Genomic DNA, 112,831 nt, shown 5'->3' with positions numbered 1-112,831 from the left:
TTCGGGGGTGCTCATGCCCCGACCGTCGCGTCAGTCTCATGCCTGCCCCGTCAGACGGGCGTGAAGCGAACGGGCCGACGTGTCGGTGAGGGAGGCGATCTGGTCGACGATCACCCGCTTGCGGGCCCGGTCGTCCGGCGCCCGGTCGAACAGGGCGCGGAACTGCGGGTCCAGGCCGTCGGGGGCGCGGGCGGTGAGCGCCTCGGCCAGTTCGGCCACGACGATCCGCTGGTCGGCGCGCAGCCGCTCCTGCTCGGCGCGCTGCATGACGTAGAGGTCGGCGACGGCCTTGAGGACGGCGCACTCCATCCGGGCCTCGCGCGGCACGACCAGTTCGGCCGCGTACCGGGTGAGCCGTCCGCTGCCGTACGCGGCGCGGGTCGCGGACTCGGCGGCCAGGCAGAAGCGGCCGATGAGCTGGCTGGTGGCGTCCTTCAGCCGGGCCTGCGCCACGGCGGTGCCGTCGTAGCCGTGCGGCCACCACTCCTGGGCGAGGAGCCGGTCGAGTGCCTCGGCGAGTTCCGCGGGGTCGGTGTCGGACGGTACGTAGCGGCCCCGGGCGACCTCGAAGACGTCCTGGCGTTCGGGGTCGGCGTGCAGGCAGTTCGGGTCGATGTGGGCGGCGTGCAGGCCGTCCTCCACGTCGTGCACCGAGTAGGCCACGTCGTCGGCCCAGTCCATGACCTGCGCCTCGAAGCAGGTGCGGGTGCCGGGGGCGTCCTTGCGGAGCCAGTCGAAGACGGGGCGGTCGTCCTCGTAGACACCGAATTTGGGTGAGGCCGGGTCGGTGGGGTGGGCGCCTCGGGGCCAGGGGTACTTGGTGGCGGCGTCCAGGGTGGCGCGGGTGAGGTTGAGGCCGACGGAGCCGTCCGGGGTGAATCGTTTGGGCTCGATGCGGGTGAGGAGTCTGAGGGACTGGGCGTTGCCCTCGAAGCCGCCGCAGTCGGAGGCGAACGCGTTGAGGGCCTGTTCGCCGTTGTGGCCGAAGGGCGGGTGGCCCAGGTCGTGGGAGAGGCAGGCGGCTTCGACGAGGTCGGGGTCACAGCCGAGGGCCGCGCCCAGTTCGCGGCCGACCTGGGCGCATTCCAGGGAGTGGGTGAGGCGGGTGCGGGGGCTGGCGTCCCAGGCGGGGCCCATGGTGCCGGGCGTCACCACTTGGGTCTTGCCGGCGAGTCTTCTCAGGGCGGCGGAGTGGAGGACTCGGGCGCGGTCGCGTTGGAAGGCGGTGCGGCCTGGGCGTTTGTCTGGTTCTTGGGCCCAGCGGTCGACTGACGTCGGGTCGTAGGCCGGGGGGTGTTGTGCGGTGCCGTCCATGTGTCGACAGTATGCGCCAGTAGCGTGTGCCGGGTTCGGTTGCGTGGCGGGTGCGGGGTGGTCGTGGCTGGTCGCGCAGTTCCCCGCGCCCCTTAGGGCACTATGCCGAGGCCAGTTCCGGGACCGCGGGCGCCGTTGCCAGTGCCTCGTCGTAGCGGTGGAGGAGGAGCTGGGCCATGGCGGGGTGGGTGCCGAGGGGGGCTGCTGCGATCCAGGGGGCCGATCGGGTGGTCTCCGTGGCGAAGCGGCCGGGGGCGGTGAAGTAGGAGGCGAGGGCGATGTGGGGGCGGCCTCGGGCGGCGAGGGTGCGGACGGCCGAGGGGACCGTGGGGGTCGCGGCGGAGGCGTAGGCGGGGAGGACGGGGACGCCCAGGCGGGCCGCCAGGAGGTGGGCCGTGCGGGCGGTGTCCCGTTTGGCGTCCGGGTCGCGGGAGCCCGCCGCCGCGAGGACGACCGCGCTGGAGCTGCGGGGGGTGCGGCCCCAGCCGGCCTCCGTGAGGCGGGACTGGAGGGCGTCCACCAGGAGGGGGTGGGGGCCCAGGGGGGCGGCCACCCGGGTGCGGGCCCGGGCCGCCGCGGCCATCTCGGGGATGTCCCGCTTGACGTGGTAGCCGCGGCTGAGGAGGAGCGGGACGAGGACCGCCTCGCTGTCCCCGAGGGCGGCGAGCGTGTCGGGGAGCAGCGGGGCGTTCAGTTCGATGTGCCCGAGGTGCACCGGCAGGCCGGGGCGCAGCGCGCGGACCCGGTCCAGGAGGGCGCGGACCGTGCTCAGCGCGCGCGGGTCGCGGCTGCCGTGCGCCACGAGGACGAGGGCGGGCGGGACCGGGCGGCGGGCCGCGGTCGGCGGGACGAGGCTGAGCTGGCTGGGCATGTACCGATGGTCGCGGCGGCACGTTGCCTTCCCGTTGCGTGGGGGTCACGGGTGTTTTCCGGCGGTTCACCATGGGGGTCATGGCCGGTGTGAGCGCCCTTGACCTGGGGTTTCGGACTTTCGCGTGAAGCTGGTCACCTGCCGTGCGGTGAACCGGACGGGCCGATCGGGCGTCCTCGAAGGTCAGACCGACCTGGGGAGGGACCTGTCCGATGCGTGCTCCGACGTTCCGCAGACCGAGGCTGCCGCGTACCCGCCGGGGGCAGCGGCGGCTGGTGCAGGCCGTGATGGCCGGGTGTGTGCTCGGGCTGCTTCCGGCGACCTGGATGTACGCGGTGGCGGGTGACCGGTTGCGTACGGCGGCGGACGCGCCGCGTACCGATGTGGCCGTGGTGTTCGGGGCCGGGCTGTGGGAGGGGGAGCCCTCGCCGTATCTCGCGCACCGGCTGGACGCGGCGGCCGAGCTGTATCGGAAGGGGCGGGTGAAGGTGGTGCTCGTCACCGGGGACAACAGCCGTGAGGAGTACGACGAGCCGGACGCGATGCGCGCCTATCTGACCCGGCACGGGGTGCCCGACGGGCGGATCGTCAGCGACTACGCCGGGTTCGACACCTGGGACTCCTGCGTGCGCGCGAAGAAGATCTTCGGTGTGGACGAGGCCGTGCTGATCAGCCAGGGCTTCCACATCCGGCGGGCGGTGGCGCTGTGCCAGGCGGCGGGGGTCGAGTCGTACGGCGTCGGGGTGGACGCGGTGCATGACGCGACCTGGTACTACGGCGGCGCCCGGGAGATCTTCGCGGCCGGGAAGGCGGCACTGGACGCGGCGTTCCGGCCGGACCCCCGGTTCCTCGGGCCTCAAGAGCCTGGCGTGGAGCGGGCGTTGGCCACGGCCGAATGACCTGTCGGATGAATCAGGACGTTCTGCCGGAGCGGGTTTGACGCGCGCATTTCACCCCGGGGCATGAAAAGCACCGTCGACGCTCTCCGTGTTCGTGTCATCACGCTTAGTGTCTTCGGCGTGCGGCGGCGGATCGGGCCGCCGTCGCGAACTGGGGGAAAGGACACCTGATGACTCGACTTCGCTCCGCGCTGGTGATGGCCGCCGCGGGCGCGCTGCTGGCCGTGCCGGCAGCCGTGGGGACCGCCTCGGCGGCGCCCGTGGCCGCGGCGGCGGTCAAGGCCCCGGAGCCGGGCTGCGCGAAGCTCGGCGCCTCCGGCCAGTGGTGGGCCGACATCCACAACGTGTGCGGGCACACCATCTCCGCCAGCGTGGAAGTCGACGGCTTCGACCCCTCGTGTATCCAGATCGGCCCCGGCGGGGTCGGGAGGATCGGTCTGGACGTGGGCGACGAGCCGTACTACGCGTACGAGTGCTGACCGACGGGGCCGTGTCCTGACCAGGCACGGTCTCTGAAGGGGGCCGGGGGTGGGGGCGCGATCGGTGCGCTCCCGCCCCCGGTCCGTGCGTCGTCCCCCGGTCTGTGCGTGGTCCCCCGGTCCGTGCGTGGCCCCCCGGGCGGGGGCTGTGCCTCACGCGGGACCGGCGGTGGCGGGGAGGTCCCCGTCCCGGCCGTGTAACAGGGAGCCGTGCCGGGCGTAACACGGCCGAAGCACGCTGAACGGTATGCAGAACACCGCGACGCCCACACACTGCCCGTACTGCGCCCTGCAGTGCGGGATGAACCTGACGCCCGTGCCGGACGGGACCGTCGAGGTGAGTGAGCGCACGGACTTCCCGGTGAACCGGGGCGCGCTGTGCGGCAAGGGCCGTACGGCACCCGCGGTGCTGGCGTCGAGCGTCCGGCTGACCTCGCCGCTGGTGCGTTCCGGAGGCGAGTTGGTGCCCGCCTCCTGGGACGAGGCGCTGGACCGGATCGCGGCCGGGCTGGGCCGTACGCGCGCGGAGCACGGGCCGGACGCGGTCGGGGTGTTCGGCGGGGGCGGGCTGACGAACGAGAAGGCGTACACGCTCGGCAAGTTCGCGCGGGTCGCGCTCGGCACGTCCCAGATCGACTACAACGGCCGTTTCTGCATGTCGTCGGCGGCCGCCGCCGGCATCAAGGCGTTCGGGCTCGACCGGGGGCTGCCGTTCCCGCTGGAGGACATCCCGAAATCGGGCTGTGTGATCCTCGTCGGGTCGAATCTCGCGGAGACCATGCCGCCGTCGCTGCGCTTCTTCCACGAGCTGCGGGAGAACGGCGGCACCCTGATCGTGATCGACCCGCGCCGTACGAAGACCGCCGAGCAGGCGGACCTGCACTTGGCGCCCCGCCCGGGCACGGACCTGGCCCTCGCCCTGGGTCTGCTGCATCTGGTGATCGCCGAGGGGCGGGTGGACGAGGAGTACGTCCAGGAGCGCACGGTGGGCTGGGAGGACGCGCGGGCCGCGGCGATGGCGCACTGGCCGGAGTACGTGGAGCGGATCACGGGGGTGTCCGTTCCCCAACTTCGGGAGACCGTACGGCTGTTCTGCGAGCCGGAGTCGGCGATGGTGCTCACCGCGCGCGGGCCCGAGCAGCAGTCCAAGGGCACGGACACGGTGGGCGCGTGGATCAACCTGTGCCTGGCGACCGGCCGGGCGGGCCGTCCGCTGTCCGGGTACGGCTGTCTGACAGGGCAGGGCAACGGGCAGGGCGGCCGCGAACACGGGCAGAAGGCCGACCAGTTGCCGGGCTATCGCAAGCTCGACGATCCGGCGGCGCGGCGGCATGTCGCCGAGGTGTGGGGCGTCGACCCGGATTCACTGCCGGGCCCGGGGCGCAGTGCGTACGAGTTGCTGGACGCGCTGGGCACCGACATCAAGTCCCTGCTGCTGATGGCGTCCAACCCGGTGGTGTCGGCGCCGCGTGCCGCGCACATCGAGGAGCGCATCAGGTCACTGGACTTCCTGGCCGTGTGCGACGTGGTGCTGTCGGAGACGGCGGCGCTCGCGGACGTCGTCCTGCCGGTCACCCAGTGGGCGGAGGAAACCGGCACGACGACGAACCTGGAGGGCCGGGTCCTGCTCCGCCGCCGGGCGATCACGCCGCCCGAGAACATCCGCAGCGACCTGGAGGTCCTCCACGAACTCGCCGCCCGCCTGGGCGTGGAGAAGGGCTTCCCGACGGACCCCGAGGAGGTCTTCGAGGAACTCCGCCGCGCGAGCGCAGGCGGCCCGGCGGACTACTCGGGGATCACGTACCGCAGGCTGGTGGAGGAGGACGGGGTGTTCTGGCCTTGTCCGGGGGGTGTGGGGGGTGCGGGGGCGGTGGACTCGGTGGAGCCCGGGGATCCTGCCGCCGCCCCGGCGCCGGCACCGGGAAACCCGGCGGGCCTCACGCCCGGCACGCCCGGCACGCCCGGCACGACGGCCGGAGGCCCGGAAGCGCCTGCGGACGCGGCGGCAAACCCGGGAGCGCCTGCGGACGCGGCGGCAAACCCGGCCACGCCCGAAGACGCGGCGGGCGGGCCGGTTGCGCAACGGAGCGCGGCCGGCCGCCCGACCGTCACCGGCGACACGGCCGACGGCGCTCACCCCGGCACCCCGCGCCTCTTCCTCGACCGTTTCGCCACCCCCGACGGACGCGCCCGGTTCGTCGCCGTCTCGCATCGGGCGGTGGCCGAGGAGCCGGACGAGGAGTACCCGGTGCTGCTGACCACGGGGCGGGTCGTGGCGCAGTATCAGTCCGGGGCGCAGACGCGGCGGGTGGCGGAGCTGAACGCCGCCGCGCCCGGGCCTTTCGTGGAGTTGCATCCGCGGCTGGCGGCGCGGCTCGGGGCGGTCGAGGGGGATCCGGTCGCCGTGGTGTCGCGGCGGGGCCGGGCCGTGGCGCCCGCGCGGATCACCAACGCCATCCGTCCCGACACCGTGTTCATGCCCTTCCACTGGCCGGGCGAGGGCCGTGCCAACACCCTCACCAACCCCGCGCTCGACCCGACCTCCCGGATGCCGGAGTTCAAGGCGTGTGCGGTGCGGTTGGAGGCGGTGCGGGGCTAGCGCCGGGTCAGGGACAGGGCCTCGCTCAGGACGGGGATGTCGTCCCGGCTGCGCAGCGCTGTCGCCGCCGTACGGTGGCCGAGGCGGAGCCTGGACGCCTCGTCGAGGTCCGCCAGGACACCGGAGAGATACCCGGCGGCGAACGCGTCGCCCGCGCCGACCGGTTCGACGACCTCGACGGTGAGGGCGGGCGCGAAGGTGACCTCACCCGCGGCGTACGACGTGGCGCCGTGCTCGGCGTCCTTGACGACGACGAGCGGTGCCGGGGCGAGCAGGCTCGCGATGTCGTCGGGGTGGGCCGTGCCCCACAGGGCCTCGGCCTCGTCGCGCCCGACGAACACGAGGTCCGCCGCACGGGCCAGATCCCGCAGCACCGGTGCCGCCTCGGCGTTCCGTCCGCTTCACAGGGCGGGGCGGTGGTTGACGTCGAAGGAGACCAGCGGCCGAGGCCCCGCCGCGCCCCACGGTGTGCGGCGTACGACGATCTCCTCCAGCAGCTGGGCGCAACTGCCCGACAGCGCCGCGGTGATGCCCGACACGTGCACGATCCGCGGCCCCCGCAACTCGGGCGCGCCGGCCAGCTCCGGACCCATATGGGCGGCGGCCGATCCGCTCCGGTAGTACAGGGGGCGGGTGGCGTCCGGGCCCGGGTCCTTGAAGTACACGCCGGTCGGATGGGCCGTATCCACGGCGACGGCGCCCACCTCGAGGCCCCGGGCCGCGAGTTCGGAGCGGATGCGCCAGCCGAACGCGTCGTCGCCCACCCGGCTCAGCCGCAGCATCACCTTGCTGCTCGCGCTCGCCGGGTCCGCCGCGACCGTGAGGGCCTGTTCGGCCTGGTCCAGGGGGAAGCGGTGGGTGATGACCGGGGAGATGTCCAGGCCGTCGCGCAGGGCGGTCAGGGCGTCGTCGATCTCGTCGACGAAACGGTAGGAGCCGATCCAGGTGATCTCCCGGGTCACCAGGTCGCCCAGGACGGCGGGCGCGGCCGTGCCTGGCAGGTTCCCGACCTGTACGACAGTGCCGCCGCGGGCGGTGGCCCGTAGGACCGCTCCCAGCGCGGCCGGTGCGCCGGACGCCTCGAAGACGACGTCGACGTCGTGCGGCAGTTCCTCGCCCCGGGAGCTGGACGAGGCCTTCCACCACGGTCTGATGCGGCTGGGCCTGCACGAGAACGTCTCCCCCGCGGTCTTCGCCGACCAGCATCAGGAGATCTTCGACGCGGTCGTCAGCGGCGACCTCGCCCTGGCCCGCACCGCCATGCGGACGCATCTGCGCGCCGTCTTCAGCGACATCGAGCGGATCCGGGCCCACTCACCCGAGCTCTTCGCCACCGGTTCCTCGTCGGTGCCGGTGCGGCGGAACGTGGTGGTCTGGGAGTAGCGGAGTGAGAGACTCCGACACAGGCCTCGGTGGTGTCCGCACCCGAACTGCGGACACCACCGAGTGTCGTGAGAGGGCGGTTCAGCCCACCTTGACCGCACTCCAGGCGGAGGCCACGGCCTTCTGCTCGGTGCTGCCGCTGCCGTAGAGGTCCTTCGCCGCGTTCAGGGTCGCCTTGCGGGCGGCCGCGTAGTCGGTCGAGGAGGTCATGTAGACCGTCAGGGCGCGGTACCAGATCTTGCCGAGCTTGGCCTTGCCGATCCCCTTGACCGTGGAGCCATTGCAGGTCGGGGAGGAGTGGCTGACGCCGTTGATGGTCTTCGCGCCGCTGCCCTCCGCGAGCAGGTACGCGAAGTGGTTGCCGATGCCCGAGGAGTAGTGCACGTCGAGGTCGGCGGCCTTGTCGCTCCAGCAGTCGGCGGACTTGCCGTCCTTCGACGGCTTGTCCATGCGGCGCAGGGACTCCCGGCCGAGCCCGGAGCGGACGACCTTCTCGCCGATGAGCCAGTCACCGGGATCCTTGGAGTTCTTCGCGTGGAACTCCACCAGCGTGCCGAAGATGTCCGACGTGGCCTCGTTCAGTCCGCCGGACTCGCCCGAGTACGTCAGCGCCGCCGTCTTCGAGGTGACACCGTGGGACATCTCGTGCCCGGCCACGTCCAGCGAGACCAGCGGCCCGAGCTGCTTGCCGTCGCCGTCGCCGTACGTCATGCAGAAGCAGTTGTCGTCCCAGAAGGCGTTGTTGTAGTTCTTGCCGTAGTGGACGCGGTTGAAGGAGCCCTTGCCGTCGCCGGCGATGCCCTTCCGGTTGTGGACGTTCTTGTAGTAGTCCCAGGTGACGTCCGTGCCGTACTGCGCGTCCACGGCCACCGTGGCGCGGTCGGAGGTCTTGCCCGTGGCCCAGTGGTTGTCCGCGTCCGAGAAGAGCGTCGCGGGGGCGCGGGACACGCAGACCGTCAGCAGGCACCGGTCCGTCTTGTTCTCCGCGTCGCCCGTGTACGTGCCGCCGCGCGTCGCATCCTTCAGCCGGTACGACGCCCCGGACTTGGTGGTGTTCAGCCCGACCGTGCCGCCGTAGAGGGACTTGCCGTCGCCCGACACCGTCTCCATCGTGTCCCAGGCGTCTATTCGGTCGCCGGTCGTCGCGTCGGTCAGCACGGTCTGCCCGACGGGGTTGCCGAGTCCGTCGTGCGCGACCGCGTCGGTCTGCCAGGCGAGCTTCGGGGCGCCGTGCAGGGCGTCGACGACCAGGCGCGGCTTGGCGGTCAGCTTCTTCAGGGTCTCGCCGAGGTGTGCGGCGCGCAGCAGGCTCGCGGCCAGGTCGGCGGCCTTCGGGGCGGTCACCTTCGGGGTGACGTCGTCCAGGGACAGCGCGGACTTCGTGGCGCGGTTGGCGCTGCGGTAGGTGCCGTCCGGGTTCAGGTGGACGACGAAGTCGCCGCCGAGGACCGGGAGTCGGTGGTACGTGCGGTCGTAGCGGACGTGCTGGGTACCGTCCTCGTCGACGACCACGTCCCGGACCTTCGTCTCCTGGGCCGAGCCGAGACCCAGTTCGGAGGCCCGGTCGGCGAGGACCGTCTCCGCACTGTCGATCGCGTCGGACCGGGTCGGCCGTTCGTCCGCCTGGGCGGTGGGGGAAAGCACGGCGGCCACCAGGGCGCCGATGCCGGTGGCGGCCACACCTGCGGTGGCGAGACGGGAACCTCGGACGGGACGTATCCGACTCATCGGTCTCCTCATACGGGCACACCCGGTCGCGTGGGGTCGACCGGGGGCGGCGTTGATGTTGACCGCGAGTTAAGGCGGCCCGGACATGGCATGTCCATAGGCCCGTTGTGCAGGTGTGTGAGGGTGCAGAATCGTTCCTGTGACCCTCCCCTTCTTCGTCTACGGCACGCTCCGCCCCGGCGAGGTCAACCACGACCTCTTCCTGCACGGCCGCACCCGCTCCGAGGCCCCGGCACGGCTCGACGACACGGTGCTGTACGCCGGGCCGGGCTACCCCTACGCGGTCGAGGAACCGGGCGGCGGCGACACCGTGACCGGGGAGCTGATCACCGCCCTGCCGGAGTCGTACGGGGCGCTGCTCACGGAGCTGGACCGGCTGGAGGACTACGTGCCGGGGGATCCGCGCAGTCTGTACGTGCGGGTCGAGCGGAAGGTGGTGAGGGTGTCGGACGGGGCGGCGGTGCGGGCCTGGGTGTATGTGGCGGGCCCGGGGGTGGCCGCGCGGCTTCGGGCCGGGGGGACGCGGATTCTGGGTGGGGATTGGCGGGGGCGGGAGTGAGGGGTGTGCGGGGGGGGGTGGGTTTGTGGGGGCGGTGGGTGTGTGGGGGCGCCCGCCTGGACGAGTCGTAGTCGCGGTGCCGGTGGCCTCCGGCGGTAGTGGGAGCGGGGGGAGGTGAGAGCGCGGGCACTCACCGCCGCAGCGGGACGAACATGTGCTGCGAGCGTGCGGGGGGGGGAGGGCGAGTCGAGGTCGCAGCGCCGACGGGCACCGGGCCGGGCGCGACCGCGATGCCGAGTCAGCAGGCCGACGCCGGCGTGGCGGCCGTGGCGATACGCCGAGGCCAATCACCGGGCCAGCCGCGACCGCGACGCCCCAGGTCAGCAGCGGGCCGGCGCGGGCGAGGCGGCCGTCGTACGAGTCGTGCCCCGACGGTCGGTGCCCGTGCGGCCTGCGCGTCAGTCCGCGTACGGGTGGGTCGTCCTCGCGTTGCGCAACGCCTCGCCCCACCAGGCCAGTTGGTCCAGCATGGTCTTGGCTGCGGCGTCCGGGCCGGTGGGGTCCCGTAGGGCGCCCTTGTCATCGAAGGACGCGCCGGCGTTGTGGAAGGAGACGGTGTCGCGGACCGTCACGGCGTGGAGTTCGGCGAAGACCTGGCGGAGGTGCTCCACCGCGCGCAGGCCGCCGGAGAGGCCGCCGTAAGAGACGAGGGCGACCGGCTTGGCCCGCCACTCGGTGAAGTGCCAGTCGATGAGGTTCTTCAGACCCGCCGGGTAGGAGTGGTTGTACTCGGGGGTGAGGACGACGAACGCGTCCGCGCGGGCCAGTTTCGGGGTGATGCCGGAGAGGGTGGCGGTCGCCTCGGGGGTGCGCTCGAAGGACATCGGCAGGTCGGTCTCGGCGACGTCGACGACCTCGGCGACCAGGTCGTCCCGGTCCCGGAGGCGGTCGAGGAGCCAGTCGGCGACGACGGGACCGAAGCGGCCGTGGCGGTTGCTGCCGACGATGAGGGTCACATGGAGGGGCTCTGCATGGGTCGCTGATGCGTTCATACGGCACAGCCTCGTACCTCAACTTTTGTTGAGGTCAAGCCCGGATGTGTCCTCATGCCCGGGTCACCCGTTCACACGTGCTCGGCGGGCTTTTCCGGGACCTGCCCGCAGAACGGCCCTGACCTGCCCGAACACCCCCGGCCGGCCGTCGGGCGGCGCACCCCCTGACACCCATTCACCCCAATTCTGACGCCCCCTCAGAAAGCGCGGCCGCCGCGCTGCCCGTTACCTCGGAAGGGCAGGTGCACGAACGAACCGCTCGAAGGAGCACCGATGCGACGTACCGCCCGGCCGCTGACCGGCACCGTGCTCGCCGTCGCCGCCGCGGCCCTGGCCGCCGCTCCCGCGTACGGGGCCGCCGGTGGCCTGGAGGTCTCCCCCTCCTCTGTGGTCCCGGGCGGGCAGGTCACCGTGCGCACGGCGGCCTGCGGCGACGGCGGTACGGCGACGGGTGACGCCAGCGCGGTCGGGGCCGGTTCCCTCGGCCTGGCACCGGGACCGGACGGCCAGGACGCGACCGGGCGGTTCAGGGTGCCGCCGAGCGCGCAGCCGGGGACGTACGAGATCACCGTGACGTGCGGCGGGAGCGGCCGGGTGGTCACGGGGGATCTGGTGGTCACGCTGACGGCCGTGCGCCAGCAGGTCCATCCCAGGGGGAGTGTGAAGACGGGGGTCGGCGGCACTCTGGGCCCCGATCCCGTACAGACCGCGGCAGGTGTGGCGGCCCTCGCCGTCGCCGCCGCGGGCGGTACCTGGCTCCTGCATCGCCGGGCGAGAGGCGACGGGATCTGACGGACACCCTCCGCTGTCCGTCGCCGGTACCGCATGTCCCCTCCCCCTCCGGGTCCGACGCCCCTCGCGGCCCGGAGGGGGGTACGGGGCCCGCAGGGCTCCTGAAACGCGGAGGGCAGAGGGCAGATCAGGAAAGGGCCCGCCATGCGCAGATTCCCCAGGTACGGCAAGACGTTCGGCAATCCGGCCAACGCCGCCATGGCGGCCGTCACGGTGTTCGCCCTGTGCTCCGGGGCGTGGCTGCTGCGCAGCGGCGCCGAGACGCACGCCCCTCCCCAGCCGTCCGCCGCGCAGGCCCGCGCGAGCCAGGACGGGCGAGACGAGCAGGACAGGCGGGACGGACAGGGCAAGCCGGACGGGCAGGAGGGCCGGGCAGGACAGGCCGGCCGGGCCGGTGAGCGGCATGCCGCGCCCGCGCTGCCGCCCTCGCCGCCCGACCGCATCCGCATCCCGGCGATCCGCGTCGACGCGCCCCTGACCGGGCTCGGCCTGACGCGGACCGGCAGCCTGGACGCACCGCCCGCCGCGCGCGGGAACCTCGCCGGCTGGTACGAGGCCGGCACCACGCCCGGTGAGCGGGGCACCGCGATCGTCGCCGGCCATGTCGACAACGCCGACGGCCCCGCCGTCTTCTACGCCCTCGGCGCCCTCACCAAGGGCAGCACGATCGAGGTGGACCGGCGCGACGGCAGAGTCGCCGTGTTCACCGTGGACGCCGTCGAGGCGTACCCCACGAAGGACTTCCCCGACCAGAAGGTCTACGGCCCCGCCCGCCGCCCCGAGCTGCGGGTCATCACCTGCGGCGGCGGCTACTCACGGGCCACCGGCTATCAGGGCAACGTGGTCGTCTTCGCCCACCTGACCGGGAGCCGGTGAGCTGCCCAGGATGTTGGTTCTCCCCCAGGCACCCAGAGGTTCCAGGGCCTCGTTCAGGGACACGCCCCGCGGCGTCAGCGAGTACTCCACGCGGGGCGGCACCTCGTCGTACGCCTCGCGGTGCACCAGGCCGTCGGCCTCCATCTCGCGCAGATGCGAGGCGAGGACCTTCTCGGTGACGCCCGGCAGCTCCCGGCGCAGTTCGCCGAAGCGGCAGGGCCGCTCGTTCAGCGCCCAGAGGATGAGCACCTTCCACTTGCCGCCGATCACGTCCATCGCCGCGTCGATCCCGCAGATGTACGCACCCGGCCGCCGCACCGTCGTCCCCATGCCCGAGTCCCTTCCCCCGCCGCCGCCTGCATGCTTCCCCCGGGGTAACCACCCACTTCCAAGTGCGTACTTGAGCAGGCCGTTCCCTTGAGACGACCCTAAACGCCATGACTGACAACGCCGTTGTTTCCCGTACGCCCCTCACCCTCCTCGGCGCCGGTGCCATGGGCACCGCCCTCGCCCGCGCCTGGCTCGCCGCCGGTCACCCGGTGACCGTCTGGAACCGCACCCCCGCCCGCGCCGAAGCCCTGGCCGCCGAAGGCGCGACCGTGGCCGCGAGTGCCGCCGAGGCGGTGGCCGCGAACCGCCTCGTGGTCGCCTGCCTGCTCGACGACGCCTCCGTGGGCGACGCCCTGGAAGGGGCCGACCTGGCCGGGCGGGACCTGGTGAACCTCACCACCGGCACCCCGGCCGAGGGCCGTGCCCGCGCCGCCTGGGCCGAAGCCGGCGGCGCCCGTTTCCTGGACGGCGGCATCATGGCCGTACCGCCGATGATCGGGGTCGCGGACTCCGGTGGCTATGTCTTCTACAGCGGCTCCCCCGAGCTGTTCGAGGAGCACCGCGACACCCTCGCCGTCCCGGCCGGCGCCCGCTGGGCCGGGGCCGACCCGGGCTTCGCCGCACTGCACGACGTGGCCCTGCTGAGCGCGATGAGCGGCATGTTCGCCGGTATCACCCACGCCTTCGCGCTGCTCCGCCCGGAGGACATCGCCCCGAAGGACTTCGCCCCGCTGCTCGTGGACTGGCTGACCGCGATGGCACCGGCCGCGCACCAGACCGCCGACCAGTTGGAGAGCGGCGACTACACGAGCAATGTCGTCTCCAACCTCGCGATGCAGGTCGCCGGCAACGCCACCCTGCTGCGCACCGCCGAGGAACAGCGGGTCAGCCCCGAGCTGCTGACCCCGTACATGGCCCTGATGGAGCGGCGCCTCGCCCAGGGGCACGGCGACGAGGACGGGACGGGGATCGTCGAGCTGCTGGCTCAAGATGCCAGCTAGATCCGGCGGGCCCGCTGGACCTTGGACCTGCTGGACCCGCTGGACCTGCTGGACCTGCTGGACCTGCTGGACCCGCTGGACCCGCTGGACCCGCTAGATCTTCTGGTCCCGCTAGACCCGCTTGAAGAGACGTCCCGCGAGGTCGACGCCCGTGATCGTGCCGCTCTCGTCGCGGGAGAAGTAGCCGCGCTGTCCCTGGAGGCCGCCCTCGGTGACGATGTACTCGTCGCCGTCGCCGGGGAGGAAGGCGATGTCGGCGGCCGGGTAGTCCGGGGGCATCTCCTCGTCCGACGCCTCGCGGATCTCCGGCTTGATGCCGACCGCCAGGGTGAGACGGGTGCCGTCGGTGGCGAGGTCGAGGTTCATGGCGTCGATCTCGTAGCGGCCGGCGACCTGCCGGGCCCGTCCCTCGTCGTACGGGAGGGGCTCCACCGTCTTCTCGGTGACGCCGAGGTAGTGCTCGAGCGCCCAGCGCACGACGGACTGGTTGAAGGGGTAGCCGTCGGGGCCGACGTTGGACAGGGAGACCACCGCGAAGTCCCGCTCGGGGACGATGAGCAGCTCGGCGAAGTGGCCGTTGCCCGAGCCGCCGTGGCCGATGCCGTGCAGGCCGTCGAAGTCGTGCAGGAACCAGCAGATGCCGAAGCCGTCGCCGAGGGTGCTGCCGCGCAGGGCGACCGTCTGCTCCCGCATGCGGTGCAGCTCGGCCGCGGGCAGCACGCCCTCACCGTCGCCGAGCTGGAAGCGGGCCCAGCGCAGCAGGTCGCTCACCGAGGAGGCGAGGCCGCCGCCGGGGTTGTCGGCGCGGGCGCCCTCCCTGAAGGCTCCCCAGGGGCGGGCCGCCCGCAGCTCGCCGTCGTCGCCGCGGTTGTAGCCCACGGCGTGCTTGCGGACCATCGCCTCCGACAGTCCGTACACGGTGTCCGTCAGGCCCACCGGCTCCAGGAGCAGTGACGCCATGGCCTGTTCGAAGGGCAGGCCCGTGACCTTCTCGACGACGCGGCCGGCCAGGTTGTATCCGGCCTGGCTGTACGAGGCCCGGGCGCCGGGCGGGGCGATCAGCGGCAGGGCGGGGAGCTTGCGTACGAGCCCGGCCAGGGAGCGGTCGCCCTCGCCGTCGTCGATCAGGTTCCAGTCGAGGCCCGAGGTGTGGTTGAGCAGGTTGAGGACGGTGATCCGCTCCGCGGCCTGCTCGTCGGCCAGCTGCAGTTCGGGCACGTAGCGCCTGACCGGGGCGTCCAGGTCCACCTTCCCTTCGGCGACCAGGCGCATCAGGGCGGTCGCCGTGAAGCTCTTGGAGACCGACGCCAGCGGGAACAGGGTCTTCTCGTCGACCGGCAGCGGGCCGGCGAGGCTGGTCACGCCGTGCGAGGCGTAGAACTCCTGACCGTCCATGAGCACTCCGACGGCCACACCTGGGACGCCGAACTCCATGGCCTGCGTGGTGACGAAATCCGACAGCTTCTCCTGCGTCATGGCTCCCCCTCTGGACACTTGAACTAAGTACGAGTGTGAGCGTAGGCCAGGACTTGAACAAAGTGCAAGAGCTTTCACGGCGGCCGACGGCGGTCGAACGACTTTCATGAACTAAGTGCAAGTACAGTGGTCACCATGCCGCGAGACACACTCACCGCCGACCGGATCGTCCACGCGGCCATCGAGCTGCTGGACGAGGAGGGGCTGGACGGCCTCAACATGCGGAGCCTGGCGAAGCGGCTGGGCTCGGCCGCCACGGCCGTCTACTGGCACATCAAGACCAAGGACGAGCTGGTGCGGCTCGCCAGCGACACGGTCTGGCACGAGGTCGAGCTGCCCGATCCCGACGCCGCCGACGCCGACGCCGACTGGCGGACGGCCGCCACGGCCCAGGCCGAGGGCATGCACGCGATGCTCACCCGGCACCCCTGGCTGGTCCAGGCGTTCGGCAGTCATCTCCTGTACGGGCCCGGTCAGGCCCGGTACAACGACCTGAGCCTCGCGATCTACGAGAAGGCGGGCTTCGCGCCCGAGGACGCGGACCGGGCGGCGGCCGCCGTCTTCACCTTCGTGCTCGGCAGCACGCTCGGGCCCGCCGCCGAGGTCTCGTTGAATCGGCGGCTGGGCAGGAACGGTGCGGATGCCGGGCAGTTGCTGGCCGATGCGGTGGCGCGTGCCGCGGAGACCGCGAGGGAGTTTCCGCGGTTGCGGGAACGCCTCGGTACCAAGGCCGCGGTGGAGTACGCGGCGGCGCCCGACAGCAGTTTCGAGTTCGGGCTCCGGGCTCTTCTCGACGGGTTCGAGGCGCGTCTCGCGGGCGGCTGCGGGGGGTGATGTGCGTGCGTTGTTCGGCTGCGGCGCCGTTGTGGTTGATCGCGCAGTTCCCCGCGCCCCTGACAACAGGCCGTCGTTCGGCCGCGGCGCTGTCGTGATGGGTCGCGCAGTTCCCCGCGCCCCTGGAGGGCCCTGAGGACACAGGACGGTTCAGCCCTGTCTGCGGGCCCTTCGACGAGCGCCCAGCATCACTCGTAGCGAGCCCACCATCGGCGGGGATGCGGACCCGCGCAGCAGTCGGGCGCCCTGCGCGAGCGCCGCGTCCGCGGTGAGCAGTTCGATCTCGGCGACTGCCTCCAACAACACGCCGTTGCGGCTGGCGGTCAGGACGGGCAGTTCCTTGGCCGCCAGCAGGGAGGTGCGCGCCGCTTCTATCTGGCACTCCAACAACTCCCGTACGCCTGGCGATTGGCGCGCCTCCGCGAGGTCCCTCTCCGTCACCGAGAAGCGTGCCAGCGTTTCCGTCGGTATGCCCAGCCGCCCTTCCGCCAGGTCCTCGGCGAGATCGTTGACGAAGTCCAGCCGCTGACTTCCGTCGATGAACATCCGGCACCCGGCCCGGAAGTCCCCGTCCTCGTGCTCCGGCCTCAGCAGGGACGCGACCAGCATGAACGCGGGCAGCGAGTAGGCGTCCACATACGCCTGGTAGTCGGCCTCGGTGGCGAAGCCGGCGAACTCCAACTCGGCGGTGGCGGTGGCCAAGTACTCCTCCACCACCTCCCGGAGGCGCGGGTACGCGGCCGTGGTGTGCAGCAGCGTACGGATCAGCGGATCGTCGCTCACCCCGCTGTCCAGCGCCTTACGCACCTCCTGCTCCCACGCCCCCCACGCCGTGACTCGCTGTGGCTTCGGGCCGGTGTCCAGCAGGTTGTCCCCGTGATGCATCACCGCCGTCGCGGCCACCACATGAGGCAGCACCGCTTTCGGCAACAGCAGACGGGCCGCAAGGTACGAGGCACGTCTGAAACGCGCGACTGACTCCCGCTGAGCGCTGTAGTCCCGCCGGAGCTCCGGCTCCCGTATCCCCGCAACGTCCAGGCTCTGGTTCCACGCACTCATGCGCCGATCGTAGGCAGGGCGAACCTGCCGGTCAGCAGGCCCAGCCGAAGTCACCGCTCGTCCTGCCAGTCATACTCGGGCCCTACAACTCTGTGCGGTACCTCGCCCGGGCTGTGGCCGTCCGAAACCACAGCTACGGGAGAGCCTTAGGCCAGCCACTGTTCGTACGCCAGGTTCGCCACCAGGGCGAACACCACCGTCAGCAGCACGATGCGGACGAAGCCGCTGCCCTTCTTGAGGGCCGTGTGGGCGCCCAGGGTGCCGCCCGCCAGGTTGAAGACGGCCATGAGGGCGGCCAGTTGCCACAGGACCGCGCCCTGCCAGGCGAAGGTGGCGAGGGCGCCCGCGTTGGTGCAGCAGTTGACGATCTTGGCGGTGGCGGAGGCGGAGACGAGGTCGAGGTGGAGGACGGCGGTGAGGGCGAGGACCAGGAAGGTGCCGGTGCCGGGGCCGATGAGGCCGTCGTAGAAGCCGATGCCGAGGCCCGCGAGGCCGATCGCCGCGAGGATCTGGCGGCGGGTGGCCGGACCGGTCGCGGGGGCCGTGCCGAAGGCGGGCCGCAGGATCACGAAGGCCGCCACCGCGAGCAGCACCACCATGATCACCGGCTTGAGGACCTCGGTGCTCATCCCGGCCGCGAAGAAGGCCCCGGCGGAGGATCCGGCGAGGGCGGCGAGACCGATGCGGCCGGCTGTCCTCACGTCCACCGGGGCCTTGCGGGCGTACGTCACCGCCGCGCCCGTCGTGCCGACGATGGCGACCGCCTTGTTGGTGCCGAGCGCGTGCGCGGCCGGTGTGTGCGACGGGAGCCCGAGCAGGAGCACCGGCAGGAGCAGGAGCCCGCCGCCGCCGACCACGGCGTCGATCCAGCCGGCGGCGAGCGCCGCGAGGCAGAGCAGGACGATCATGGTCAGCGATATGTCGGGCATGATCGAGACCCTATGCGAGGCCCTGTGCGAGGCCCCGCGCGTCCCTCACAGCCCGGCTCCGCCGCACGTCGGGAACCCTCACACCCGCCCCCCGCCCCCGCTGAGGGCAGCGTTCCCCGTGGGAAACAGATGTGATGCTGCCGGGTAACACCGGCACCGCACGCTCAAGGGCATGACCTCGAATGAGCGTGTGGTGGTGATCGGCACCGGCCTCGCGGGCGTACGGCTCGCCCGGCGGCTCGGTGAGCTCGGCACGCCCGCGCTGCTGATCGGCGAGGAGGAGCACCGGCCCTACAACCGCGTGCTGCTCGCCGAGGTGCTGGCCGGACGGTACAGCCCCGAGGTGATCGCCCTGCCCGCGCCCGCGGAGCTGACCCGCGGCCGGGTCACCGGCATCGACCGCGACGCGCGCACCGTCGCCTGCGCGGACGGTTCGGTGATCGCATACGACCGGCTGGTGCTCGCCACCGGTTCCAACCCGGTGCTGCCGCCGCTGCGCGGGCTGTTCACCGAGGACCACCGGCTGCCCGAGGGCGTGCACGCCTTCCGGACCATGGACGACTGCCTGGGACTGTCCAAGGCGGTCCGGCCGGGGGCCAAGGCGGTCGTCATCGGCGGCGGGCTCCTCGGGGTCTCCGCGGCCCGCGCGCTCGCCCTGCGCGGCGCCCAGGTCGTGCTCGCCCAGCAGTCCGAGCGGCTCATGGAGCGCCAGCTCGACCCGGCCTCCTCGAAGCTCGTGCAGCGGCATCTGACCGAGCTGGGCGTGGAGGTGCACACCGAGTGCCGCGTACGGGACGTGCGCTGCGTCGGCGGCGCCGTCCGCTCGGTGGAGATGGCCGACGGGTACGCGCTCGACGCGGACCTGGTGGTCGTCGCCTGCGGTGTGCACCCGCGCGTGGGCCTCGCGCAGGACGCCGGGCTCGACGTCCGCAAGGGCGTCGTCGTGGACGACGAGCTGCGCACCTCCGACCCGTACATCCACGCGATCGGCGACTGCGCCCGGCACGACGGCGTGCTCTACGGCCTCGCCACCCCGGCGCTCGAACAGGCCGACGTGCTGGCGGAGTTGCTCGCCGGTGACGCGACCGCCCGGTACACGGGCACGCGTTCGCTGACCCGGCTCACGCTCACGGGACACGACAGTCCCTTCGACCTCGCCGCGTTCGGCGAGACCGAGGCCCTCCCGGGCGACGACGTCGTCCAGCTCGCCGACGCCACGCGCGGCACCTACCGCAAGGTCGTCGTCCGCGACGACCGCCTGGTCGGCGGGGTCCTCGTCGGCGAACTCGGCACCGTCGGCGCGCTCGCCCGCGCCTGGGAGGGAGCAGAGCCGCTCCCCTCCGACGGCGGCCCGCTGCTCCACCTGCTCACCAACGATGGAGGCTCCTGATGACCGCCACCCCGGAGGCCACGGAGGCCACCCCCACGATCGTGCTCGTCGGCCACGGCATGGTCGGCCAGCGCTTCCTCGAAGCGCTCGCCGAGCGCGGCCTGACCGCCACGCACCGCGTGGTCGTGCTCTGCGAGGAGCCGCGTCCGGCGTACGACCGCGTCCAGCTCACGTCGTACTTCGCGGGCAGGTCGCCCGAGGACCTGTCCATGACGGACATGCAGTTCATCGAGGACCACGGCATCGAGCTGCACATCGGTGACCCGGCGGAGACCGTGGACCGGGAGGCCCGCAGGGTCACCGCCCGCTCCGGTCTCGTCGTCGACTACGACGTGCTGGTCCTGGCCACCGGCTCCTACCCGTTCGTGCCGCCGGTCCCGGGCAAGGACGCCGAGGGCTGTTTCGTCTACCGCACGATCGAGGACCTGCTCGCGATCGAGGAGTACGCGAAGAACGCCCAGGTCGGTGCCGTGGTCGGCGGCGGTCTGCTCGGGCTGGAGGCGGCCGGTGCGCTCAAGGGTCTCGGACTGACCTCCCACATCGTGGAGTTCGCGCCCCGGCTGATGCCCGTCCAGGTCGACGACGGCGGCGGCGCGGCCCTGCTGCGCACCATCGAGGAGATGGGCCTGAGCGTCCACACCGGCGTGGGCACACAGGAGGTCGTGGTCGGCGAGGGCGGTGCCGTGACCGGCATGAAGCTGTCCGACGGCTCCGAACTCGCCACCGACCTGGTGGTGTTCAGCGCCGGTGTCCGCCCCCGCGACCAGCTCGCCCGCGACTGCGGTCTGACGGTCGGCGAGCGCGGCGGCATCACGGTCGACGAGCAGTGCCGCACGGTCAACGACCCGCACGTGTTCGCGATCGGCGAGTGCGCGCTGGCCTCCGACGGCCGGGTGTACGGCCTGGTCGCCCCCGGCTACGAGCAGGCCGAGACGGCCGCCGCGACGATCGCCGCCGACGAGGCCGCCTTCACGGGTGCCGACCTCTCCACCAAGCTGAAGCTGCTCGGCGTGGACGTGGCGTCCTTCGGTGACGCGCACGGCACCGCCGAGGACTGCCTGGACGTCGTCTACTCCGACTCCCGCTCCGGCCTGTACAAGAAGCTGGTCATCGGCCGCGACGGCACGCTGCTCGGCGGCATCCTGGTCGGCGACGCGGAGGCGTACGGCACGCTGAAGGCCTTCACCGGCTCGGTCCCGCCGGTCTCCCCCGAGTCGCTGGTGCTGCCCGCCGGGGCCGGGGAGTCCGTGCAGCTCGGCCCGTCCGCGCTGCCGGACGACGCGATCGTCTGCTCCTGCCACAACGTCTCCAAGGGCACGATCCGCGGCGCGGTCACCGACCACCAGTGCGTGACCGTGCCCGAGGTGAAGAAGTGCACCAAGGCCGGCACCGGCTGCGGCTCCTGCGTCAAGGTCCTCGGCCAGCTCGTCAACGCCGAGCTGGAGGCCGGCGGCATCGAGGTCGACAAGGGCCTGTGCGGCTGCTTCGGGCAGACCCGCGAGGAGCTCTACGAGATCGTCCACGCCCTGCGTGTCACCACGTTCCAGGACCTGCTGGACCGGCACGGCCGCGAGGAGGCCCGGGGCGGTGACGGCTGCGAGGTCTGCAAGCCGGCCGTCGGCTCGATCATCGCCTCCCTCGCCCCGACGATCGGCGCGAGCGGCTACGTCCTGGACGGCGAGCAGGCCTCGCTGCAGGACACCAACGACCACTTCCTGGCCAACCTGCAGAAGAACGGCTCCTACTCGGTCGTCCCGCGCATCCCCGGCGGCGAGATCGCCCCGGAGAAGCTGATCGTCATCGGCGAGATCGCCCGCGACTTCGGCCTCTACACGAAGATCACCGGCGGCCAGCGGATCGACATGTTCGGCGCCCGCGTCGAGCAGCTCCCGCTGATCTGGGCCCGGCTGGTCGACGCCGGCTTCGAGTCAGGACACGCCTACGGCAAGTCGCTGCGCACGGTGAAGTCCTGCGTCGGCCAGACCTGGTGCCGCTACGGCGTCCAGGACTCCGTCCGCATGGCCATCGACCTGGAGCTGCGCTACCGGGGCCTCAGGTCGCCGCACAAGCTCAAGTCGGCGGTGTCCGGCTGCCAGCGCGAGTGCGCGGAGGCCCAGTCGAAGGACTTCGGCGTGATCGCCACGGCCAACGGCTGGAACCTCTACGTCGGCGGCAACGGCGGCGCGACCCCGCGTCACGCGGACCTGCTGGCCCAGGACCTGTCGGACGCCGAACTGATCCGTCTGATCGACCGGTTCCTGATGTTCTACATCCGTACGGCCGACCGTCTGGAGCGCACCTCGACCTGGCTGGAGCGGATCCCGGGCGGCCTGGACCACGTACGGGACGTCGTCGTCCACGACTCCCTCGGCATCTGCGACGAGCTGGAGAAGCTGATGCTGGCGCATGTCGCGTACTACCGCGACGAGTGGGCCGAGACCATCAACGACCCCGAGAAGCTGTCCCGGTTCGTGTCCTTCGTGAACGCGCCGGACACCCCGGACCCGGTCGTCGCCTTCGTGCCCGAGCGCGACCAGATGAAGCCCGACCTGCCGCTGCTGTCCATCGGTATGCGACCCGCCGACGTTCTGGAAGGAAGCGCCCAGCGATGACCCTGGCACCCGAGACCACCGAGCTGAAGATCGAACTCGCCCTCGACGGCGACTGGTTCACGGTCTGCGACCTGAGCACGCTGCTCCCCGGCCGCGGGGTGGCGGCACTGCTGCCGGACGGCCGGCAGGCCGCGATCTTCCGTGACCGTTCCGGCGAACTGTTCGCCATCGACAACCGCGACCCCTTCACCGGCGCGGCCGTCCTCTCCCGCGGCCTGACCGGCACCCACCAGGGCCGCCCGTTCGTCGCCTCCCCGCTGCTGAAGCAGCGTTTCGACCTGGCGTCCGGGCAGTGCCTGGACGACGAGGAGGTGCGTGTGACGGCGTACAAGGTGCGCGCCGCTTAGGTCGTGTCCGCAAAGTCAGGGGAGCCAGAGGCGTAGGCAGGCGAGGGTGACCATGGCTTGGTAGTGGCGGGCGCGTTTGTCGTAGCGAGTGGCCAGGGCCTTGTTGTGCTTGAGCTTGTTGAAGCAGCGCTCGACGAGGTTGCGGCGCCGGTAGGTGGTCCGGTCGAGTCGGCAGAGGCTTTCGCCTCGGCGGATGCGGCCGTTGATCTGGTCGATCCGCTCTGGGATCGCGGCTCTGATGCCCCGCCGACGCAGGTAGGAGCGGATCTTCGTGGACGAGTAGCCCTTGTCCGCGACGACCCGATCGGGCCGCGTTCTGGGCCGGCCGGGCCCGCGTCGGCTGACGCTGATGCGGGCCATGACCTGCTCGAACTGGGTGCAGTCGTTGACGTTCCCAGCGGTCAGGGTAAAGGCGAGCGGCCGGCCCTGCCCATCACAGGCCAGGTGGATCTTCGTAGTCAGCCCGCCACGGGACCGGCCGATCGCCTCGCCCGGCCAGAGCCCCCTTTTCGGGCCCCGGCCGCATGCTGGTGAGCCCGCACAGTCGTGGAGTCGACGCAGACGACAGTCCAGTCCACGGCGCCCACGGCATCGCAGTGCTGCTGGACCTGGGCCAGCAGCCGGTCCCAGGTGCCGTCTGCCGACCAGCGGCGGAAACGTTCGTAGACCGTCTTCCACGGGCCGTAACGCTCAGGCAGGTCCCGCCAGGCCGCCCCCGTGGACAGCTTCCACAGGATGCCGTTGACCACCTGCCGACGATCCCGCACCGGACGCCCCATCCGCGGAGGAGCCAGCAACGGCTCGATCACCGCCCACGACTCATCAGTCAGCTCATGACGACGCACCACGAACCAACCAACGACGCCGCCACTTTGCGGACACGACCTAGGAGCGTCCGGCTTCTGTCGGGTTCCTGTCGAGTTCGCCGACCGGGGAGCGGTGCACGGGGTACGTCGCGTTACATCGAGGCGCACCCCCACCTTCCCTCCCACGGAGGCGCGATCATGACTCGGAACCACTTCCAGCCGTCCCGGCGGACCGTGCTCGGCGGGGCCGTCGCCGCGCTCGCGGTCGCCGGTACGGGCACGGTCTCGGCACAGGCCTCGTCCGGGGCCTCGACGCGGGCCTCGGCCTGGCCGAGCGAGTTTCCGCTGCCCGACGGGTGGCTCCCCGAGGGGATCACCATCGGCAGCAGGCCGTACGCGTACATGGGTTCACGTGCCGACGGCTCGATCTACCGCACCGACCTGCGCACCGGCGAGGGCGGCGTCCTGCACCGGGGCGCCGCCGGCCTCGCGTCGATCGGTCTGAAGCTGGACCGCGACGGCCTGCTGTACGTGGCGGGCGGCGCCGGCGGGACGGCGAAGGTCCTCGACGCGCGCGACGGTGAGCTGCTGGCCACCTACCAGCTCACCCCGAACGCGGCGCCCTTCATCAACGACGTCGTCCTGCACCGCGACCGCGCCTGGTTCACCGACTCCCGGGACGCCGTCCTCCACGGCGTCCCGCGCGGCCGCACGGGCAAGGTGCGCGCCCTTCCGCTCACCGGCGAGTGGGTGCAGGCACCGGCCGGGACCAACAGCGCCAACGGCCTGGTCGCCACCCCCGACGGACGCGGCCTGATCGTCGTCAACGCGGGCCAGTTGTACCGGGTGGACATCCGGACCGGTCACGCCACCAAGGTCGCGCTGGTGGGCGGGACCGACGTGACGGGCGGCGACGGTCTGGTGCGCCTCGGCCGCGTCCTGTACGTCGTACAGAACCGCCAGAACAAGATCACCGTCTGGGACCTCGACCGGGACGCCACGACGGCCACCCTGCGCCGGACGATCACCGACCCCCGTTTCGACGTGCCCACCACCGCCGCCCGGTTCGGCGACCGCCTCTATCTCGTCAACGCCCGCTTCACCAGCCCGCAGACGCCTCAGACGACGTTCAACGCGGTGTCGGTGTCGCTGTGAGGGAGGCGGCCGGGGTGGCTTCGGCGGCTCGGGCGCAGTGCGGCCAGTCGCCGAAGTCGCGGTCCTCGCTCCACAGCCGTCGGGCCGCCTGGATGTTCCACTCCGGGTCCAGGGCCTGACGGGGCGTCCCGCCCAGTTCGCGCAGCCGGGCGTCGGAGATCTGGAACAGGCCCCAGTTCCGGGTGCCGTTGGTGTTGGGCAGGATGTGCAGCGGGTCCAGGAAGGACTGGCAGTCGGCGATGGCCACCGCCTTGTCCGGCGCCTCGGGGAACACCTCCCGGACCCGCTGCCGCACCTTCTCCTGCGACCAGACACTCATCCGGACCCGTGAGGCGTACAGCGCCTTCTTGGTGGGTTCCTCGACGACCCCGTTCGGCTGGATCCCGGCCAGCACCTGGAAGGCGGTGACACGGCGCAGGGTCTGCGGACCGAAGCTGCCGTCGACGCCGATGTCCGCGCCCTTGGCGTGCAGCAGGCGCTGCACCTCCCGTACGCACTCGTCGTGCTCGCCCATGGCGATCACGGGCGGGCAATTGGCCGAGAACAACGGCCGGTCGTCACCGGAACCGCGTCCGTCGGCGCCGCCGCTGCCGGACGGCGTCCGGGCGCCGTACAGCGCCCAGGCGGAGACGCTGAGGGCCGCGACGATGGCGGCGGTGACGACGGAGGTGCGGAGGCGGTGCCTGCGTGAGCGGGGGTCGGGGCGGAGGGTGGGGGCGGGTTCGGGGTCGGGGTCGGGCTCCCCGGCGTTGTCTGGGACCGTTTCCCCCTCCCTCTCTGCCTCGGCTTCCTGTTCCGTCTCCTCTTCTTCCGCTTCCTGCCCTGTGCCCTGCCCGGATACCGCTACTGCTTCCGCTTCCGCTTCCTCGGCACCGGCCGCCGTGGTTCTCGCCGCGTCCGCCAGGGCCCACAGGCGGTGCAGGGTGCGGAGTTCCTCCGGGGTCGCGCCGCAGACCGTGGCCAGCCGGTGGACGCTGCCGTAGTCCTGGGGCACCGATGTGCCGCGGCAGTAGCGGTGCAGCGTCGAACCGGCCAGGCCGGATTTCTTGGCGAGGGCCTCGTAACTCAGGCCCGACCGGCTCTTCAGCGCACGCAGCAGCGCGGCGAACCGTTCCGTTTCCGGGCATTCGGACATCGGGTTTCCCCCCTCGGATACCCCCACGGGCGCTGGTCGGGCGCCTCAGGCGCCACTGTGCCACCAAAGGCATCCCATGGCCGTCCCAACGGTTTCGGAACGCGCCAGTCAGGCGCCGTCCCATCCGTCCCGGCATCCCAGCCGGCCCCGCCGTCCTTGCCGGACCCAGGCGTGCCTTGCCAGCGTCGGGCCGTCCGAACGACCGGACCCCCGACCCCTCGAGGAGAACAGGCTCATGCGCCTTTCCGTCCGCAGGAACTCCCGCACCACACCGCTGTTCGCGGTCCTCGCCGTCAGCGCCGCCGCCATCACGACCCTGGCCGTGCCGACCTCCGCTTCGGCCGCTCCGGCCGCTCCCGCGGCGGTGGACTGCGCGAGTGGGCACATCTGTTTCTGGACCGGCGCCAACTTCACCGGCAGCAAGTGCGCGTGGGACGTGGCCGACCCCGACTGGCAGAGCGGCTCCATCAGGTGTTCCTGGGCCGCCACGACCAACGTGAAGTCGGTGTGGAACGCCGGCACCAGCAGCTCCACCGGTGTCGCCTACTACCGGGGCGCCGACTACAGCGACCGGATCGGCTGCACCCGGCAGCAGCACGGCGGCAACCTGGCCGGTACGTACAAGGTCCGCTCCCACCGGTGGATCAGCGGCAGCTGCGGCTGACGCGCCCGGGGATCCACGCACGGTGGCGTGCACGCCCGCTCCTGCGTGCACGCCACCGCGGCTTGTCCCGCGTGGGGGTCATCCCAGGAGGGATGAGCGGGACTGCTCTTCGGGGAGGGGCCGGGTGTCGAGGTAGAACCACTCGGCGTCGGCGGTGGGCCAGGGCGCCGGCTCCCCCGCCCCGGCCGGCTCCTCCTCCATTCCGGCGACCGGGCGCCTGGGCAGCGGCGCCGAGCCCGGGGCCTCCCCCGCGGACGCGGCGGTACGGGACCCGGCCGGTTCGGCCTGCTTGGCCTCCCCGGGCATCAGGAGTTCCACCCGGAGACCCAGTCCCCGCTGCTGGGCGGTGAACTCCTCGACCTGGTTGCGGCAGGCGTGGTCCAGGTGGGTCACGCCGGTCAGGTCGAGCCGGATCCGCGGCTTCCCGGACGCGGCGGCCGCCTCCAGCGCCTCGATCACCTTCGGCAGGCGCAGGAACGTGGCGTTGCCGGCCATCACGACCTTGGCCGTGTCCTCCTCCATGTGCTGGCGGATCACGGTCTGCGACATGCGCAGCGCGGCCAGCACGATGCCCGCGGCGACGCCGAACAGCACGCCTTCCAGCAGCGCGGTCGCCACGATGACCAGCGTGGTCAGCGTCATCACCGCGAACTCGCCCCGGTCCTGGCGCCACATCTTCGGGAACTCGGCGGGCGCGAACAGCTTCCAGCCGCTGTGCACGAGGACACCGGCGAGCACGGAGATCGGGATCAGCGCGAGCACCTGCGGCAGCAGCAGCGCGAACGCGAGCAGCCACAGGCCGTGCAGCGTGCGGGAGAGCCGGGTCTTGGCCCCGGCCTGGACGTTCGCCGAACTGCGCGCCACGACCGCGGTGATGGGGAGTGCGCCGAGGACGCCCGCGACGGTGTTGCCGACGCCCTGGGCGACCAGCTCGGTGTTGTAGCGGGTGCGCGGGCCGCTGTGCATCCGGTCCACGGCGGCGGCCGTGAACAGGCTCTCGGCGGACGCGATGACCGTGAAGGTGAGGATGGCGGTGATGATCGCGCCGTCGGTGAGCGCGCCGAACTGCTCCGCGCCCGGCAGGTTCACGGACGCGAGCAGGTTGCCCACCTGGAGCGTCTTCACGTCCACGCCGGGCAGCGCGGCGACGACCACGCCGATGCCGACGGCGACCAGTGCGGCCGGGATCTTCCCGGCCGGGCCGGGCACCTTCTTCCACACGAAGCTGAGCACGATCGTGAGGATGCCGAGCAGGGTGGCGATCATGGCCTGCGGGTTCGTCAGGATGCCGGCCAGCAGCCCGGGGATGCCGGCCATGTTCTCGATCGCGGTGCCGGGTGCCTTGGCGTCGGCCATGGGATAGGCCTGGCTGAACATCAGCGGCACGCCGATGCCGGCCAGCATGCCCTGGACGACGGCGACCGAGGTGGCCTGGAACATCCGGCCCAGTTTCACCAGTCCGAGGACGATCTGCAGCAGGCCGGCGAACAGCACGATCACGCCGAGCATGGCCACGCCGACATCGGCGACGGTGTCCGCCACGAGCGCGGCGAGCCCGGCGGCAGGCCCGCTGACCTGGAGCGTACTGCCCTTGACCGCGCCGACGACCAGGCCGCCGATCACCCCGGAGATGATCCCGAGCTCGGCCGGAACACCCGAGGCGACGGCCACGCCGATGCACAGCGGCAGCGCGACGAGGAAGACGACCAGCGAGGCGGTGATGTCGGTGACGAGGTCGGCCTTGGCCCCGGCCTTGCCACCCATCCCCTTCGCGCCCCCGGTCACCATCCGCACGAGCCCACCCAGCCCACCTTCTCCGACACGCCCTGCCGGGCCGCCTCCGACAGAGCCGCCCCGGCCGTCGCCTGCCGGTCCTGCGGCGGGACCGCGCCCCGCCGTGCCTACGCCGGGACCGCCCCCAGCCAGGCCTGCGGCGGAACCGTGTAATGCCGGTCCGCCGGGAGGCTCACCGGCCCCCGGTCCTACACCAGGACCGCGCCCTGCCGGGCCTGCGCCGAGACCACCCGATGCCGGGCCTCCGACAGGACCGCCCCCCAGCGGGCCTCCGGCAGAGCCACCCCCCGGACGGCCCCCGGGCTCCCCCGCAGCGCCTCCCGAAGGCCCGCCCAGCGCACCGTCGCGCCAGCCCTCGACACCCCCTCCGGAGCCACCGGACCGCCAGTCACCCCCTCCGGAGCCACCCGACCGCCAGTCGCCTCCCCCCTCGGAACGACCGCCCGCCCCCCAGTCGGCGACAGCACCCGAAGCCCCGGCCGCCCCCCAACGCCCGGTGCCCTCCCCGTGACCACCCGCCCCCCAGCCCGTGCCACCCTCCGAACGACCGTCGGCCCCCCAATCAGCGACGCCCTCCGAAGACCCGACCGACCCCCAACTCCCCGTGCCCTCCCCGGGACTGCCCGGCCCCCAGTCCGCAGCACCCCCCGCCGCCAGACCGCTCGCCCCCCTGCCGATCCCACCCTCCGATCGACCCTCGTCCCGCCAGCCGGTGCCACCCTCCGAACGACCGTCGGCCCCCCAATCAGCCACGCCCTCGGAAGACCCGACCGACCCCCAACTCCCCGTCCCCTCCCCGGGACCGCTCGCCCCCCAGCCCTCAGCACCCCCCGTCGAACCGCCCGCCCCCCAGTCAGCGACGCTCCCCCCGGACCCCGCCGACCGCCAACCCCCCGTGTCCTGCCCCGAACCATTCGCCCCCCAGTCCGAGACACCCCCCTCGACCCCGGCCGCTCCCGGGTCCGCCATGCCTCCCCCCGCCCCCGGGTCGGCCCCCCGGCCACCCCGTGCGGCAGCACCCCGTGCGGCGGCACCCCGGCCCCGCGCATGTGCCCCGCTCACGCGGCATGCACCCGGAACATGCCGTCGTCGCCGCGTTCGTACACGAACCCGGTGTCGACCTCGTAGTACCAGCCGTGCAGCCGCAGCCGGCCCGAGTCGAGGCGTTGCCGTACGACCGGGTAACTCCGCAGCGCGCTGAGCTGGTTGGCGACGTTGCCCTGGGACACCTCCGGCAGGGACGGGTCGTCCGGGGCGGTCTCCAGTACGGAGGTCAGCTCCGGGCGGGCGATGCGGAGCCAGGCGTCGACGCCGGGCAGCCCGGACAGGTCGTCGCCGGACTTCAGCGCGCCCATCGCACCGCAGTGTGAGTGACCGCACACCACGATGTCCTGAACCCCGAGCACCTCCAGTGCGTACTCGATGGTGGCCGCCTCGCCGGAGGCCCCGGGCCGCCCGTAAGGCGGCACGATATTGCCCGCGTTGCGCAGCTCGAATATCTCACCAGGGCGCGCGCCGGTGATCAGCGCGGGTATGACCCGAGAATCCGAGCAGGTGATGAACAACACCTCCGGATATTGCCCTTCGGCCAGTTTCCGGTATTCGCCGCTGTCGAAATCGACGCGCGTCCTGAACGTACGGGCCCGATCGAGAAGTGTCTTCAATGCCGCCTCCTGAGCTGGGGTTTCTTTCTCTGCACCCCACCGTAGACGGCCGACCTACAGAGGAAGGTTAAGCGAACTCCAGCCCCCGGACAGGAATTGAACATTCTTTGTCCCGCATATACAGACGAACGGTCGTCTTGTAGCGTGTGAACTCCAGGGCAGAGAATGCGAATTCACGCTGCCCGGATTCATGCCGGCTCACGGAGAGACAGGACGTATGGGCATACGAGTGCTGCTCATCGAGGACGACGAGACGATCGCCGAGCCGCTCACCGAGGGGCTCGGCCACTTCGGACTGACGGTCGATCACGTCGCCACGGGCACGGACGGGCTGAGAGGCCCGTACAACGACGTCGTCCTGCTCGACCTGGGACTGCCCGACATGGACGGCATCGACGTCTGCCGGGGCATCCGGCAGGTCTCGGACGTCCCCATCGTCATCCTCAGCGCCCGCGGCGAGGAGGCCGACCGCGTACTGGGCCTGGAACTGGGCGCCGACGACTACCTGGCGAAACCTTTCAGCGTACGAGAGCTGGTGGCCCGGGTCCGCGCGGTGACCCGGCGCACGCAACGCACCCACCAGGCGTTCCCCGAGGCACCGGCCGCACCACCGGGCACCCCTGATACGCAGCCCCAGCAACAGCCCCAGCCCGCGTACGACCCCACCCCCACAAGCCCACCCCCGTACGAACCGGCCTCACCCATGTCCTACGAAGCCCCCGCGGCCTCGTACGACCCCGCCCCCGACCCCCCGCACGACCCGGGCCCGCTCGTGGTGGACCGCCGTACCCGTCAGGTCTGGGTCGGCGAGGCGCCCGTCCTGCTCACCCCCAAGGAGTTCGACCTGCTGGCGCTCCTCAGCGAGGACCCGGGCGCGGTCTACTCGCGCCAGCAGATCCTGGACCGCGTCTGGGACCCGCACTACGACGGCCCGACCAAGACGCTGGACGTCCATGTGGCCGCGCTGCGGCGCAAGTTGGGGCACCCGGCGTGGATCCGGACCCTGCGGGGCGTCGGCTTCCGGCTGTCCGTGCACACCGGGCCGGGCGCCGCGCGGGTGGCCTCTCCGTGACTCGCCGGCTGCTGCTCAGCTACCTCAGCCTCGCCGCGCTGGTGCTGCTCTGCCTGGAGATCCCGCTGGGCTTCGTCTACTCGCGCGGCGAGCGGGAGCGGGTGGTCAACGCGGCGAAGGACGAGGCCGAGTCGGTCTCCGCGTACGCGGCGCTGTCCCTCGCGGAGGGCCGGGGCGAGCGGGACCTGCCCGCGCGGGTGACGCACTGCGCGCAGCGCATCGGCGGGAAGGTGGTGATCGTCGACGCCTCGGGCGCCTCACTCGCCACCTCCCACCCCAGGGACCCCGCGATGTCCGGCAATCTGGCCGCTCGGCCGGGCATCGCGGCAGCCTTGCGAGGCACCTCGACGGTGGACGTCCGCACCTCCACCATCGGCGGCGTCGAGTATCTGTCGGTGGCGGCGCCGGTCGGCCAGGAGGCGCGGCCGGTGGGCGCGGTGTGGCTGACGGTGCCCACGCGCATGGTGCACGAGCGCGTCCACCATGTGTGGCTGCTGCTCGCCCTGGGCGGTTTCGCCGTGCTGACGGCGGTCACCCTGGTCGGTTTCGCCTTCGCCCGCTGGATGGGGCGCCCCATCCGCGAACTGGAGCTGGCGACGCACGAGTTGGCCGAGGGCGGTGGCCGGTTCACCCCGGTGACGATCACGAAGGGCCCGCCGGAAGTGCGGAGTCTGGCCGCGGCGTTCAACCACACCGCGGCCCGGTTCGCGCATCTGCTGGCCTCCCAGCGGGCGTTCGCGGGCGAGGCGTCGCATCAGCTGAAGACGCCGCTGGCGGCGCTGCGGCTGCGTCTGGAGAACCTGGAGCCGGACATCGCCGCCCGGGCCCGGGGCAGCCTCACCGCCGCCCTCACGGAGACGGACCGGCTCGCCCGGATGGTCGAGCACCTGCTGGCGATGGCCCGGCTGGAGGAGCACGCGGCCATCCCCGCCGCCGTCGACCTGGGCGCGCTCTGCACGGAACGGCACCGCACCTGGCAGCCCCTGTTCGCGCGGGAGGACGTCTCCCTCGTGCTCTTCGCGGGGAGCGTGGGCCCGGTCCTCGCGGTGCCGGGAGCGGTGGAGCAGATCATGGACAACCTGCTCTCCAACGCGCTGCGGGCGTCCCCGTCCGGCAGCACCGTCACCATCGAGCTGCGTCTGCAGGCCCCCTCCCGCCGGGCCCTGCGGGACAGCCGCCCCCGCTGGGTCGACCTGCATGTCACCGATGAGGGCCCGGGCATGACGGAGGAGCAGCGCGCCCGCGCCTTCGACCGCTTCTGGCGCGCGCCGGGCGCTCCGAAGGGCGGTACGGGGCTCGGTCTCGCCCTGGTGCAGCGGCTCGCCCACGCCAGCGGCGGCGAGGCGACCCTGCACGCGGCGGCGACGGGTGGCCTGGACGTGGTGATCCGGCTGCCGTCCGTACGCCCGCCGGCCGAGGGGCCCGGTCCGGGCGGCGACCGCTCCAGGAGGCCGAGACGGGAGGCACCGGCGCTGCCGGCGTGAGAAGGCATGCCGCCCCACGGCCACGCGTTGTCCATGCTCCGTCAACCCGGCTCCCATAGCCTCCCTTCCGCTCTCCCACGCACGACCCTGCCGTCGACCGTCGGCAGGGCGGTACGGCACCTCCTGGAGTGAGAGTGGAACGTCGTAGCCTCCTGCGTGCGGCCGTCATCGGCGGCGCTTCGGCCGCGTTGGGCGGAACCCTGTGGCGCGGCGCCGCCCACGCGGCCCCGGCCCAGCCCGGCCCCGGCCCCTACGGGGCGCCGGGTTCCCCGGACGCCAACGGCATCAGACTCCCGAGCGGCTTCACCAGCCGCGTGATCGCCCGCTCCGGCCAGCGGGTCGGGAGCACCTCGTACACCTGGCACAACGCCCCGGACGGCGGCGCCTGTTACGCCGACGGCACGGGCTGGATCTATGTCTCCAACTCCGAGATCAACCCGTCGGGCGGCGCGAGTGCGGTGAAGTTCTCGTCGGCGGGCGCGATCACGGGCGCGTACCGCGTCCTGTCCGGAACCCGCCAGAACTGCGCGGGCGGCAGGACGCCGTGGAACACCTGGCTGTCCTGCGAGGAGGTGGACCGGGGCTACGTCTACGAGACGGACCCCTGGGGCGTGAACGCGGCGGTGCGCCGGGACGCCATGGGCCGCTTCAAGCACGAGGCGGCGGCCGCCGACCCGGTGCGCAAGGTGATCTACCTGACCGAGGACGAGACCAACGGCCGCTTCTACCGCTTCGTCCCGGCCGCTTGGGGCACCCTGTCGTCCGGCACGCTCCAGGTCATGGTCGCGGGCAGCGCCACGAGCGGCTCCTTCACCTGGGCCGACGTCCCCGACCCGGACGGCTCCCCCACCGCCACCCGCTCCCAGGTCTCCGGCTCCAAGTCCTTCAACGGCGGCGAGGGCTGCCACTACGCGGACAACACCGTCTGGTTCACGACCAAGGGCGACAACCGCGTCTGGCAGCTCAACCTGCTGAACAACACATACGAACTGGCCTACGACGACTCCCTCGTGAGCGGCACGGCTCCCCTCACCGGCGTCGACAACATCACCGGCGCCTCCTCCGGTGACCTCTTCGTCGCCGAGGACGGCGGCACTATGGAGATCTGCGTCATCACCCCGGACGACATCGTCGCCCCGTTCCTGCGCGTCGACGGCCAGTCGGGCTCGGAGATCACGGGCCCGGCGTTCTCCCCGGACGGCACCCGCCTGTACTTCTCCAGCCAGCGCGGCACGAGCGGCAGCTCGTCGGGAGGCATCACCTACGAGGTGAAGGGCCCGTTCCGCTCGTAGACACCCCATCGACTTCACACAACCATCACAAGTTGGTCACCTCACCCTCATCGAGGGCCTCCCGGTCCTACGGTCATCCCCTCACGTACCACCTCTGGGGGGATGACCATGACCAATCCGTACGTCAATCCGCACAACGGCCCGTATCCCGCACCGCCCACGCCGCGGCCCGGCCGCCCGGCGCCCCGCTGGGCCAGGAAGCGCTACGTGCTGCCCGCCCTCGGGCTGGCCCTGTTCATAGGCGCGGGCATCGGCGCGGGCGGCGGGGAGACCACCACCGACGCGAAGCCCGCGGCCGCCAAGCCGCAGCCGACCGTCACGGTCACCGCGACGGCCACGACCACCGCCACACCGGCCGCGAAGAAGCCGGAACCCGCGCCCACGGTCACCGCCACCAAGACCGTCCGGGCCACCACCACGGTCACCGCCCGGCCGGCGTCGGGCGGCGGCTCCCACGACAGCGGCTCGGGCGGCAGCGGCTCCGGCTCCGGCTCCGGCTCCGGCGGCACGGACGTCTACTACGCCAACTGCAGCGCCGTCCGGGCCGCCGGTGCCGCCCCCATCAGCCGTGGTGAGCCGGGGTACGCCTCCCACCTGGACCGTGACAACGACGGGGTCGCCTGCGACACGTGACCCCGGCGGGCCGGTGACCATCGGTGCGTCCGGCCGTTCCTCCGGTGGGGCAGCTCGTACGGGCTGCCCGGCCGACGGAAGGAACATCACCGTGGACACGACCGTGCCCTCCCCCGACGCCCAGCCCGTGCTGCCGCGCGACGAGTGGGTCAAGACACTGCCGCAGACCATCGTCGCGTCCTGCGTCCTGCTCCTCGACGCCGAGGACCGCATCCTGCTGCTGCGCTACGCCGGGCACCAGCCCGCTGCCGGGCTCTGGGGGCTGCCGGGCGGCATGCTCGACCACGGAGAGGACCCCCTCGGTGCCGCGCTCCGGGAGCTGTACGAGGAGACCGGAATCGTCCTCGACCTGGACCCCCGGCTCATCGGCTACGACCACCGGGCCGACGTGAACGGCACGGGCCCTGTGATCGACTTCTACTTCCACGGCGGCCGCCTCCCGGCCGAGCTGTCGCTCACGCGCAGCACGGAGCACGACGACGACGGCCTGTTCGCCCTCGCCGACCTGGAGTCCACCCCGCTGACGAACCAGCCGGAGACCCTGACCGCCCTGCACACCGCCGCACTGACCGGCACGGCCGTATGCCTGCGGGAAGGCCTGCCCCAGTGAGCGCGCGGCACCGCATGGCAGCAGTCGTCCTGGCTGCTCTCGCGCTCTCCTTGGGCCCCCTCGGCACGCCCTCGTCCCCGGCCGGCACGCCTCTCCCGCCGGACCGGTTGCGGCAGGAGGCGACCGGAGCCCTGGAATCCACCCGGGCGGTCAGCGTCCATGTCCGCGTCCGGGAGGGCCGGCACACCGTCGAGGCAAGCGCCGGCGAGGCCGCCCTCGGCACCGGCCGGCCCGTGCCGAACGGTGCGCACTTCCGGGCCGCCAGCGTCACGAAGTCCTTCGTGGCCGCGACCGTGCTGCAACTGGCCGCCGAGCGCCGGCTGTCCCCGCACGACACGGTGGAACGATGGCTGCCCGGCCTGGTCCAGGGACACGGCAACGACGGCAGCCGCATCACCATCAGACACCTGCTCCAGCACACCAGCGGCCTGCACGACTACGACTCCACCGAGCTGACCGGCCGTACGGCCCCGGAGTTCGAGCGCAGGCGCTTCGACCACATCGCCACCGAACGCCTCGTCGCCGCCGCGCTGCGGCACGCCCCGGACTTCCCCCCTGCCGACCCCGCCGACCCCGAGCCCCGCTGGAACTACTCCAACACCGGCTACCACCTCCTGGGCGCCGTCATCGAGAAGGTCACGGGACGTCCCTGGGCCGAGGAGGTGGAGGACCGGATCGTCCGCCGGCTGGGGCTGCGCGGCACCCGCGTCCCGGGAGACGACCCCTCCCTGCCGAAGCCGTACGCCCACACCTACCACCGGTTCGCCGGATCCGCCCGCTACACCGACACCACCGTCCGGAACATGGCGTGGGCCGGTACCGCAGGCGCGCTGGTCTCCACCTCCCGCGACCTGGACCGGTTCTTCACGGCCCTGCTCACCGGCGAACTGCTGCCGCCCCGGGAACTCGCCGCGATGCGCACCACCGTCCCGAGCAATGAGGAGCACCAGAGGTTCACGCCCGGACTGCGTTACGGCCTCGGCCTGATGCGGCAGCCGTTGCCGTGCGGCGGCAGCCGCTGGGGCCACCACGGCGACCTCGAAGGCACGTTCGTCAGAACGGGCTTCACCGCCGACGGAAGACGGTCGGTGGTCGTCACGGTCAACGGCCGCACCACGGACGACACCCAGCTCCTCACCGCCGAGAAGGCCCTGCAGGGGCTCATCGACCGGATGTTGTGCCGACGGTGACCGCCCCTCAGGACAGCAGGTCCACGTCCCGCACCCGGTCCTGATGGATCAGCACGTCGAAGCAGCGGCCCAGCGCGAGGTCGAACCAGTTCCGCTCCTCCGGGTAGGCGGTACCGACACTGCGCGTGGGCCGGGCCACGGCGAGCCAGGAGCGGGCCGCTCCCGGGGCGGTCCGCAGGTCCAGGACGTAGCGGTCGTACCGCACCCGGTCCAGCGTGTGCTCGTTGCTGCCGGTCCGCGGCGGGCCGACCGTGTGGGTGAGCATGTGCACCTCCTCCGGGTCGGTGGCCCTGAACGAGCCCTGGCCGAAGGTGAGTCCGACGCTCGCATAGCGGCTGCCGAGCCGGTCGCGCAGGAACGCCCCCTGCGTCCTGGGCAGGACCTTCGGGTCCTCCGGTTCGTAGCCGATGTGGTTGTTGTGGCCCGCCAGCAGGATCCGGTGCCCGGTGTGCTCGCGCCACCAGACGACGTTGTCCGCCATCACCTCGTCCCGCCACCGCATGGCCTCGGCGACCTGCCGCGGATCCGCGAAGTCGAAGCCGTAGCCGGTGGCCGTCTGGTCGATCACCGTGGCGTGCCGCGACACCTCGGCGAACTCTCGCGGCGCGACCGCTCCGCGCGGGGCCAGTGACTCCAGCAGGTCCAGGGCGCGTCCGGTCCGGGAGGCCATGTCCTGCCGTTCGGCGAGCGGGCGGGCGAGATACGCCTTCTGGTACTCGCCGGAGGGGACGGTCGGGCGCAGCCCCCGGTAGAGCTCCTCGAACCGCGGTGCGAGATCCGGCCGGACCCGTCCCACGTAGGCCGTCACCCGGTCGTACAGCTCGGGCCCCGTGTAGCCCCAGTCGTCACCCATGAACCGCACCGGGTCCTGCGGATGCCGGCGGTTGTACGCCCGCATCCACCGCACCAGTGCCAGGTTCTCGGCGGTGTTGTTCAGCACGTACGTGTACTGGAAGTCCTCCCGCATGATGCGCTCGGGGTCCCCCTTGCCGTGCACCACGTAGTCGTCGAGGCGCACCCCGGTGCTCCAGGCCGTCTCCAGCGCGAAGGTCCGAAAGCCCCGGCTCTCCACCAGATACCGGAAGACGCGGTCCTTGACCGCGAGAAACTCGTGCGACCCGTGCGCCGCCTCCCCCATCCCCACCACGACCGCGTCCCCGACCGCCCTGCCGACCGGCCGGAGGTCACCGACGTCCCCGCCGGGCTCGGCGGTACGCAGAGGGCTCGCGGCCCGCTCCAGAGCCGGCACCACGGGGTCCTCGGCAGCGGTGGCCGCGGGAGTCGGCACGAGGAGCGACACCGCGAGAACGACGAAGGTCCATGGACGCAGGCACGACATACCGCATACGTGCCCTACCCGGATCAGCCGTGCCGCGGCAGCCCCGGCCATTCACCCGAACGGGAGCCCGCGCACGCGCCCGTGAGCGTTTCCTCAATGTGCCGGGTTTCTTGTCCATGCCCGAATGTCTCGCAAAGGCCGGTCGGAAGCGCCGACAGCTCAAGGGGGCGGCACCCTCCGCACAAGGTGCCGCCCCCTGTCTCCTCCGTAGTCCGGAGCCGCCGCGATCGGTGTGGTCGGGGACCGTCGACGGCTCCGGGATCTGGGGGCCCGTGAGGGCCGGTGGGTCAGCGGTGGTCGCTGCCCTGGGACTGGACCGCCGCGCGGCCGGCCTCCAGGCGGGCCACCGGGATGCGGAACGGGGAGCAGGAGACGTAGTCGAGTCCGACCTCGTGGAAGAAGTGGACCGACTCCGGGTCGCCGCCGTGCTCGCCGCAGACGCCGAGCTTGAGGTCGGGGCGGGTCTCGCGGCCGGCCTTGGCGGCGAGCTTGACCAGGGAGCCGACGCCGTCCTTGTCGATCGTCTCGAAGGGGGAGACGCCGAAGATGCCCTTCTCCAGGTACGCCGTGAAGAACGAGGCCTCCACGTCGTCCCGGCTGAAGCCCCACACCGTCTGGGTCAGGTCGTTCGTGCCGAAGGAGAAGAACTGCGCGGCCTCGGCGATCTGACCGGCGGTCAGGGCGGCGCGCGGCAGCTCGATCATCGTGCCGATGGACAGCTTGAGCTGCGCGCCCGAGGCCGCCTCCACCTCGGCGATGACCTGGTCGGCCTCCTCGCGCACGATCTCCAGCTCCTGCACCGTGCCGACGAGCGGGATCATGATCTCGGCGCGCGGGTCGCCCTTGGCGGCCTTGCGCTCGGCCGCGGCCTCGGCGATCGCCCGGACCTGCATGGTGAACAGGCCGGGGATGACCAGGCCGAGACGGACGCCGCGCAGACCCAGCATCGGGTTCTGCTCGTGCAGGCGGTGAACGGCCTGGAGCAGGCGGAGTTCGTTCTCGTGCGGCTCCTGGCGGGACTCCGCGAGGGCGACACGGACGGAGAGTTCCGTGATGTCGGGCAGGAACTCGTGCAGCGGCGGGTCCAGCAGGCGGATGGTGACCGGCAGGCCGTCCATCGACTCGAAGAGCTGGACGAAGTCCTGCTTCTGGAGCGGGAGCAGCTCCTTGAGGGACTCCTCGCGCTCGGCCTGGGTGTCGGCGAGGATCAGCCGCTCCACCAGCTCGCGCCGGTCGCCGAGGAACATGTGCTCGGTGCGGCACAGGCCGATGCCCTGGGCACCGAAGCGGCGGGCGCGCAGCGCGTCCTCGGCGTTGTCCGCGTTGGCGCGCACCCGCAGCCGGCGCTTGCGGTCGGCGAAGGCCATCATGCGGTGCACGGCCTCGACCAGCTCGTCGGCGTCGTCGGCGCCCGGGTGCATCCGGCCCTCGAAGTACTCCACGACCGGCGAGGGCACGACCGGCACCTCACCGAGGTAGACCTTGCCGGAGGAACCGTCGATGGAGACGACGTCTCCCTCCTCGACGACGTGCCCGCCCGGGACGGTCATCCGGCGGCGCTTGGTGTCGACCTCCAGCTCCTCGGCGCCGCAGACACAGGTCTTGCCCATGCCGCGCGCGACGACGGCCGCGTGGGAGGTCTTGCCGCCGCGCGAGGTCAGGATGCCCTCGGCGGCGATCATGCCGTCCAGGTCGTCGGGGTTGGTCTCGCGGCGGATGAGGATGACCTTCTCGCCCGAACGCGACCACTTCACGGCGGTGTAGGAGTCGAAGACCGCCTTGCCGACCGCCGCGCCCGGCGAGGCCGCGATGCCCCGGCCGACCTGCGAGACCTTGGCGTCCTCGTCGAAGCGCGGGAACATCAGCTGCGCGAGCTGGGCGCCGTTGACGCGGGTGAGCGCCTCGGCCTCGTCGATCAGACCCTGGTCCACGAGCTGGGTGGCGATACGGAAGGCCGCGCCCGCGGTGCGCTTGCCGACGCGGGTCTGGAGCATCCACAGCACACCGCGCTCGATCGTGAACTCGATGTCGCAGAGATCCTTGTAGTGGTTCTCCAGCGTCTCCATGATCTGCATCAGCTGGTCGTACGACTTCTTGTCGATCTGCTCCAGATCGGCGAGCGGCACGGTGTTGCGGATGCCCGCGACGACGTCCTCGCCCTGCGCGTTCTGCAGGTAGTCGCCGTAGACGCCCTGGTGGCCGGAGGCGGGGTCGCGGGTGAAGGCGACGCCGGTGCCGGAGTCGGGGCCGAGGTTGCCGAAGACCATGGAACAGACGTTGACGGCCGTGCCCAGGTCGTGCGGGATGCGCTCCTGGCGGCGGTAGAGCTTGGCGCGGTCGGTGTTCCAGGAGTCGAAGACCGCGTGGATGGCGAGGTCCATCTGCTCGCGCGGGCTCTGCGGGAAGTCCCGGCCGGCCTCGGTCTTGACGATCTTCTTGAACTTGGTGACGAGCTTCTTGAGGTCGGACGCCTCCAGCTCGGTGTCGACCGTGACCTTCTTGGCCGCCTTCGCCGCCTCCAGCGCGTCCTCGAAGAGCTCCCCGTCGACGCCGAGGACGGTCTTGCCGAACATCTGGATGAGGCGGCGGTAGGAGTCCCAGGCGAACCGGTCGTCGCCGGCCTGCTTGGCGAGGCCCTGCACCGACTTGTCGGAGAGGCCGATGTTGAGGACGGTGTCCATCATGCCGGGCATGGAGAACTTGGCACCGGAGCGCACCGACACCAGCAGCGGGTCGTCCGCCTGGCCGAGCTTCTTGCCCATGCGGGCCTCTAGGGCGTCGAGGTGCGCACTCACCTCGTCACGCAGTGCCGCCGGCTCCTCGCCGCTGTCGAGGTAGACCTTGCAGGCCTCGGTGGTGATCGTGAAGCCGGGAGGGACCGGCAGGCCCAGGTTCGTCATCTCGGCAAGGTTCGCGCCCTTGCCGCCGAGGAGGTCCTTGAGGTCCTTGTTGCCCTCGGTGAAGTCGTAAACGAACTTCACGCCCTCAACGCTCGCGGCCTGCTCGGCTACCGGGAGATCTTTGTTTTCCGACACGGGTCTCGACTCCTCGAGGACGCGGTGGCTGCCCTGACGGCGAGGAACATACCCAGATCGAAGGCGTCTGGGTACGTCCATGCGCGCGTCATGCGCCTGTAACCACTCGTCCGCCAGCGGATCGAAAGTCAAGGCTTGGCAAGCAATCACAGCCGCATGTGTTCACTTCTTGAACGCAAGAACCTGTCCATGCCCTTCTGAGCGCTCATCTGAGCGGCGTTCGCCACGCTTGAGTTCGATCGATGAACGATCAAAGCGTGGCACTCAGTGCCACCCTTTGGAGAAGTGCAGCCGCTCATGATCCGCTCATCTGAGCGCAACCCTTATCAGAGGTGGCGAGAATCACGCTGCCACAGCCCGCCGGATTTCACCATGCGGACGGGTAGCGGGGGCGAAATGTCCTTGTCACACGCCGAGCGCCCGCAGCCGCTCCTCGACCCGCTCGGGGGCGTACAGGTGCTCGACGACCATCGCACCCGCTCCCACCAGGCCCGCTCGCTCGCCGAGCCGTGAGGTCACCACGTCCAGATGAGCCGTGGAGCGGGGCAGCGCCCGCTGGTAGAGCAGTTCGCGCACCCCTGTCAGGAAGGGAGTTCCGGCCAGATCCCCGGCGATCATCAGCACGCCGGGGTTCAGCAGGGTCACGACGGTCGCCAGGACGTCCCCGACCCGGCGCCCGGCCTCCCGGGCGAGACCGACCGCCTCGGGGTGCCCGGACGCCAGCAGGTCCCGCACATCCGAGCCGGAGGCCGCCGGCACCCCGGCCTCCGCCAGCCGTCGCGCCACCGCCCCGCCGCTCGCGACGGCGGCCAGACAGCCGTACGAACCGCACCGGCACAGCGCCTGGGCGCCCTCTGGCACCCGGATGTGCCCGATGTCCCCGGCGCCGCCGTCGATGCCCCGGAACACCGAGCCGTCCACCACGACCCCGGCGCCGATGCCGGTGGAGACCTTGACCAGCACGAAGGCGGAGCAGTCGGGATAGCCGGTGCGCTGTTCGCCGTACGCCATGAGGTTGGCGTCGTTGTCCACCAGCACGGGCACGGCGGCGGCGCCGGTGTGCTCGGTGAGGGCCCGGGACAGCCGGGCCCGTATGCCGTAGCCGTCCCAGCCGGGCATGATCGGCGGCTGGACGACACGGCCGGACTCGGTGTCGACCGGGCCGGGCACCGCGAGCCCGACCCCGCACACCGACTCGGCCGGGCAGCCCGCCTTCTCCAGCAGCTCGGCGAACCAGCGGCCGAGTTCGCCGAGCACGGCGTCCGGCCCGTCCTCGACGACCAGGGTGCCGGAGTGCTCGGCGAGGATCTCGCCGCTCAGCGACAGCACGGCCGCCCGCGCGTGCCGGGTGTCGAGGTCGGCGGCCAGGACCACCGCGTGCTCGTCGTCGAATTCCAGGGTGATGGAGGGGCGTCCGCCCAGCGGGGAATCCACCGGACCCCCGGCGCCCTCGCGCAGCCAGCCCGCGCGGAACAGCCGGTCGAGCCGCTGCCCGACGGTGGCCCGGGACAGTCCGGTCGCCTGCTGGAGCGCGCCCCGGGTCACCGCGCGGCGACTGCGCACCAGTTCGAGCAGTTCGCCGGCGCTGGCCTGGCCCGCTCCTCGCCCCGCCCTCTGTCCCGTTCTTCCGGGCTGTCCGGTCATGCACACCCCCTTGTGTTTCTCAACCTTGCCTTACATAGTGGGTTTTGCGTGTTAAATAGACGTAACCCCACGGTAGCCGCAGCCGAACCGGCCGGCCGGACGTCTTTTCGGAGAGCCCCGAGTGGACCGCACCGCCCAACGCGCCCTACGTCGTACCGGACGCACCGTTGCATACGATCCGTCCAGCACCGTCTCACCCCTGCAGGTCAGGGCCGCCGCCGTGCTGGAGGCCGGCTGGACGGGGACGTCCACCGTGCCCTCGCGCAGCCTGTATCCCCACCAGTGGTCGTGGGACTCGGCGTTCATCGCGATCGGCCTGCGGCACATCTCGCCGTTACGCGCCCAGACGGAACTGGACACGCTGCTGGCGGCCCAGTGGGCGGACGGGCGGATCCCGCACATCGTCTTCAACCCCTCCGTCCCCCTCGACGCGTACTTCCCGAGCCCCGACTTCTGGCGCTCCTCGACCGCGGGCCGTACCGCGGGCGCCCCGCGCACCGTACAGACCTCCGGGATCGTGCAACCACCGGTCCACGCGCTGGCCGTGTGGCTGGTGCACCTGGCCGACCCGGGGCTGTCGCGGGCCCGCGGCTTCCTCACCCGGATGTATCCCCGACTCGCGGCCTGGCACCGGTATCTGCTGCACCGGCGCGACCTGGGCGGGGGCGGGCTGGTGTCCGTCGTGCACCCCTGGGAGCAGGGCATGGACAACAGCCCCTGCTGGGACCGCCCGCTGTCCCGGGTCACCCCGGCCCCGGCCCGCTCCTTCCGCCGCGCCGACCTCGACCACGGCTCCCCCGAGGACCGGCCGACGGACCTGGACTACGGGCGGTACGTACGGCTGGCGAGCGACTACCGGGACCGCGGATACGCCGACGGGGCAGGGGAGTTCGCCGTGGAGGACCCGGCGTTCAACGCGCTGCTCATCGCCTCCGAGTACGCCCTGGCCCGGATCGCCCACGAGCTGGGCGCGGCGTCGACGGCCCGGCAGGCCCGCGCCGAGCGGCTGACGGCGGCCCTGGTGGAGCGGCTGTGGGAACCGGCCGCCGGGATGTTCCTGTGCCGGGACGTGCGCGCCGGGGAGCCGATCCCCGAGCGCGGTGTCTCCGGGCTGATCCCGCTGCTGCTGCCGTCGCTCCCGCGCGATCTCGCCGCCACCCTGGTCCGCACGATGTGCGGCCCGCACTTCGGCCTCGGCGGCACCACCCGCCTGGTGCCCAGCTACGACCTGCTCGGCGAGGCCTTCGACCCGCACCGCTACTGGCGCGGCCCGGCCTGGATCAACACCAACTGGCTCCTGGAGGGCGGTCTGCGGCTGCACGGCGAGCGCGGCCGGGCCGACGCCCTGCGCAAGGGCATCCTGCACACCGCCGGCGCCTCCGATTTCGCGGAGTACGTCGACCCGTACACGGCACAGGCCTGCGGCGCCACCGGCTTCGGCTGGACCGCCGCACTCACGCTCGACCTGCTGCACGACCGGCCCGCAGGGGACAGGAACGGCGTCACGGCGATCAAGGGAGGGGACCAGGGTTGACTTCCTCCCCCGCCTAGAGGCGGGAGATTCCAGCGGTCGCCCGCCGGGTTTCCTGCTTCACCGACGACCGCCCCGTCCGGGAGGACTCCCGTTGAGGTCTTACACCGTCTCCACAGGCAGACGCCGCCAGCCCGGCGGCCAGAATGTTGCGCGCCGCGTTCACGTCGCGGTCATGCACGGTGCCGCAGTCGCACGTCCACTCCCGGACATTGAGCGGCAGCTTCTCGCGGACCGTGCCGCAGGTTCCGCACAGCTTGCTGCTGGGGAACCATCGGTCGATCACGACGAGTTCGCGCCCGTACCAGGCGCACTTGTACTCCAGCATCATGCGCAGGTCCGTCCAGGCCGCGTCGGAGATGGCGCGCGCGAGCTTGCCGTTCTTCAGCAGGTTGCGGACGGTGAGGTCCTCGATCACGACCGTTTGGTTCTCACGGACGAGCCGAGTGGTCAGTTTGTGCAAGAAGTCCCGGCGCCGGTCGGCGATCCGCGCATGGATACGGGCCACGCGGCGGCGGGCCTTCTCCCGGTTCGCAGAGCCCTTCGTCTTCCGGGACAGTTCCCGCTGAGCCTTCGCGAGTCGGACGCGGTCGCGGCGCTCATGCTTCGGGTTGGTGATCTTCTCCCCGGTGGACAGGGTCACCAGGGAGGTGATCCCGGCGTCCAGGCCGATCGCCGCTGTGGTCGCGGGGGCCGAGGCGATGGTGTCCTCGACGAGCATCGAGACGAACCAGCGGCCCGCGCTGTCGCGGGACACGGTCACCGTCGTCGGCTCCGCCCCTTCAGGCAGAGGGCGCGACCAGTGGATGTCCAGGGGCTCGGTCATCTTCGCGAGCGTGAGCTGCCCGTCACGCCACTTGAAAGCGCTGCGGGTGTACTCGGCCGACCCCCGGGACTTCTTCCGGGACTTGTAGCGCGGGTACTTGGCGCGCTTGGCGAAGAAGTTCCCGAACGCCGCCTGAAGGTGGCGCAGCGCCTGCTGGAGCGGGACGGAGGACACCTCCGAGAGGAAGGCAAGTTCCTCGGACTTCTTCCACTCCGTCAGCGCGGCGGACGACTGCACGTAGGAGATGCGGCGTTGCTCGCCGTACCAGGCCTGCGTGCGCTCCTCCAACGCCTTGTTGTACACGAGACGGACACAGCCGAACGTGCGCGACAGCTCAGCTGTCTGCTCGTCCGTGGGGTAGAAGCGGTACTTGAACGCCCGCTTGACCTGCTGCGTCACGCCTCACGTTCTATCAGCTTCCGTGTGAGCGGCGGGCGTCGACCGATAGCCGGCGCACACCGAATCGCCCAGAAGGCGATTCGGCCTTCCCTGCCCTGCTCCGCAGGAGCTTCGTTTCCTCCCCTGCCTGAAGACCGGCGTACCCACGAAGGGAACACCCGATGACCGACCGGCATCATCTGCTCGTGCACGGCGGGACGTTCGCCGCCGTCGGTGACCGCGGCGACATCAGCGGCTACCGGGGCGGCAGCGCCCCGGACGGAATGTTCGTACGGGACGCACGGCACCTCAGCCGGTGGCAGCTCACGGTGGACGGGGCCGTGCCCGACACCCTGACGCCGGTGGCCGACGGGGACACCGCGGCGTGCGTCCTCGTCCCGCGCGGCGGACGCGACGAGCCGCCCGCCTACACGCTCTTCCGTGAACAGGCCGTCGGCGACGCCTCGTTCGTGGAGTCGCTGCGCATCACCAGCAACCGCCCGGCGCCGACGACGGTCCGCCTCGCGCTCACCGCCGACGCCGACTTCACCGACCAGTTCGAGCTGCGCTCCGACCACCGCACCTACACCAAGGCCGGTGCGGTCCGCTCCCGCCAGGTCCTCGGCCACGGCGTGGAGTTCACCTACCGGCGCGGCGAGTGGCGCTCGTGCACGACGGTGACGGCCGAGCCCCAGCCGGACGCCGTGGAGGAGACCGGCACCGGCGCCCGCCGCCTGGTGTGGACCCTGGAGCTGCCGCCGCACGGCACCGCCGAGCTGCTCCTGCGCGTCATGGCCCGTCCGCACGGCGAGAAGCGGGCCCTGCGCGTCCCCCGCTCCCCCGCCGCCGTGCGGGAGCGACTGCGCGCCCGGGAGGGCGAGTTCGTGGAGGGCCTGGCCTTCCCGACCGGCTGGCCGGAGCTGGCCGCCGCCTGCTCCCGGGGGCTCGCCGACCTCGCCGTGCTCCAGGTCCCGGCGAAGGGCCCGGACGGCGAGGAACTGCGCGTCCCGGCCGCCGGCGCCCCCTGGTTCCTGACCCTGCTGGGCCGGGACGCCCTGCTGACGTCGCTGTTCGCACTGCCCTACCGGCCCCGGCTGGCCGCCGCCACCCTGCCCGCGCTCGCCGCGACCCAGGCCACGGACGCGGCCGCGAGCGAAGTCGCCCAGCCCGGAAAGATCGTCCACGAGGTGCGGCACGGCGAACTGGCGCACTTCGGCCAGGTCCCCTACGGCCGTTACTACGGCTCGGTCGACGCCACACCGCTGTTCCTCGTGCTCCTCGGCGCCTACACGGAGCAGACCGGCGACACCGCCCTGGCCCATCGTCTCCAGTCGCACGCCCGCGCGGCCGTCGGCTGGATGCTGGACCACGGCGGCCTGACCTCGCGCGGCTATCTCGTCTACCGCGCCGACCAGGGCGGCCTCGCCAACCAGAACTGGAAGGACTCCCCCGGCGCCATCTGCTCCGCCGAGGGCACCCGCCCCAACGGCCCGGTGACGGCCGCGGGCGCCCAGGGCTACGCCTATGACGCGCTGCGCCGCACGGCGTGGCTCGCGCGCACGGTGTGGCAGGACGGGACGTACGCCGACCTCCTGGAACAGGCGGCCGGTGATCTGCGCGACCGTTTCCAGCGCGACTTCTGGATGGCGGAGCACTCCTTCCCGGCGCTCGCGCTCGACGGCCGGGGCAAGCAGGTCGACGCCCTCGCCTCCGACGCCGGGCATCTGCTCTGGTCGGGCCTGCTGGACAAGGAGTACGGCGAACAGGTCGGCCGGCGCCTCCTCGAACCCGACTTCTTCTCCGGCTGGGGCGTACGCACCCTGGCCTCCGGCCAGCCGGCGTTCCATCCGCTCTCCTACCACCGCGGTTCGGTCTGGCCGCACGACAACGCGCTCATCGCGCTGGGCCTGGCCCGCTACGGACTGCACGACGAGGCCCGCGCGATCGCCCGCGGCCTGGTCGACGCGGCGACCGCCACCGGCAACCGGCTCCCCGAGGTCCTCGCGGGCTACGGCCGCGACACTCACCCGGAGCCGGTGCCGTACCCGCACGCGTGCGTACGCGAATCCCGCTCGGCCTCGGCCCCGTTGGCGCTGCTCACGGCGGTCGGGGGCGTCTGAGGGGCGGCCGGCGGCACGGTTGGCCGGGCGTTTGCCGGGTGTTTGCCGAGCGCTGGCCCGGTGGGCTGAACGCACCTGGTGGGCGCCCCGTACGGAACTGAGGCGGACCCGAACCCCCACGCGGGTCCGCCACTTCACCGGGTTTCGTACGGGAAGGACCTCCGGGTGCCTGTCTTCACACGCCTGCGCCAGTCATCACGGTCGGAGTCCGCGACGCCATCGGCACCGGCACTGCCACCAGCACCGGCACAGGAACCGGCACCGGAGACTCCCGCTTCGGCATCCGGCCTCCGTGCCCGCCATCCCCGGGCCGCCCGCGCCCTCCGCTGGACCACCACCGCCCTCGCCGCCGCCCTGGTCCTCGGTGCCCTGCTGCTGCCCAACACCCTCCCCGCCATGGGGCCGAAGAGCTTCACGCGCATTCCGGCCGAGGCGGTCATCGGCGCCGTCGTGGTGCTGTGGCTGCCGCGCCGGGCCCGGCTGGTCGCGGCGGCGCTGTACGGACTCGGCCTGACCGCGCTGACCGCCGTGAACCTGCTCGACATGGGGTTCAACGAGTATCTGGGCCGGGGCTTCAACGCCGCGCTGGACTGGGACCTGCTGCCCGACGCCCAGGCGTACGTCGGGGACGCGCTGGGCGGGGGCGTCGCGACCGCCGCCGCCGTAGGGGCGATCGTGCTGATCCTGCTGCTGGCGGCCGTCATGGTCGCGGCGACGATCCGGCTCAGCGGCCTGCTCGTCCGCCACCGTCCCCGGGCGGCCCGGGGCGCGCTGATCGCCGGGGTCGTCTGGGTCACCTGCTCCGCCCTGGGCCTGACGCTCTTCGGCGGGCCGATCGCCTCCGAGCGCGGCGCCGGAGCCCTCCGGGTCCACGCCCAGCGGACGGTGGAGTCCCTGCGCGACGAGGCGGCCTTCGCGAAGCACGCCCAGGCGGACACCTTCGGCAACACCCCGCCCGAGCAGCTGCTGCCCGACCTGCGCGGCAAGGACGTGATCTTCACGTTCATCGAGAGCTACGGCCGCAGCGCCATCGAGGACCCGATCATGGCGCCCGGCGTCGACCGCACCCTCGACACCAGTGGCAAGGCCCTGGAGAAGGCCGGCTTCGCCGCCCGCAGCGGCTGGCTGACCTCGGCGACCTACGGCGGCAGCAGCTGGCTCGGCCACTCCACGACCATGTCCGGCCTGTGGATCGACAACCAGCGCCGCTACCGCACGGTCACCGCGGGCGACCATCTCACCCTCACCAGGGCCTTCCGCAAGAGCGGCGCCTGGGACACGGTCGGCGTGATGCCCGGCGTGCAGAAGGGCTGGCCGGAGGAGAAGTGGTACGGCCTCGACAAGCTCTACGACGCCTACGACCTGGGGTACAAGGGCCCGAAGTTCAGCTGGTCGACCATGCCGGACCAGTACGCGCTGGAGGCGTTCCAGCGCCGGGTGCACGGCAAGAAGCGCGACAAGCCGCTGATGTCGTTCGTCATCCTGACCTCCAGCCACCAGCCCTGGGCGCCCATCCCGAAGATGGTCGACTGGGACGAACTCGGCGACGGCTCACGCTTCGACGCCGTCGAGAAGGCCGGCAACAAGGCCTCGGACATCATCACCGACACCACCAGATCCCGGCAGGAGTACGGCAAGTCCATCCAGTACTCGGTCACCAGCCTCACCCAGTGGCTGGAGCGCTACGGCACCGACGACACCGTCCTGGTCTTCCTCGGCGACCACCAGCCCATGGCCCGGGTCAGCGGCACCCGCGCCAGCCGCGACGTGCCGGTGTCCATCGTCGCGAAGGACCCGAAGGTCCTCGACAAGGTCGCCGACTGGAACTGGACGGAGGGTCTGAGGCCCGACCGCGACGCCCCGGTGTGGAAGATGAGCGCCTTCCGCGACCGCTTCCTCAAGGCGTACGGCTCCACACCGCACCGCTCGGAGGGCTGATCAGCCGCCGGAGGTGTCGAGCTCGGCGTCCTCGCCGACCCAGGCGCAGTCGTACGGGTCCTTCAGCCAGCCGTCCGGCAGCACCACCCGGTTGTTGCCGGACGTACGGCCCCGGGGCCCGTCGGCGCCGACGGGCCAGGGCTGGTCGAGGTCCAGCTCGTCCAGCCCGGAGCGCAGCTCCTCCAGCGACGAGGTGATCGCGAGGCGCTTGCGCATCTCGGAGCCGACCGCGAAGCCCTTCAGATACCAGGCGACGTGCTTACGGAAGTCGATGACGCCCCGCGCCTCGTCCCCGATCCACTCCCCGAGCAGGGTGGCGTGCCGGACCATGACGTCGGCGACCTCGCGCAGCGCCGGGCGGGCGATGTCCTCGGTCCGCCCCTCGAAGGCCGCGACCAGGTCGGAGAACAGCCACGGCCGACCCAGGCAGCCACGCCCCACCACGACACCGTCGCAGCCGGTCTCGCGCACCATGCGCAGCGCGTCCTCGGCCGACCAGATGTCGCCGTTGCCGAGCACCGGGATCTCCGGGACGTGCTCCTTCAGCCGGGCGATGGCGTCCCAGTCGGCGGTGCCGCCGTAGTGCTGGGCGGCGGTGCGGCCGTGCAGCGCGATGGAGGTGACGCCCTCCTCGACGGCGATCCGGCCGGCGTCCAGGAAGGTGATGTGGTCGTCGTCGATGCCCTTGCGCATCTTCATCGTCACGGGCAGATCGCCGGCGCCGCTGACGGCCTCGCGCAGGATGGCCCGCAGCAGGTTCCGCTTGTACGGCAGCGCGGAGCCGCCGCCCTTCCGTGTGACCTTCGGCACGGGGCAGCCGAAGTTGAGGTCGATGTGGTCGGCGAGGTCCTCTTCCGCGATCATGCGGACGGCCTTGCCGACGGTCGCCGGGTCCACGCCGTAGAGCTGGATCGACCGGGGCCGCTCCGTCTCGTCGAAGTGGATGAGCTGCATGGTCTTCTCGTTGCGTTCGACCAGCGCCCGGGTGGTGATCATCTCGCTGACGAACAGGCCCTTGCCCCCGCTGAACTCCCTGCACAGGGTGCGGAAGGGCGCGTTGGTGATCCCGGCCATGGGGGCCAGGACGACAGGGGGCCGGACGGTGTGCGGGCCGATCTGGAGGGGCGTGGACATGCATCCATTGTGCCGTGCAATGAGAACGTAAAATTCATTAGTTAGCCACACTATTGAAGTCGGCGTACGATGGCCCGCATGCCCGAGCCCAGCCCCCGCCGCCGCATGCTGGTGCTCGCGATCTGCTGTATGAGCCTGCTGATCGTGAGCCTCGACAACACGGTCCTGAACGTGGCCCTGCCCTCCATGCAGCAGGACCTGCACGCGAGCACCTCCGGCCTGCAGTGGACGATCGACGCCTACACCCTGGTCCTGGCCTCGCTGCTGATGCTCGCGGGCTCCACGGCCGACCGCATCGGCCGCAAGCGGGTCTTCATGGCGGGGCTCGTCGTCTTCACCATCGGCTCGGTGCTGTGCTCCCTCGCACCGAACCTCGAAGCGCTGGTCGCCTTCCGGATGATCCAGGCGGTGGGCGGCTCGATGCTGAACCCCGTCGCCATGTCGATCATCACCAACACGTTCACCGACCCGCGCGAACGGGCCCGGGCGATCGGCGTGTGGGGCGCGGTCGTCGGCATATCCATGGCCGCCGGCCCGCTGGTCGGCGGCCTGCTCGTCGAGTCGGTCGGCTGGCGCTCCATCTTCTGGATCAATCTGCCGGTGGGCCTCGCCGCCCTCCTGCTCACCCTCCGCTTCGTCCCCGAGTCCCGCGCCGCCAAGGCCCGCCGCCCCGACCCGGTCGGCCAGCTCCTGGTGATCGCCCTCTTCGGCTCCCTGACGTACGCGATCATCGAGGCGCCGAGCACACCGTTCACGTCGATCGCCCCGCTGGCCGTGGTCGCCCTGGCCGCTCTCGCCGGTCTGCTCCTCTACGAGCCCCGCCGCACGGAACCCCTGATCGACCTGCGGTTCTTCCGCTCGGCGCCGTTCAGCGGGGCCACGGCCATCGCGGTCAGCGCGTTCGCCGCGCTCGGCGGGTTCCTCTTCCTGTCCACGCTGTACCTCCAGAACGTCCGCGGCCTGACCGCCCTGGAGGCAGGTCTGTGGATGCTGCCGATGGCGGCCCCGACGTTCCTCTGCGCCCCGCTCTCCGGCCGCCTGGTCGGCACCCGCGGCCCCCGCCTCCCGCTCCTGATCGCCGGCTGCGCCATGACCGCGAGCGGCGTCCTCTTCGCCGCGTTCGAGGCCGAGACCTCCGACGTCACCCTCTTCGCCGGCTACGTCCTCTTCGGCATCGGCTTCGGTTTCGTCAACGCGCCGATCACCAACACGGCGGTGTCCGGGATGCCGCGTGCGCAGGCCGGGGTGGCCGCGGCGGTCGCCTCTACGAGCCGCCAGCTCGGCCAGACGCTGGGCGTCGCGGTGGTGGGTGCGGTACTCGCCTCCGGCGTGGGCTCGTCCTCGTACCGCGAGACGTTCGTATCGGCCGCGCGCCCGGGCTGGTGGATCCTCGCGGTGTGCGGCTTCGCCGTACTGGTGCTCGGGGCGGTGACGAGCGGGCGGTGGGCTCGCCGTACCGCCGACCGGACGGCGGAGCGGCTGGAGTCGGCGGAGGTGCGGGATGTGGCGGTGACGGCGGATCGTGCCTCGTGACCTCGTAGCCCGTGCGGCAACACTGAGCGAATCCACGGCGGTTAGGCGGGGCTCCGGACGGTTGAACCATGAAACGCATTCCGCCGTCGGCGACTTGCCGCCCCGCTCTGAGCAGCAGAAACTGTAAGTGAGGACGTAGAGCCCGCCGATACTCCGACTCTGCGCCGCCCCGACCGTTGCGAACAAAGGGGCTGGGCCGGTGGACAACACCCTGCACATCCTCCTCGCCGAGGAGGACGCGGAAGCCGAACGTGTCGCGGAGCTGACCGGCTATCTGCGCGAGGAACTGCTCGAACTCGACGTGGACGATGTCACCACGCTGCCCGGCGGGGAGGTCCCGCCCGGAGCGCGGGCCGTGGACGTCACCCAGATCGGTGCGCTGCTGGTGACCCTGGGCAGCTCGGCGACCGCCCTGAGCCAGGTGATGACCGTGATCCGGTCGTGGATGGGCAGGCGCCATGACACACACCAGTCCATGCGTCTGCAGATGGGCGACGACGTCCTGGAGCTGTCCGAGGCGACCGACGATCAGGTCGCGGAGGCGTTCAAGATCTTCGTCCAGCGCCATTCCCCGGCCGGAGCCGACCAATGACGGACTCCAGACACGCGCTGATCATCGCCAACGACCGGTACGACGACCAGGGACTCAAGAAGCTCAAGGCACCCGCCCAGGACGCCGCCGCCCTCGAAAGGGTGCTGCACGATCCGCAGATCGGCGACTTCGAGGTGGAGGTCGTGCACAACGCGTCGGCCGACCTCATGCGCAGGCGCATCCAGGGCTTCTTCAACGAGCGCGACCGGGCCGACACGCTCCTGCTGCACTTCTCCTGCCACGGCCTCAAGAGCGAGTCCGGCGAACTGTACTTGGCCGCGAGCGACACCGAGCCCCCGCTGCTGGCCGCCACGGCCGTCCCCTCCCAGTTCGTCCGGGGTTGCATGTACGGCACCCGGGCGGGCCGCACCGTCCTGTTCCTGGACTGCTGCTACGGCGGGGCCTTCTCCCGGGGCTCGACCTCGGTGCGCTCCTCCGGTGAGATCAACGCCCTCGAGTCGTTCGCGAAGGGCGAGCCGGCCACGGGGCGGGGCTGGGCCGTCATCACCGCGTCCGACTCCATGGAGTACGCCTTCGAGGGCAGCCAACTCGCCGAGAACTCCGCTCCCCGGCCTTCGCTGTTCACCCACGCGGTCGTCGAGGGCCTGCAGACCGGCGAGGCCGACCTCGACGCGGACGGGAACGTGTCCCTCGACGACCTGTACGAGTACGTCTACCGGCAGGTACAGGAGCAGAACCCCCATCAGACGCCGAAGAAGGCGGCGGAGCTGCGCGGGGAGCTGCATCTGGCACACAGCCGGCGCGGCCGCATCAAGATAGTCGCTGTTCCCTCGCCGCCCTCCCTGCAGGCGGCCATGAACAGCGAGGAATTCCTCACCCGGCAGGGCGCCGTGACGGAGTTGCGCAAACGACTGCGGCGCAAGGAGCTGCCCATGGCGGAAGGGGCGCGTCAGCACTTGGAGGAGGTCGCGCGCAACGACATCCAGCCGATCGCCGAGCTGGCGTCCGAGGCCCTGAGCGAGATCCACCTGGCACCGTCCCCGCGCCACCTGGACTTCGGCCGAGCGCCACAGGGCTCGCCCCCGCGGAAGCAGCCCGTGACCCTGTACGGCCCACCCCTGGCCCGTCACTGCGTGGCCCAGCCCCAACAGACGTGGCTACGGGTCGATCCGACCCCGACGGGCCTGGAGGTCCACGTCGACACGACGACGGCGGGGCATCGGTCCGGCGCCATCGTGCTGAAGGGTGTGGCGGACGAGGCGGTGATCCACGTCGAGGCGGTGGTGGACCCGGTATCCGAGCGCAATGCCCGGCCGCCCTCGAACGGCTCCACGGCGCCGACGCGGCAATCGCACGCCAAACGGGAGACGGTCACCACCGAGCCCGCACGCATCCCGTCCCGCCCCAAGAAGCCGCCCGAGCGCACGACTCACCAGCCCTCCCCGTCCCACCGCGCGCCCACCCTCGCCGGCGCGGCCCTCGCCCTCGCCGCCACGTCCGTCATCACGCTCGTACTGGCCCTCCAAGCGGCGGTGGCGGCCGTCATGGCCCGGGGCGACGCAGGGCCGACCGGCAACGTCGAGGACGACATCCGCGACCACGGAGCCCTCACCCCGCTCATCGTCTGCCTGATCACCGGCGCGATGGCACTGGTCACCGGCGCGTTCGCCCGGCACGAACTGGGAGCACGGCAAGAGCACTACACAAGCAAGGCGACAAGCGGCACGCGCACCCTGACCGCGGTCGCCAAGGGCCTGGCGATCCCGACCCTGACCCTGGCCGTCCTCGCGGGCATCACCTACCTGGTGGGCAGCGGGCATTGGTGAGGAGCTGTGTCACCGTCACAGATCACGGCATCTGACACAGCTGAGCCTGCCTTCCGCTCCCCCAGGTCGTCATCTCACAGCCTGATAACTCGCATCCGGGGAAACCCTGTTGATGTTGGTCTTGCCGCACACTCCTTACTGCGAGCAGACCGGCTCCGCCGGATTCCTGGACGCGGGAGGCGTTATGGCGCAGATCGACACGAGCAAGGTCAGCCGATGGGATCAGCACGGGCGTGAGCATGTGGTGCGGGTGCGGCGCACGGGTATGCAGCGCACGATCAGATGCGACACCTGCGGCTGGCGCAGAGGCGCGCAGTTCCTGCCCTGGCTGAAGGCGGAGGAACATCTGGCGGAGGCTCATCAGGCCACCGTGGACCCGACGGGCGGCGTGATCACCGAGAGGCGCGGAGGCGTCAGGAACCTTTGAGGAGCTTCTTGATCTCGGGAGGCAGGTCGTTGCCTGTGCCGGCGACGAGGAGGACGCCTTCGGGCGCGCCCTCCCTGGCGATGGCGATGGCGGGGTCCACTCCTTCGATCGCGTAGACGACCGTCGAGCCCGGAGACTCCGGGGCGCTCCCGGAGTTCGGCGTGTCGTCGCACGGCGGCAGGACGGCCGGTCCCAGCTTTCTGCCGACCTCGAAATCGACGTTGGCCACGCTCGAGTACAGGCGCTTGTCGTACTCGACGACGAACGCGCAGGACGCCTGGGACTCACCGTCCTCCGACGACGCGCATCCGGCGGACGCCGCGGACGCCACGACGATCACCCCCGCCGCCAGCGCTCTCTTGACGCTCCGCCCGATCGACGTCACCGCTGTCACCTGGATCTCCCCGTCCTGTGGCCCGGCCTCATGAATGTCGACGGAGCAGCGGCCGCTTTCGTTCGGGCAGGTGCGTCCCTAAGGCGTGGGCTCGGCGCTGCGCAGGCCCCGCACCGTCAGCTCGACGACCGCCTCGAAGTCGGTCTCGGCGCCCGGCTCTTCCCACTCCCGCGCGTAGCAGGGGTCATGGAACCGCCCCGTCGCCTGGAACACCGCGCGGGCCGAGGCCTGCGGGTCGGGGGTGGTGAAGCTGCCGGTCTCCACGCCGGACTGGATGATGCGGGCCAGTTGGGCGGTGAGGTCGGTGATGTGGTCGCCGACCGCTGTGCCGGCCTCGTCCGTGAGGACCATGTACGTGGCGAACAGCTCCGGGTCCTCGCCCGCCTTGCGGCGCTTCGCGGCGAAGAGCGCGGCGAGCCAGTCCCGCAGCCGGGCCTCCGGGGCGGTGTCGCCGGTGACGATGCCGGACAGCTCCCCGGACGTGCGGTCCAGCCAGCGCTTGGTGACCGCCTCGCGCAGCGCCGCCTTGGTGCGGAAGTGGCGGTAGACGCTGCCGTGGCTGACGCCCAGCGCCCGGGCGACGTCCACGACGGTGGCCTTGGCCGGGCCGTGCCGCCGCAGCACCTCCTCGGTGGCCTCGAGGATGCGCTCGGCGGTCAGGGTCTCGCTGGTCGGTGCCATGCCCTGACCGTACCCGCAGCCCGGTTCAGCTCTCGAGGTGCGCCATCTGGGCCGCCGGATAGCGGTCACCGGCGGCGGCACCGGCCGGTACGGCCTCCTCCATCGCCGCCAGGTCGGCCGCGTCCAGCGTCACCTCCAGCGCTCCCAGCGCCTCCGTGAGCCGGTCGCGGCGGCGGGCGCCGACCAGCGGCACGATGTCCTCACCCCGGGAGAGCACCCAGGCGATGGCGATCTGCGCGACGCTCGCGCCCTTCTGCTCGGCGATCTTCCGCAGCGCCTCGACGAGGTCCAGGTTGTGCCGGAGGTTCTCGCCCTGGAAGCGCGGCGACATCGCCCGGAAGTCGCCCGCGCCGAGCTGCCGGTCGGCGGTGAAGTGGCCCGATATCAGGCCCCGGGAGAGCACCCCGTAGGCCGTGATCCCGATGCCCAGCTCACGCGTGGCCGGCAGGATCTCGTCCTCGATGCCGCGCGATATGAGGGAGTACTCGATCTGGAGGTCGGAGATCGGCGCGGTGGCGGCGGCCCGGCGGATGGTCTCGGCGCCGACCTCGCTCAGGCCGATGTGCCGCACATGGCCCTTCTCGACGAGTTCCGCGATCGCGCCGACCGTCTCCTCGATCGGCACGTCCGGGTCGAGGCGGGCGATGCGGTAGACGTCGATGTGGTCGACGCCGAGCCGCTGGAGGGAGTACGCGGCGAAGTTCTTCACGGCGGCGGGCCGGCCGTCGTAGCCGGACCAGCCGCCGTCCGGGTCGCGCAGGGCGCCGAACTTCACGCTGACCAGCGCCTGTTCACGCCGGGCCGCGGGGGCCGCGCGCATGGCCTCGCCGATCAGCAGTTCGTTGTGACCCATGCCGTAGAAGTCGCCGGTGTCCAGCAGGGTGACGCCCGCTTCGAGCGCCGCGTGCAGGGTCGCGATGGATTCGGCCCGGTCCGCCTCGCCGTACAGCGCGGACATGCCCATACAGCCGAGACCGAGGGCGGAGACCTGGGGGCCGGTGGTTCCGAGGGGTCGGGTTCGCATCGTCATGCCCACCACCCTGCCATGACAGCTGACAGATTTCAATATCTGTCAGCTCATGCTTGTCACCTCATGCTTGTCACCTCATGCTTGTCACCCAGCCGTCTTCCAGCCCGGCCCCGGCCGCCGCCTACCGCGCCGTGAACGCCAGCTTCGCCCCCAGTGCCACGAACGACCCGGCGAAGCCCCGCCGCAGCCACGCCATCACCCTCGGCCGGGAGGTGACGTGGCTGCGCACGGACGCGGCCAGAACGCCGTACGCCGCGAAGACCAGGAACGTCGCCAGCATGAACACCCCGCTCAGCGCCAGCATCCGCGTCAGCGCGTGCGGTTCGTGCGGGCTCACGAACTGCGGCAAGAACGCGAAGAAGAAGATCGTCAGCTTCGGGTTGAGGATGTTGATCAGCACGGCCCGGACGATCACGTGCCGCGCCGAGTCAGGGGTGGTGCCCTCCTCGACGGCGATCGCGTCCTTGTCTCGCACGGTCGCCCACGCCATGTAGAGGAGATAGGCGACACCGGCGTACTTGAGGACCTGGAAGGCAGCGGCACTGGCATTCAGCAGCGCGGCAAGCCCGGTCACCGTGGCCAGCACATGCGGCACGATCCCGAGCGCGCACCCGAACGCGGCGACAACACCGGCCCGCCGCCCACGGGACAGCGCGGCGGCGAGGGTGTAGACGACACCGGTACCGGGCGTGGCGACGACGACCAGGGTGGTCAGCAGGAACGCGATACTCATGCGCCCACCCTGGGCCCGGCCCGCCCCGGGGAACAGGTCCAATCGGCCCCGCCGCAGAGGTACCAATCCACCGCGTCACAGCGGCCACCGCAGTCGACACCGTTCCCACCCGCCCCGAGAATGGAAGGGTCGACGGGTGGTCTCCCGGCGGCGCCCGCCCACCGGCCGCGCGAACTCCTGCGCCGCCCGAGGGAGCGCGCCATGACGATCCGTATCGCCACCTTCAACACGGAGAACCTCTTCCGCCGCCCCAAGGTCTTCCGCATCCCGGGCGACAAGCAGCGCCGCGAGATCCTCGACGACTACGCCGAGCTGATCTCCCTCCTGGAGAAGCCCACCTACGACGACGACACCAAGAGCCGCGTCGCCGCGCTCCTGAAGAAGCACCGGGCGCACGACTCACGCAAGGACAGGCCGTTCTTCGTCAACGAGACCCGCGGCCAGGGCACGCTGTTCAAGACGCGGGGCAGCGGCGAGAACGTCGTGTTCGACATCGTCGCCAAGGGCCGCTCGGGCTGGACCGGCTGGGTGGAGCTGGTCCGTGACGACCTCGACTGGGAGTCCGTGCACAACACGGGCCGGGTGATCGCCGAGGTCGACGCCGACATCCTGCTCACGGTGGAGGTGGAGGACCGCACGACCCTGCGCCGCTTCAACGAGCAGGTGCTGGGCGGCGACCTGAAGAAGACGCCGTACCCCTACGACATGGTGATCGACGGCAACGACCCGCGCGGCATCGACGTCGGGATCCTCAGCCGCCACCCGATCACGTCCATGAGGTCCCACGTCTTCGACCCCGACCCGGACCGCCCGGGCGCGTATCTGTTCAGCCGGGACTGCCCCGAGTACGAGATCCAGCTCGGCGCCACGCCGCTGTGGGTGCTCGGCAACCATCTCAAGAGCCAGAGCGGCGACGACCCGGAACTGCGCACGGCCCAGGCCCGGCGTGTGGCGTCGATCTACCAGGCAGCCCTGGAGCGTTCCGCGTACGTCGTGGTCGCCGGGGACCTCAACGACGAACCGGGCAGCGAGGCGATCCGGGCCCTGCTCGGCACCGGGCTGCGGGACGTGATGAGCCACCCGGACTACCGGGGCGCCCCGGGCACCCACGGGACGGGGACGAGCGAGAGCCAGAAGCTCGACTACCTGATGCTGCCGCCGCCGCTCTGGGAGCAGGTGCAGCACGTGGAGGTCGAACGGCGCGGCATCTGGGCGCCGTCCACCGTCAAGTCCTTCGACACGGTCACCTCGAAGTGGAACCGCGCCTCGGACCACGCGGCCGTCTACGCGGACCTGGACCTGTGAACGCGACGGTGCCGGGCCCCTCCGAAGAGGAACCCGGCACAGGCGTACAGGCGGAAGGCGATCAGCAGCCGATCAGGCGGGACGCCAGGTAGCCCTCGATCTGGTCGAGGGACACCCGCTCCTGCTTCATCGAGTCACGCTCGCGGACGGTGACCGCGTTGTCCTCGAGCGTGTCGAAGTCGACGGTCACACAGAACGGCGTACCGATCTCGTCCTGGCGACGGTAGCGGCGGCCGATGGCGCCGGCGTCGTCGAAGTCGATGTTCCAGTTCTGGCGCAGCGCCTGGGCGAGGCCCTTGGCCTTCGGGGACAGCTCCGGGTTCCGGGACAGCGGGAGCACCGCGACCTTGACCGGCGCGAGACGGTGGTCGAGGCGCAGCACCGTGCGCTTCTCCATCTTGCCCTTGGCGTTGGGCGCCTCGTCCTCGACGTAGGCGTCCAGGAGGAACGCCAGCATCGCGCGGCCGACACCGGCCGCGGGCTCGATGACGTACGGCGTCCAGCGCTCGCCGGCTTCCTGGTCGAAGTAGGTGAGGTCCTGGCCGGAGGCCTTGGAGTGGGCGCCGAGGTCGTAGTCGGTGCGGTTGGCGACGCCCTCGAGCTCGCCCCACTCACTGCCGCCGAACTGGAAGCGGTACTCGATGTCGGCGGTGCGCTTGGAGTAGTGGGAGAGCTTCTCCTTCGGGTGCTCGTACCACCGCATGTTCTCCTCGCTCATGCCGAGGCCGGTGTACCAGTTCCAGCGCTGCTCCATCCAGTACTCCTGCCACTTCTCGTCCTCGCCCGGCTTGACGAAGAACTCCATCTCCATCTGCTCGAACTCGCGGGTGCGGAAGATGAAGTTGCCGGGCGTGATCTCGTTGCGGAAGGACTTGCCCATCTGGGCGATGCCGAACGGCGGCTTGCGACGCGAAGTGGTCTGCACCTGGGAGAAGTTGGTGAAGATGCCCTGCGCGGTCTCGGGCCGCAGGTAGGCGACGGAGCCGGAGTCCTGCGTCGGGCCGAGGTGGGTCGACAGCAGGCCGGAGAACTGCTTGGGCTCGGTGAAGGTGCCCTTGTTGCCGCAGTTGGGGCAGTTGAGGTCGGCGAGCCCGTTCTCCGGGGCGCGGCCCTTCTTCTCCTCGTAGGCCTCCTCCAGGTGGTCCGCGCGGAACCGCTTGTGGCAGGAGGTGCACTCGGTGAGGGGGTCCGTGAACGTGGCGACGTGACCGGAGGCGACCCAGACCTCGGGGGCCAGGATGACGGACGAGTCGATACCGACCACGTCCTCGCGCGACGTCACCATGTAGCGCCACCACTGGCGCTTGAGGTTCTCCTTGAGCTCGACACCCAGCGGGCCGTAGTCCCAGGCGGCGCGCTGACCGCCGTAGATCTCACTACAGGGGAATACGAAGCCACGGCGCTTGCTCAGGCTGACGATGGTGTCGATCTTGTCGGCGGCCACGGTGCTCTCTTCATTACGACGACGGGCGACGAAGCGAGTTGCTTCCAGCGAATGATTCAGGTTACCGGCGGGGGCGCCCCCTCAATCAAATCGCTCCCCCCTCAGCGACCGCCAGAGGGCTGCGAACCCTGTTTCAGCCCCTGTTCAGGACGTTTGTTGACAACGGTTTCCATATTTGTTGAAAATGACTGTCATGAACGTACGACGACGCCTCATACCCGCCGCCGCGGCCGCCTCTCTCGGCCTCGGCGCCCTGACCGCCTGCTCCAGCGACAGCGCGGCGAAGGGCAACACGGAGAAGTTCGACGTCGTCGCGTCGTTCTACCCGATGGCGTTCCTCGCCGAGCAGATAGGCGGCGACCACGCCAACGTCACCAGTCTGACCGAGCCGGGCCAGGAGCCGCACGACCTGGAGATCAGCACCCAGCAGCGCGCCCAGCTCGAAGAGGCCGACGCGGCGCTCTTCCTCAAGGGGCTCCAGCCCGCCGTCGACGAGGCCGTGACGCAGACCGGCATCGAGACGAAGATCGACGCGGCCTCCCTGACCCACCTCGAGGACCACGGCGGCGCCGGGCACAGCCACGAGGGCGAGGAAGCTCACTCCGGGGAATCCGAGGAGGAGGAGCACGGCCGCGACCCGCACGTCTGGCTCGATCCCGTGAAGTACGCCGAGATCGCCCAGGGCGTCGGCAAGGCCTTCGAGAAGGCCGACCCGGACCACGCGGCCGACTACAAGAAGAACACCGAGGCCCTGGTCAAGAAGCTGAACGGCCTGAACAGCGACTTCGAGAACGGCCTGAAGGACAGCAAGTCCAAGGTCTTCTTCACCAACCACGCCGCCTTCGGCTACCTCGCCGAGCGCTACGGCCTCACCCAGGAGGCCATCTCCGGCGTCGACCCCGAGAGCGAGCCCAGCGCCGCCCGGGTCAAGGAGCTCCAGCAGGAGGCCAAGGCCGACGGCGTCACCACCGTCTTCTACGAGACGCTGGTCTCCGACCGCACCGCGAAGACCCTTGCCCGCGACGCCGACCTCAAGACGGACGTCCTCGACCCCCTCGAGGGCATCACCGACAAGTCCCGCGGCGACGACTACTTCCAGGTCATGGAAGCCAACCTCAAGGCCCTGCAGACGGCTCTGGGAGCCAAGTGACTCACTCATCGGAGGACGGCATGACCGAGCCCGTCGTATCCCTGCGCGGCGTCCGCGCGGACCTGGGCTCGCGCCCCGTCCTGCGCGGCATCGACCTCACCGTGCGCCGCGGTGAGGTCGTCGCGCTGCTCGGCGCCAACGGCTCCGGCAAGTCCACGGCGGTGCGCAGCGTCATCGGCCAGGTGCAGACCGGCGCCGGCGAGATAGAGCTGTTCGGCACGCCTCGCGCGCGGTTCCGCGACTGGCACCGCGTGGGCTACGTCCCGCAGCGCACCACGGCCGCGGGCGGCGTGCCCGCCACCGTGACCGAGGTCGTCTCCTCCGGCCGCCTGTCCCGGGCCCGCTTCGGCGTGCTGCGCAAGGCCGACCGCGAGGCCGTACGCCGCGCCCTGGACCTCGTCGGCATGGCCGACCGGGCCAAGGACTCCGTCGACGCCCTCTCGGGCGGCCAGCACCAGCGCGTCCTGATCGCCCGCGCGCTCGCCTCCGAGCCCGAGCTGCTGATCATGGACGAGCCGATGGCGGGCGTCGACCTGGCCAGCCAGGAGGTGCTCGCGCACACCCTCACCGAGCAGGTCTCCCAGGGCACCACCGTGCTGCTCGTACTGCACGAACTGGGCCCCCTGGAGCCTCTCATCGACCGGGCGGTCGTCCTGCGCGACGGCTGCGTCGTGCACGACGGGCCGCCCCCGAAGGCCGTCGGGCAGCACGCCCTCCCCGGCCACGACCACGTACACCCGCACGCGCCGGAGGGCGCCGAACCGATCCGTACGGGACTGCTGAGCTGATGGACTTCCTCGACTACGCCTTCATGCAGCGGGCCCTGCTCGCCGCCGTCCTGGTCGGCATCACCGCCCCGGCCGTCGGCATCTACCTGGTCCAGCGCCGCCAGGCCCTGATGGGCGACGGCATCGGCCACGTGGCGATGACCGGCGTCGGCCTCGGCTTCCTGCTGACCTGGTCCCCGGTGTGGATGGCGACCCTCGTCTCCGTCCTCGGCGCGGTCCTCATGGAGCTGATCCGCTGGTACGGCAAGACCCGCGGCGACATCGCCCTCGCGATGCTCTTCTACGGCGGCATGGCCGGCGGTGTGATGTTCATCAACCTCGCGCCGACGGGCTCCAACGCCAACCTCACGTCGTACCTCTTCGGCTCGCTGTCGACGGTCTCCGAGTCGGACGTCACGGCGATCTGCGTCCTGGCCGCCTTCGTCGTCCTGGTCACGCTGGGCCTGCGCCGGCAGCTCTTCGCGGTCAGCCAGGACGAGGAGTTCGCCCGGGTGACGGGCCTGCCGGTGCGCGTGCTCAACCTGCTGACGGCGGTCACCGCGGCCGTCACGGTGACGGTGGCGATGCGCGTGGTCGGCCTGCTGCTGGTCAGCGCGCTCATGGTGGTGCCCGTCGCGGCGGCCCAGCAGATCAGCCGCAGCTTCGCGGCCACGTTCGTGATCGCCGTCGCCATCGGGGTGAGCGTGACGATCGGCGGCACGGTCACCTCGTACTACCAGGACGTCCCGCCCGGTGCGACGATCGTATTGCTGACCATCGGCGCGTTCATCGTGCTGACGGCACTCGCGGCTCCGCTGGCCCGCCGCCGCGCCCGCGCCCGGACTTCCGCGCAATCCGCCCACGACCCCGGCGAGTGCACGATTCCGGGTACCCGGGAGGCGGCCGACGAAGTCGGCGTCTGACCGCCCCCATCCCGGGCTGGCACAATGGCCCGGGCAAGGCAGACGTGAGGAGGCAACGGTGACGACCGCTGGACCGTCCGTGAAGGGCCGCGCCACCCGGCAGCGGGCCGCCGTGTCGGCGGCCCTGGAAGAGGTCGACGAGTTCCGCAGTGCGCAGGACCTGCACGACATGCTCAAGCACAAGGGCGACTCGGTCGGGCTCACCACGGTCTACCGCACGCTGCAGTCCCTTGCCGATGCCGGTGAGGTCGATGTCCTGCGTACGGCGGACGGCGAGTCCGTTTACCGGCGTTGTTCCACGGATGACCATCACCATCACCTTGTGTGCCGGGGGTGTGGCAAGGCGGTCGAGGTGGAGGGGCCTGCCGTGGAGAAGTGGGCGGAGGCCGTCGCCGCGGAGCATGGCTACGTGAACGTGGCTCATACGGTGGAGATTTTTGGGACCTGTGCGGAGTGTGCGGCTGCTGACCGGTGAGTTGTCGGCTGCGGGTGCGTTGTGGTTGTTCGCGCAGTTCCCCGCGCCCCTGAGAGGGTCAGTGCCCGTCAGCTTCGGTTGAAGCAGCGCTCCAGTTCCTTGAGGTCGTAGAACTTGCTGCCCTTGGCAACTGGTCGGCAACCTGCCTTGAAAGCCGTCTCCTTCTCGTTGTAGAGCATGCGGACCAGGTACGTGTTGCCCTTGTGGAAGACGTCCCACTGGATGTTGGAGGCCATGGGGGCTACCGAGGCGCCGCGCCAGGGGTTGTCGGGGTAGGTGTAGGGCTTCTGGGCCGTCACCCCGGCCGTGCTGCCCGGGAGCTTCATCAGGGCGGCCAAGGGGATGATCTCCTCGGCGTGGGTGAAGCGGAGTTCCGCGCCCAGGTCGCTGGTGCCGGCGCGCTTGGCCTCGACCTGCTTGAAGAAGTCGTCGAGGAGGACGTCGGCCATCTTGTACGTGATGTCGCTGTCGGCGAAGCCGGGGCCCTTCTCGTAGAAGTCCTCGACGTCGCTGAGGTATCCGAACCAGGCGGCGTCGCCGCGTGAGAGGTACCGCTCCATGCCCCAGCCCTTGCCGCCGGGGCTCTCCTCGCTCATGGCCGGGGCGATGGCGTAGAGGTTGTAGACGGCCTGTGCCGCCTGGACCTCGTCGGAGACTCCCTGGACGAACGCCGGGGTGAAGAGCCCGCGCAGGACGCTGCGGGCGGCCCGGTGGGTCTTCGGCTGGTCGGTGAGCTTGTCGAGGGTGTCCGCGAGGCGCTGGTCGTTGTCGATGTAGTCACGGTAGGCGGCACCCCCGGCGGCCTTGTGGAAGTACAGCAGGTTCTCGTCGGCGCGGGCCGGGCCGATCAGGGGCTTCAGCGCCGGGTCGGTGGTCCCGAGGGTCGCCGCGAACAGGTTGCCGCTGTCGACGGCCCGGCCCTGCCCGGAGCTGACGACGTCGATCTTCTCGCCGTTCTTGGCGATCTGCCGGAACAGCCCGGGCAGCCGCTGCTCCATGCGTACGGCCGTGCCCGCGATCTCCTGCTTGCCGCGCCCGCTGAGATTGCCGTAGCCGACCTTGGACATGGCGTCGAGCAGCGCCCGCACCTTGGGCCCGAACTCCCGCCCGGCGCGTGTGAGCTGCCCCTCGCTCCGCGCCTTGTCCCACAGGGCGAGGATCAGGTCGCCGTCCTCGCTGTCGGTGGCGGCACGGGAGCCGTGCCGGGAGACGTTCTCGGTGAAGACGGGCGTGAATCCGGTCGGGGGCCGCTGGTAGGTGCGGGCGCTCTGCTGGGGGACGTAAGAGGCCTTGGTGCCGAAGCTGTCGCGGACGGTGGCTCGGGCCGGGCGGTGGTCCGTCGCCTGGGCGGCCGACGGAGCCACCACGAAGGTCGCGAGGCCGAGGGCCAGCGCGGGGGTGAGACGTCTCATAGCGGTGCCGTTTCGTTCAGGACCGCATCAAAGCGACTGATGCGGCAGACCGGGTGATCCGCCGCATCGTCGAGTCGGTACATGAACGTCGCGTGGCTCAGTGGCGGCCGGGACGTGGCCGCCTGTCCTGCCCTTGCCAAAGGTTCCCCGCCGGGTTGCTCAGGCGGACGGGGCCAGGCCGCGGGCGCCGAGCCTGCGCCGGACGAGAAGCGACAGCGCCGCGGCGACGAGGATGACGGCGCCGCCGATGCGCAGGAGAAGGTCGTAGGCGCGCTCCGGGCCGGTCTCCGGGGTGAGGGAGGTGATCGCCGCGGCCACGGCGGCCAGGCCGATGGCGCCCATGGTGACGAGGGCCGTGAGGACGACACCGGAGGCCTCGCCGGCGCGGGCGGGCGAGACGACCTGCTGGGTGGCCACGCTGGCGAAGGTCCAGCCGAGGCCGAGTCCGAGCGCGCACCAGGTGAAGACGGGCAGGTAGAACCACCAGGACCAGACCCAGCTCAGCCCGATCATGCCGGTGCCCGCGATGGTCCCGGCCAGGGCCATGACGCTGGTGGGGCGCATCCGGGTGGAGAGCCAGGCGCCGATGGGCCCGGCGCAGGCGACCATCACGGCCGGGGCGAGGAACACCGTGCCGGACAGGATCGCGGACAGGCCTCGCACCTGCTGCAACTGGAGGGTGGCGAGGAACACGGTGACGGCGTAGCCCATGTTGGCCACCGACCCCATCACGGTGACGAGGTCGAAGGAGATGTTGCGGAAGAGCCGGAAGTCGACCAGCGGATGCCGGCAGGCCCGCTCCCGCAGGACGAAGAGCGCCCCGGCCACCACCGCGAGGCCGAGCAGGGCGAGGGTGCGCGCGTGGTCCCAGCCCCAGGCACTGCCCCGCTCCACGGCGAGGGTCAGGGCGGCCAGGCTGATCACCACGGCCGCACAGCCGGGCAGGTCGATCTGGCGCGGGGCGCTCTCGTCCCGGGAGTCGGGGACGCACCACAGGGCGATCAGCAGGGAGAGGGCGCTGAGCGGAGCCAGCAGCCAGAAGATCCAGCGCCAGCCGGGACCGTCGGTGAAGCCACCGCCCACGAACGGCCCGAGGGCGGTGCCGACGTTGGCGATGCCGAACACCGCGCCGAGCGCCCGGGCCCGGGTCTCCTCGGGAAAGGCGTTGCTGATCACGGAGACCGACACGGGGAAGATCAGCGCCGCGCCCGCGCCCTGCACCACCCGGCACACGACGAGGACGCTCAGGGTGGGCGCGAGAGCACAGCCCACGGAGGCGGCGGCGAACAGGCCGATCCCGATCAGCAGGATCGGACGGCGCCCGAGCAGATCGCCGAGCCGCCCGCCGACGATGAAGAGACAGCCGACGGCGAGCATGTAGGCGGACAGCGTCCACTGGGCCGCGGAGACCGTCGTGTCCAGCTCGGCGGAGATGCCGGGGATGGCCAGATTGAGCGCGAAGAAGTCCAGCTGGATGCAGAACAGGGCTAGCGAGGCCGCGACGAAGGCCCCGGCCCGCTTCGAGGTCTGCGGGGGTGCGCTGACGGCCGTCGAACCCATGCCACCAGCACACCGCCGCTGGGGCCCGGCTGCCACCGGAGAGACGGCCGGGCCGATCGGCCCTACTCCTGCTTGCCCTCCATGGCCAGCAGCTCCTCGTTCGGGATGGCCCCGCCGAAGCGCCGGTCGCGGGAGGCGAACTCCAGGCACGCCCGCCACAGGTCGCGCCGGTCGAAGTCCGGCCACAGCACGTCCTGGAAGACCATCTCGGCGTAGGCGCTCTGCCAGATCAGATAGTTGGAGGTGCGCTGCTCACCGCTGGGGCGCAGGAACAGGTCCACGTCCGGCATGTCCGGGTAGTACATGTACTTCGAGAAGGTCTTCTCGTTGACCTTGGACGGGTCGAGCTTCCCGCTCTTCACGTCCTCGGCGAGCGCCTGCGCGGCGTCGGCGATCTCGGCCCGGCCGCCGTAGTTCATGCAGAAGTACAGCGTCAGCTTGTCGTTGTTCTTGGTCTGCTCCTGGGCGATCTGCAGCTCCTTGGCCACGGAACGCCACAGCTTCGGCATCCGGCCCACCCAGCGCACCCGGATGCCCAGCTCGTCGAGCTGGTCGCGGGTCTTGCGGATGAAGTCGCGGTTGAAGTTCATCAGGAAGCGCACCTCGTCCGGGGACCGCTTCCAGTTCTCGGTGGAGAAGGCGTACAGGGAGATCGCGCCGACGCCCATCTCGATGGCGCCCTGGAGCACGTCGAGCACCCGCTCCGCGCCGACCTTGTGACCCTCGGTACGCGGCAGGCCCCGGTCCTTGGCCCAGCGGCCGTTGCCGTCCATGACGATCGCCACATGCTTCGGTACGAGCTCTCCGAGCTTCGGCGGCCGTGCGCCGGAGGGGTGCTGCTCCGGCGTCCTGTACTCCCGGCGCTGCCGCCCCAGGATCCCGCGTACGGCCATGTGTCTCTCGCTCCTCGTGCTCGCTTGCTTCTGTGCTGCCGTGTTTCTCGGCTGCGCTACTTCTCCACGTACCGCAGGGAACGCAGCCCGCGTTCCATGTGCCAGTGCAGATACGCGGACACCAGCCCGCTGCCCTCGCGGACGTACCGCGCCTCGCACGCGTCCGCGGTCTCCCAGTCTCCCGTAAGCAGCGCGGCGAGGAGTTCGAGGGCCTGAGGCGAGGGTACGACGCTGCCGGGCACCCGGCAGTCCACGCAGACGGAACCGCCCGAGGCGACCGAGAAGAACCGGTTGGGCCCGGGCATTCCGCACTTCGCGCAGTCCGTGAAGCTCGGGGCGTAGCCGTTGACGGCGAGGGAGCGCAGCAGGAAGGCGTCGAGCACGAGGTGCGGGGCGTGCTCTCCCCGGGCGAGGGTCCGCAGCCCGCCGACGAGCAGCAGATACTGCTGCACGGCCGGCTCGCCCTCATGATCGGTGAACCGCTCCGCCGTCTCCAGCATGACCGTCCCGGCCGTGTACCGCGCGTAGTCGGTGACGATCCCGCCGCCGTACGGCGCGATGGTCTCACTCTGCGTACACAACGGGAGCCCGCGCCCGATCAGCTCGCTCCCCTTCGCGAAGAACTGCACGTCGACGTGCGAGAAGGGTTCGAGGCGCGCACCGAACTTCGACTTCGTCCGGCGCACGCCCCGCGCCACGGCCCGTACCCGTCCGTGACCGCGTGTGAGCAGCGTGATGATCCGGTCCGCCTCACCCAGCTTCTGGGTGCGCAGCACGATGCCGTCGTCGCGGAACAGGCTCATGCCGTCATTCTCGCAGGGTCACCCGGTCGCCCGGGTCAAGGGACCTCGCCCCTGCTGCGGGCGTTGGCATACGCCGTCGCCGCGCTCAGCCGCTCGGCCGGGGTGGCGTGCCGGACGGCGCCGGGGTCCACGTCCCATTCCCTCCCGCCCCCGTACGGCCGCAGCTGCACGTAGGGCCCCTCATGCCCCATGACGATGCCGATGCGTCCGCTGCGGGTGTCCACGACGTACGCGCCGACCGGGGGGTTCATCGCAGCACCGCCGCGAGCCGCCGGGCGGTCTCCACGGAACATCGGCCCAATTCCACGAGCGGACAGGGTGCTTCCCGCGCAAGACTCACCGGGTCCAGGCCCAGTGACGGCAGGGTAATTCCCGCCTTCGCGAGTTCTGCCCGCAATTCTTTCACCGCGTCCTCCGCTTCTCCGACGCAGTGCGCCGAGTGTCGTGCCTCCACCGTGCTCCCCTTCCTTTTGCGGTTTCACTCTTCGCATCCCCACGATGACGCTCCGCACCTACACTCGGGAGGGGTCTGTGCCCTACAACTGCGGGGCAGCACAAAGGGGTTCGGTAATGGCCAACGGTTCTCGGCAGGCGGCGTGGGAGTTCTTCGGCACGGAGCTCAAGCGACGGAGGGAGGACGCGGGCATCACCCAGGCGGAGCTGGGGCTACGGGTTTTCGTCTCCGGCGGATACATCGGCCAGTTCGAACAGGCCATTCGCAAGCCACAGTTGGATGTGGCCCAGCGGATCGACGGGGTGCTGCAAACCGACGGTATTTTCGAGCGGTTGTGCAGGAAGCTGATTGACGATAAGCGGTATGCGGAATATTTCGCGAGGGTGGCGGAGCTGGAGGCGCAAGCTACGAAGATCTGCGAGTTCGCGCCCGCGCTGGTGCCGGGACTGCTGCAAACACCGGCCTACGCAAGGGCGGTCACGCTGGCGATGAACCCCTTCGCGCCGGACGAGTCCATCGACGAGAAGGTGTCGGGCCGAATGGAACGCGCGCAGATCCTCAAGGACGCTACACGCCCCGTGTATTGGGCAATCCTCCATGAGAACGTGCTGCGCATCCCGGTCGGCGGACCGGCCGTCATGGCGGAACAGCTGGAGCACGTGGTGGCACTGGCGCGAGAGCGGACGGTGATGGTGCAGGTGCTGCCGTACACGGCTGGGGCGTACTCCGTGATGACCGGGTCGCTGAAGCTCATGGAGTTCGAGGACGCACCGCCGACGGCCTATACAGAAGCCGTGTATTCGGGGAACCTGCTGGACGATCCGGCCGTGGTGAAGCGCGCACAGTCGGCATACGATCTGCTCAGGGCCGCTGCGCTGTCGCCTGAGGCGTCCCTGGACCTGGTCGAATCGGCGGCGGAGGACTTCAGACGATGCGCGAGTACGACCTGACCACCGCACACTGGCGCAGGAGCAGCTACAGCGACGGCAACGGCGGCGACTGCGTCGAGGTCGCCGACGGGATCCCCGGCACCGTCCCTGTCCGCGACAGCAAACTGGCCGACGGCCCTGTGGTCCTGGTCGGGGCCGACGCCTGGGTGGAGTTCGCCCACTGGCGCAAGAGCAGCTACAGCGACGGCAATGGCGGCAACTGCGTCGAGGTCGCCGACGGAATCCCCGGCACGGTCCCCGTCCGAGACAGCAAACTGGCCGACAGCCCTGTAGTCCTGGTCGGGGCCGATGCCTGGGGCGCGTTCATAGGTCACCACCGCCGCCGCCACTGAAACAATCCGGCCGTGCACTGGACCCTGCGCCCCGCCGCACCAACGGACGTCGAACCGATCGCGGAACTGCGGGCGATCGTGATGCGCCCGGACCTGGAACGGCTGGGCCGCTACGACGAACACCGGGTCAGGCAGCGGCTGCGCGACGGCTTCGCCCCGCAGCACACCTCGGTCATAGAGGCCGACGGCACGTTCGCGGGCAGCGTCACACTGCGCCCGGCCGAGGACGGCACCTGGCTGGAGCACTTCTACCTCGATCCCGGCCTCCAGGGCCGGGGCCTGGGTACGGCAGTCCTCCGAACCCTGCTGGCCCGAACCGACACCGCCGCCGAACCCGTACGCCTGAACGTCCTCCAGGGCAGCCCGGCCCGCCGCCTCTACGAACGCCACGGCTTCACGGTCGAGACCCAGGACCCGATCGACGTCTTCATGCTCCGCCTCCCCACGTGACCGCCACTGGAGCAACCAGGCCACCCCCGACCCCATCCACTAGGCCACCCCCGGCCCAAACGCTCCACTCGAACACACCGTCAGCCGCCGCGACCACCCGGCGTGCCTGCGAGGCGCGGCCGCGTCCGTCCACGCCGACCGGCAACGCAACGGGCCGAAGACCGCCGTCAGACCTCTGCCACCCCGCGTTTCCGGGCCGCTCGCTCGCTTCTCTCCCGTGATTCCGTGAGCCGTGTCAAGGGTCGGCCGGAGGCCGATCGGCGAAGCCGACGCGCAGCGCCCTTTACTCGGCTCACGGAATCACGACACTGGCCAGGAAGCGGGCGGCCCCGACAGCGGAGGAACGAACCCGGGGGTAAACCTCAGGAGCCATCCGGCAGTTAGCCGGATAGGGGGCAGGTCGAAGAACCGCCAGGCTCGTCCCATGAAGCAGCTCAAGCGCAACGCCTCACTGCTCGCGGCCTCTGCCGTCCTGCTCGGACTCACCGTCTCACTGCCCGCGTCCGCCGCCACCAGCGCCGGCGGCCGCGAGCCCCTCAAGTGGACCAAGTGCGACGGCCCCGACCTCGACCCCCGTCAGCAGTGCGCCACCGTCGCCGTACCCATGGACTACGCCGACCCCGACGGACCGAGAATCCAGATCGCCGTCTCCCGTATCCCCAGTGAGAAACCCTCCGCTCGCCGTGGCGCACTGTTACTCATCCCCGGCGGGCCCGGTGGAGTCAGTCTCGATGATCCGTCGGGCAAGGGGCAGAAGCTGCCGCAAAGCGTGCGGGACGTCTACGACCTGATCGGGTTCGCGCCTCGCGGGATGGCGCCGTCCAGTAGCACCGCGTGTGGGCTCGAGAGCAAGGACCTGGCCCTCGCCAAGCTGCCCTGGCCCGCCCCGGACGGCTCTGTCACCGAGGCCATGACCACCGCCCGGCGTATCGCCGACGCGTGTGCCCGTAACGGCGGTGAGCTGATACGGCACCTCAGCACCGCCAACGATGCCCGCGACCTCGACCGGGTCCGGGCCGCGCTGGGCGAGAGCCGGATCTCCGCGTGGGGCGACTCGTACGGCACGTACGTCGGCTCCGTCTACAGCCAGCTGTTCCCGCACCGCACCGACCGCATCGTGCTGGACAGCAACAACAACCCCGACCCCACCCGGGTCGGACGCGCCTGGCTCGCCGCGTTCGAGACCGGTGTGGAGGACAACTTCCCGGAGTTCGCCAAGTGGGCGTCCCGGCCCGGGAATCCGTACCGGTTGGCCCGCACGACCGCCGACGTACGGCCCCTCTTCCTGCGCCTCGCCGAACGGCTCGACCGCGCGCCCCTCCCCTGGCCCGGCGCCGACCCGGCGGAGCTGAACGGCAACGTCCTGCGCCAGACCATGCTGAGCAGCCTGTACGACCCCGACGACTACCCCGCGCTGGCGAAGATGATCCTCGCCGCCCGCAAGGGCACCGTGCCGCCCGTGCCCGAGGCCCCGGACGAGGCGATGATGCAGAACGCGGCCGCGGTCGGCGCCGGGATCCTCTGCAACAACGTCGCGTGGCCCAAGACCGCCGCCCAGTACCAGAAGGGCGTCGACGAAAGCCGTGCCGCGTTCCCGCTGACGGCGGGCATGCCGCGCGGCCCGATGCTGTGTGCCGGCTGGCCGTACGCGCCGCGGGAGCCCGCGGTCCGGATCACCGACCGCGGGCCGTCCAACATCCTGCTGGTCCAGAACGAGCGGGACGTCGCCAGTCCGCTGAGCGGGGCCCGTGAGCTGCGGCGTGCCTTCGGCGACCGGGCCGTCATGGTGACGGTGAACTCCACGGGCCACGGCGCCTACCTCGCCAACGGCAACGCCTGCGGCGACCGGACCGTCTCCCGGTTCCTGGCTACGGGCGAGCGCCCGGACCGGGACATCTACTGCGCCTAGGTCAGCGCTGGGCGAGGGGTGCCGGGGCCTCCTGGACGGCCCAGCCGTTGCCGTCGGGGTCCTGGAAGAAGAGGAAGGAGTTCCAGCCCTCCTCGCCCCGGCCCTCCGCCCAGCCGGACGCGCTCACGTGCAGGACCGGTGATACGTCCACCCCGCGTCCCACCAGCTCCGCCCTGGCCTTCTCGATGTCCGTGACGCAGAGCTGGAGGCCCCGCAGCGACCCCGGGGCCATGGGCGGCTGCCCCGGTGCGTCCGGCATGCCGGACTCCAGCACGACGGAGCAGCGGGAGCCGGGGGGCGTGAGCTGGACGAAGCGGCCCACGCCCTCGAAGAACGACGCGTCGATCTCGGCGCGGAAACCGCATCGGTCCACGTAGAAGGCCTTGGCCCGGTCCACGTCGGCGACCGGAACGGTGATCACCTCAAGGGTCCATTCCATGGACGCACCTCCTCAGCCATGGTGCCCCGGCGACGAGGACCGCGCCCGTCGGGCGTAGCGGCGGGCCACCGCGTGGAACGCCTCCTTGGGCTCCCAGTGCCAGCCGGAGGCGGGGTCGCCGGGACGGTCCTGGATCACCTTGGTGATGGCGTACGTCGCGATGTCGAGGTCGAGCCGGGGCTCGTCCGGGCGGTGCGGGGCGTCGGGGCTGAGGAACTCGAAGGTCATCGCCGCGTACAGGCCCATCGAGTCGAAGACGTCCAGCAGCTCGCCCACGTAGTCCGCCTGGACGCGCTCGCTGCGTACCGGGTCCCCCTTGATCTCCGGCGGCTCCTTGTCGTAGTCGACGATGTCCCAGCCCATGCCGCCCGTCTCGGGGGCGCCGGCGTACGCGCATGTGCCGAACTCGGTGATGGCGAGCGGCTTGCCCCAGCGCAGGTAGCGCTTCAGCTCCCGGACGTGGTCGGACCGCTTCTCGAAGTACGAGTAGTAGTCGATGCCGACGATGTCGAAGAGGCCCCAGTCCGGGTCGTCGATGCTCTGGGCGGCGGCGTAGCTGAGGTTGCCGTGGAAGACGGAGCGGCCGACCTTGGCGGCCTTCGCGGTGAACTCGGCGAGGCGGCGCAGCGCCCGCGGCCAGTCGACCGTGCCGTTCTGGAGGTGCCTGATGCGTTCCAGGACCGTCTCGCCCGGCAGGATGCCGGGGACGAACAGCCAGAACTCGCAGCCGACGCTGAGGTCGACGCTCGCGCCCTGCCGTCGCAGCCGCTCCGCGAACCGGCCGGTCTCGGCGAGGTGTTCCAGGATGTCCCGCTGCGGGGCGTCGCCGAGGGTCGGCTGCAGCCAGATGTGCAGCCCTCGTTCGGCGGCCTCGGCGGCGGTGGCGGTGAGCCGTTCGACGCCGTCCCCCGTGACGTCGATGGTGTCGGCGTGCAGGTCGTCCCGGATGGCGCGCACATCCGCCCGCATCCGCCGCGCACTCCACGCGGTGCCCGGGGTCTCCCCCGCCCCGACCGTGTAGACCACGCCGTGCCGGCGCAGCCCCCGGCCTCCATGCCCGGCTTCCGCCGCCAGGCCCTGCCCGGCCGGGCCCACCGCTCCGGCGACCCCCACCGCAGCCGCCCCGGCCAGGAACCGGGCCCGGCTGATCCCCTGTGCCTGCTTGATCCCCTTGGTCTCTTCCATGCCGTTCACTGTGCCGACGCGGGCGCCGGGTCCGCTGTCGGCCGTCGGTCTACGGCGGGGCGACCAAGGTATGAGGTGCCGTGGCCGAAGGAGAGGCTCGGCTGTCAGCCGAGCCCGATGGCGAGTGCGGCTCCTGTGACCTCTTTCGTGAGGTAGTGGGTAGCGTCGTGAGCCTGGGACCCGTTGGCGACGAGGTGGCAGACGATGCGCGGGCCGAAGCACGGCCGGAGATCCTTCACGAGCGCGACGACATCCCGCGCGTCGGCGACGTTCGTCCAGGTCGTCGAGAAGGGCCCTGGCCACGCCCCGATGCCGCTCACGGGCACGGGATCCATGCGGTCGAATATCAGATTGCGTATGCCGAGCGGCGAACCCAGGGTGACAAAGGACCGGACCGAGTGCCCCGCCTGCGCGCACAGCGCCTCGTAGGCCACGACACTGCCGAGGGAATGCGCCACGACGACACTGGTGTCGGGGCCGATGAGCGCTCGTACGCGATCCCGCGCGCGGGTGCGCAGTTCGAGATCGGTGAGGTAGCGGTGAGTCTGCTTCAGGTCGGAGATCAGGGCCTTCTCGGCGAGTCCGGCGAAGAACCTGGACTGAGACAGGGCGAGCAGCGCGGCCTGCACGGTGCGGCTTGTGCCGGACAAGAGGTTCTGGGCGTCCGGAGCGACGATCTGTGGTTCGGCCGCCGCGGCATGGCTCCACCACTGCATCAGGAGCTCCGTCTCCCAGCCCGGGGACACGTCCCACCAGCCCAGGTGGGGCTCGTCCCCGTCCAGCCGTTGCCCGGGCGGCAGGAAAAGGTCTCCGTAGAAGGCCATCGCCACCTCCGTGTCCGCGACGCGGGCCCTCCCACCGGCCCGGGTCAGTCCGTCGCGCAGCGCCGGAACCCACTGGCCCAGCAAGGTCTGTTCGCCGGCCTGCTGTTTCCCCACTCCGTGCACGCAGACGATGCGCGCCATGCCGTCCTCCCCGACAGGAGACTTGCCGACTAGCGGCGAGCGAACAGACTGGTGCCCAACTCGAATGCGAGGACCTCGTGGCCCGTGCCGACGACGAAGTCCCCGTCCTTGGTCAGTGAGACGGCCCGTGCGGGGTAGGGCGTGGCCCAGCACAGCAGTGCCGCTCTCCGGCGCAGGTCCCACGCACGCACCGTGTAGTCGTCGCCCACGGTCACGGCGACCGGGACTCCGTCGACCCGCCGAGCCACCACGGCGTTCACCACGCCGGTGTGTCCGGCGAAGACGGAGACCTCCTCGCTGGTCCGCAGGTCCCACACCCGCATGGCTCCGTCGTCGCCGACGGTGACCGCGAGCTCCCGGTCGTCCACCCGCGTGCAGGCGACTCCGCGAGCCACGCCGGAATGGGCCTGAAGTGAGGAGAGTCGACGTCCGGTGAACAGGTCCCAGGTGCACAGCAGACCGTCGTCACCGACGGTGACGCATACGTGGCGGCCGTCGAGTCGGGTGCAGACGACTGCGTTGACGACTCCGGAGTGGGCGGTGGCGGAGACGAGTTGTTCCCTCGATCTCAGATCCCAGGCGCGGATGACCCCGGAGGCGTCGCCGGTCACGGCGATCGGGCGGCCCTCGGCCGTGGTGGTGTCCAGGCCCCAGATCCAGTCCTCGTGTCCGTGCAGCGCCGTCTCGTGCCGACGGTCCGTGAGGTCCCAGAGGTGCAGCGCGTAGTCTCCCCCGCCTCCCACCACGGCTGCGGGGGCCCCGTCGATCATCGCGCAGGCCACGGCGTTGACCGCCCCGGTGTGCCCGGTCAGCACCGCTTTCTGCGCTCCTGACCGCGCGTCCCACATGCGGACCGCCCCGTCTCCGTCGCCGCCCACGGTGAGCGCGACCGACGAGCCGTCCACCACCGCGTGGGCCACGGACCACAGCCAGCCCGTGTGCCCGCGGAACCCTCCGGAGGACGACGTCGATCCCGGCCCCGGGTCTTCGACGGGTACGGCTTCTTCCGCTTCATCGGCATCCTGTTCCCTCACCCATCGCTGGGTGCCCGCCCGGACGTCCCAGACCTGGACCGAGCCGTCGGCTCCGCCGGTCACCGCCATGGGCACACCGTCGATCACCGCTGCCGCGACCGCGTTGACGGCTCCTGCGTGCCCTTCCAGCACGGCACTCGGTGTGCCCGACGCCAGGTCCCAGACCCGGACGGTGTAGTCGCCGCCGCCGACGACCGCGAGCGGCCGGCCGTCGGCGATCACACAGGCCACTCCGTTGACCCAGCCGGTGTCACCGCTGAGCGTCGACAGCTCCGCACGCCGGTCGAGGTCCCACACGCACAGGTGCCCGTCGCCGCCACCGCCCGACACCGCCACGGGCACGCCGTCGACGCGGGTGGACGACACGGCCCAGACCCAACTGGTGTGGCCGTGGAACACCGAGCGTTCGACGCGGTCCTGCAGATCCCACATGCGCACGGAACCGTCGGCTCCCACACTGACCGCGTGGGGTACGTCGTCCACCGTGGCGCAGGTGACTCCGTTCACGGCTCCCGGATGGCCCACGAGCGAGGCCAGTTGATCCCCCGTGGTGAGATCCCACAGCCGTACCGCCGCGTCGCCGCCGCCGACGACCGCGACCGGTACCCGGTTCACGGTCGTGCACGCCAGTCCGTTGACCGCACCGCCCTGGCCGCTGAGTACCGCGAGGCTCTCCCCCGTCGACAGGTCCCATACCCGCACGGTGTAGTCGTCGCCCCCGGTCAGTGCGACGGAGGTGCCCTCCACGTGGGTGCAGGCGACGGCGTTGATGGCTCCCTGATGGCCGGATAGGACGGAACGCAGCTCACCGGTACGCAGATCCCACACCCGCACCAGGCCGTCGGTGCCGCCGCTGACGGCGACGGGAGCGCCGTCGGCTTCGCCGCAGGCGACCCCGTTGACCGCTCCGGTCCGTTCCTGCGAGTCGCGGGTGATCTGACTGTCGGTGGCCCACACCGGCCGCCAGGCGGTACTCCGGCTGAGCCGGCGGGCGAGGTCCCGGTCCTTGAAGCGCAGCGCGTCGATCGCCAGGAGTTCCCGGCGGATCTGCGGACTGGCGCGACGATGGTCGCCGGCGGAGGTGCGGTAGAGGTCGGCCAGCCGGAGCGCGGATTCCGTCGTCAGCCTCTCCAACGCGGGCAGCAGGGGTGTCGGCTCGGCATGGACGAGGAACTCGGGGTCGGCCATGAGTTCGTCCAGCTCGCCCGAGATGGACGCGTGGGTGGCGAGGTGGCTCAGCGTGTACGGATGCGCACGGGGCCAGTCGAGGGTCCGGTAGGGACTGCGCGGCACCAGACGCGTGAGCACCTCGACATACGCCCGCTGGGCCTCGCGTGCGTCGGCGTCCCGTCGCAGATGCTCGGCCAGGGCCTGGTGGTAGAGGCGGTAGGCCGAGTGCCCGGACTCGGTCGCCTCCACCACGTAGCGGCCCGTGGAGCGCTGCAGCCACAGCAGATCCTCGTCGTTGTAGCTGTGCCCGGACAGGCGTGAGGCCAGCGCTCCCCAGACGTCCTCCCATGGCAGGCCCTGCCCCTCGGCGTAGGCGAGGGGCCGCAGGAGGTCCCGGGCACGCTCCGCCTCCGGGCCGAGGCGCTCGTCCAGGTCCTGTGCCATGGCCGAGTCGGCGGTGCGCGGCAGCGCCCGGGACCACTCCGGGTCCTGGGGGTCGGCGAGGACGTCCTGTACGGCGAGTGTCCCCGAGACGATGCGTGCCACCAGGAAGCTGGGGAACGCCGCGTCGGCCACGGCGCGGGCGACCTGGATCACCAGGGAGGGTGGGGCGGTGGCATAGGGGCTGTCCGGCTGGGACTCGGTGAGTCCGCGCCTGGCGTAGGCGGTGAGCGCCGCGCGGTCGGCGTAGGTGTCGTTGTCGAGATCGACGATCTCGACGTCCGTCTGCAGATGCCGGAGCAGATGGGGGCGCGTGCCGAGGAGCAGCCGCAGGTTTCCGTTGCTGAACCGGATGAGCGGCTGGATCAGTTGTGTGGTCAGCGTGTCCGGCGAGGCCGCTTCGTCGAGGGCGTCGATGATCGCCGTGAAGGGCCGGTCCCGCGCTGCCAGTGCGTCCAGCAGGGTGCCCACGGTGGGGGCCCTGACCCGTGCCGCGGCCGCGAGCCCGTTGAGGATGTCCTCGTCGGTCAGGGCCTGGGCGTAGATGACGACGTCGACGGAGCCGGGGCGGGGCACGGCTCGTTCCGGCAGTTCGAGGAGGTGGACGGGCACACTGTGGTGGCGTTCCGTGTTCGTGAGCGCCGCGATGAGGCCGAGGACCGCTGTCTTGCCGGAGCCGGGCCCACCGGTCACGACCACCGCCGGCCGCAGCACATCGGGGTCCCGCAACCAGTCGGTGAGTTCGGTGAGCGTTCGCCGTCGGCCCGTGAACCACCAGCCTCCCTCGTCTCCGAAGGAGGCCTTGGCACGGACCAGCATGCGCCGCGCCAGCTCCGTTTCCCGGCGCACTGCCTGGGCCTGCCATTCGATCGCCTGCTGCATCGCCAGATCCGCTTCGAACGTGCGGCTGTGCCGCCGGGGATTCGGGAAGAAGGCGGGCACGTCACCGAGCATCTTGGCGGCGTGCCACTCGATGCTCTGGGTGGGTGGCCGTTTGATGTTCGCGTTCATGTGGGCGACGAGCGAGCCCAGACTGAGGTGCTCGGGCTTCTCACCCGCCGTGGCAAGGCTGTCCACTGCCGCGGTGAGCAACTCGGGGAACGCTTCGACCAGCGCGGACTGGGCCGGCTGCGCGGAGGCGACGAAAGCGATCCCCGCGGTGTCGTTGTCCGGGCTGCGGCGCAGGCTCTCCACGGCCGCGGCCACGGCATCGCCCGTGCCCTGCCCCGCGTGACAGGTGTCGAGCAGGAAGAGCAGTTGCTTGATGTCCGTGTCGTCGAGCAGCACCGAGGCGATCTGGGAGGTCGGCAGAGCCTGTTTGGGTCTGGCGAGGTCGCAGTCCGCGGGGAAGAACATGTGCCGGCGTGGCGAGGAGCCGAGGAGTTGGCCGTGCCCTGCGAGATAGACGGCGACGATGTCGTCGGGACGCCGGTCCGGGGCCGTGGCGAACCGCTCCAACTGGTCCAGGAGGGCGTTCCGGTCGGGGTCGAGCCCGAGGTCGCTGACGTGTGTGTAGCCGAGGCGTGTGGTGAAGAGGTCGATGATCTTCTGCCGTGCGCTGACGAGGCCCGGCCGGTCACCGGCGGGTGAGCGGGGCAGGTGGGCCACAGCGGTGGCGATGAGCAGTCTCCGGGGCTTCGGCGTGCCCGGCGGGTCATTCGGGTTCACCGGCGCGCGCTCCTTCCGCCGCCCGGCGTCCGTCCAGGATGTCGCACACCGCCCGGGCCGCTGCCATGCTCGCCGCCTCGTTGGCGTCCGCCGTGTTGTAGGCCATGGTCGGTACGGCCAGGAAGCGATCGGTCCCGAGCGCCGTCAGGGCCTCCCACGCGGGCCCGTCGCCCTGGCCGTCGAAGGCGCAGCGCAGGTCCTTGTCCGCCACGGCGGCCAGGAGGGCCGGCAGGTCGACCAGATCCGGGTGGACCGTGTTCACGAGCAGGGCGCCGGGCCGCATCAGGGCCAACTCGTGTGCCGAGAGTTCGGGACCCTCGCCGGGTGCGGGACCGGGGCGGTGCAGCGACACGATGTCGCTCGACCGCAGCAGCTGCGACTTCGGGCAGTGCCGTATCCCGAGTTCCGCCTCGGTCTCCGTGGCCCGGCGCGGCGCGGTGTAGCTCACCTCCATGCCGAGGCCGAGGCGGGCGATCCGGGCCACCTCCCTCCCGATCCTGCCGAGCCCGATGACACCGAGACGCTTCCCGGCCAGGGTGCGGCCGACCGGGGCCGGGGCGCTGTGGCTCTGTTCCGCCGCGGCGGCCACGGAGGCGAACGAGCGTGACAGCGTCAGCATCAGAAGCAGCGTGAACTCGGCCACGGACTGCGAGTTGGCTCCCGGGGTGCCCACCACCTCCATACCCAGCGCCCGGGCCCGACGCCATCCCGGCACATAGAGCCGGAAGTCGGTACCGACGAAGGCCACCGCCCGCAACCGGGCGGACGACTCGAAGACCTTGTCCGTGGGCGTCTCACAGCCCCCGATCAGATAGCCGGCGGCCCCGTCCAGAGCCGCGATCAGCTCACCCTCGGAGAGGTCGTCCCGCCTGACCCGGCGAGGCGTGTAGGCGCGTGCCCTCACGTACTCCACGGCCGGATCGGGCACGAGGTCGGTGCCCGTGATGAGGATCTCTGGCTCAGGCATGGATTCCTCGGGATCAAGGGGTGGTCAGGGGCAGCGTCCTCGCGGGGCCTACGGGCCGGTCCGCAGGGCCGAGACGAAGATGTCGGCGCCGCGCTGGAACTCCTCGGGATCACGCAGCAGCGCCAGGCGCACCCACTCTCCGGTGGGCGGATTCCCGGCGCCGTCCGTAGACCAGAAGAAGGGCTGCCCGGGCAGTACTTGAAGCCCCTGGTCACGGCACCGGCCCAGCACCCGGTCCCGGTCGGGCCCGATGCGCAGCCATTCGACGCTGAGCGCGGAGTCCCGGCCCGGCGAGGTGCCCGGCAGGCATCCGGTCCGGCCGCATTCCGCCAGCAGCTCGCGCAGGACGGCGCGGTTGCGGCGGGCGAGGGTACGGGCACGCCGTATCTCGTCGCAGTCGGGCGGCATGGTCAGGATGGTGGTCAGCAGGCGGAGGTCGAGGCAGGACACATTGAGCAGACAGTGGCTGACGACCTCCGAAACGGGTTCCCGCAGCCGGTGGGTGACGGACAGCACGCTGGCCTTGGTGTCCTGGAGGGACACGGTCTTGCCCGTGTCGTCGACGGTGACCACGTCCGCGCCCGCCTCCTCCGCCAGGGCGATCAGGTCGACACAGGCCGTGGGTTCCAGCAGACGGAACGAGGCGTCCACGACGATCAGGACGCGACGCTCGGCGCCCCACTCCAGAAGGCGACGCACAGCGGCGCTGTCCATGGCCGTACCCGTCGGGTTGTTCGGCATGACGAGAAAGAGGGCGTCGAGACCCAGCCGGTCCAGCTCGTCGAGATCGGGTTCCGGCATCACCCGTTTCTCGGGTACGGCGACCAGTTCGACACCGGTCATGGCCATGAGGGCCGGGAGATTGTCGAAGGTCGGCGTGATCATTCCGGTCCGGTAGCGCCGGACGGAAAGGTACTTGGCCATGATGTCGACACCGACGGAGGCGGAATAGACGATGTGTGACGAGTGGGCCTCATACCGCTGGCCGGTGTGTTTTCCGAGCGCTGACAGGAATTCACGCTCGACGCGGTGCACCAGACCGTGCCGCTCTTCCTTCAGAGCCGCCGCGAAGGCGCCCTCCAGGGCGCTCAGCGTTCCCGGATGCAGCGTGTGGTTCGCGTGCCCGTCGGCGAGGTCGAGGCGGGAGACCTGAGCCATGAGCTCGAATTCCGTGAGATTGCGTGGCGTGTGCGAACTCATCGTCAGAACCGGCAGACCACGAGGGAGAGGGTGCCGGTTCCGGAGAAGTCGCCGGTCGTCAGGATCTCGACCACGTCGGCCGTCGTCTCGTCCCGGATACGCTCGGACAGGACGGCCAGCCTGTTTCCGGTGCCGTCGTCGCCGGGCTCGTGTTCGACGACGGCGGTCCCGTGCACCGCGACCGATTCCATGGCCTGGAGAGCACCGACGACGAGGTCGCAGTAGCCTCGGCGCGGGCCGTTCCGGGCGTCGGGGCGTCCCCGGTTCGTCGCCGTCGAGACGATGTCGGACGCCTCGGCGCGCAAGGGCGGCGGCACATCGGGGCCGTGCCAGTCGCCGTAGAACGGCGGCGAGGTGAACATCACCGCCTCCGCTTCGGGAAGCTTCAGGTCCGCCCAGTTCGCCGGGTCGGTGGAATCCCCGCAGACCACTGTGCTGCCGGGAACCGGCGCCGGGGCGCGGGCGAGGTCGGCCAGGAGTTGATCCTCGCTCAGTTCTCCGCCTCCCTCTTCCTTCTGTAACTCCCGGAGCAGCCGGAGACAGCGGAGCTGCGGCTCGTCGTGCTTATCGGGCGGCCGGGGAAGATCGGCGCCATGGGAGGGCCCGCACCGGGTTTTCGCGAGGCTGACGCAGGCGAGCACCGGGTCGATCTCCGCACCTGCGAATCGAATACCGAGCAATCGGGCCGCCGTGGCGGAACTTCCCGCACCGCAGAAGGGGTCGATCACCACCGAAGGTGCGGCCGGGGCGAGATCGATTATCGTTCTGGCGATCACACGGGCGTTCCCACTGTTGGAAGCGGTGAACCATCGGTCGACCGGCTCGTCACGGTCCGGCAGGTATTCCTCGAGGCGGCTGGGATTTCCGTACGCACGGACCACCTGTGCCATGAGCCCCCCTCGTATCAGCGCAACGCAGCCCCAGTACGCCAACCCACCCGCACGGCAAGGGAACTATAGGGACAGGCGACCGTCAAGACGGCCACCGACCGCCCTCGCGACGCCCGCAGGCCAGCAGCATGCCCGTAGTCAACGTCGTACGCCGGGAAGTGATCAGCTCCTATGCGGAATCCGCTGGAGTGTTCCATGAAAGCCGCAGCGAAGGGGGCACCTGGCCGCAGAGCATTACGTCGAACAGGGAGACACGATCACACCAGGGAAGCATGGCGAGCGCTGGATAGAGGTTGGGACCGGAGCCGACGCCTATTCCCATGCTTCAAGGTAGCGATGACGCGGTCCGTACGCGCTAAAGTGTCGGACCCGTGACAGCCGGTTGGAGACATGGAATCCAGAGTGCTCTTGCGTACCGCCGCTGAAGAGGATCTTCCGCACATCGCGCGACTGGACAGGGAAGTATTCGGGGACGCCGCCTATCCCTTCTTCGTCCTACGCCAGTTGTTCGACGCAGGATTCACTCTCGTCGTCGTGGACGACAGCGAAGGGATCTGTGCGTATGCCCTGGCCCTGGCCCTGGCGAGCGAAGGCAGGGGATGGGTCCTCGCCCTGGCTGTCGGCCCGCGTCAGCGTGGGACGGGGCTGGGGCGCGAGCTGATGCGGGAAACGCTGTGCCACCTGCGGAGCCTGAGGGTCCGGGAGGTTCTGCTGACCGTCGAACCCGCCAACGCCTCCGCGATCAGGCTCTACCGGTCCCTGGGGTTCACGGAGAGGAGAGGGGCGACGGGTCACGTCAGGGACTATTTCGGTCCTGGCGAAGACCGCCTTCTCCTGAGCTTGACTCTGTGACCGGTCCGACCCGACCCGCCGTCACTGCCCGAACCTCCTCACATACCGCCGCTGCCACGGCGTCTCCACCGCATGCCGGTCATAGTGCCGCCGCACATACGCCACCGCCTCCTCCCCCGGCACCCCGTCCAGTACGGCGAGGCAGGCCAGCGCCGTGCCCGTACGGCCGCGGCCTCCGCCGCACGCGATCTCCACGCGCTCCCCGGCGGCCCGCTCCCAGGCGTCGGCCAGCACCACGCGGGCGGCGGCCCGGTCCGACGGGAGGCGGAAGTCGGGCCAGCGGATCCAGGCCGACTCCCAGGGGACCTCGGGCGGCTGCTTGCCGAGCAGGTAGATGCCGTGGGAGGGCAGGGGCGCGCTGGGGTCCAAGGGGTTGCGGAGGCCTCGCCCGCGCACCAACCGGCCGGACGGCAGTCTCAGGACGCCGGTGTCACTCTCACTCCACAGATCGGTCACGCCCCTCATCATGCTGCGCGCCCGCTCGCCCGGGAGCGAAATCAGCCCACCCCCCGCGACTCCTCCGCCGCCCGCGCCTCGATCCCCCGGAAGTGGACCGCCATCGCCCGCTGCGCGCCCTCCACGTCGCGGGCGCGCAGGGCCGTGACGATGTCGCGGTGGCGGCGGACCGTGAGCTCGGGGGTGGGGTCGTCGGTCCAGCCGCGGGCGCCGGAGACCCGTCGGAAGACCGTCCAGAAGGCGGCGAGGAGCTGGGGGACGAGGGCGTTGCCGAGGGAGGCGTACAGGGCCTCGTGGAACTCGCGGTCGAGGTCGGGGAACGTGCTGCCCATGCGGGCCGTGGCGCCGGCGGACTCCATACGGGTCACCACGCCCTCCAGCTTGTCCAGTTCCGCCTCGGTGAGCGTCGCGGCGACCCGGCGGATCAGGCCCTCCTCCAGCACCTCCCGGACCTGGAGGATCTCGGCGAGGGCGCCGGTGTCGTCGTCGTGCCGGGCCAGGGCCCGGAAGGTCAGGCCGTCGACGAGCGGGGTGAGGGACGCCCTGCCGACATAGGTGCCGTAGCCGTGTCTGATCTCGACGATGTCGAGGGCCTGGAGGGCCTTGAGGGCCTCGCGGACGGAGTTGCGGCTGACACCGAGGGCCTCCATCAGCTCGGCCTCGGTGGGCAGCGGGGCGCCGGCGGTGAGTCTGCGGTCGAGGATGAGCTGGACGACTTCGCGCTGTATCCGGCTGGTCCTGGGCTCCTCGGACATGCGCCGCATCGTACGCGCCCCGGACGTCCCACGTCCCACCTCTGGCGGTACCCGGCGCCCGACCTCCCCTGATAGGCCGTCAAGTCACCTGAAACCAAACGCCATTGGTACGACCTCTGGCAGATACGCCATTCGTGTGCGACCCCTTGACCGCCCCCACGCCCCCTCCTATGGTCACGCTGACCGCCAGGACGTAGGACGTCGTATCTCCCCCCTTCACGCCTTGCCAGATCTCTGGAGGACCCGTGCGCGACGTGACCCACGACGTACCGGCGCCGCACCGCCGGACGTTCCTGAAGTACACCGGCGCGCTGGGCGCGGCCGCCGCCGTCTCCGCGTCGTTGTCGGCCTGTTCGTCGGGGCCGGAGTCCACCAACGAGACGGGCGGGGGCGACGGCGCGGACCGGACGCTCACCGCGGTGATCGGCTACGGCAACGACGGCAGCTGGGACCCGACCCAGACGGCGTCCGCGTTCTGCATGGCCGCCAACAACCACATCTACGAGGGTCTGCTGGACACCGATCCGATCTCCCGCGAGCCGTACGCGGCCCTGGCGACCGAGGTGCCGAAGGACCCGGACGGCACGTCCTGGAAGTTCGCGCTGCGGGCCGGTGCGACGTTCCACGACGGCAAGCCCGTGACCGCCGACGACGTGGTGTTCGTCTTCGAGCGGATCCTCGACCCGAACACCCAGACCCTCGCCAAGGGCTTCTTCGCGAGCTGGCTGAAAGAGGTCCGGAAGATCGACGCGCGGAACGTGGAGCTGGTGCTGAAGTTCCCGTTCCCGGACGGGCTCTCCCGGCTGACGCTCGCCAAGATCATGCCGAAGCACGTGTTCTCCCAGCCGGGCGGCTGGGACGAGGCCATCAAGGGCAAGGCGATCGGCTCGGGGCCGTATCGGCAGACCGCTCACCACCCCAAGTCGAACACGACCTTCGAGGCGTTCGCCGACTACAACGGGCCCCGCAAGCCCGCCTTCCGGAAGATGAACTGGCTGACGATCGTGGACGCCGCGCCCCGCGTCGCGAAGATCTCGGGGTCGAGCGCGGGGGCGCAGATCGCGGACAACATCCCGTACGCCAACATCGGGCAGTTGGAGAGCGGCGGTCTGACGGTCGCCGGCGGGGCCGGGATGAACAACCTGTTCCTGATGTTCAACACGAAGCACAAGCCCTTCGACGACGTACGCGTGCGCCAGGCCCTGCACTACGCCATCGACACCGAGAAGATGGTGGAGGTCGCGCTCAAGGGACGCGGGAAGCCGTCGAGCTCCTTCCTCGACGAGAGCAACCCGTCCTACCGCCGGGCCAAGACGGTCTACGACTACGACCCGGACAAGGCGAAGGCGCTGCTCAAGGCGGCCGGGGTCAAGGGGCTGAGCATCGAGATCCTCGCGGTGAACGTGAGCTGGATCGTGGACTGCCTGCCGACCGTCAAGTCCTCCTGGGACGCGATCGGTGTCCGCACGACCCTGTCACCGCAGGAGACCACGGCCGTCTTCACCAAGATGGACCAGAAGCAGGACTACCAAGTGGTCGCCGCCGCCTCCAACCCCAACCAGTTCGGTCTCGACGCCGATCTGATCATGCATTACAACTACGGGCCCGAGAACCTGTGGATGCAGTACACGCGCTGGGCGGGCAACTCCGTCGCCAAGGCGCTCTTCAGGGACATGGACCGGGCCACCCGGGAGCCCGACGCCGCGAAGAAGACGGCGATGGTCCAGGACTACATCGACGTCGTCGCCGAACAGGCCGTGCTCTACCCGGTCGTCCACAACGAGCTGATGACGGCCTGGAACCCCGAGCGGCTCAGCGGGATAAGGCCACAGCCGTACCCCGGTATCAACCTCCTCCAGGCCAAGTGGGCCTAGCGGTATGACCGCTGTTCTGCGGATCCTGCTCCGCCGCATCGCCCTGCTCGTGCCGCTGATGCTCGGCATCGTGCTGTTCGTGTTCCTGGTGATGCGGTTCTCGGACGTCGACCCGGCGTCCGCGTTCTTCCAGGGCGCCAACCCGACACCCCAGCAGCTGCACGACTTCCGCGAGGAACACGGCCTGCTCGACCCGCTGCCCGTGCGCTACGTGGACTTCGTCGCCGACGTGCTGCACGGCGACATGGGCACCAGCGCGTTGACCCGGGCGCCGGTGATCGACCAGGTCACCACCGCGCTGCCGCTCACCCTCCAGCTGACCTTCCTGGGCCTGGGCATCGCGGTCGTGCTTTCCCTGGTGGGCGGGGTGACCGCGGCGATCTACCGGGACCGGCTGCCCGACCAGATCATCCGGGTCGTGTCGCTGACCGGCGTCGCCGCGCCCGGCTTCTGGCTGGCGCTGCTGATGATCCAATACCTGGCCGTCGACCTGGGCTGGTTCCCCACCGGCGGCTACATCAACCCGGCCGACTCCTTCACCGGCTGGCTGAAGACCATGACGCTCCCCGCCCTCGCCCTGTCCCTGCCGGTGGCGGCGCAGCTGACCCGGATCGTGCGGACGGCGGTGGTGGAGGAACTGGACAAGGACTACGTACGGACGGCGATCGGGAGCGGGCTGCCGCCCCGGGTCGTGGTCGGGCGGAACGTGCTGCGGAACGCCCTGATCAATCCGCTCACCGTGCTCGGGCTGCGCGTCGGCTATCTCCTCGGCGGCGCGGTCGTCATCGAGACGATCTTCTCGCTGCCGGGCATGGGCAAGCTGATGATCGACGCCGTGAAGAACGGCGATCCGGCCGTGGTCCAGGGTGTCGTCCTGACCACGGCGGCCGGGTTCGTCGTCGTGAACCTCGTCATCGACGTCCTCTACCTGCTGGTCAACCCGCGACTGAGGGATGCGACCACATGATGACCCGCAAGAGTCTCACTACGGCGCTGTCCCGGCCCGGCGTACGGCTGCGCGGCCTGCGCAGGCTGCCGCTGCTGTCGAAGATCGCCGTCTGCTTCCTGGCGGTCGTCGTCCTGATGGCGCTGCTCGCGCCGCTCCTCGCCCCGCACGACCCGCTCGACCAGCAGCCGCCGGTCGACGGCACCGGGCATCCGTCCGCCGCGCACTGGATGGGCCAGGACAGCCTCGGCCGGGACATCCTCAGCCGGTTGATGTACGGGGCCCGCTGGTCACTCGCGATCGGGCTCGGCGCCACCGGTCTGGCGCTGGTGGTCGGCGCGCTGCTCGGGGCGATCGCGGCCACTTCACGCAAGGCGGTCGACGAGACGCTGATGCGCTGTCTGGACGTGGTGATGGCGTTCCCCGGCATCGCGCTGGCCGCCGTGCTGGTGGCGGTGTTCGGCGGTGGCATCACGGTGCTGATCTGCGCGATCGCGTTCCTGTTCACGCCGCCGGTGGCACGGGTCGTCCGGGCGAACGTCCTCGACCAGTACGGCGAGGACTACGTGACGGCGGAACGGGTGATCGGCGCCCGGACCCCGCACATCGTGCTGAAGCACGTCGCGATCAACTGCGCCGCGCCGGTGCTGGTGTTCTGCACGGTCCAGGTCGCCGAGGCGGTCGTCTTCGAGGCGTCGCTGTCCTTCATCGGGGCGGGTGTCCGGCCGCCCGACCCGTCCTGGGGCAGTGTCATCGCGGACGGCAAGAACATGGTGCTGACCGGCGGCTGGTGGGCGACCGTGTTCCCCGGGCTGCTGATGCTGGTCACGGTGCTGTCGCTGAACATCCTGTCCGAGGGCGTGTCCGACGCGTGGGCGGCCCCGTCGGCGCGGGAGGTGGAGGCGCCCGAGGACGACCGGCTGGAGGCGCCGGAGCCCGGCACCGGGGAGGTCGTACAGCTGCCCGGCCTGGCGGAGGCGGCCCGGCGGCTGCGGGCCCGGGCCCGCCGGCTGCCCCGGGACGGCCAGCCCGTGCTCGCGGTGGAGAACCTCGCCATCGGCTTCGACCAGCGGCACGGCGGCGTGGACATCGTGGACGGCATCAGCTTCGAGGTGCGTCCCGGTGAGGTGCTGGGCCTGGTCGGCGAGTCGGGCTGCGGCAAGTCGCTGACCGCGCTGGCCGTCATGGGCCTCCAGCCAAAAGGGGCGCGCGTCAGCGGACAGGTCCGCTTCCAGCAGCGGGATCTGATCGCCGAGCCGATGCGCGTACGCCGCAAGCTCCTGGGCCACGAGATGGCGATGATCTACCAGGACGCGCTGTCGTCGCTGAACCCGGCGATGACGATCCGGGCGCAGCTCAAGCAGGTGGTCCGGCGCGGCGGGCGGCGCAGTCCGGCCGAGTTGCTGACGATGGTCGGCCTCGACCCCGAGCGCACCCTGCGCAGCTACCCGCACGAACTGTCCGGCGGCCAGCGCCAGCGCGTCCTGATCGCCATGGCCCTGTCCCGCGACCCGAAGCTGATCGTCGCCGACGAGCCGACGACCGCCCTCGACGTCACCGTGCAGGCCCAGGTCATAGAGCTGCTGCTGCGGCTGCGCGAGGAACTGGGCTTCGCGCTCATCCTCGTCTCGCACGACCTGGCGCTGATCGCGGACGTCACCGACCGGGTGGTGGTGATGTACGGCGGGCAGATCGTGGAGACCGGCGTGACCGCCGACCTGGTGGAGGCACCGGCCCATCACTACACGCGCGGCCTGCTCGGCAGTGTGCTGTCGCTGGAGTCGGCGCAGGAGCGGATGACACAGATCAGGGGCGTCGTGCCGTCTCCGGCGGATTTCCCGGCGGGCTGCCGGTTCACGGACCGCTGCCCGCGCGCGAGCGGGATCTGCCTTACGACGGCTCCGGTCCTGGCCGGTCCCGAGGCGCACACGGCGGCCTGCCATCACCCGGCCATAGAGCTGTCGGCCACCGAGACCGAGGCGGTGTCATGAGCGCACTCGTGGAGTTGGCGGATGCTCACGTCGTCCACAAGGCCCGCAGCGGCGGCCTGTTCACCCGCGACCGGGTGTACGCCCTGACCGGCGCCGACCTGGCCATCGCGCCCGGCGAGACCGTCGGTGTGGTCGGCGAGTCGGGCTGCGGAAAGTCGACGCTGGCGAAGGTGCTGGTCGGGGTGGAGCGGCCGACGCGGGGGACGGTGTCGTTCCGGGGCCGGGACCTGTGGGCGATGCCGCCCGCCGAACGCCGCCGGGCCGTCGGCGGCGGTACCGGCATGATCTTCCAGGACCCGTCGACGGCCCTGAACCGCCGCCTGCCCGTCCGGCAGATCCTGCGGGACCCGCTGGACGTGCACGACCGGGGCACGAGGAGCCAGCGCGACGAGAGGGTCCGGGAGTTGATGTCCCTGGTCGGTCTCCCCCGGGCCCTCGCCGACGCCCTGCCGGGTCAGTTGTCGGGCGGGCAGCGGCAGCGCGTCGCGATCGCCCGGGCGCTGGCGCTGGACCCGGACCTGGTCGTGGCGGACGAGCCGACGAGCGCCCTGGACGTGTCGGTCCGGGCGCAGATCCTCAACCTCCTGCTGGATCTGAAGGAACGCCTGGGCCTCGCCCTGGTGTTCGTCTCGCACGACATCCAGACGGTACGGCGGATGAGCGACCGGGTGATCACCATGTACCTGGGCCGGATCGTGGAGGAGTCCCCGGCCGCCCTGGTCACCGACCGGGCTCGGCACCCGTACACCCGCGCGCTGTTCTCCGCCACGCCCGGACTGCTCGACCCGATCGACCCGATCCCGCTGGTCGGTCCGGTGCCGTCGGCGACCCGTCCGCCGAGCGGCTGCCCGTTCCGCACCCGCTGCTGGAAGGCCGACGGGACGTGCGCGGCGGCGATGCCGGACTTCTCGGCCGCGTCTGCACCCGCCCACCGCTTCCGCTGCCACCATCCTGTCCGGGAGGACGAATCGACCCGCGACCTCGTCCACCGACGCGACCCGATGGAGGCTCCATGACCCTCACCCCGCTGACCGGTGTCATCCCGCCCGTGTGCACGCCTCTGACACCGGACCGCGAGGTGGATGTGCCCTCGCTGCTCAGGCTGGTCGACCATCTGGTCGCCGGCGGGGTGAGCGGACTGTTCGTGCTCGGCTCGACGTCCGAGGCGGCGTATCTGCCGGACCGGCAGCGCAGGCTGGTCGTCGAGTCGGTCGCGGCGCATGTGAGCGGGCAGCTCCCGGTGCTGGCCGGGGCGATCGACATGACGACGGCCCGGGTCCTGGACCATGTCGCGTCGGTGACGGCGGCCGGAGCGGACGCGGTCGTCGTCACCGCCCCGTTCTACGCCCGCACCCACCCGGCCGAGATCGCCCGCCACTACCGCGCGGTCGCGGCCGGCAGCCCGATCCCGGTCATCGCCTACGACCTTCCCGTCGCCGTCCACACGAAGCTGCCCGCCGACGTGGTCCTGGAACTGGCCGCCGACGGTGTCCTCGCCGGACTCAAGGACTCCAGCGGCGATCTGGCCGCCTTCCGGCAGGTCCTCACCGGCGCCCGGGACCGCCAGGGCATCACCGGCTTCAGCGTGCTGACCGGCTCCGAGCTGATCGTCGACGCGGCGCTCGCGCTCGGCGCGGACGGCACGGTGCCCGGCCTCGGCAACGTCGACCCGCACGGCTACGTCCGCCTGGACGGTCTGTGCCGTGCCGGGGACCGGGACGAGGCCCGTGCCGAACAGGAGCGCCTGTGCGCCCTGTTCGGCATGGTGACGGTCGGCGACCCGGCCCGGATGGGCCCCGCTTCCTCGGCGATCGGCGCCTTCAAGGCCGCGCTGCACCTGCGGGGCGTGATCGACTGCCCGGCGACGGCGGAGCCGCAGGTGCCGCTGTCGCCGGACGAGGTGGAACGGGTCGGGAAGTACCTGGCGGCGGCCGGGCTGCTCTAGAGGTCACCGACGGGGAGGCGGCGGAACTCGATCGTCTCGTAGGTCCCCTGGACTCCCGTCTCGTAGAGGATCCCCACCGCCTTCCGGCCGAGCGGCACCAGATCGGAGTAGGCGGCGGGCTGCTGGGAGAGCGTCAGGGCCTTGGTGAACGTGGCCCCTCCGTCGGCGCTGCGCCAGAGGGCCATCGCCCGGCGGGCGGTGGGGACGGAGGGCCCGGCGAACAACAGCGGTCCGTGCCGCCCGGCGACTTGCAGAACGCTGCCCTGGACGACCGGGACCTCGTTCAGGGTGGGCTGCACTGCGTAGGGCCGCTCTAGGGACCGGCCGCCGTCCCGCGAGTGGCTGTCGAGGCGGTTGCCGGGGCTGGTGCCGTGCTGGTCGCGGGCGTTGAAGTAGACCCTGCCGTCGGGGAGCTGGGCGGCGATCGACTCGTTGGCGTTGTTCACCCCGTCGTAGGAGTCGTCGACGAATCCCGGGCGCCAGGTCCTGCCGCCGTCGTCGCTGAGCAGCGCGTGGGCGCCGTAATAGCGGGGCTCCTGGCCGGTGTCCGGGGAGCCGGCGGGCGGGGCCGCCGAGTGGTTGGCGGGGACGACCAGCCGGCCCGTATGCGGACCCCGGGTGAGGGCGATCGCATGGCCGGGGCCGGTCGCGTACCAGCGCCAGTTCGGGCGCTTGACCTGGGCGGTGATCTCGCGGGGTGCGGTGAAGTGCCGGCCGTCGTCCCGGCTGTGCTGCACGAACACCCGGCGACTCTGCTCGGGCGTGACCTCGCCCCGCATGATCTGGGCCTCCGTCACCTTGCCGCTGTTGTAGGAGGTGAGGAGCACGACCGTGCCGGTGCGCGGGTCGACGACGGGGGCCGGGTTGCCCCGGGTGTCGCCCTTCCCGGCGGCGACGACGGTGAGCGGACCCCAGGTGCAGCCGCCGTCCGTCGAGCGCCTGAGGACGACGTCGATGGCGCCGGTGTCCCCCGCGCCGCCGCGTCGGCCCTCGGCGAAGGCGAGGACGGTGCCCTTGCCCGTGGTGACGGCGGCGGGGATGCGGTACGTGTCGTAGCCGCCCTCGCCCGAGACGTACGGGACGGAGGAGACGCAGCCGGGGGCGGCCGAAGCGAAGGGCGTCGCGGTGAGGGCCGGGAAGAGGACCGTGGTCACGAGGAGGGTGCGGCAGAGGAGTCTCATCCTGCTCCTGAAAAAAGGGGGGCGCCGGATGGTGCCTGTCCGTCAGATGTTCCCCGGTGTCACGATCCCCGACTCGTACGCCACGATGACGAGCTGCGCCCGGTCCCGCGCCGCCAGCTTGCCCATGATGCGGCTGACGTGGGTCTTCGCGGTCAGCGGGCTCAGCCCCAACACCTCGGCGATCTCGGTGTTGTTGAGGCCGCGCCCGACCAGGCCGAGCACCTCCCGCTCGCGCTCGGACAGACACTCCGGCCCGCCGGTCGCCGGTGCCGAAGGGCTGCGCAGGAACCGCTCGATCAGCCGTGCCGTGGGCCCGGGCGACAGCAGGGAGTCCCCGGCCGCGACCGTGCGGATGGCGTCGAGGAGTTCGGCCGGCCTGGTGTCCTTGACCAGGAACCCGGAGGCACCGGCGCGCAGGGCGTCCACGATGTACTCGTCGGTGTCGTAGGTGGTGAGGATCAGGACGCGGACGCCCGCCAGGTCGTCGTCGGCCGCGATCAGCCGGGTCGCCTCGATGCCGTCCAGGTCGGGCATGCGGATGTCCATCAGCACGAGGTCGGCGCGCCCGCTGCGGGCCAGTTCCACGGCCTGCCGGCCGGTGGCGGCCTGACCGACGACCTCCATGTCACGGGCCGACTCCACGAGCATCGCGAACGCCTCCCGCACCAGGGTCTGGTCGTCCGCGAGCAGCACTCGGATGGTCATCCGGTCCTCTCCCCCGTCGTGTTCCGCGTCGTGGTCAGCGGCAGGACCGCGGCCACCTCGAAGCCGCCCCCGGGGCGCGGTCCGGCGTCGAGTGTGCCACCCACGCTGCGGGCCCGCTCCCGCATTCCGACGAGCCCGAAGCCCGGGGTGCCGCCCGGGTCGGGTCCGGTGCCGTCGTCGCTGACCGACAGATGCAGGGCGCCCTGCCGTTCGTCCAGCTCCACACGGACCGAGACATCGGGCCCCGCGTGCCGGACCGCGTTCGTCAGGGCCTCCTGCACGATGCGGTAGGCGGCGGCGCCGACGGCGGGCGGTGCGTGCCGTATCCGTACGGTCTGCTCGACCCGGGCACCGGCCAGCCGCGCGGCCCGCGCCAGGTCGGGCAGGCCGTCGAGGCCGGGCAGCGGGCCGCGGGCCTCCGGCGGGCCGTGCTCGCGCAGCACCTCCAGCGTCGTACGGAGTTCGCCGCGGGCGCTGCGGCAGGTCTCGGCGATGTCGTCGAGGGCCTTGGCGACCGTCTCCCGGTCGAGCCGCTCGGGGTCGGCCGCCAGCACATGGGCGGCGACGGAGGTCTGCACACCGATGAGGGTGATGCTGTGGGCGAGCAGATCGTGCAGGTCCCGGGCGATCCGCAGCCGCTCCTCGGCGACCCGCCGCCTCGCCTCCTCCTCCCTGGTCCGTTCGGCCCGTTCGGCCCGCTCCACGATGGAGGCGACGTACTGGCGGTAGAACCGCACGTCGACTCCGCAGAACAGCACGGCGACGACCCAGCCCGAGATCTGCAGCATCCTCAGGGCCTCGTGGGCGTTGATGGTGAGCATCGTGCTGGTCGAGAGGGCGAGGACGCCCGCCCCGACCAGGACGGCACGCAGCGGGCGGCCGGTGACGGCGACGGTGTACAGCGCGATGTACGTGGCCGGGGTCGGTGCGGAGTGGGGGTTGTCGAGGGCGTGGTACGGGGCGACACAGGCCACGACGACGAGCAGCACGAGCAACGGCCGACGCCGCCGCCACACGATCGGCACGTTGCACGCGACCAGCAGCACCCACCCCAGCGCATCGGGCCCGCCGCCGCCCCCGAGCAGCCCGAGCCCGACGGCCACCACGGCGGCGGCGACCGCGAGCAGGGCGTCGTTACGCAGGGCGTGCGGGGCGGTGAGGGGGTCGCGGTTGATCGCCGCGATGATCCGATTGCCGATGGTGGGTGGCTGCACGGGCATCATCCTTATAGGGGTCGCTCTGCTGAGCTGCGGGCAATCGTGCCGCTAAGGGCGGCACGGGTGGGCGCAGCGGCACCCCGCTACGCCGGGCTGCGCACCCGCCCGCGCTCAGCCTCAACGGGCAGTTCCGGTGCACGCGAGAGCCTCCCCGGCCACCACACCCGCCGCCGCAACAGCACACTCGCCGTGGTCACCAAGTACGTACGCACCAGGAACGTATCCACCAACACCCCCACAGCGATGACGAACCCGAGTTCCACCAGCCCGACCATCGGCAACGTCGTCAGCACGGCGAACGTCGCCGCGAGCACCACCCCCGCCGAGGCGATCACCCCACCCGTCGTCCGCAACGCGGTGAGCGCGGCCACCTCCGGCTCGGCCCCCCGTACGGACTCCTCCCGCATCCGGTGCATCAGGAAGATGCCGTAGTCCACCCCGAGCGCCACCAGGAACACGAAGGACAGCAACCCGAGCCCGGCATCCGTACCACCGAACCCGAACACCGGCTCGAAGACCAGCCCGCCGATGCCCAGCGCCGCACCCCACACCGCGACCACCGCCGCCAGCAGCAGCAACGGCGCGACGAGGCTGCGCAACAGGCCGACGAGGATGACGAACACGGCGGCGAGCACCAACGGCACGACCACGCCACGGTCCCGGGACTCGCTGTCGGCCAGGTCGATCTGCTGGGCGCTGGGCCCGCCGACATACGCGCCCTGAGGATCCAGCCCGGCCCGCAACGCCTCGATGGTCCGGGTCTCCGACGACGTCTCGGGCGCGGCGGTCGTGAAGACGGCGATCTCCGTCCACCCGGAACCACTCCGCCCGGGAACCACCTCGGCGACCCCGTCGGTCGCACGGGCCCGCTCCGCCACCGCCCCGGCCCGTCCCTCGGGCGCCATGACCGTCACGGGCCGGCTGCTGCGCTCGGGATACTCCTGCGCCAGCGTCCGCATCGCGGTGATCGACTCGGGCCGCTCGGTGAACGAGTCCTCCTGCTTGATGCCGCCGGACAGATTGAACGTGCCGAGCGCCAGGGCACCCAGCAGCACGCCCCCGCCGACCAGCACCAGGGCGGGCCGGCGCGTCGCCGACGTGCCCATCGCGGCGAACAGCGACCGCCGGGCCTTCGGCTCGCTCCCGAAGGAGGGGATCAGCGGCCAGAAGACGCGCCGCCCGAGCAGGACCAGCACCGCGGGCAGCAGGGTCGTCATGGCGACCAGCGCGGCGAGGACGCCGACCATGCCGACCGGCCCCATGCCGCGGCTGCTGTTGAGGTCGGCGGCGAGCAGGCACAGCAGCCCGGCCGCGACGGTCCCCGAGGAGGCGAGGACGGCCGGACCGCAGCCGCGCAGGGCGGCGCGCATGGCGTCGTACGGCCGCTCGTGGCGCCGCAGTTCCTCGCGGTAGCGGGAGACGATCAGCAGCGCGTAGTCGGTGCCGGCGCCGAGGACGAGCACGGTCATCACCCCGCCGCTCTGGCCGGTGACGGTGACGTCGAACAGTTCGTGGAGTCCGTATCCGGCGGCCATCGCCGTGGCGGCGGCGACGCCCGCGACGGCGAGCGGGACCAGCCACAGGAAGGGGCTGCGGTAGATGAGGATCAGCAGCACGGTGACGACGCCGAGCGTGGCGAACAGCAGGGTGGCGTCGAGCGTCCCGAACACCTTGTTCATATCGGTGTTCAGCGCCCCCGGCCCGCCGACCTCGACGCTCAGCCCGCCGCCGCCCCCGGCGATGTCGCGCACCCCGTCGACGAAGGCGTCCCGGGCCTCCTCGTCCTGCCCCGGCTGGGTGCTGGAGACGGGGTACATCAGGGTGGAGCCGTCCTTCGACGGAACACCCCGCGCCTCGCCGCCCGTCAGGTCGTAAGCGCCGCCCACCTCGGCGAGCTGCTCGGCGGCGGTGCGCCGGTCGGCGTCGGTCAGGCCGCCGTCCCGGTGGTAGACGAGCACCAGGTCGGTCGACTCCCCGCCGGGCAGCCGGTCCTGGATCCGGGCCACCTGGGTGGAGTCGGCGCTGTCGGGCAGATAGTCGACCGCGCGGTTCTGCTGGATACCGGAGAACTTCCCGGCGAGCGGCCCGAGCAGGACGAGCGCGGCCAGCCACAGCCCGACCACCGCCCAGGGCACCACGGCCCGCCGCCGCCCCGTTCCTGTCCTTGTGTCCCCCATCAGCCGGGCTCCCTCCGCGTCGGGTGTCTGGAACGCTCTCCAGACTCCCGGCGCGCGGGCGCCGGTTCGTCGGGCGCGAGGCCGACTTACGGGGTACTGCCCGGGGCGGCACGAGCCGCGGACTACTCCCCGGGGAGTAACGCGGGTATCGCGGGGAGGCGTCCTACGACGGCGTGCGCGCGGCGGCCGCCAGCAGCCGGGTCACATCGTCCGAGCAGATGGTCAGCGCCGCCCCCACCGTCGCGAGGACGTCACGCTCGGCCGGGGTGTACGGCCCGTCCGCCAGGGCGATGCGGGCGCCCTGGAGCAGGATCGACTCACGGCCGACGGTGGCGAGGTGCGGGGCCAGCGGGTCCAGCGCCTCGTGGAGCTCTATGGCCAGCCCGGCGCCGCAGGGCTCGCCGGAGATCCGGCCGGTGTCCGCCTCCAGCGCCTCGACGAGGGCGGCGAGCTGCTCCTCCGTACAGTCGTCGAAGCCGGCCGCGCGCACGGCGAGCACGGCGGTCTCCAGGGCCGTACGGGAACCGGCGCCGCCCGCCGCCAGCACCGCGAGGGCGACGGTGTGCACGGCGTCGCGGAGCATCGCGGAGAAGCGGGTGGTCGTCGGATGGTCGAGGACGTCCGTGCCGAAGTGGCGGCGGCAGGCGGCGCACTCCACGACCGGGCCGGTCTCGCCGCGCGGCAGCACGGGCAGGCCGAGCAGGGTGAAGCGGCGCTGTCCGGTCAGCCGCTGGTAGTTCCGGTCGCCGCCGCAGCCGGGGCAGAAGAACTCCCCGTCACCGGCGGCCGTCCATGCGATACGGGTGCCCAGGATGCTGGAAAACCTGGCGGCATGGCCGTTTCGTCCCCGTCCTGGCAGCACGTCGCACCTCCGTCACGCCGCGCGGCAGCGTCGCCGCGCTTGCGTGATGTTAGCCACATCCATGAGGAGGAGTCAGCACCCCGGAGGAGACCTTTCCGTGACCCTCACAGGGATTGGCCGGTATGTGACGGGGCTCCACCCGCCGGACAACGGCGGGCAGAGCCCCACAATCCCCGTTACGACTGGTCAGCGCGTCGCGCGGTTGACGGCCGAGACGACCGCCTTCAGGGAGGCGCGCGTGGTGTTCGCGTCGATTCCGATCCCCCACAGGACCTTGTCGTCGATCGCGCATTCGATGTAGGAGGCGGCCTGCGCGGAGGCGCCCTCGCTCATCGTGTGCTCCTGGTAGTCCAGCAGGCGTACGTCGATGCCGACGGACTGCAGCGCGTCGAAGAAGGCCGAGATGGGGCCGTTGCCCGAGCCGGTCAGGACGGTGTCCTGGCCGTCGACCGTGGCCTCCACCTTCAGCGTGTCCACGCCGTCGGTGTCGGTGGTCGACTGGTTGTTCTTGACCTGGATCCGGCCCCAGGGGTTCTCGGGGTTGGGCAGGTACTCGTCCTGGAAGGCCGCCCAGATGTCCTTCGGCGTGACCTCGCCGCCCTCGGCGTCCGTCTTGGCCTGGATGACCTTGGAGAACTCGACCTGCATACGGCGCGGCAGGTCCAGGCTGTGGCCGTCCTTCAGGACGTACGCGATACCGCCCTTGCCGGACTGCGAGTTGACCCGGATGACCGCCTCGTAGGAGCGGCCGACGTCCTTGGGGTCGATCGGCAGGTAGGGCACCGCCCACTCGATGTCGTCGACGGTGACGCCCTTGGCGGCGGCGTCGGCCTCCATGGCGTCGAAGCCCTTCTTGATGGCGTCCTGGTGGGAGCCGGAGAAGGACGTGTAGACCAGGTCGCCCACGTAGGGGTGGCGCGGGTGGACCTCCATCTGGTTGCAGTACTCCCACGTACGACGGATCTCGTCGATGTCGGAGAAGTCGATCTGCGGGTCGACGCCCTGGGAGAAGAGGTTCATGCCCAGGGTGACCAGGTCGACGTTGCCGGTGCGCTCGCCCTGCCCGAACAGGCAGCCCTCGACGCGGTCGGCGCCGGCCATCAGGGCCAGCTCGGCGGCGGCGACGGCGGTGCCGCGGTCGTTGTGCGGGTGAATGGAGAGGACCACGTGCTCGCGACGGGTCAGGTTGCGGCCCATCCACTCGAAGCGGTCGGCGTGCGTGGAGGGCGTGGAGCGCTCGACGGTCGCCGGCAGGTTGAGGATGATCTCGCGGCCCGGGCCGGGCTGCCAGACGTCCATGACCGCCTCGCAGACCTCCAGCGCGAAGTCCAGCTCGGTGTCGGTGAAGATCTCGGGGCTGTACTGGTAGCCGAACTCCGTCTCCGGGCCCAGCAGCTTCTCCGCGTACTCCATGACCAGCCGCGTGCCGTCGATCGCGATCTGCTTGATGTCGTCCTTGGAGCCGCGGAAGACGACCCGGCGGAAGACGGGGGCGGTGGCGTTGTACAGGTGGACCGTGGCGCGCTTGGCGCCCTTCAGGGACTCCACCGTGCGCTCGATCAGGTCCTCGCGGGCCTGGGTCAGTACGGAGATGGTGACGTCGTCGGGGATCGCGCCCGGCTCCTCGATGATGGAGCGCACGAAGTCGAAGTCGGTCTGGCCGGAGGCCGGGAAGCCGACCTCGATCTCCTTGTAGCCCATCTTGACCAGCAGATCGAACATGGCGCGCTTGCGGGCGGGCGACATGGGGTCGATCAGCGCCTGGTTGCCGTCGCGCAGGTCGGTGGAGAGCCAGCGGGGGGCGGTGGTGATCCGGTTGGCCGGCCAGGTGCGGTCCGGGATGTCGACCTGCTCGTAGCGGCCGTACTTGTGGATCGGCATGGTGCTGGGCTGCTGGCGGTTCGCCATGATGCGGGGGCTCCTCAGGATGTCCGGAAGGACGGCCGACGACGCAGCACCAAGCTCCGCGGGGAGGGGGTCGGCCTCGACTACAGGCCCTCGCCGCGGCAGCTAAGGAGAAGCAGCCCGAAACGCATGATGCGCAGCATGCTAGCCGAGCCTCTCCGGACGAGGGGTTCCGTATCAGTATGCGGGACTGCAGCGCCCCGAAAGGGGCGCGGGGAACTGCGCGATCAGCCACATTCGGCCCGCGCCCGTAACACAGCGCAACCGCCTATGGCGCCTGCATCCCCACATTTCACCAATCATGGTTGCACCTGGTGACAAAATAATCACCCAGTGCAATGGTGCGGGGCATGACCAACCACGGGGGCTTCGAGCCCGTCTTCTGCACCATCGTTCCGCCCCATGTCCTCGACAAGCTCTCCCAGGCCGAGGACCCCGCGCTGGCCGGACCGGCCCGCCGGACCCTGCAGCGCGACGCCTTCGAGCGCACCCAGCGCCGCCTCACCACGGTCCTCGGCGCGAGCGCCGTCGCCTCGGTCGCCGACGGCAAGCCGCAGCGCACGATCCACGACGCCCGGCACGGCACCGACCTGCCCGGCCACAAGGTCCGCGGCGAGGGCGACAAGCCCGGCAAGGACGCCACGGTCAACCGCGCCTACGCCGGCCTCGGCGCCACCTTCGAGCTGCTCCTCACGGCGTACCAGCGCGACTCGATCGACGGGAACGGCCTGCCGCTGAACGCGACGGTGCACTACGACCGCGACTACAACAACGCCTTCTGGAACGGCGAGCAGATGGTCTTCGGGGACGGCGACGGGGAGATCTTCCTCGACTTCACCATCCCGATCGACGTCATCGGCCACGAGCTCGTCCACGGCGTCACGCAGTACACCGCGAACCTCACCTACTTCGGCCAGCCGGGCGCGCTGAACGAGTCCGTGTCGGACGTCTTCGGCGCGCTGATCAAGCAGTACACACTCGGCCAGACCGCCGCCGAGGCCGACTGGCTGATCGGCGCGGGCCTGCTCGCCCCGCGGGTGACGGGCGTGGCGCTGCGCTCCATGAAGGAGCCGGGCACGGCGTACGACGACGATGTCCTCGGCAAGGACCCGCAGCCCGCGACCATGGACGACTTCGTCCGCACCGGCCGCGACAACGGCGGTGTCCACATCAACTCGGGCATCCCCAACCACGCCTTCTACCTCGCGGCCACGGCCCTCGGCGGCCATGCCTGGGAGCGCGCGGGACAGGTCTGGTACGACGTGCTGACCGGCGGCGAGCTGAAGGAGCAGGCGATGTTCACCGACTTCGCCACGCTCACCGTCAAGGCCGCCCGGGAGCGCTTCGGCGACGGGGAGGAGCTGGACGCCGTGTCGAAGGCCTGGGAGCAGGTCGGGGTGCGGACCCTGTAGTTCCGTACTAGACAGGTGCCATGCGGATTCAGGTGAGGCGCACAGGCGGGTTCGCGGGTATCGAGCGGCATGCCGAGGTGGACACCTCGGGCCGCCCCGATGCCGCCGAGTGGCACGCCCTGGCCGAGCAGGCGGTGGCCGCCGGCCGGGGCACTCCGCCGATCGGGGTGCCGGACGGTTTCAGCTACCAGCTCACGGTGGACGACCGGACGGTCTACTGCTCCGACCCCCGGCTGACGGACGAGCAGCGCAAGCTGATCTCTCGGGTGCTGAAGGAAGGGGCGTAACAGGTCCTGGGCGGCGGCCTGTTGACTTCCGTTACCACCGGTACGGATGATCCAGCGCATGGCGACTGACGCAGGCAATCCGATCCCCCGTTTCCCGGCCGGTTTCCTCTGGGGCGTGTCGACCTCGGCGCACCAGATCGAGGGCGCGGTGGACGCGCGCGAGCCGTCCGTGTGGGACGCCTTCACGGCCGAGCCGGGGCGGATCAAGGACGGCTCGACGGCGGCGGTGGCCTGCGACCATGTCCACCGCCACCGCGAGGACGTGGCGCTGCTGGCGGACCTCGGCGTGAACGCCTACCGCTTCTCCGTCTCCTGGCCGCGGGTGCGCTCCGAGAAGGGCCTGGACTTCTACGACCGGCTGGTCGACGACCTGTGCGCGGCGGGCGTCCGCCCGGTGCCGACCCTCTTCCACTGGGACCTGCCGGCGGACCTGGACTGGCTGGAGCGGGACACGGCCGCGCGCTTCGCCGAGTACGTGTCGCTGGTCGCCGAGCGCCTCGGTGACCGGGTGACCAAGTGGATCACCCTGAACGAGCCCGCCGAGCACACCCTGCTGGGCCACGCCCTGGGCGTGCACGCACCGGGCCGGAAGCTGCTGTTCGACGCGCTGCCGGTCGCCCATCACCAGCTGCTGGCCCACGGCCTGGCCGTCCGGGCCCTGCGCGCCTCGGGCGCCACGGACATCGGCGTCGCCAACTCGCACGGCCCGACCTGGGCGGCGTCGACCGAGGCGGCGGACGTGGAGGCGGCCGATTTCTACGACCTGCTGCTGAACCGCCTCTTCGCGGACCCGCTGCTGCTGGGCCGCTACCCGGACGGCATCGGCGAGCTGATGCCCGGGGACGTCGAGGCCGACCTGAAGGTGATCGCCGAGCCGCTCGACTGGTACGGCGTCAACTACTACGCGCCGACCCGGGTGGGCGCCCCGCAGGGCACGGAGATCGAGTTCGGCGGCGTCTCCATGCCCGCCGAACTGCCCTTCTCCGTCCGCGAGATCGAGGGCCACCCGGTCACGGACTTCGGCTGGCCGGTCGTACCCGAGGGCCTCACCGAACTCCTCACCGGCTTCCGCGAGCGCTACGGCGACCGGCTCCCGCCCGTCGTCATCACCGAGAACGGCTGCTCCTACCCGGGCGTCGACGACCAGGACCGCATCGCCTACCTGGACGGCCATGTCCGGGCGCTGCACCGGGCGCTGGAGGCGGGCGTCGATGTGCGCGGCTACTTCGTCTGGTCCCTGCTCGACAACTTCGAGTGGGCGGAGGGCTACGCGCGCCGCTTCGGCCTGGTCCATGTCGACTTCGAGACCCAGGAGCGGACCCCGAAGTCGTCGTACCGCTGGTACCGGGAGCTGCTGAAGGCGCAGGACGCCACGGGCGCCACGGCCTGACGCCCACGCCGGCCACGGGCCGGGCCGGGGATGGTTGCAGGGTGAACTGCTCTGCGAGCATGATTACTTGCGCGACCAGAGTCGGAACCCCACTCCCCACTCCCGGCCGGTCCGTTGTCCGCCTCGCCCCTTCCCACCCCCCACGGAAGGCGACTGCCGTGTCCCCCCACACGACGTCCATCCCCCGGTTCCTTGACGCGGTGCGCCCGGGCCGCACCCACTGGCTGGAGCTGCCGCCGCACCGGACCAGCGTCAGAAGCGCCCGTCATGCCCTGCGGGCGCGGCTGGAGTCGTGGCAGGCACCCGACGAGGTGTGCGCGAACGCCGTCCTGCTCGTGTCCGAGCTGGTGACCAACGCCGTGCTGCACACGCTCAGCGCGCGGATCCTGTGCGGTGTCGGGCTGCTGCCCGACGAGCGCTTCCGGCTGGAGGTGCACGACGGCGACCTCTCGGGCCGCGGCATCCCCGACCGCAGCCCCGGCCTCGACGACGAGAACGGCCGCGGCCTGCTGCTCGTCCGGGAGATAGCGGAGAGCTGGGGCATCACCCGCTCGACCCTCACCGGCGGCAACGCGGTGTGGGCGAGCCTGGCGACGCCGTAGTGACGAGCCTGGCGACACCGTAGTGGCGAGCCTGGCGAGGCCGTCGTAACGAGCCTCAGAACCCCAGCTTGCGCAACTGCCGCGGATCCCGCTGCCAGTCCTTCGCGACCTTCACATGGAGGTCCAGGAAGACCGGCGTGCCCAGCAGGGCCTCGATCTGCTTGCGGGACTTGATGCCGACGTCCTTCAGGCGCTTGCCCTTGGGGCCGATGATGATGCCCTTCTGGCTGGGGCGCTCGATGTAGACGAAGGCGTGGATGTCGAGGAGGGGCTTGTCGGCGGGGCGGTCCTCGCGGGGGAGCATCTCCTCGACGACCACGGCGATGGAGTGCGGCAGCTCGTCGCGGACGCCCTCCAGCGCGGCCTCCCGGATCAGCTCCGCGATCATGACCTGCTCGGGCTCGTCGGTCAGATCGCCCTCGGGGTAGAGCGCCGGGCCCTCCGGCAGGAGCGGCACGATCAGGTCGGCCAGCAGGTTCACCTGCTTGTCCCCGACCGCCGACACCGGGACGATCTCCGCCCACTCGAAACCGAGCTCCTTGCCGAGCTGGTCGATCGCGATGAGCTGCTCGGCGAGCGTCTTGCCGTCCACCAGGTCGGTCTTCGTGACGATCGCGATCTTCGGCGTCTTCTTGATGGACGCCAGTTCCTTCGCGATGAAGCGGTCGCCGGGGCCGAGCTTCTCGTTCGCCGGCAGGCAGAAGCCGATCACGTCGACCTCGGCCCACGTCGTGCGCACGACGTCGTTCAGCCGCTCGCCCAGCAGCGTGCGCGGCTTGTGCAGACCCGGGGTGTCGACCAGGATCAACTGCGCGTCCGGGCGGTGCACGATGCCCCGCACGGTGTGCCGCGTCGTCTGCGGCTGATTCGCCGTGATCGCCACCTTCTGGCCGACCAGAGCATTCGTGAGGGTGGACTTGCCCGCGTTGGGACGGCCCACGAAGCAGGCGAAGCCAGCCCTGTGGACAGCTTCGGCCGGCTCTTCGGATGACTGGGTACGAACGCTCATGGCGCCCATTCTCCCTGATCCACAGAGCCCCGCCGCACAGGCGCCCGAACGCCGCCCGGCCGGTGAGCTCCAGGAAACCCTCACGCAACGAAACGTCACGGAAACACACCCGTACGCAACCCGAAACGGATGCCGGTGAACCTCTGACGAACCCCCGGAGCCCCACCCCGTTGGAGACACCGTGTCCCTGGCCGCCGCAAGCGCCGACACCGGCGACACCGCCTGGCTGCTCGCCGCCACCGCCCTCGTCCTGCTGATGACTCCCGGACTGGCCCTCTTCTACGGCGGCATGGTCCGCACGAAGAGCGTGCTCAACATGCTGATGATGAGCTTCGTGTCGATCGCCCTGGTGACGGTGGTCTGGCTGGCGGCCGGGTTCTCCCTCACCTTCGGCGAGGACGCCGGGGGCGGTCTCATCGGCGGCCTCGACCACATCGGCATGAGCGGCATCGGCCCGGACAGTGTCCAGGGGACCGTCCCCACGCTCCTCTTCGCCACCTTCCAGCTCACCTTCGCGATCATCACGGCCGCCCTGGTCAGCGGCGCGGTCGCGGACCGGGCGAAGTTCGGGGCGTGGCTGGTGTTCGTGCCGGTGTGGGCGCTGCTCGTATACGTTCCGGTCGCGCACTGGGTGTGGGGCCCGGGTGGCTGGATCCTGGAGAAGCTCGGCGCCCTCGACTTCGCGGGCGGGCTGCCCGTCGAGATCGTCTCCGGCGCCTCGGGGCTCGCGCTGTGCCTGGTCCTCGGCCCGCGCATGGGCTTCAAGAAGGACTCCATGCGCCCGCACAACCTGCCCATGGTGATGCTGGGCGCGGGTCTGCTCTGGTTCGGCTGGTTCGGCTTCAACGCCGGGTCCGCCCTCGGCGCCAACGGCCTCGCGGCCGCGGCCTTCCTCAACACCCTCGCCGCGGGCTGCACCGGCCTGCTCGGCTGGCTCTTCGTCGAGCAGAAGCGCGACGGCCACCCCACCACCCTGGGCGCGGCGTCCGGCGCGGTCGCCGGCCTGGTCGCGATCACCCCGTCCTGCGGTTCGGTCTCCCTGCTCGGCGCCCTGGTCGTCGGCCTCACCGCCGGCGCCGTCTGCTCGTACGCCGTGAGCTGGAAGTTCAAGCTGAACTACGACGACTCCCTGGACGTCGTCGGTGTCCACCTGGTCGGCGGTGTCATCGGCACGCTCCTCATCGGCGTCTTCGCGGTCGACTCGATGACCGGCGGCGCGGAGGGCCTCCTCTACGGCGGCGGCCTCGCCCAGCTGGGCAAGCAGGTGGTGGCCGTGGTCGTGGTGGCGGTGTACGCCTTCGCCGTGACGTACGGCATCGGCAAGCTGATCGATGTCACCCTGGGCTTCCGCGCGAGCGAGGAGCAGGAGCAGACCGGCTTGGACCTTACGGTGCACGCCGAGACCGCCTACGATCACGGGGTCCTGGGCCACGGCGCCCCGGTCTCCTCCTCCGTCGTCCCCCACGCCCAGAAGGTCACCCCCCAGGCATGAAGCTCATCACCGCGATCGTCAAGCCGTACCGCCTCGACGAGGTCAAGAACGCCCTGCAGGAGCTCGGCGTGCACGGCCTGACCGTGACCGAGGCCAGCGGCTACGGCCGGCAGCGCGGCCACACCGAGGTGTACCGCGGCGCCGAGTACCAGGTCGACCTGGTGCCGAAGGTCCGTATCGAGGTCGTCGTCGAGGACGCGGACGCCGAGGCCGTCATCGACGCGGTCGTCAGGGCCGCGCACACCGGCAAGATCGGCGACGGGAAGGTGTGGGCGCTGCCCGTCGACACCGTCGTACGGGTGCGGACGGGCGAGCGCGGCCCCGACGCGCTCTGACACCGGGGCCGCGCCGCTTCGATCTCAGGACCCTCAGTCGAACACGAACGGGCCCGGCGACTGCGGCCCGGTCGCCGTGCAGGTGATGGTGATGCCGAAGACGGTCATCTTCAGCGAGCCGCCGAAGGCCTCCAGGCTGTCGCCTGAGGCCACGGTGCCGCTGAGGGGGCCGACCTCGACGGGTGCGCCGGCGGCCATCGCCGGGTTCTCGGTGCCGGTGAAGGCGACGGTGCCGCCGCCGGACTTCACCAGGGTGAGCGAGGACGTGATCGAGTCCGCGCCCAGGGCGATCGGCGCGGTGATCGCCGAGGACTTGACGGTGACGGTGGCGGCGGTGCCGTTCTGCGTGGCCGTGAGCGTGGCCTCGCCACTGCCGAAGGTGCCGCAGTCCGCGCTGATCGTCGCCGTCTGGGGGGTGACGGCGAGGGCCGCGGGGGCGAAGGCGAGTCCGGTGACCGCGAGGGCCCCGGCCGCCAGTGCCGCACCTGCTCCGATTCGCTTGCATCTCATGGGATTCCGGCTCCGTTTCCGTGGGGGGGGGGTGGACCGCTCGGCACATGGATGCGGACACACTGCCGAGAGTCGAACCTGACGGTCCGTCGGAACTGACGGTTCCATTGATGCGTGTGGGGCAGGCGGCGGCAAGGTTGAAAACTGGCCTAATTACCGCCGGTTACAGCGAAGTTCGGCCAACCCGTCAACCGGCGGTCACGGTGGCCCTGACCGTCCCGTCGGGCCCGGCCACCAACACCGGCGTCTGCGCCCCGCCGAGATCCCGTACCGCCGCCCGGTCCTCGGCCGACGGCGACTCCGCCTCCGTCACGACCGCCGCCGCCTCCAGGGACGTAGCGCCCGAGGCCACCGCCATCGCCACCGCCGTCTGCAGGGCGCTGAGCTTCAGGGAGTCGAGGGCCACGGTCCCCGCGACATACGTACGTCCGGTCTCGTCCCGTACGGCCGCCCCCTCGGGCACGCCGTTGCGGGCCCGCGCGGAGCGGGCCAGGGTGACGATCTTGCGGTCCTCGGGGTCGAGCGCGCTGCTGTCGGTCATGATCCGAGCATACGGAGCGACCGCCCCGGCCCGGTCTCAGGGCCGGTCGAGGCGCAGGCGCTCCGCCCGCGGCAGGCCCGCGACCACGAGGTCGTAGGAGTCCTCGACGAGCTCCCGGACCAGCCGGTCCGGGAGTCCGCCGTCGGCCGTGACGGTGTTCCAGTGGCGCTTGTTCATGTGCCAGCCGGGGACGATCAGGCCCTCATGCTCGCGGCGCAGCCGGATCGCGTCGTCCGGGTCGCACTTGAGGTTGACCTTCAGCGGCCGCACGTCGAGATGCGACAGGGCGAACAGCTTGCCCTGGACCTTGAAGACCGAGATCTCCGGGCTGAAGGGGAAGTCCTCCACCGCCGCGTTGAAGGACAGGCAGAACGCGCGCAGCTCCTGCGGGGTCATTCCGGCTGCTCCTCCCGGGCGGCGTCCGCGGGCTCCACCGGCTCCGCGAGCACCGTCACGATCTTGTTGCGGCGTCCGGCCGCGGCCTCCGCCGTCAGCCGCAGTTCCCGGCCGTCGGGCAGGCCGACCACGGACGACGCGCCCGCGATGGGGACCCGGCCCAGTGCCTTCGCCAGCAGACCGCCGACCGTCTCCACGTCCTCGTCGTCGAACTCCTCCAGGCCGTAGAGGTCGCCCAGGTCGCCGATGTCGAGCCGGGCGGTGACCCGGAAGCGGTCCTTGCCGAGGTCCTCCACCGGCGGCAGCTCGCGGTCGTACTCGTCGGTGATCTCGCCGACGATCTCCTCGAGGATGTCCTCGATGGTGACGATGCCGGCGGTGCCGCCGTACTCGTCGACGGCGACGGCGACGTGGTTGCGCTCCTTCTGCATCTCGCGCAGCAGGTCGCCCGCGTTCTTGGTGTCCGGCACGAAGAACGCCGGGCGCATCGCCGTGGACACCTGCTCGGACTCCGCCTCGCGGCTGATGTGCGTCTTGCGGACCAGGTCCTTCAGATACACGATGCCGACGATGTCGTCCTCGCTCTCGCCGGTCACCGGGATGCGGGAGAAGCCGGAGCGCAGGGCGAGGGTGAGGGCCTGGCGGATGGTCTTGAACCGCTCGATGACCACCAGGTCCGTGCGCGGGACCATGACCTCCCGCACCAGGGTGTCGCCCAGTTCGAAGACCGAGTGCACCATGCGGCGCTCCTCGTCCTCGATGAGGGACTCCTTCTCGGCGAGGTCGACCAGCGCGCGCAGCTCCGCCTCGGAGGCGAAGGGGCCGCGGCGGAAGCCCTTGCCGGGGGTGAGCGCGTTGCCGATGAGGATCAGCAGCGACGGGACGGGGCCCATGATCCTGGCCAGGGGCACCAGGACGTACGCGGAGAGCGTCGCGGTGTTGAGCGGGTGCTGGCGGCCGATGGTGCGCGGGGAGACGCCGACGGCGACGTACGACACGAGGACCATGACCGCGATGGCGACCAGGAGGGCCTCGGTGGTGTTGTCGAACTCCATCAGGCAGCCGTAGGTGATCAGTGCGGCGGCGGCCATCTCGCAGGCGACGCGCACCAGCAGCGCCACGTTCAGATAGCGGGTCGGGTCGGCGGCGACCTGGGAGAGCTTGGCGCTGCCGCGGCGGCCGGAGCGGACGGCCTCCTCGGCGCGGAAGCTGGAGACGCGCGCGAGGCCCGCCTCCGCGCAGGCGGCGAGCCAGGCCACGACGACCAGGGCGATGGCGCCCAGGGCGAGTTGCGGATTCATCGGCGGCGCTACGAGACCGTCGGTGCCGGGGAGGGCCCGGTCAGGCCCCGCTCCGAGCGCCAGCCGTCCACGATGGCCGCCTGGAGGCCGAACATCTCGGCCTTCTCGTCCGGCTCCTCGTGGTCGTAGCCCAGCAGGTGCAGCACCCCGTGGACGGTGAGCAACTGGAGCTCCTCGTCCATGGAGTGCTGCGTGTCGGCCTCGGCGCCCTGCTTGGTGGCGACCTCGGGGCAGAGCACGATGTCGCCGAGGAGCCCCTGCGGCGGTTCGTCCTCGTCCTTGGAGGGCGGGCGCAGCTCGTCCATCGGGAAGGACATGACATCCGTGGGGCCGGGGAGGTCCATCCACTGGATGTGGAGCTGCTCCATGGCGTCGGCGTCCACGACGATGACCGAGAGCTCGGAGAGCGGGTGGATGCGCATCCGCGCGAGCGCGTAGCGGGCGATGTCGAGGATCGCCTGCTCGTCGACCTCGGTGCCGGACTCGTTGTTGACGTCGATCGACATGGTGTTGTGCTTGTCTACTTCCCCTTGTGCACGGACTTGCCGCGGCTCTTGTGCCCGCCGTTCTGGGTGCCGTGCTTGGTGTCGTACTGCTCGTACGCGTCGACGATACGGCCCACCAGCTTGTGCCGGACCACGTCCTGCGACGACAGCCGGGAGAAGTGGACGTCGTCCAGGCCCTCCAGGATGTCCTGCACCTGCCGCAGACCGCTCTTGGTGCCGTCCGGCAGGTCGACCTGCGTCACGTCACCCGTGATCACGATCTTCGAGTCGAAGCCGAGGCGGGTGAGGAACATCTTCATCTGCTCGGGCGAGGTGTTCTGGGCCTCGTCGAGGATGATGAAGGCGTCGTTGAGCGTCCGGCCGCGCATGTACGCCAGCGGCGCGACCTCGATGGTCCCCGCCGCCATCAGCCGGGGGATGGAGTCCGGGTCGAGCATGTCGTGCAGCGCGTCGTAGAGCGGGCGCAGATACGGGTCGATCTTCTCGTAGAGCGTGCCGGGCAGGAAGCCGAGGCGCTCTCCGGCCTCGACCGCCGGGCGGGTCAGGATGATGCGGTTGACCTGCTTGGACTGCAGGGCCTGCACCGCCTTGGCCATCGCCAGGTACGTCTTGCCGGTGCCGGCGGGGCCGATGCCGAAGACGATGGTGTGCTTGTCGATCGCGTCCACGTAGCGCTTCTGGTTGAGCGTCTTGGGCCGGATCGTGCGGCCCCGCGAGGACAGGATGTTCTGTGTGAGCACCTCGGCCGGGGTCTCCTGGCCGTCGCTCTCCCCGTTCTCGCTCGCCTTGAGCATGGCGATCGAGCGTTCCACTGCGTCCTCCGTCATCGGCTGCCCGGTGCGGAGCACGAGCATCATCTCGTCGAACACGCGCGAAATGAGGGCGACGTCCGCCGGGTCGCCGGTCGCGCTGATCTCATTGCCCCGGACATGGATGTCGGCCGCCGGGAAGGCCTTCTCGATCACGCGCAGGAGGCTGTCGCCGGACCCCAGCACGGTCACCATGGGGTGCTGGGCGGGGACGGTGAGCTGCGCTCTCGCCTGCTCCTGCGCGGGGGTGTGAGCTGTCGATGATTGAGTCATGGGCCGGCGCTGAAGGCCTGCGGTTCCTCCTCGTCACGGCCGCGTAGCTGAGGGCGGCCTCGCGATTCCAAGGGTACGACGGGGGACTGACAACGCCGTAGGGCTTTTAGGTGTGGGGTGGGAAACGGGGGCGCCTGCGCCGCTCGCCTCGGCTCGCTCACGCCGAGCGCCGGAACCCGATCGTCGGCACGGCACGCCGCAACGGCCAGGGCCTGACCAACTTCTCCGGCACCAGCCCCGCGAGGAACCCGTACCGCCGCAACGCCGTCGCCGACTGTCCCTGGACCGACTGCACCTTCCGCCACCACCCCGCGATCTCCGACCACCCCGGCGCCGACAGCGACCCGCCGAACTCCTGCACCGACAGCGCCGCGGTGAGCCCGGCGAAGGCCAGCCGGTCCGCGAGCGGCCAGTCCGCCAGCGTCGCGGTCACGAACCCGGCGACGAACACGTCCCCGGCCCCGGTCGGGTCGAGGGCCTCGACCTCGATGGCCGGGACCTCGGCGGTCTCGCCCGTACGCCGGTCCACCGCGTACGCGCCGTCCGCCCCGAGGGTGACCACCGCGAGGGGCACGTACTCGGTCAGGGCGTGCGCGGCGGCCCGGGGGCAGTCGGCGCCCGTGTAGCGCATGGCCTCCTGCGCGTTCGGCAGGAAGGCCTCGCAGTGCCGCAGGTCGGGCAGGGCCGCCAGGTCCCACGCGCCGGTGTCGTCCCAGCCGACGTCGCCGAAGACCCGGGTGCCCTTGCTCGCGGCCTGGGCGATCCAGGGCGCGCTCACGCCCGGGGCGAGGGAGGCGACGGCGGCACGGGCGCGGGGCGGGCACTCGGGGGCCGGTTCCTCCGGGGGCGGCTCATGGCCGTGCGAGACCATCGTGCGCTCTCCCTCGTAGGCCATGGAGACGGTCACCGGGGAGTGCCAGCCGGGCACCGTGCGCGACGGGGAGAGGTCGATGCCCTCGCCGTGCTCCAGGGCGTCCCAGCAGTAGTCGCCGTAGTGGTCGTCGCCGAAGGCCGCCGCGAGGGACGTGCGCAGGCCGAGGCGGGACAGGGCGGTGGCCATGTTGGCGACGCCGCCGGGGCTCGACCCCATCCCGCGTGCCCAGGACTCGGTCCCGCGCACCGGGGCGGAGTCGAGCCCGGTGAAGATGATGTCGAGGAAGACGGTGCCGGTGAGATAGACGTCCCAGGGCGGGTCGTCCGGCATGCGCAGCGGGGCGAGGGGATCGACCTGGGTCTGGCGGTGCGATCCCTTTCTCGGGCCCTTTCCGGCCGGGGCGGTGGACGCGATCACGGTGCGCTCCCTGACGTGGTGCGGATCAGGCCAGTCTGCACCACACCACCGACAACGTGACGCCGATCACGCCGGACCCACCCGTTCCGTCAGCTCACGCCGAGGCCCGCGCGCCCCTTGCGCCCTGCCCTACCAGCGGGGCATCGAGGGCGTCACCCACTCCGGGTCGGCGATCCGCATGGCCGCCGCGTCGTCGCGGTCGCGCAGCGCTCCGTCGTCGTCCAGCCAGCGCCGGTGCAGTTCGGCGAGGCGCTCGCGGTCGAGTTCCACGCCGAGGCCGGGCGCGTCCGACACCGCGACCTTGCCGCCCTCGAAGGTGAGCCGCTCGGTGAGGACGTCCTCCGACTGCCAGGGGTAGTGGGAGTCGCAGGCGTGGTGGAGGTTCGGGACGGTGGCCGCGACATGGGTCATCGCGGCGAGCGAGATGCCCAGGTGGGTGTTGGAGTGCATGGACACGCCGACGCCGAAGGTGCGGCAGACGGCGGCGAGCTGCTGGGTGTTGCGCAGGCCGCCCCAGTAGTGGTGGTCGGAGAGGACGACCTGCACGGCGCCCTTGGTGAACGCCTCCTTGATCTCGGCGAAGGTCGTCACACACATGTTGGTGGCGAGCGGCACCCCGGTCCGCTCGGCGACCTCGGCCATGGCGGGCGTGCCGAGCGCGGGGTCCTCCAGGTACTCCAGGACCTCCCCGAGTTCCCGGGCCACCTCGACCGACGTCTCGACGGACCAGGCGCCGTTGGGGTCGAGCCGCAGCGGATGCCCGGGGAACGCCTCGGCCAGCGCCCGTACGGCGGCGATCTCCTCGGCGGGCGGGAAGACGCCGCCCTTGAGCTTGAAGGAGGTGAAGCCGTAGCGCTCCTTGAACCGCCGGGCCTGTTCCACCACCCCGGCCGGGTCGATCGCGGCGCCCCAGTCGTCCTTCTCGGCCGGGATGCCCTCCGGGTGGTCGGCCCACTTGTAGAACAGGTAGGCGCTGTACTCGACGGCGTCGCGCACCTTGCCGCCGAGCAGCGCGTGCACGGGCAGTCCGAGGGCCTTGCCGAGGGCGTCGAGGCAGGCGACCTCGAAGGCGGAGACGACGGACAGCCGCAGCTTGTCGGCGGTCTGGACGCCGCGCAGCCCGCCGACGTCGACGGCGTTCTCGACCCGGGAGCGGTCGACGGCGACCTGGTCCGCGAGGGTGAACAGGCCGTTCAGATCGCTGACCTGGTGCCCCTTCAGCCGCTCGGCGAAGGGACGGGCCAGCTCCAGGTACTTGGCGTCGCCGTAGGTCTCCCCCACGCCCGTGATCCCGTCGGCCGTGACGACCTCGACGATCAGCCGGGGCGTGTACGGCTGGTGCACGCCCTGCGTGTTCAGCAGGGGCGGGTCGGCGACCAGGATCGGCGTCAGCCGTACGTCCGTGATGGCGAGGTTCACAGGGTGGCTCCTACGAGGTCGAGGCCGGTGCTCAGCAGGGCGGAGAGCTCGGCGAGGTCGCGGTCGGAGGGGTCGGTGAGCGGGGCGCGGACCGGCCCGACCCGGTGGCCGCGCAGCCGGGCCGCCGCCTTCACCAGCGACACGGCGTACCCGGGGACGCGGTCGCGCAGTTCGACGAGCGGGACGTAGAAGTCGCGCAGCAGCTTGTCGACCGTGCCGTGGTCACCGTCGCGCAGGGCGGCGAAGAAGGCGTCGGCGATCTCGGGGGCGAAGGCGTGCACGGCGGAGGAGTAGGCGGGGACGCCGACGGTGGCGTAGGCGCGGGCCTGGATCTCGGCGGTGGCGGCGCCGTTGAAGAACAGGAAGTCCTCGGGGGCGGCGAGGGTGAGGCGCTGCAGCCGGTCGAGGTCGCTGTGGCCGTCCTTGAGGCCGATGACGTGCGGCAGGGCGGCGATGCGCTTGAGTGACTCGGCGGTGAAGGCAACCTGGCCGCGCTGGTAGGCGATCAGCGGCAG

103 protein-coding genes (1 of these 103 only partly in view) are annotated in these 112,831 nt (G+C 71.3%); 48 read left to right on the top strand and 55 right to left on the bottom strand.

Features of this window, described 5'->3' with window-relative positions; translation table 11 throughout:
* Window positions 1–36 precede the first annotated feature (36 nt).
* Both NNW99_RS26285 and NNW99_RS26280 read right to left on the bottom strand, forming a co-directional pair.
* Complete coding sequence (locus NNW99_RS26285; protein ID WP_215121585.1) at window positions 37–1,314, bottom strand: deoxyguanosinetriphosphate triphosphohydrolase; 1,278 nt, start codon at window positions 1,312–1,314, stop codon at window positions 37–39.
* Window positions 1,315–1,414: 100 nt separating this feature from the next.
* Window positions 1,415–2,185 (bottom strand): sirohydrochlorin chelatase, encoded by a 771-nt coding sequence (locus tag NNW99_RS26280; RefSeq protein WP_215121584.1) that lies wholly within the window; start codon window positions 2,183–2,185, stop codon window positions 1,415–1,417.
* Between the two features lie 212 nt (window positions 2,186–2,397).
* Here NNW99_RS26280 and NNW99_RS26275 point away from each other — a divergent pair, with 212 nt between their 5' ends.
* From NNW99_RS26275 to NNW99_RS26265, 3 genes are all read left to right on the top strand, one after another.
* Complete coding sequence (locus NNW99_RS26275) at window positions 2,398–3,084, top strand: vancomycin high temperature exclusion protein (protein WP_215121582.1); 687 nt, start codon at window positions 2,398–2,400, stop codon at window positions 3,082–3,084.
* 170 nt (window positions 3,085–3,254) lie between these two features.
* Complete coding sequence (locus NNW99_RS26270; RefSeq protein WP_215121581.1) at window positions 3,255–3,563, top strand: hypothetical protein; 309 nt, start codon at window positions 3,255–3,257, stop codon at window positions 3,561–3,563.
* A 247-nt stretch (window positions 3,564–3,810) separates the two neighbouring features.
* The gene (locus tag NNW99_RS26265; protein ID WP_215121580.1) at window positions 3,811–6,162 is read left to right on the top strand and encodes a molybdopterin oxidoreductase family protein; all 2,352 of its coding nucleotides are present in this window, start codon (window positions 3,811–3,813) and stop codon (window positions 6,160–6,162) included.
* Here NNW99_RS26265 and NNW99_RS39195 read toward each other — a convergent pair.
* Window positions 6,159–6,536, bottom strand: a complete 378-nt coding sequence (locus NNW99_RS39195) for a PfkB family carbohydrate kinase (RefSeq protein WP_215121579.1) — start codon at window positions 6,534–6,536, stop codon at window positions 6,159–6,161. The genes NNW99_RS26265 and NNW99_RS39195 overlap by 4 nt on opposite strands.
* A gap of 27 nt (window positions 6,537–6,563) precedes the next feature.
* The gene (locus tag NNW99_RS39190; RefSeq protein ID WP_370869209.1) at window positions 6,564–7,220 is read right to left on the bottom strand and encodes a PfkB family carbohydrate kinase; all 657 of its coding nucleotides are present in this window, start codon (window positions 7,218–7,220) and stop codon (window positions 6,564–6,566) included.
* On the opposite strand from NNW99_RS39190, the gene NNW99_RS26255 reads away from it, so the two are divergent.
* Window positions 7,198–7,545, top strand: coding sequence for an FCD domain-containing protein (locus NNW99_RS26255; RefSeq protein WP_251057944.1), 348 nt, complete (start codon window positions 7,198–7,200; stop codon window positions 7,543–7,545). The genes NNW99_RS39190 and NNW99_RS26255 overlap by 23 nt on opposite strands.
* A gap of 81 nt (window positions 7,546–7,626) precedes the next feature.
* On the opposite strand, the gene NNW99_RS26250 is transcribed toward NNW99_RS26255, so the two are convergent.
* A complete protein-coding gene (locus NNW99_RS26250; RefSeq protein ID WP_215121577.1) occupies window positions 7,627–9,273 on the bottom strand; it encodes a M4 family metallopeptidase in 1,647 nt (548 codons plus the stop codon).
* Window positions 9,274–9,412: 139 nt separating this feature from the next.
* Between NNW99_RS26250 and NNW99_RS26245 the strand changes: the two genes are divergently transcribed.
* Window positions 9,413–9,832 carry a gamma-glutamylcyclotransferase family protein gene (locus NNW99_RS26245; protein ID WP_215121575.1) on the top strand — a complete coding sequence of 140 codons (420 nt, stop codon included), beginning with the start codon at window positions 9,413–9,415 and terminating at the stop codon, window positions 9,830–9,832.
* Between the two features lie 398 nt (window positions 9,833–10,230).
* Here the strand turns inward: NNW99_RS26245 and NNW99_RS26240 are convergent, their stop codons facing one another.
* Window positions 10,231–10,824, bottom strand: a complete 594-nt coding sequence (locus tag NNW99_RS26240) for an NADPH-dependent FMN reductase (RefSeq protein WP_215121574.1) — start codon at window positions 10,822–10,824, stop codon at window positions 10,231–10,233.
* Between the two features lie 273 nt (window positions 10,825–11,097).
* Between NNW99_RS26240 and NNW99_RS26235 the strand changes: the two genes are divergently transcribed.
* Window positions 11,098–11,616 carry a hypothetical protein gene (locus NNW99_RS26235; RefSeq protein WP_215121573.1) on the top strand — a complete coding sequence of 173 codons (519 nt, stop codon included), beginning with the start codon at window positions 11,098–11,100 and terminating at the stop codon, window positions 11,614–11,616.
* A gap of 144 nt (window positions 11,617–11,760) precedes the next feature.
* Window positions 11,761–12,492, top strand: coding sequence for a class F sortase (locus NNW99_RS26230; protein ID WP_215121572.1), 732 nt, complete (start codon window positions 11,761–11,763; stop codon window positions 12,490–12,492).
* On the opposite strand, the gene NNW99_RS26225 is transcribed toward NNW99_RS26230, so the two are convergent.
* Window positions 12,430–12,822, bottom strand: coding sequence for a helix-turn-helix domain-containing protein (locus NNW99_RS26225; protein ID WP_215121570.1), 393 nt, complete (start codon window positions 12,820–12,822; stop codon window positions 12,430–12,432). The two genes, NNW99_RS26230 and NNW99_RS26225, sit on opposite strands and share 63 nt — an antisense overlap.
* A gap of 107 nt (window positions 12,823–12,929) precedes the next feature.
* Here NNW99_RS26225 and NNW99_RS26220 point away from each other — a divergent pair, with 107 nt between their 5' ends.
* On the top strand, window positions 12,930–13,823 hold the full coding sequence (locus NNW99_RS26220) for an NAD(P)-dependent oxidoreductase (RefSeq protein WP_215121568.1): 894 nt from the start codon (window positions 12,930–12,932) through the stop codon (window positions 13,821–13,823).
* Window positions 13,824–13,934: 111 nt separating this feature from the next.
* Here NNW99_RS26220 and NNW99_RS26215 read toward each other — a convergent pair whose 3' ends face one another.
* Window positions 13,935–15,299, bottom strand: coding sequence for a serine hydrolase (locus NNW99_RS26215; protein WP_215121567.1), 1,365 nt, complete (start codon window positions 15,297–15,299; stop codon window positions 13,935–13,937).
* A gap of 135 nt (window positions 15,300–15,434) precedes the next feature.
* Here NNW99_RS26215 and NNW99_RS26210 point away from each other — a divergent pair, with 135 nt between their 5' ends.
* On the top strand, window positions 15,435–16,133 hold the full coding sequence (locus tag NNW99_RS26210) for a TetR/AcrR family transcriptional regulator (RefSeq protein ID WP_215121566.1): 699 nt from the start codon (window positions 15,435–15,437) through the stop codon (window positions 16,131–16,133).
* A gap of 150 nt (window positions 16,134–16,283) precedes the next feature.
* Here the strand turns inward: NNW99_RS26210 and NNW99_RS26205 are convergent, their stop codons facing one another.
* Window positions 16,284–17,192, bottom strand: coding sequence for a squalene/phytoene synthase family protein (locus NNW99_RS26205; RefSeq protein WP_215121565.1), 909 nt, complete (start codon window positions 17,190–17,192; stop codon window positions 16,284–16,286).
* A 146-nt stretch (window positions 17,193–17,338) separates the two neighbouring features.
* Entirely contained in the window at window positions 17,339–18,121 is a 783-nt protein-coding gene (locus NNW99_RS26200) for a sulfite exporter TauE/SafE family protein (RefSeq protein ID WP_215121564.1), read from the bottom strand.
* 172 nt (window positions 18,122–18,293) lie between these two features.
* Here NNW99_RS26200 and NNW99_RS26195 point away from each other — a divergent pair, with 172 nt between their 5' ends.
* From NNW99_RS26195 to nirD, 3 genes are read left to right on the top strand one after another with little or no spacing between them, the layout of a single operon-like run.
* Window positions 18,294–19,511, top strand: coding sequence for an NAD(P)/FAD-dependent oxidoreductase (locus tag NNW99_RS26195; protein WP_215121562.1), 1,218 nt, complete (start codon window positions 18,294–18,296; stop codon window positions 19,509–19,511).
* Window positions 19,511–22,123, top strand: a complete 2,613-nt coding sequence (nirB, locus tag NNW99_RS26190) for a nitrite reductase large subunit NirB (RefSeq protein WP_215121561.1) — start codon at window positions 19,511–19,513, stop codon at window positions 22,121–22,123. Before NNW99_RS26195 ends, nirB begins: the two co-directional genes overlap by 1 nt.
* On the top strand, window positions 22,120–22,470 hold the full coding sequence (nirD, locus tag NNW99_RS26185; protein WP_215121560.1) for a nitrite reductase small subunit NirD: 351 nt from the start codon (window positions 22,120–22,122) through the stop codon (window positions 22,468–22,470). Before nirB ends, nirD begins: the two co-directional genes overlap by 4 nt.
* Window positions 22,471–22,485: 15 nt before the next feature.
* On the opposite strand, the gene NNW99_RS26180 is transcribed toward nirD, so the two are convergent.
* A protein-coding gene (locus NNW99_RS26180; RefSeq protein WP_251058078.1) for an IS5 family transposase occupies window positions 22,486–23,315 on the bottom strand; the annotation gives its coding sequence in 2 pieces (ribosomal slippage) (window positions 22,486–22,967 and window positions 22,967–23,315; 831 coding nt in all).
* A 159-nt stretch (window positions 23,316–23,474) separates the two neighbouring features.
* On the opposite strand from NNW99_RS26180, the gene NNW99_RS26175 reads away from it, so the two are divergent.
* Window positions 23,475–24,431, top strand: coding sequence for an SMP-30/gluconolactonase/LRE family protein (locus NNW99_RS26175; protein WP_215121559.1), 957 nt, complete (start codon window positions 23,475–23,477; stop codon window positions 24,429–24,431).
* Here the strand turns inward: NNW99_RS26175 and NNW99_RS38995 are convergent.
* Window positions 24,406–25,566 (bottom strand): helix-turn-helix domain-containing protein, encoded by a 1,161-nt coding sequence (locus tag NNW99_RS38995; protein WP_215121558.1) that lies wholly within the window; start codon window positions 25,564–25,566, stop codon window positions 24,406–24,408. The genes NNW99_RS26175 and NNW99_RS38995 overlap by 26 nt on opposite strands.
* 235 nt (window positions 25,567–25,801) lie before the next feature.
* On the opposite strand from NNW99_RS38995, the gene NNW99_RS26165 reads away from it, so the two are divergent.
* Window positions 25,802–26,230 (top strand): peptidase inhibitor family I36 protein, encoded by a 429-nt coding sequence (locus NNW99_RS26165; protein ID WP_215121557.1) that lies wholly within the window; start codon window positions 25,802–25,804, stop codon window positions 26,228–26,230.
* A 78-nt stretch (window positions 26,231–26,308) separates the two neighbouring features.
* On the opposite strand, the gene NNW99_RS26160 is transcribed toward NNW99_RS26165, so the two are convergent.
* On the bottom strand, window positions 26,309–28,018 hold the full coding sequence (locus NNW99_RS26160; RefSeq protein ID WP_215124463.1) for a SulP family inorganic anion transporter: 1,710 nt from the start codon (window positions 28,016–28,018) through the stop codon (window positions 26,309–26,311).
* 1,064 nt (window positions 28,019–29,082) lie between these two features.
* A complete protein-coding gene (locus NNW99_RS26155) occupies window positions 29,083–29,688 on the bottom strand; it encodes a carbonic anhydrase (RefSeq protein ID WP_215121556.1) in 606 nt (201 codons plus the stop codon).
* A gap of 217 nt (window positions 29,689–29,905) precedes the next feature.
* Between NNW99_RS26155 and NNW99_RS26150 the strand changes: the two genes are divergently transcribed.
* From NNW99_RS26150 to NNW99_RS26125, 6 genes are all read left to right on the top strand, one after another.
* The gene (locus NNW99_RS26150; RefSeq protein WP_215121555.1) at window positions 29,906–30,760 is read left to right on the top strand and encodes a response regulator transcription factor; all 855 of its coding nucleotides are present in this window, start codon (window positions 29,906–29,908) and stop codon (window positions 30,758–30,760) included.
* The gene (locus NNW99_RS26145; protein ID WP_215121554.1) at window positions 30,757–32,244 is read left to right on the top strand and encodes a HAMP domain-containing sensor histidine kinase; all 1,488 of its coding nucleotides are present in this window, start codon (window positions 30,757–30,759) and stop codon (window positions 32,242–32,244) included. Before NNW99_RS26150 ends, NNW99_RS26145 begins: the two co-directional genes overlap by 4 nt.
* Before the next feature lie 134 nt (window positions 32,245–32,378).
* Window positions 32,379–33,536: an alkaline phosphatase PhoX gene (locus NNW99_RS26140; protein WP_215121553.1), complete on the top strand. Its 1,158-nt coding sequence runs from the start codon at window positions 32,379–32,381 to the stop codon at window positions 33,534–33,536.
* 108 nt (window positions 33,537–33,644) lie between these two features.
* On the top strand, window positions 33,645–34,169 hold the full coding sequence (locus NNW99_RS26135) for an excalibur calcium-binding domain-containing protein (RefSeq protein WP_251057943.1): 525 nt from the start codon (window positions 33,645–33,647) through the stop codon (window positions 34,167–34,169).
* A 91-nt stretch (window positions 34,170–34,260) separates the two neighbouring features.
* The gene (locus tag NNW99_RS26130; RefSeq protein ID WP_215121551.1) at window positions 34,261–34,779 is read left to right on the top strand and encodes an NUDIX hydrolase; all 519 of its coding nucleotides are present in this window, start codon (window positions 34,261–34,263) and stop codon (window positions 34,777–34,779) included.
* Window positions 34,780–34,793: 14 nt separating this feature from the next.
* On the top strand, window positions 34,794–35,969 hold the full coding sequence (locus NNW99_RS26125; protein ID WP_215121550.1) for a serine hydrolase: 1,176 nt from the start codon (window positions 34,794–34,796) through the stop codon (window positions 35,967–35,969).
* A 7-nt stretch (window positions 35,970–35,976) separates the two neighbouring features.
* On the opposite strand, the gene NNW99_RS26120 is transcribed toward NNW99_RS26125, so the two are convergent.
* The 3 genes from NNW99_RS26120 to NNW99_RS26110 form a co-directional block, all read right to left on the bottom strand.
* Window positions 35,977–37,308 (bottom strand): erythromycin esterase family protein, encoded by a 1,332-nt coding sequence (locus NNW99_RS26120; protein ID WP_215121549.1) that lies wholly within the window; start codon window positions 37,306–37,308, stop codon window positions 35,977–35,979.
* 287 nt (window positions 37,309–37,595) lie between these two features.
* A complete protein-coding gene (gene ppdK, locus NNW99_RS26115) occupies window positions 37,596–40,343 on the bottom strand; it encodes a pyruvate, phosphate dikinase (RefSeq protein WP_370869161.1) in 2,748 nt (915 codons plus the stop codon).
* 405 nt (window positions 40,344–40,748) lie between these two features.
* Window positions 40,749–41,987 (bottom strand): ROK family transcriptional regulator, encoded by a 1,239-nt coding sequence (locus tag NNW99_RS26110; protein WP_215121547.1) that lies wholly within the window; start codon window positions 41,985–41,987, stop codon window positions 40,749–40,751.
* 121 nt (window positions 41,988–42,108) lie between these two features.
* On the opposite strand from NNW99_RS26110, the gene NNW99_RS26105 reads away from it, so the two are divergent.
* The gene (locus NNW99_RS26105) at window positions 42,109–43,521 is read left to right on the top strand and encodes a trehalase family glycosidase (RefSeq protein ID WP_215121546.1); all 1,413 of its coding nucleotides are present in this window, start codon (window positions 42,109–42,111) and stop codon (window positions 43,519–43,521) included.
* 13 nt (window positions 43,522–43,534) lie between these two features.
* Here the strand turns inward: NNW99_RS26105 and NNW99_RS26100 are convergent, their stop codons facing one another.
* Complete coding sequence (locus NNW99_RS26100; protein WP_215121545.1) at window positions 43,535–44,743, bottom strand: RNA-guided endonuclease TnpB family protein; 1,209 nt, start codon at window positions 44,741–44,743, stop codon at window positions 43,535–43,537.
* A gap of 161 nt (window positions 44,744–44,904) precedes the next feature.
* Between NNW99_RS26100 and NNW99_RS26095 the strand changes: the two genes are divergently transcribed.
* Together NNW99_RS26095 and NNW99_RS38990 are read left to right on the top strand one after the other, a co-directional pair.
* A complete protein-coding gene (locus tag NNW99_RS26095) occupies window positions 44,905–46,842 on the top strand; it encodes a glycogen debranching N-terminal domain-containing protein (RefSeq protein WP_215121544.1) in 1,938 nt (645 codons plus the stop codon).
* A gap of 165 nt (window positions 46,843–47,007) precedes the next feature.
* Complete coding sequence (locus tag NNW99_RS38990) at window positions 47,008–48,780, top strand: sulfatase-like hydrolase/transferase (protein ID WP_370869160.1); 1,773 nt, start codon at window positions 47,008–47,010, stop codon at window positions 48,778–48,780.
* Here the strand turns inward: NNW99_RS38990 and dusB are convergent, their stop codons facing one another.
* The gene (gene dusB, locus NNW99_RS26085; RefSeq protein ID WP_215121543.1) at window positions 48,781–49,914 is read right to left on the bottom strand and encodes a tRNA dihydrouridine synthase DusB; all 1,134 of its coding nucleotides are present in this window, start codon (window positions 49,912–49,914) and stop codon (window positions 48,781–48,783) included.
* Window positions 49,915–49,992: 78 nt separating this feature from the next.
* On the opposite strand from dusB, the gene NNW99_RS26080 reads away from it, so the two are divergent.
* The 4 genes from NNW99_RS26080 to NNW99_RS26065 all read left to right on the top strand — a co-directional run bounded on the left by NNW99_RS26080 (window position 49,993) and on the right by NNW99_RS26065 (window position 54,253).
* Complete coding sequence (locus tag NNW99_RS26080; protein WP_215121542.1) at window positions 49,993–51,447, top strand: MFS transporter; 1,455 nt, start codon at window positions 49,993–49,995, stop codon at window positions 51,445–51,447.
* Between the two features lie 199 nt (window positions 51,448–51,646).
* Window positions 51,647–52,039: a hypothetical protein gene (locus NNW99_RS26075; protein ID WP_215121541.1), complete on the top strand. Its 393-nt coding sequence runs from the start codon at window positions 51,647–51,649 to the stop codon at window positions 52,037–52,039.
* Window positions 52,036–53,826, top strand: coding sequence for a caspase family protein (locus tag NNW99_RS26070; RefSeq protein WP_215121540.1), 1,791 nt, complete (start codon window positions 52,036–52,038; stop codon window positions 53,824–53,826). The genes NNW99_RS26075 and NNW99_RS26070 overlap by 4 nt, the downstream gene beginning before the upstream one ends.
* A 184-nt stretch (window positions 53,827–54,010) precedes the next feature.
* Complete coding sequence (locus NNW99_RS26065) at window positions 54,011–54,253, top strand: hypothetical protein (RefSeq protein WP_215121539.1); 243 nt, start codon at window positions 54,011–54,013, stop codon at window positions 54,251–54,253.
* Here the strand turns inward: NNW99_RS26065 and NNW99_RS26060 are convergent.
* The 4 genes from NNW99_RS26060 to NNW99_RS26045 form a co-directional block, all read right to left on the bottom strand.
* A complete protein-coding gene (locus tag NNW99_RS26060) occupies window positions 54,240–54,647 on the bottom strand; it encodes a DUF6281 family protein (RefSeq protein WP_251057942.1) in 408 nt (135 codons plus the stop codon). The genes NNW99_RS26065 and NNW99_RS26060 overlap by 14 nt on opposite strands.
* A 78-nt stretch (window positions 54,648–54,725) precedes the next feature.
* Window positions 54,726–55,328 carry a TetR family transcriptional regulator gene (locus tag NNW99_RS26055; protein WP_215121538.1) on the bottom strand — a complete coding sequence of 201 codons (603 nt, stop codon included), beginning with the start codon at window positions 55,326–55,328 and terminating at the stop codon, window positions 54,726–54,728.
* A 25-nt stretch (window positions 55,329–55,353) separates the two neighbouring features.
* On the bottom strand, window positions 55,354–56,358 hold the full coding sequence (locus NNW99_RS26050) for an aldo/keto reductase (protein ID WP_215121537.1): 1,005 nt from the start codon (window positions 56,356–56,358) through the stop codon (window positions 55,354–55,356).
* A 121-nt stretch (window positions 56,359–56,479) separates the two neighbouring features.
* A complete protein-coding gene (locus NNW99_RS26045) occupies window positions 56,480–57,091 on the bottom strand; it encodes a LysE family translocator (protein ID WP_215121536.1) in 612 nt (203 codons plus the stop codon).
* A 201-nt stretch (window positions 57,092–57,292) separates the two neighbouring features.
* On the opposite strand from NNW99_RS26045, the gene NNW99_RS26040 reads away from it, so the two are divergent.
* The gene (locus tag NNW99_RS26040; protein ID WP_215121535.1) at window positions 57,293–58,396 is read left to right on the top strand and encodes an endonuclease/exonuclease/phosphatase family protein; all 1,104 of its coding nucleotides are present in this window, start codon (window positions 57,293–57,295) and stop codon (window positions 58,394–58,396) included.
* Window positions 58,397–58,457: 61 nt separating this feature from the next.
* Here NNW99_RS26040 and NNW99_RS26035 read toward each other — a convergent pair whose 3' ends face one another.
* Window positions 58,458–59,840 carry a glycine--tRNA ligase gene (locus NNW99_RS26035; RefSeq protein ID WP_215121534.1) on the bottom strand — a complete coding sequence of 461 codons (1,383 nt, stop codon included), beginning with the start codon at window positions 59,838–59,840 and terminating at the stop codon, window positions 58,458–58,460.
* Between the two features lie 193 nt (window positions 59,841–60,033).
* Between NNW99_RS26035 and NNW99_RS26030 the strand changes: the two genes are divergently transcribed.
* Genes NNW99_RS26030 through NNW99_RS26015 form a run of 4 tightly spaced genes read left to right on the top strand, consistent with a single transcriptional unit; the run spans window position 60,034 to window position 63,155 of the window.
* Window positions 60,034–60,990 (top strand): metal ABC transporter substrate-binding protein, encoded by a 957-nt coding sequence (locus tag NNW99_RS26030; protein WP_215121533.1) that lies wholly within the window; start codon window positions 60,034–60,036, stop codon window positions 60,988–60,990.
* 20 nt (window positions 60,991–61,010) lie between these two features.
* Window positions 61,011–61,778, top strand: coding sequence for a metal ABC transporter ATP-binding protein (locus NNW99_RS26025; RefSeq protein WP_215121532.1), 768 nt, complete (start codon window positions 61,011–61,013; stop codon window positions 61,776–61,778).
* Complete coding sequence (locus NNW99_RS26020) at window positions 61,778–62,680, top strand: metal ABC transporter permease (RefSeq protein WP_215121531.1); 903 nt, start codon at window positions 61,778–61,780, stop codon at window positions 62,678–62,680. Before NNW99_RS26025 ends, NNW99_RS26020 begins: the two co-directional genes overlap by 1 nt.
* Window positions 62,681–62,738: 58 nt before the next feature.
* The gene (locus tag NNW99_RS26015) at window positions 62,739–63,155 is read left to right on the top strand and encodes a Fur family transcriptional regulator (protein ID WP_189723386.1); all 417 of its coding nucleotides are present in this window, start codon (window positions 62,739–62,741) and stop codon (window positions 63,153–63,155) included.
* Window positions 63,156–63,223: 68 nt separating this feature from the next.
* Here NNW99_RS26015 and NNW99_RS26010 read toward each other — a convergent pair whose 3' ends face one another.
* The 6 genes from NNW99_RS26010 to NNW99_RS25985 all read right to left on the bottom strand — a co-directional run bounded on the left by NNW99_RS26010 (window position 63,224) and on the right by NNW99_RS25985 (window position 68,277).
* On the bottom strand, window positions 63,224–64,567 hold the full coding sequence (locus NNW99_RS26010) for a histidine-type phosphatase (RefSeq protein WP_215121530.1): 1,344 nt from the start codon (window positions 64,565–64,567) through the stop codon (window positions 63,224–63,226).
* A gap of 159 nt (window positions 64,568–64,726) precedes the next feature.
* Window positions 64,727–66,127, bottom strand: coding sequence for an MFS transporter (locus tag NNW99_RS26005; RefSeq protein ID WP_215121529.1), 1,401 nt, complete (start codon window positions 66,125–66,127; stop codon window positions 64,727–64,729).
* A 62-nt stretch (window positions 66,128–66,189) separates the two neighbouring features.
* A complete protein-coding gene (locus NNW99_RS26000; RefSeq protein ID WP_215121528.1) occupies window positions 66,190–67,020 on the bottom strand; it encodes an isoprenyl transferase in 831 nt (276 codons plus the stop codon).
* Between the two features lie 56 nt (window positions 67,021–67,076).
* Window positions 67,077–67,823, bottom strand: coding sequence for a DNA repair protein RecO (gene recO, locus NNW99_RS25995; RefSeq protein ID WP_142164053.1), 747 nt, complete (start codon window positions 67,821–67,823; stop codon window positions 67,077–67,079).
* Window positions 67,824–67,858: 35 nt separating this feature from the next.
* A complete protein-coding gene (locus tag NNW99_RS25990) occupies window positions 67,859–68,074 on the bottom strand; it encodes a hypothetical protein (protein ID WP_215121527.1) in 216 nt (71 codons plus the stop codon).
* Window positions 68,071–68,277 (bottom strand): hypothetical protein, encoded by a 207-nt coding sequence (locus tag NNW99_RS25985; RefSeq protein ID WP_251057941.1) that lies wholly within the window; start codon window positions 68,275–68,277, stop codon window positions 68,071–68,073. Before NNW99_RS25985 ends, NNW99_RS25990 begins: the two co-directional genes overlap by 4 nt.
* A gap of 116 nt (window positions 68,278–68,393) precedes the next feature.
* Between NNW99_RS25985 and NNW99_RS25980 the strand changes: the two genes are divergently transcribed.
* The 4 genes from NNW99_RS25980 to NNW99_RS25965 all read left to right on the top strand — a co-directional run bounded on the left by NNW99_RS25980 (window position 68,394) and on the right by NNW99_RS25965 (window position 71,918).
* Window positions 68,394–69,227 carry a helix-turn-helix transcriptional regulator gene (locus NNW99_RS25980; protein WP_215121526.1) on the top strand — a complete coding sequence of 278 codons (834 nt, stop codon included), beginning with the start codon at window positions 68,394–68,396 and terminating at the stop codon, window positions 69,225–69,227.
* Window positions 69,209–69,559: a DUF397 domain-containing protein gene (locus NNW99_RS25975; protein WP_215121525.1), complete on the top strand. Its 351-nt coding sequence runs from the start codon at window positions 69,209–69,211 to the stop codon at window positions 69,557–69,559. The genes NNW99_RS25980 and NNW99_RS25975 overlap by 19 nt, the downstream gene beginning before the upstream one ends.
* A 24-nt stretch (window positions 69,560–69,583) precedes the next feature.
* Entirely contained in the window at window positions 69,584–70,009 is a 426-nt protein-coding gene (locus tag NNW99_RS25970) for a GNAT family N-acetyltransferase (RefSeq protein WP_215124461.1), read from the top strand.
* 424 nt (window positions 70,010–70,433) lie between these two features.
* Complete coding sequence (locus tag NNW99_RS25965) at window positions 70,434–71,918, top strand: alpha/beta hydrolase (protein ID WP_215121524.1); 1,485 nt, start codon at window positions 70,434–70,436, stop codon at window positions 71,916–71,918.
* A gap of 1 nt (window position 71,919) precedes the next feature.
* Here NNW99_RS25965 and NNW99_RS25960 read toward each other — a convergent pair whose 3' ends face one another.
* From NNW99_RS25960 to NNW99_RS25930, 7 genes are all read right to left on the bottom strand, one after another.
* Window positions 71,920–72,357 carry a VOC family protein gene (locus NNW99_RS25960; RefSeq protein WP_215121523.1) on the bottom strand — a complete coding sequence of 146 codons (438 nt, stop codon included), beginning with the start codon at window positions 72,355–72,357 and terminating at the stop codon, window positions 71,920–71,922.
* A 12-nt stretch (window positions 72,358–72,369) separates the two neighbouring features.
* The gene (locus NNW99_RS25955) at window positions 72,370–73,542 is read right to left on the bottom strand and encodes an abortive phage infection protein (protein ID WP_215121522.1); all 1,173 of its coding nucleotides are present in this window, start codon (window positions 73,540–73,542) and stop codon (window positions 72,370–72,372) included.
* A 104-nt stretch (window positions 73,543–73,646) separates the two neighbouring features.
* Complete coding sequence (locus tag NNW99_RS25950; RefSeq protein ID WP_215121521.1) at window positions 73,647–74,507, bottom strand: hypothetical protein; 861 nt, start codon at window positions 74,505–74,507, stop codon at window positions 73,647–73,649.
* Window positions 74,508–74,536: 29 nt separating this feature from the next.
* Window positions 74,537–78,820: a caspase family protein gene (locus NNW99_RS25945; RefSeq protein WP_215121520.1), complete on the bottom strand. Its 4,284-nt coding sequence runs from the start codon at window positions 78,818–78,820 to the stop codon at window positions 74,537–74,539.
* Window positions 78,807–79,787, bottom strand: a complete 981-nt coding sequence (locus NNW99_RS25940; protein ID WP_215121519.1) for an NAD(P)-dependent oxidoreductase — start codon at window positions 79,785–79,787, stop codon at window positions 78,807–78,809. The genes NNW99_RS25945 and NNW99_RS25940 overlap by 14 nt, the downstream gene beginning before the upstream one ends.
* A 48-nt stretch (window positions 79,788–79,835) precedes the next feature.
* Complete coding sequence (locus NNW99_RS25935) at window positions 79,836–80,945, bottom strand: pyridoxal phosphate-dependent aminotransferase (RefSeq protein WP_215121518.1); 1,110 nt, start codon at window positions 80,943–80,945, stop codon at window positions 79,836–79,838.
* Window positions 80,946–80,989: 44 nt separating this feature from the next.
* Entirely contained in the window at window positions 80,990–81,919 is a 930-nt protein-coding gene (locus NNW99_RS25930; protein WP_215121517.1) for a hypothetical protein, read from the bottom strand.
* Between the two features lie 348 nt (window positions 81,920–82,267).
* Between NNW99_RS25930 and NNW99_RS25925 the strand changes: the two genes are divergently transcribed.
* A complete protein-coding gene (locus NNW99_RS25925) occupies window positions 82,268–82,729 on the top strand; it encodes a GNAT family N-acetyltransferase (RefSeq protein WP_251057940.1) in 462 nt (153 codons plus the stop codon).
* A 21-nt stretch (window positions 82,730–82,750) separates the two neighbouring features.
* Here NNW99_RS25925 and NNW99_RS25920 read toward each other — a convergent pair whose 3' ends face one another.
* Together NNW99_RS25920 and NNW99_RS25915 are read right to left on the bottom strand one after the other, a co-directional pair.
* A complete protein-coding gene (locus tag NNW99_RS25920; protein ID WP_251057939.1) occupies window positions 82,751–83,185 on the bottom strand; it encodes a protein phosphatase in 435 nt (144 codons plus the stop codon).
* Window positions 83,186–83,226: 41 nt separating this feature from the next.
* Window positions 83,227–83,949, bottom strand: coding sequence for a FadR/GntR family transcriptional regulator (locus tag NNW99_RS25915; RefSeq protein ID WP_215121516.1), 723 nt, complete (start codon window positions 83,947–83,949; stop codon window positions 83,227–83,229).
* 236 nt (window positions 83,950–84,185) lie between these two features.
* Here NNW99_RS25915 and NNW99_RS25910 point away from each other — a divergent pair, with 236 nt between their 5' ends.
* Genes NNW99_RS25910 through NNW99_RS25890 form a run of 5 tightly spaced genes read left to right on the top strand, consistent with a single transcriptional unit; the run spans window position 84,186 to window position 90,696 of the window.
* The gene (locus NNW99_RS25910) at window positions 84,186–85,814 is read left to right on the top strand and encodes an ABC transporter substrate-binding protein (protein ID WP_215121515.1); all 1,629 of its coding nucleotides are present in this window, start codon (window positions 84,186–84,188) and stop codon (window positions 85,812–85,814) included.
* A gap of 4 nt (window positions 85,815–85,818) precedes the next feature.
* Window positions 85,819–86,781, top strand: coding sequence for an ABC transporter permease (locus NNW99_RS25905; RefSeq protein WP_215121514.1), 963 nt, complete (start codon window positions 85,819–85,821; stop codon window positions 86,779–86,781).
* Window positions 86,778–88,751 (top strand): dipeptide/oligopeptide/nickel ABC transporter permease/ATP-binding protein, encoded by a 1,974-nt coding sequence (locus NNW99_RS25900; RefSeq protein ID WP_215121513.1) that lies wholly within the window; start codon window positions 86,778–86,780, stop codon window positions 88,749–88,751. Before NNW99_RS25905 ends, NNW99_RS25900 begins: the two co-directional genes overlap by 4 nt.
* Window positions 88,748–89,767 (top strand): ABC transporter ATP-binding protein, encoded by a 1,020-nt coding sequence (locus NNW99_RS25895; protein WP_215121512.1) that lies wholly within the window; start codon window positions 88,748–88,750, stop codon window positions 89,765–89,767. The genes NNW99_RS25900 and NNW99_RS25895 overlap by 4 nt, the downstream gene beginning before the upstream one ends.
* On the top strand, window positions 89,764–90,696 hold the full coding sequence (locus NNW99_RS25890; RefSeq protein WP_215121511.1) for a dihydrodipicolinate synthase family protein: 933 nt from the start codon (window positions 89,764–89,766) through the stop codon (window positions 90,694–90,696). The genes NNW99_RS25895 and NNW99_RS25890 overlap by 4 nt, the downstream gene beginning before the upstream one ends.
* Here NNW99_RS25890 and NNW99_RS25885 read toward each other — a convergent pair.
* From NNW99_RS25885 to leuA, 6 genes are all read right to left on the bottom strand, one after another.
* Window positions 90,693–91,877 (bottom strand): exo-alpha-sialidase, encoded by a 1,185-nt coding sequence (locus tag NNW99_RS25885; protein ID WP_215121510.1) that lies wholly within the window; start codon window positions 91,875–91,877, stop codon window positions 90,693–90,695. The two genes, NNW99_RS25890 and NNW99_RS25885, sit on opposite strands and share 4 nt — an antisense overlap.
* Before the next feature lie 42 nt (window positions 91,878–91,919).
* Complete coding sequence (locus NNW99_RS25880; RefSeq protein ID WP_215121509.1) at window positions 91,920–92,582, bottom strand: response regulator transcription factor; 663 nt, start codon at window positions 92,580–92,582, stop codon at window positions 91,920–91,922.
* The gene (locus NNW99_RS25875) at window positions 92,579–93,805 is read right to left on the bottom strand and encodes a sensor histidine kinase (protein ID WP_215121508.1); all 1,227 of its coding nucleotides are present in this window, start codon (window positions 93,803–93,805) and stop codon (window positions 92,579–92,581) included. Before NNW99_RS25875 ends, NNW99_RS25880 begins: the two co-directional genes overlap by 4 nt.
* A 77-nt stretch (window positions 93,806–93,882) precedes the next feature.
* Window positions 93,883–95,976 carry an MMPL family transporter gene (locus tag NNW99_RS25870; protein WP_215121507.1) on the bottom strand — a complete coding sequence of 698 codons (2,094 nt, stop codon included), beginning with the start codon at window positions 95,974–95,976 and terminating at the stop codon, window positions 93,883–93,885.
* A gap of 163 nt (window positions 95,977–96,139) precedes the next feature.
* Window positions 96,140–96,838, bottom strand: coding sequence for a TerB family tellurite resistance protein (locus NNW99_RS25865; RefSeq protein WP_215121506.1), 699 nt, complete (start codon window positions 96,836–96,838; stop codon window positions 96,140–96,142).
* Between the two features lie 186 nt (window positions 96,839–97,024).
* Window positions 97,025–98,746 (bottom strand): 2-isopropylmalate synthase, encoded by a 1,722-nt coding sequence (leuA, locus tag NNW99_RS25860; protein ID WP_215121505.1) that lies wholly within the window; start codon window positions 98,744–98,746, stop codon window positions 97,025–97,027.
* Between the two features lie 347 nt (window positions 98,747–99,093).
* Here leuA and NNW99_RS25855 point away from each other — a divergent pair, with 347 nt between their 5' ends.
* From NNW99_RS25855 to NNW99_RS25840, 4 genes are all read left to right on the top strand, one after another.
* Window positions 99,094–100,155, top strand: coding sequence for a M4 family metallopeptidase (locus NNW99_RS25855; protein ID WP_215121504.1), 1,062 nt, complete (start codon window positions 99,094–99,096; stop codon window positions 100,153–100,155).
* A gap of 20 nt (window positions 100,156–100,175) precedes the next feature.
* Window positions 100,176–100,442: a protealysin inhibitor emfourin gene (locus NNW99_RS25850; protein ID WP_215121503.1), complete on the top strand. Its 267-nt coding sequence runs from the start codon at window positions 100,176–100,178 to the stop codon at window positions 100,440–100,442.
* Window positions 100,443–100,500: 58 nt separating this feature from the next.
* Window positions 100,501–101,832 carry a GH1 family beta-glucosidase gene (locus NNW99_RS25845; protein ID WP_215121502.1) on the top strand — a complete coding sequence of 444 codons (1,332 nt, stop codon included), beginning with the start codon at window positions 100,501–100,503 and terminating at the stop codon, window positions 101,830–101,832.
* Window positions 101,833–101,990: 158 nt separating this feature from the next.
* Window positions 101,991–102,434 (top strand): ATP-binding protein, encoded by a 444-nt coding sequence (locus tag NNW99_RS25840; RefSeq protein WP_251057938.1) that lies wholly within the window; start codon window positions 101,991–101,993, stop codon window positions 102,432–102,434.
* Window positions 102,435–102,489: 55 nt separating this feature from the next.
* On the opposite strand, the gene era is transcribed toward NNW99_RS25840, so the two are convergent.
* The gene (era, locus tag NNW99_RS25835; protein ID WP_189723452.1) at window positions 102,490–103,452 is read right to left on the bottom strand and encodes a GTPase Era; all 963 of its coding nucleotides are present in this window, start codon (window positions 103,450–103,452) and stop codon (window positions 102,490–102,492) included.
* Window positions 103,453–103,624: 172 nt separating this feature from the next.
* On the opposite strand from era, the gene NNW99_RS25830 reads away from it, so the two are divergent.
* Both NNW99_RS25830 and NNW99_RS25825 read left to right on the top strand, forming a co-directional pair.
* A complete protein-coding gene (locus NNW99_RS25830; protein ID WP_215121500.1) occupies window positions 103,625–104,935 on the top strand; it encodes an ammonium transporter in 1,311 nt (436 codons plus the stop codon).
* Window positions 104,932–105,270 carry a P-II family nitrogen regulator gene (locus tag NNW99_RS25825; RefSeq protein ID WP_215121499.1) on the top strand — a complete coding sequence of 113 codons (339 nt, stop codon included), beginning with the start codon at window positions 104,932–104,934 and terminating at the stop codon, window positions 105,268–105,270. Before NNW99_RS25830 ends, NNW99_RS25825 begins: the two co-directional genes overlap by 4 nt.
* Before the next feature lie 33 nt (window positions 105,271–105,303).
* Here the strand turns inward: NNW99_RS25825 and NNW99_RS25820 are convergent, their stop codons facing one another.
* The 9 genes from NNW99_RS25820 to NNW99_RS25780 form a co-directional block, all read right to left on the bottom strand.
* The gene (locus tag NNW99_RS25820) at window positions 105,304–105,780 is read right to left on the bottom strand and encodes a hypothetical protein (protein ID WP_215121498.1); all 477 of its coding nucleotides are present in this window, start codon (window positions 105,778–105,780) and stop codon (window positions 105,304–105,306) included.
* A gap of 187 nt (window positions 105,781–105,967) precedes the next feature.
* Window positions 105,968–106,321 (bottom strand): cytidine deaminase, encoded by a 354-nt coding sequence (locus NNW99_RS25815; protein ID WP_215121497.1) that lies wholly within the window; start codon window positions 106,319–106,321, stop codon window positions 105,968–105,970.
* Between the two features lie 36 nt (window positions 106,322–106,357).
* Window positions 106,358–106,717 carry an MmcQ/YjbR family DNA-binding protein gene (locus NNW99_RS25810; protein WP_215121496.1) on the bottom strand — a complete coding sequence of 120 codons (360 nt, stop codon included), beginning with the start codon at window positions 106,715–106,717 and terminating at the stop codon, window positions 106,358–106,360.
* On the bottom strand, window positions 106,714–108,018 hold the full coding sequence (locus NNW99_RS25805) for a hemolysin family protein (RefSeq protein ID WP_215121495.1): 1,305 nt from the start codon (window positions 108,016–108,018) through the stop codon (window positions 106,714–106,716). The genes NNW99_RS25810 and NNW99_RS25805 overlap by 4 nt, the downstream gene beginning before the upstream one ends.
* An 8-nt stretch (window positions 108,019–108,026) precedes the next feature.
* Entirely contained in the window at window positions 108,027–108,524 is a 498-nt protein-coding gene (gene ybeY, locus NNW99_RS25800) for an rRNA maturation RNase YbeY (protein WP_184592507.1), read from the bottom strand.
* A gap of 14 nt (window positions 108,525–108,538) precedes the next feature.
* Entirely contained in the window at window positions 108,539–109,606 is a 1,068-nt protein-coding gene (locus NNW99_RS25795; protein WP_215121494.1) for a PhoH family protein, read from the bottom strand.
* Between the two features lie 157 nt (window positions 109,607–109,763).
* Complete coding sequence (locus NNW99_RS25790) at window positions 109,764–110,897, bottom strand: carbohydrate kinase family protein (RefSeq protein WP_215121493.1); 1,134 nt, start codon at window positions 110,895–110,897, stop codon at window positions 109,764–109,766.
* A 129-nt stretch (window positions 110,898–111,026) separates the two neighbouring features.
* Window positions 111,027–112,316 (bottom strand): glucarate dehydratase family protein, encoded by a 1,290-nt coding sequence (locus NNW99_RS25785; RefSeq protein ID WP_215121492.1) that lies wholly within the window; start codon window positions 112,314–112,316, stop codon window positions 111,027–111,029.
* On the bottom strand, window positions 112,313–112,831 hold the 3' portion of the coding sequence (locus tag NNW99_RS25780) for a 5-dehydro-4-deoxyglucarate dehydratase (protein ID WP_215121491.1). The gene runs 435 nt beyond the window's last position; the window shows 519 of its 954 coding nt (coding positions 436–954); its start codon lies beyond the right edge, outside the window; it ends in the stop codon at window positions 112,313–112,315. Before NNW99_RS25780 ends, NNW99_RS25785 begins: the two co-directional genes overlap by 4 nt.

Origin of the sequence: Streptomyces sp. CRCS-T-1 (assembly GCF_024442335.1) — a bacterium.
Classification (GTDB): Bacteria; Actinomycetota; Actinomycetes; order Streptomycetales; family Streptomycetaceae; genus Streptomyces; species Streptomyces koelreuteriae.
This window is presented reverse-complemented; position numbering and strand designations above follow the sequence as displayed.

Excerpts from the sequence above, each read along its gene's own strand:
- leuA (WP_215121505.1), bottom strand. The coding sequence starts at position 98,746 with ATGGCGAACCGCCAGCAGCCCAGCACCATGCCGATCCACAAGTACGGC.
- NNW99_RS26110 (WP_215121547.1), bottom strand. The coding sequence starts at position 41,987 with ATGACCGGACAGCCCGGAAGAACGGGACAGAGGGCGGGGCGAGGAGCG.
- NNW99_RS26055 (WP_215121538.1), bottom strand. The coding sequence starts at position 55,328 with ATGGCACCGACCAGCGAGACCCTGACCGCCGAGCGCATCCTCGAGGCC.
- NNW99_RS26240 (WP_215121574.1), bottom strand. The coding sequence starts at position 10,824 with ATGAACGCATCAGCGACCCATGCAGAGCCCCTCCATGTGACCCTCATC.
- NNW99_RS26070 (WP_215121540.1), top strand. The coding sequence starts at position 52,036 with ATGACGGACTCCAGACACGCGCTGATCATCGCCAACGACCGGTACGAC.
- NNW99_RS26220 (WP_215121568.1), top strand. The coding sequence starts at position 12,930 with ATGACTGACAACGCCGTTGTTTCCCGTACGCCCCTCACCCTCCTCGGC.
- NNW99_RS25975 (WP_215121525.1), top strand. The coding sequence starts at position 69,209 with ATGCGCGAGTACGACCTGACCACCGCACACTGGCGCAGGAGCAGCTAC.
- NNW99_RS26080 (WP_215121542.1), top strand. The coding sequence starts at position 49,993 with ATGCCCGAGCCCAGCCCCCGCCGCCGCATGCTGGTGCTCGCGATCTGC.
- NNW99_RS26265 (WP_215121580.1), top strand. The coding sequence starts at position 3,811 with ATGCAGAACACCGCGACGCCCACACACTGCCCGTACTGCGCCCTGCAG.
- NNW99_RS26025 (WP_215121532.1), top strand. The coding sequence starts at position 61,011 with ATGACCGAGCCCGTCGTATCCCTGCGCGGCGTCCGCGCGGACCTGGGC.
- nirD (WP_215121560.1), top strand. The coding sequence starts at position 22,120 with ATGACCCTGGCACCCGAGACCACCGAGCTGAAGATCGAACTCGCCCTC.
- NNW99_RS25815 (WP_215121497.1), bottom strand. The coding sequence starts at position 106,321 with ATGACCGACAGCAGCGCGCTCGACCCCGAGGACCGCAAGATCGTCACC.
- NNW99_RS26235 (WP_215121573.1), top strand. The coding sequence starts at position 11,098 with ATGCGACGTACCGCCCGGCCGCTGACCGGCACCGTGCTCGCCGTCGCC.
- dusB (WP_215121543.1), bottom strand. The coding sequence starts at position 49,914 with ATGTCCACGCCCCTCCAGATCGGCCCGCACACCGTCCGGCCCCCTGTC.
- NNW99_RS26040 (WP_215121535.1), top strand. The coding sequence starts at position 57,293 with ATGACGATCCGTATCGCCACCTTCAACACGGAGAACCTCTTCCGCCGC.
- NNW99_RS25905 (WP_215121514.1), top strand. The coding sequence starts at position 85,819 with ATGACCGCTGTTCTGCGGATCCTGCTCCGCCGCATCGCCCTGCTCGTG.
- NNW99_RS25955 (WP_215121522.1), bottom strand. The coding sequence starts at position 73,542 with ATGGAAGAGACCAAGGGGATCAAGCAGGCACAGGGGATCAGCCGGGCC.
- NNW99_RS25850 (WP_215121503.1), top strand. The coding sequence starts at position 100,176 with ATGCGGATTCAGGTGAGGCGCACAGGCGGGTTCGCGGGTATCGAGCGG.
- NNW99_RS25880 (WP_215121509.1), bottom strand. The coding sequence starts at position 92,582 with ATGACCATCCGAGTGCTGCTCGCGGACGACCAGACCCTGGTGCGGGAG.
- NNW99_RS26230 (WP_215121572.1), top strand. The coding sequence starts at position 11,761 with ATGCGCAGATTCCCCAGGTACGGCAAGACGTTCGGCAATCCGGCCAAC.
- NNW99_RS26165 (WP_215121557.1), top strand. The coding sequence starts at position 25,802 with ATGCGCCTTTCCGTCCGCAGGAACTCCCGCACCACACCGCTGTTCGCG.
- NNW99_RS25925 (WP_251057940.1), top strand. The coding sequence starts at position 82,268 with ATGGAATCCAGAGTGCTCTTGCGTACCGCCGCTGAAGAGGATCTTCCG.
- NNW99_RS26005 (WP_215121529.1), bottom strand. The coding sequence starts at position 66,127 with ATGGGTTCGACGGCCGTCAGCGCACCCCCGCAGACCTCGAAGCGGGCC.
- NNW99_RS25855 (WP_215121504.1), top strand. The coding sequence starts at position 99,094 with ATGACCAACCACGGGGGCTTCGAGCCCGTCTTCTGCACCATCGTTCCG.
- NNW99_RS26205 (WP_215121565.1), bottom strand. The coding sequence starts at position 17,192 with ATGAGTGCGTGGAACCAGAGCCTGGACGTTGCGGGGATACGGGAGCCG.
- NNW99_RS25935 (WP_215121518.1), bottom strand. The coding sequence starts at position 80,945 with ATGGCTCAGGTCTCCCGCCTCGACCTCGCCGACGGGCACGCGAACCAC.
- NNW99_RS26270 (WP_215121581.1), top strand. The coding sequence starts at position 3,255 with ATGACTCGACTTCGCTCCGCGCTGGTGATGGCCGCCGCGGGCGCGCTG.
- NNW99_RS26050 (WP_215121537.1), bottom strand. The coding sequence starts at position 56,358 with ATGACGATGCGAACCCGACCCCTCGGAACCACCGGCCCCCAGGTCTCC.
- NNW99_RS26045 (WP_215121536.1), bottom strand. The coding sequence starts at position 57,091 with ATGAGTATCGCGTTCCTGCTGACCACCCTGGTCGTCGTCGCCACGCCC.
- NNW99_RS25810 (WP_215121496.1), bottom strand. The coding sequence starts at position 106,717 with ATGACCCCGCAGGAGCTGCGCGCGTTCTGCCTGTCCTTCAACGCGGCG.
- NNW99_RS25805 (WP_215121495.1), bottom strand. The coding sequence starts at position 108,018 with ATGAATCCGCAACTCGCCCTGGGCGCCATCGCCCTGGTCGTCGTGGCC.
- NNW99_RS25965 (WP_215121524.1), top strand. The coding sequence starts at position 70,434 with ATGAAGCAGCTCAAGCGCAACGCCTCACTGCTCGCGGCCTCTGCCGTC.
- NNW99_RS25990 (WP_215121527.1), bottom strand. The coding sequence starts at position 68,074 with ATGAACCCCCCGGTCGGCGCGTACGTCGTGGACACCCGCAGCGGACGC.
- NNW99_RS26225 (WP_215121570.1), bottom strand. The coding sequence starts at position 12,822 with ATGGGGACGACGGTGCGGCGGCCGGGTGCGTACATCTGCGGGATCGAC.
- NNW99_RS25980 (WP_215121526.1), top strand. The coding sequence starts at position 68,394 with ATGGCCAACGGTTCTCGGCAGGCGGCGTGGGAGTTCTTCGGCACGGAG.
- NNW99_RS26125 (WP_215121550.1), top strand. The coding sequence starts at position 34,794 with ATGGCAGCAGTCGTCCTGGCTGCTCTCGCGCTCTCCTTGGGCCCCCTC.
- NNW99_RS25885 (WP_215121510.1), bottom strand. The coding sequence starts at position 91,877 with ATGAGACTCCTCTGCCGCACCCTCCTCGTGACCACGGTCCTCTTCCCG.
- era (WP_189723452.1), bottom strand. The coding sequence starts at position 103,452 with ATGGGCGCCATGAGCGTTCGTACCCAGTCATCCGAAGAGCCGGCCGAA.
- NNW99_RS25825 (WP_215121499.1), top strand. The coding sequence starts at position 104,932 with ATGAAGCTCATCACCGCGATCGTCAAGCCGTACCGCCTCGACGAGGTC.
- NNW99_RS25960 (WP_215121523.1), bottom strand. The coding sequence starts at position 72,357 with ATGGAATGGACCCTTGAGGTGATCACCGTTCCGGTCGCCGACGTGGAC.
- NNW99_RS25900 (WP_215121513.1), top strand. The coding sequence starts at position 86,778 with ATGATGACCCGCAAGAGTCTCACTACGGCGCTGTCCCGGCCCGGCGTA.
- NNW99_RS26065 (WP_215121539.1), top strand. The coding sequence starts at position 54,011 with ATGGCGCAGATCGACACGAGCAAGGTCAGCCGATGGGATCAGCACGGG.
- NNW99_RS25820 (WP_215121498.1), bottom strand. The coding sequence starts at position 105,780 with ATGAGATGCAAGCGAATCGGAGCAGGTGCGGCACTGGCGGCCGGGGCC.
- NNW99_RS26095 (WP_215121544.1), top strand. The coding sequence starts at position 44,905 with ATGACCGACCGGCATCATCTGCTCGTGCACGGCGGGACGTTCGCCGCC.
- NNW99_RS25940 (WP_215121519.1), bottom strand. The coding sequence starts at position 79,787 with ATGCCTGAGCCAGAGATCCTCATCACGGGCACCGACCTCGTGCCCGAT.
- NNW99_RS25870 (WP_215121507.1), bottom strand. The coding sequence starts at position 95,976 with ATGGGGGACACAAGGACAGGAACGGGGCGGCGGCGGGCCGTGGTGCCC.
- NNW99_RS26160 (WP_215124463.1), bottom strand. The coding sequence starts at position 28,018 with ATGGTGACCGGGGGCGCGAAGGGGATGGGTGGCAAGGCCGGGGCCAAG.
- NNW99_RS26285 (WP_215121585.1), bottom strand. The coding sequence starts at position 1,314 with ATGGACGGCACCGCACAACACCCCCCGGCCTACGACCCGACGTCAGTC.
- NNW99_RS25845 (WP_215121502.1), top strand. The coding sequence starts at position 100,501 with ATGGCGACTGACGCAGGCAATCCGATCCCCCGTTTCCCGGCCGGTTTC.
- NNW99_RS26195 (WP_215121562.1), top strand. The coding sequence starts at position 18,294 with ATGACCTCGAATGAGCGTGTGGTGGTGATCGGCACCGGCCTCGCGGGC.
- NNW99_RS25875 (WP_215121508.1), bottom strand. The coding sequence starts at position 93,805 with ATGATGCCCGTGCAGCCACCCACCATCGGCAATCGGATCATCGCGGCG.
- NNW99_RS25950 (WP_215121521.1), bottom strand. The coding sequence starts at position 74,507 with ATGGCGCGCATCGTCTGCGTGCACGGAGTGGGGAAACAGCAGGCCGGC.
- NNW99_RS26000 (WP_215121528.1), bottom strand. The coding sequence starts at position 67,020 with ATGGCCGTACGCGGGATCCTGGGGCGGCAGCGCCGGGAGTACAGGACG.
- NNW99_RS26280 (WP_215121584.1), bottom strand. The coding sequence starts at position 2,185 with ATGCCCAGCCAGCTCAGCCTCGTCCCGCCGACCGCGGCCCGCCGCCCG.
- NNW99_RS25795 (WP_215121494.1), bottom strand. The coding sequence starts at position 109,606 with ATGACTCAATCATCGACAGCTCACACCCCCGCGCAGGAGCAGGCGAGA.
- ybeY (WP_184592507.1), bottom strand. The coding sequence starts at position 108,524 with ATGTCGATCGACGTCAACAACGAGTCCGGCACCGAGGTCGACGAGCAG.
- NNW99_RS26020 (WP_215121531.1), top strand. The coding sequence starts at position 61,778 with ATGGACTTCCTCGACTACGCCTTCATGCAGCGGGCCCTGCTCGCCGCC.
- NNW99_RS25895 (WP_215121512.1), top strand. The coding sequence starts at position 88,748 with ATGAGCGCACTCGTGGAGTTGGCGGATGCTCACGTCGTCCACAAGGCC.
- NNW99_RS25915 (WP_215121516.1), bottom strand. The coding sequence starts at position 83,949 with ATGCGGCGCATGTCCGAGGAGCCCAGGACCAGCCGGATACAGCGCGAA.
- NNW99_RS26030 (WP_215121533.1), top strand. The coding sequence starts at position 60,034 with ATGAACGTACGACGACGCCTCATACCCGCCGCCGCGGCCGCCTCTCTC.
- NNW99_RS38995 (WP_215121558.1), bottom strand. The coding sequence starts at position 25,566 with ATGTCCGAATGCCCGGAAACGGAACGGTTCGCCGCGCTGCTGCGTGCG.
- nirB (WP_215121561.1), top strand. The coding sequence starts at position 19,511 with ATGACCGCCACCCCGGAGGCCACGGAGGCCACCCCCACGATCGTGCTC.
- NNW99_RS26215 (WP_215121567.1), bottom strand. The coding sequence starts at position 15,299 with ATGACGCAGGAGAAGCTGTCGGATTTCGTCACCACGCAGGCCATGGAG.
- NNW99_RS26200 (WP_215121564.1), bottom strand. The coding sequence starts at position 18,121 with ATGCCCGACATATCGCTGACCATGATCGTCCTGCTCTGCCTCGCGGCG.
- NNW99_RS26150 (WP_215121555.1), top strand. The coding sequence starts at position 29,906 with ATGGGCATACGAGTGCTGCTCATCGAGGACGACGAGACGATCGCCGAG.
- NNW99_RS26175 (WP_215121559.1), top strand. The coding sequence starts at position 23,475 with ATGACTCGGAACCACTTCCAGCCGTCCCGGCGGACCGTGCTCGGCGGG.
- NNW99_RS26010 (WP_215121530.1), bottom strand. The coding sequence starts at position 64,567 with ATGAGACGTCTCACCCCCGCGCTGGCCCTCGGCCTCGCGACCTTCGTG.
- NNW99_RS26135 (WP_251057943.1), top strand. The coding sequence starts at position 33,645 with ATGACCAATCCGTACGTCAATCCGCACAACGGCCCGTATCCCGCACCG.
- NNW99_RS26250 (WP_215121577.1), bottom strand. The coding sequence starts at position 9,273 with ATGAGTCGGATACGTCCCGTCCGAGGTTCCCGTCTCGCCACCGCAGGT.
- NNW99_RS26210 (WP_215121566.1), top strand. The coding sequence starts at position 15,435 with ATGCCGCGAGACACACTCACCGCCGACCGGATCGTCCACGCGGCCATC.
- recO (WP_142164053.1), bottom strand. The coding sequence starts at position 67,823 with ATGAGCCTGTTCCGCGACGACGGCATCGTGCTGCGCACCCAGAAGCTG.
- NNW99_RS26275 (WP_215121582.1), top strand. The coding sequence starts at position 2,398 with ATGCGTGCTCCGACGTTCCGCAGACCGAGGCTGCCGCGTACCCGCCGG.
- NNW99_RS25890 (WP_215121511.1), top strand. The coding sequence starts at position 89,764 with ATGACCCTCACCCCGCTGACCGGTGTCATCCCGCCCGTGTGCACGCCT.
- NNW99_RS26120 (WP_215121549.1), bottom strand. The coding sequence starts at position 37,308 with ATGTCGTGCCTGCGTCCATGGACCTTCGTCGTTCTCGCGGTGTCGCTC.